Origin of the sequence: Anaerobacterium chartisolvens (genome assembly GCF_003337415.1) — a bacterium.
In the GTDB taxonomy this organism is placed as follows: domain Bacteria; phylum Bacillota; class Clostridia; order Acetivibrionales; family DSM-27016; genus Anaerobacterium; species Anaerobacterium chartisolvens.
In genome coordinates, this window is sequence record NZ_QPJT01000007.1 from 57,672 (window position 1) to 173,014 (window position 115,343).

The following is a 115,343-nucleotide window of genomic DNA, read 5'->3' on the forward strand; positions in this document are numbered from 1 at the left end:
CACCAGAAGCCTGTCGGGCAGCTTCATTGAGGACTGTGTGGTTACAGCCCCATAGTCTATTACCGAAAATTTGTTCCCCTCATATTTTACTACACCATACCCCGTTATTGCAAATCCGGGATCAATACCCATTATTACCATTTAAGCCCCCGCCGCCTTTATGTATTATTGCTGAATAATTATTAAATTTCTTGCATATTTATGCACGCTATTGTATAATAACAAACAATAAATTATAATAAATTCTGAAAAGCAATCAAATATTATAATATATTGACTTTGTTATTTATTTTAACATATTTATAAGGAGGAATGTACATGAGCGCCAAAGAAAAAGTAATTCTTGCCTATTCGGGTGGATTGGATACATCAATTATAATTCCGTGGCTGAAGGAAAACTATGACTATGAGGTTATAGCCATGGCGGGAGACGTAGGACAGGGAGAAGAGCTCGATCCTTTAAACGAAAAGGCCATAAAAACGGGAGCAAGCAAAATATACATAGAGGATTTAAAGGAGGAATTCATAACTGACTTTATTTATCCCACTCTTAAGGCGGGAGCGGTTTATGAAGGGAAATACCTTCTCGGCACCTCCTTTGCAAGGCCCGTAATAGCAAAAAGAATGGTCGAAATTGCAGAAAAGGAAGGTGCTACAGCTATTTGCCACGGCGCCACCGGAAAAGGAAACGATCAGGTGAGGTTTGAACTCACCGTAAAGGCTCTTGCCCCCCACCTTAAAATAATAGCTCCATGGAGAATATGGGACATCAAGTCAAGAGAGGATGCCATAGACTACGCACAGGCAAGGAATATTCCAATCCCCGTTACAAAGAAGGATAACTACAGCATGGACAGGAACCTGTGGCATTTGAGCCATGAGGGTCAGGATCTTGAGGACCCTTGGAACGAGCCCCAGTATGAAAAGCTTTTAAAGCTGATGGTTTCTCCTGAGAAAGCTCCCGACAGGCCGGCATATGTTGAGCTTGAGTTTGAAAAGGGCATACCTAAGAAGATAAACGGAGTTGAATATTCTCCCATTGAGACGATGAATGTTTTAAACAAGCTGGCTGCGGAAAACGGTGTCGGCATAGTGGACATGGTGGAAAACAGGCTTGTGGGAATGAAGTCCCGCGGAGTATACGAAACTCCGGGCGGCACCATATTATATGCCGCGCACAGAGAGCTTGAGCTTCTGTGCATAGACAGGGACACTCTTCATTATAAGGACATTATTTCCCAGAGGTTTGCCGAGCTTGTATATTTCGGGCAGTGGTATACTCCATTAAGAGAAGCACTGTCGGCTTTTGTTGATGTTACGCAGCAAACAGTGACGGGTACTGTGAGAATGAAGCTGTATAAGGGAAATTGTATGCCCGCGGGAGCAAAGTCTCCATACTCTCTGTACAGCGAGGAGCTGTCCACCTTCGGAAGGGATGCCGTTTACAATCAAAAGGATGCCGAAGGCTTCATAAACCTCTTCGGGCTTCCCATGAAGGTCAGGGCATTAATGCTTGAAAATAATAAAGAAAAGTAGACAGGTGGCTGAAGGAATGAAACTTTGGGGCGGAAGATTTGAAAAAAGCACCGACAAGCTTGTAGATGATTTTAATTCCTCTATAAGCTTTGACTGCCGCTTATACAGGCAGGATATTTTAGGAAGCATAGCACATTCTCGTATGCTTGGGAAATGCGGTATAATATCCGTGGAGGACTCGGCGCTTATACAAAAAACACTGGCGGAAATTTTGTCCGATATAGAAAAGGGACTTGTGGAGTTTGAGGTGGATGCCGAGGACATACACATGAACATAGAGAAAATACTGATATCACGCATAGGGGATGTCGGAAAAAGGCTTCACACAGGCAGGAGCAGAAACGATCAGGTGGCTCTCGACATCAGAATGTACTTAAGAGACGAGTCGGCCTCTGTAACGGAAATGCTGGTTTCTCTCGGCAAAACAATAATTGATACGGCGAAAAGCAGTCTGGACATAATAATGCCGGGATACACGCACCTGCAAAGGGCTCAGCCAATAACACTGGCTCATCACATGATGGCATATTTACAGATGTTCAAAAGAGACATAGAAAGGCTTTCCGACTGTGCAAGAAGGATAAATGTTATGCCTCTCGGCTCGGGCGCTCTGGCAGGAACAACCTACGCTCTGGACAGGCAGATGGTTGCCGATGAACTGGGCTTTGCGGCAATTACCGAGAACAGCCTTGACGGGGTAAGCGACAGGGATTTCGCCATTGAGCTGGCCTCCTGCCTCTCTATCATAATGATGCACTTAAGCCGGTTCAGTGAAGAGCTTATTATGTGGTCGTCCCATGAATTCGGCTTTGTGGAAATGGATGATGCCTACAGCACGGGAAGCAGCATTATGCCCCAAAAGAAAAACCCCGACGTCGCAGAGCTGGTGAGAGGAAAGACGGGAAGGGTTTATGGGGATCTCATGGCGCTGCTGACGGTAATGAAGTCTCTTCCTCTTGCGTACAACAAGGACATGCAGGAGGATAAGGAAGCTATCTTTGACGCTGTGGACACCGTAAAAATGTGCCTGCCCGTTTTTACGCGTATGCTGGCAACCATTAAAATACGCTCCGAAAATATGTACAGGGCAGCTCAGGGCGGCTTTACAAATGCCACTGATGTTGCCGATTACCTTGTTAAAAAGGGGATACCCTTCAGAAATGCTCACGAAATCACGGGAAAAATGGTTCTTTACTGCATTGACAGAGGAAAGCCCATAGATGATCTCAGTATGGAAGAGTTCAAAAGCTTTTCCGAAAATATACAGCAGGATATCTATACCGAAATAAGCCTTGAAAAATGTGTTTCGGGAAGAGGCCTGCCTGGAGGCCCTTCAAGGGAAAGCGTGCTTAAATCCATAGAAAATGCCGAGAAATTTTTGAGCATGTTCTAGGGAAAACTTTCTTAAAAAAATACGGGGCTGACGCAAAACACAATATCCCGTTCTGCGTCAGCCCTTAAAATTTTTATCCTTTAAAGCTTACTGTTAACTCCTTTAAATCGATCTGTGCATCAAGTTTTAGCAGTATATCAAGTCCTAAAAGTCCGTTTATGTCACCATGAGGATCTATAACTCCAAAATCAAGCTTAATACCGTCCAGTTTTATGTTACCTATTTCGACATAATCTACAGCTTTACTGAAAAAGCTGTGCAAATCACCGCCTATCCCATAATAACTGTTAACTGAGTCACTATTAATGGCTTCAATTCCAATATCCAGTACAGTATCCGGAGAAATAAGAGTTTCAACGGCTCCGGTGTCCAAAACAATATTATTGATTACTTTTTCCTGGCCAAGATAATTTAACTTAAGTGAGGTAAATAAAAGCCCTCCGCGAAGTTCCAATTTCATTAGCTTACACCCCTAAATCCAAAAATCTTCTTTATCGGTATTTCCAGCTTTTCATTGGAGGTATGAAAAACTATAATATCATTCTTTGCCCGAGCCAGCTCCATTGTAGCTTCTTTATTATCGTCAAAAGCTTTTATTACTGCAATGTCATCTATATACCGAACACCATTTTCAATATGTCCTTCAAGAACCTGCATTTTTACAAACCTGCCGGGGTAAATTTTCCTTACTTCTTCCCATTTCATCTGTTATACACCCCCTTAAACCTTTTATACAATTTATTATACTACATTTAAGAGTATAATAGTATTGGGTGCTCTTATTTTACAATTGCTTCAAATACTGCTTTAAATAGATGTTATCTATAAGGCAGCCCTTCTTTATTTCCTCAGGCTTGCCAGCCTTTCCGCCACCTTCTCGTACATATCCCTGTACTTCTGCTGCTTTGCCCTCTCCTCTTCAATGACCTTTGCGGGTGCCTTGGAGGTAAAGCCTGGATTATTCAGCTTTCCGTCAACCCTTGCAAGCTCCTTCTCAAGATTGGCCTTCTCCTTCTCAAGCCTCTCCTGCTCCTTCTCAAGATCTATAAGCTCATTTAGCGGTATGAAAATTTCCGCTCCCTCAATTATTGCAGCCACAGCGTCCTCTGGAATGTCCGTTTTGTCATCTTGAACCACAACCTCCGAAGCACCGCCAAGCCTTTCAAAGAATCCCTTTGTCTCCTCAAGCGTATTCCTGCTGCCGGAGTGTGACGCAACAAAAATAACCCTTGCCTTTTTAGAAGGCGGAACATTCATTTCGGCCCTTATGTTTCTTATGCTGCGGATGGACTCCATTACAAGCCTGAGCTTTTCCTCATCCCCTGGGAAGCTGTATTCCTCCTTGTATTCCGGCCAGCTTGAAATCATTATGCTGTCATCCTCATTAATAAGGTGTGTGTATATCTCCTCTGTTATAAACGGCATATACGGATGCAGAAGCTTCATGGAGCTGCCCAGAACATAATTTAAAACAAACTGCGCCTCAAGCCTTGCCGCGCTTTCACTGTCGTACAGCCTTGGCTTTACCAGCTCAATATACCAGTCGCAAAACTCTTCCCATATAAACTCATACACCTTTTGCAGAGCTATTCCCAGCTCAAACCGTTCAAGGTTTTCCGTTACCTCCTTTATAAGAGTGTTTACCCTGCTCAATATCCACTTGTCGGCAGAGGTAAGTCTTGAAGGGTCCACCTTGGAAAAATCCAAACCCTCCTCAAAGTTCATTAAAACAAACCTTGACGCGTTCCATATTTTGTTTGCAAAATTCCTGCTTGACTCAATTTTATCGGTTGAAAACCTCAAATCATTTCCGGGAGAGTTGCCTATGCTAATCGCAAACCTAAGAGCGTCGGTGCCGTATTGCTCTATAACGTCAAGCGGATCAATCCCGTTCCCCAGCGACTTGCTCATCTTCCGCCCCTGCGCGTCTCTCACAAGCCCGTGTATCAGCACATGCTTAAACGGCTCCTTTTCCATATGCTCCACACCTGAAAAAATCATCCTTGCCACCCAGAAAAATATTATGTCGTAACCCGTTACCAGCACATCGGTGGGATAGAAATATTTCAGATCCTCGGTATTTTCAGGCCAGCCAAGGGTAGAAAACGGCCACAGTGCGGAGCTGAACCATGTGTCAAGGGTATCAGCATCCTGCTGAATTCTGCTGCTTCCGCATTTTGGGCATACATCGGGCATGTCGCTCTCCACCATCATATTCCCGCACTCAAGGCAGTAGTATGCCGGAATCCTGTGTCCCCACCAAAGCTGTCTTGAAATACACCAGTCCTGTATATTTTCCATCCAGTTAAAATAAATTTTTGAAAACCTGTCGGGAACAAACCTGACAGTACCGTTTTTTACAACCTCAATAGCGGGCTCCGCAAGAGGCTTCATTTTAACATACCACTGCTTGGATATTAAAGGCTCTACCACCGTGCTGCATCTCTGGCAGGTTCCTACATTGTGGGTATGCGGCTGTACCTTCACCAGCAAATCCAGCTCCTTTAAGTCCTCTACAATGCGGCCTCTGGCCTCATACCTGTCCATGCCGGCATATTGTCCAGCTTCCTCATTCATTCTTCCCTTGTCAGTCATAACTCTTATCTGCTTTAAGCCGTGCCTCAAGCCAACCTCAAAGTCATTGGGGTCATGGGCGGGTGTTATTTTAACTACTCCCGTTCCAAAGTCCTTCTCTACATAGCTGTCCGCAATAACAGGTATTTCCCTGTTAATCAGCGGAAGAACTACCTTTTTACCGACAAGATGACTGTATCTTTCATCCTCGGGATGAACTGCAACCGCTGTATCTCCCAGCATTGTTTCAGGTCTTGTTGTAGCTATTACAACATATTCCCCCGTGTCCTTAACAGGATATCTTATATGCCAGAAGCTGCCCTCCTTCTCCTCATACTCAACCTCAATGTCTGAAATAGAGGTATTACAGCTCGGGCACCAGTTTGTAATTCTCTCTCCCCTGTATATAAGGCCCTTTTTATACAGTCTCAAGAACACTTCCTTTACCGCCTCCGACAGCCCTTCATCCATTGTAAACCTTTCACGCTGCCAATCGCACGAGCTGCCCAGCTTTTTAAGCTGGTTGACAATTCTTCCTCCATAGAGCGTTTTCCACTCCCACGCCCTTTCAAGGAATTTTTCCCTTCCCAGCATATCCTTTGTAAGTCCTTCCTTAGCCATGGCATCAACAATTTTCGCCTCTGTGGCTATGCTGGCATGATCGGTGCCGGGGAGCCACAGCGTACTGTAGCCCTGCATCCTTTTCCATCTTATAAGAATGTCCTGCAGGGTATTGTCAAGAGCATGGCCCATGTGGAGCTGGCCTGTTATGTTTGGAGGCGGAATCACTATTGTAAACGGCTTTTTATTTTCATCGGCCTGCGCATGAAAATAGCCTTTATTTGTCCATTCCTCATAGAGCCTGTCTTCAACCTGCTTTGGGTCATAAGTTTTAGCTATATTTTTGTCCATAAAATCTCCTCCGTTTATTTTATTTGAACGCAATAAATGCAAGTATAAATCCCGGAAGCGCAATAAGCATTCCCAGCATTTTTAAATTTACCACTGCCTTATCGAACTGATAGCTTTTAATTTGCTCCTCATTCATCTCATCCCTAAATTCCACCTTTACGCCGGCTGCCAGATTGTATTTCCTTACTATGCCGGGAGCCATAAATACCACAAAGACTCCCGGTATGATAAATAAAAACATAAGGATTTTCAGTATTAGCATAATTTATACTCCTTTCAAAAATACGTCATAAAAGCCCTTCATCCAAAATTTGGACGAAGGGCTTAAATCCGCGGTACCACCAAAGTTCCCCATTGCAGGGGCAGCTCAAAACCTGCTTATACGGAATATATTGCATAAACAGACCGTTATAACGGTCGGAACCCGCCGACAGCCTAATCTCTAAAGCCGTCGCCCCCATAAAATACGGGGCACACAATCCCAGAGCATTTCAGCCGCAGAGCTCATAAGCTACCTTCGACAGCCTGTTTCCTGGGAGAACTTACACCCGGTGGATCTCCCTCTCTGTTGGCCATTACTGCCTACTCCTCTTACTCATCGCTTTTTATATATTATGATTTATAGATGCCTGATATTTATTATATGATGATATCTTAATTTTTTATCAGTGTCAAGAAAAAATATAAGAGGCAGAATTGATTCTTAATCCGCCTGCATTTTATTTATATTCCGCCACTTTAATTTTTTGAAGTCCACCTGTAATTCCCTCAAAAGGCCCTGCTGTAATCCCTCCTGCCGGGCGCAAATTTCCGTAGAAATCATTTTCAACGCACAAAGGTGTCCCGTCAGGATTTTCAAAAGGCAGCTCAGGCTCAAAGGCAATTCCTAAAAAGCCTGTCGTAACGGTTGCAGTGTGAACCTCTCCCAGCTTGTCACCAAAATCAAATGACAAATAGATGCCGTCAGCTTCATTCACAAGCTTTATCTGTGGCCTCATATCAGGATATTCCACCGAACCGGCCTCTTTTCTGAACGGCTTTGCATCGTGGAAGTAAATATTGGAACCGCAGTACATAGGAAGGCGCACATTTGCAAAGGAGTCTACCGAGAACAGATCCCTGCTCCAGTCTTCATCCCCCGAAGGGCATTCGTCATAGAGTGCAAGCCCCTTGAGGACGCTTCCGTCCTCCTGAAGCTTCACCTCTGTATGAAGCCAGCAGTCAACATCTATTTTCGTTTCCCTTTCTTCATTCTCAGGCAGCGTTCCTGTAAAGATATTGTTATAATACCTGTTGTCGCCTCCAAGAATTGTCATCAGACCATGAACACCGGTTTCATGCGCATAGTGGTATGGTGTAAATCGGTTGGTAACTCTGGCCCAGCTTATAAAGCCTCCAAACAGGTTATTAACATACGCGCCGCCCTGAGACATATCCCGTATATTCTTCATGGAAAGCATAATGTTATTATCAACCAGATACGGGCCGTGGCTTACCTCCACAAAAAGGTCCTCTGTATCGTTATCATACAGCAAATTCCCAGAAATACGCGTGCCCTGAGCCTGCCAGTCCATCCACAGTCCGCGGTCGCAGTTATGAATGTGGTTGCCGCGAATCTGGCAGTCTAAAGAAGCATGGAGCTTGATTCCCGCTACCTCCGCCCCATTAAACATCCTCTTATGATGAATATTGTAAATGTAATTATCGTATATTTCGCTGAACACCTCTCCCAAATGCCCGCATATACCCGTTTGCTCACAGTCATGTATTACATTGCCCCGTACAATATGGGAACCTATATTTTCCTTGCTCCATCCTATACGTATTGCATTGAAAATAACATCCCTTTCTCGCTGTGTCCCCTGCTTTGTTGCTATAGTTGTCCATTCATTATGCCCGGTGGTAATTTCTTTTCCGAGGCTTATACCCGAATTCTTGGCATTGCTGATTTCATTGTTTTCAATGATCCAGCCCTTACTCCAGTGCGGGCCTATCAAGCCTTCCTGCAATGCGGTGGGAGGCGCCCAGTTGGGAGCTGCCATTGTCAAATGAAAGCCGCTGACGGTAATATAGTTAATGCCCGTTTTTTCGGGCCAGAAGCAAAACCTGCGTGCAGTGATTTCGATTGTATTCCCGGAAGGGTCAAATTGCCCGAAATTTGCATAAATAACGGTATTTTCATCATCTACTTCACAATACCAGCAATGCAACGACCATTCAGGTTCTCTGGCCTCATTAAAGGGCACCGGGTTCATGACTGCGTCAAGAGTTGCTGCTTCAAACATTGATTTCCCATTTATATATACCTCTCCCAGGTGGAAAACTCTATCCTGATTTATAAACCAGTCGCCCCAGACAATTTCTTTATATGGATTAAAATCACCGAAGAAGGAGTTGGGGATTACAGTCTTATAAACATTGCCATTTTCCTTTATCCATCCGGCAACCTCCTCTCCTCCTGAGATTATAACCTTCTCTCCGGGCGCCGCTTTATAAGTAATCCTTTTATCATCGCCTTCTCCTCCATTTTTGGGATTTACGTATTCGCGGTAAATACCCTCATGGACAGTTACAGTATCTCCCGCCTTAGCAAGATCCGCGGCCCTCTGGATGGTCCTAAAGGGCCTTGTCAGAGAACCTGCCCAACTGTCGCACCCGACGGTTGAAACGTGAAAATGATTTCCCACAATAATATCCTCCTTGTAAAATATCCTTTGTTTAGTACCGCTTCAAATTCATTTATCCTGCAGCATATTCCACTTCAAACCATCGGTTGAGCTTAAAAGGCCGAAGGCGGTATTATTTTCAGCATCCTCACCCATCAGGATCATAAGCCACATATCATCCTCCTTCCAGATAAATGGAGCCCCATATCTTGTTGCAATCCAATTTTGCGCTTCTATTTCTAACCTTCCCTTGAGCTCCCATGTATATAAATCATCCGATACGGCATACGCAAGGTGCTGATTCTTTAATCCTTCACTGTATATCATAGTCCATTGGTTGTCCCGATTTATAACCACAACATTTTCAACTCCATCGGGAGCATCCTTTCCAACACCGATCAGCGGCTTATCTGTCGAAAGGATATCCCATTTTCGCAAGTCGGTATCCTTTGTCACAGCATGGCCTATAAGGTTTGTATGCCCGGAATAATTTATTAAATCAGTCCCCACAAAATAGCAGTGCAGAGTATCCCCATCCACAACAAAGGTAGGGTCTATCGTTCTTTGAGCCTGATTCCACGGAAGCTCCAATGCTTCTTCCATAAAAAATTCAGGCTCCGACCACAAAATCAGATCCTGGGATTGGCTGAAGCATAGCTTTGTCGGCCTTTCGGGATATGCCTGATACGGAATAATGTACCTTCCTCCCCATAATATTACATCTCCCGGAGAAGCAAAGCCCTTCGGCGAAATGTCCCTGTCCTTGTCGAAGATTATAAAGTCCTTTGTAAAAACATGTCCTATGGACCAGTTTTCAGGCTTGCTCCAATCTTTATTTGAAAACCGTGAATAGAACAGATGATAGCCTTCTTTTGTTTTAAATACCGAAGGATCGCGAAGATTATCCGATCTTGTCCATATTGGATTTTTTAATCTATTTAAATTAAGCATTGTATTCATACCTCATCTCTTAAAATATAGTTCCAGCCTTTTCTGTGCTGATCCGATTGACGTACTGTGGTTAAGAGCACAAGAGATTGAATCCTGTGCCCTTAACCAGGTACTTCCTGCTTTATAGCACCTTTTTATTTGTTATAGCGGTCATAAGCAGCCTGCTCTACCTTTAAAACATCCTCAATTCCCATAGACTTGATCTTGCTTACAAACTCATCAAATTTTTCTAAGGGCTCCTTACCCATTATGAATTTGTCTATCATCTCATCCTTATATGTCTGTATTTCAGTATATTTGCTGTTTATAATATCCCTCTCCTCTTCCGTGAAGGAAAGCGCGGGAATAGTAGGCCTTATATATTGCTCCATATCATTTCTGTACTTGACATATTTGTCATCCATCAAAGCATCTTCATAGCCTATATCCTGCTTATAGGCCCACTCCCTGTGCCCGTAAACATTAAGCATTGACAGTATTGATCTCCCTTGCGGATCCTTCATTATGGCATCAGTATATTGAGGCTTTCCGCTTACCATGTCATAGGTCTGTCCCTCAATTCCAAAATTCATCATCAGGCTTCCTTCCTCACCATAAAAATAGTCAAAAAGCTTAACGATTTCTTCTTTATATTTGGATTTAACACTTATTGCGGTAAATCCCCTTACAGGCTGCATTTGGCTGGTAGTCATCTGTGTGCCCGTAGGTCCCTTCGGTGGCGGAACCACAACCATGCTTGCGCTGGAAGCGGGATTTGCCGCCTTTATCTGAGTTCCCAGTGAATATGCACGTGCACAGGTGTCCTGACATGCTCCTGACACCTCATTAGTTATTCTTGACAGCCATACCTTTGTGTCGTTTGTCGCATATTCAGGATCAATCAAGCCTTCGGCATAAAGCTTTCTTATATAGGTAAGAGCCTCCTTGCATCTGGGGTCGGTATACGCATACTTGACCGTATTGTCTTCTATAAAAAATTGCTCATTTGCCTCAAAGCCACTAATCCCATAGGCCTCCATAAACGCCAGGACACCTGCCTTTGTATTTCTTGTGGTATAAGGTATCTCGTCAGGCTTTCCGTTTCCATTGGGATCTTGCTCCTTAAATGCCTTTAGCATATTATACCAGTCATCCAGAGTCTCAGGCTTCTGGAGATTGAGCTTCTGCAGCCAGTCCTCACGAACCATCCACACCTTAAAGGTTCTTACTGCTCCGAGAAAAGGAAGGAAATAATTTTGGCCGTCAGTAGACCTTAAGCTCTTAATAATGTTTGGATCACTATCAAGTATCGCCTTAAGGTTGGGAGCACTTTTTTCTACATGCCGATCCAGCGGCTCAAATATGCCCTGCTCTGCCACCTTAAACATGTCATCCCTGTAAGGGCTTACAACAACATCCGGTATACTGCCTGAAGCGATTGTCACATTAAATTTCTCACGGAACTGGTCTTCCGTATTAGGCCCTGGTATAAAATCAAACGATACATTAGTCTTTTGAGTGATTTCCTTGATGATTGGCAAATCCGGACTGATTGCCTGATCAGCCGAATCCTGGAGGAACATGCTAATTTTAATTGGTTTTTCAGTTATTCCGTTCGACACCGCTGTTTGTTGAGTCTGGTCTGAAGGCGTGGAAGACTGAGCCCCCTCATTTTTTTGTCCGCATCCTGACAGCACAGATATAACCAATGCCGCTGATACAACTGCTGATACCGCACCTTTCCATTTTACCCTGATCATAAAGATCCTCCTCCTGTTATAATCTCATACATAACGCATTGGCGTTAATGTTATGAGTATTTCTATATATCCGGTATTTAACCGGAAATTTAATTCATAAAAAGCACAGCTATTTTTCTGCCTACCCTTTCACAGAGCCTATCATAACACCCTTAATAAAGTATTTCTGCACAAACGGGTAGACAAGCATAATGGGAATAGTGGCAACCATAATAGTGGCATACTTAATGGATTCACTGACCTGATCCGCTCCATTTACCAGATCAACCGCCAAATCAGTAGTTTGATTCTGAATAACAATATCCCTCAAAACAATCTGGATAGGAACCAATTCCCGGTCGCGAAGATAAATCATGGCAGGAAAGTAGCTGTTCCATTGGTATACTGCATAAAACAGCCCGACAGTGACCAACCCCGGTATCGCAAGCGGGAGAATGATTATAAAAAGCGTCTGCAGGTGGTTGCACCCGTCTAGGGCTGCCGATTCCTCCATTTCATAGGGTATTTGCTCAAAAAAGGTTTTGAGAATTATCAGATTAAAGGATGATACCGCTGTAGGCAGCAATATGGCCCATACAGTATTGTACATGCCCAGTTCCCGTACAACAAGAAATGTCGGTATCATTCCCGCACTAAATAGCATGGCTATTACAACAAGCTTTGTAAGGAAATTCTTCCCGGGGAAGTACCTTCTGGACAAGGGATATGCCCCGAGAATGCTCATTAAAAGACTTATAAGTGTTCCTGAAGCAGTGTAAAAAATTGTGTTCATATAGGATCTGCCAATCATAGGATATGCGAGAACCCTTTTATAGGCTTCCAAATTAAAGCCCATAGGAATAATTCCAACCTTGCCCTGCGCCAGAAATGCGTAGCTGCTCAATGATGCCGCCAATACATACAACACGGGATACAAAGCAACAATCATGCAAACAATGAGTATAGTGTAGTTAATACATTGAAATAATATCCTGCTTTTTTTTTCCTTTATAGTTTTCACTAAAATAAACCCTCCCATCACCATAAACTCGTATCGGTATATTTTTTGGCAAGCTTGTTCGCCGCAATAATTAGTATCAACGCTATTACAGACTGGAAAAAGCCAACAGCAGAAGCAAAGCTATAATCTCCGTTGAGTATGCCGCGCCGATAAACATACGTGCTGATGACATCAGCAGTTGAATATACGCTTGGATTATACAGCAGGATTATAGACTCGTATCCTACCTCCAGAAGATTTCCCAGCCGTATGAGAAGCAATATGACTATGGTTGGTGAAATTCCCGGAAGCGTAATATGCCATAGCTGCTTCCACCTTCCGGCTCCGTCTATATTGGAAGCTTCATATAATTCAGGGCTTATTCCTGTAAGTGAAGCAAGATATATAATCGCATTATATCCTGTTGTTTGCCATATTACCATAAAAGTATATATCAGCCAAAAGTATGAAGGCTCTGTCAAAAAATTAACCTTTTCCATTCCCAGTCTCGATATAACACTGTTCACAAGGCCTGTGGTGGGAGACAGGAAAACAACTACAATGCCCACCACAACTACGCTTGATATAAAGTTTGGCAGGTAGGTTACCGACTGCACCAATCTTTTAAATTTAGAAGATCCTAATTCATTAAGCAGCAGAGCGAGAATAATGGGAGCCGTAAATCCTAATAACAATTGAAAAAAGTTAATAGCCAGAGTATTCCTTATTAATCTCCAGAAGAAAACAGAATTTAAAAACTGCTGAAAATACTCAAATCCAACCCATTTGCTGCCTATTAGTCCCAGCGCGGGCTGATATTTCTTTATAGATATAATAAATGCTCCTATTAATGGAATGTAGCGAAAAACAAGGTAATAGACAAATACCGGGAAAAACATTAATAACAAGGGGTAGCTATATTTCAATGACTTCCATTTCCTTGATTTTTTATTCGGATTTTTACCCGGCGCTTTATTCAGCTTTACTTTTGGTGTAGTAGAAGCAGGTGTGTTTTGCAAGATTCATCCCCCATTCAGATTTGTTCTTGTGGTTCACTATAGCTTCATTTTACTTGCAAAAGCACACCTTCGTACAGCGTCTAATTTATTGATTATGGGTTTAATTTATCGATTTCATGTGCATTATTTTATGATCATCTGCCTTAAAAAACACTGCTGATGCTACATTTCCCTGAATTGGCCCGGTGATACTCCAATATACCTTTTAAAGGTCTTGCTGAAGCTGTTGGCATTAATGTATCCTACAGCTTCGGCTACCTGAGCTACCGTCATTGATGAAGACTTCAGCAGATCCTTAGCCTTTTCCAGCCTGTATTCATTAATAAAATCCACAAAGTTCGTTCCCGAGATTTCTTTAAATATAAAGCTTAAATAGGATGGAGACAACTGCACAACCTCCGCCACCCTTTCTAGCGAAAGCTCTCCATTATAATTTTCTGCAACAAACGCTTTTACCTTTTCATATACCTTTGTATTCTGACAGCGTTTCCGATCACCGGCATATGAGGCAATGCACTTGAATATAAAATAGACATAGCTCTTTTTTTCCTCCACCAAGCTTTTAGCTGACATTTCAGCGTAAATATCAATTCCTTCTCCAAATATTTTTATAATACTGGACTGCATTTCATAAATAGACCTGATTGCAGTACCCACCAGAGCATTGAACAAATTATTTATCATCTCAGGAGCCATGCTTCTCTTGCTTAAGTTGTCGGTAAAAATCTGTAGAAGAATTTCATTTGCAGACGCAATGTCGCCGGATTTTAAGATAGTTACCAGCTTCTTCTCCTTTTCCATGGGATATTCAAAAATACTTCCCGCAATTTCCTTTACTTCATCAATATAAATCACCGTGTTTTGACCCTTTACTATTTTGTATTTAAGAGAATACAGAGCTTCAGTAAAGGACATTGAGCATTCCTCCATACTGCTGTAAGGCCGCCCTACTCCAATGGTAAAAGTAAGGTCATGCTGGCATACGAAATAATCCCTGACCTTATTCAAATATTCATTTATTCCTTTAGCTTCGTAAAACATTTCATTTGCATTTATTATGGAAACTAAATTACTCTCATCCTTTTGTACAGAGTAGCATCTGGCGTTTTCATTCAGTGCTTCCCCTGCAATTTCATCTATTTTGGCGACAAAGCTCAAATTCATTTTTCTGTGCCTTTTTAACACCTCTGATCCATATTCGTCTATTTCAAACACAATAATCTGAAAGAGAGGAAAGGGCATATCAATCCCCATATCGCTTCCAATTTCTCTGTAGCGTTCCTGTGTAACCCTTCCGCCGGTTATGTCATTTAAAAGCTTCTCTCTAAGTATAGGGTGGCTTTTATTAAAGGAATCTCTCAAGCTTTCATTCTCATTGTACACATAGCTTATAATCCTGTTGATAAACTTCAGCTCATCCTTGCTCTCTGCTTTCTGCTTGTCCAGCTTTTTGTTGTTTACAATGCTTATATAGTTTAAAATATCGTTTATTGGACTGTACAGGCGTTTTACCAGCAGGTATGTGAGAACAACGCTGAAAATCATGCTCATTATAGCAACAAATAGCGTTACATCACGTATACCGTTTACCCTCCGTGAAATATAACCTGTGGGGGTAATGGAAATATATGTCCAGTCATTTGATCCTGACTTTATGTACTGGACAGTGAAAGGCTTCCCGTCAAATTTTGTATCAAGTGTTCCCTCATCGGAGTCCATTATTTCCTGCGTATTGTACAATACCGATCTGGCAAGCTCCTGCTCCTTGTTCTCCTGATAGAGCTTGTCATTTGTAAATATAATATTTTTATCAGAGTCGATAATATAGTTGATGATTACCTTTCCTTCCTTATTTCCTTCCATCACCTTATAGAAAAACTGCTCGTCCAGATTCACAACTAAGGTGCCCTTTGGTCTGAACTCATTAACCGGCAATGACTTTGTAAACATAACCACCGGCATTTTGGTGAAATCGTATTCTACCTCCTGTCTTCCGGCAGAATGAAAGGGCGAGTACTCATGGAATACTTCTTCCCAGTTAATATTTGAGTTGTATTTGCAGACCTTGCTGAAAAACAGCTGAGAATCATACTTTCCTTCACTCCCCAAAACTATGTCCGCTTTGTTAAAATAAACCCATAAATTTGTTATATAATCATTATTTACTTTAATTGAATTTAAGTACGTTATAATGTCCCGATACAGCTCTGCCTCGTAGTAAGAGTCGTCATGGGAAATATAAAGAGCCTTGATAAGCCGGTGATCTAAAGATGCCTGCATCGCACTGCTTTTAATAAAATTAACCTCTCTGTCAATGCTCTCCTGAATTTGTTTAAGAAGCAGCATATTGTTGCCCTTAACCTCGTTAATCATCATATCTGTAGAGTTCCGATAGGAAATGTTGGATACGATGAATACAGATGCCAGTACAAGTCCTGTAATGGAAAAAAATATTCGTATAAAAATGCTGTTCATTTTAAAGCTGGTAAAACTCTGTGGTAAAAGCTTCATAAGAACCTCCCACAAGACTGGATTATTTGTATGCGACTTGTTACACATGATTTATTATAACATCAGAAGTTTTATCTGTACACCACATAGTCAGACGAGCTGTTTAAAGTTAACATGCTATAGCAAAAAAAGCAGGCCCCTGTTATGTCTTTACAATCAAGGGTCTGCTTTTTCTCCAAATGCTGCTTCCTTCCGTCTATTTTTTAACCTCTACCTTCGCCAGCTTTTCATAGTATTGTACAATACCGCTGTGATCCTGCTTTTCTTTTCCGTCAACCTTCAACGCCTGCATTATTTCCATAACCTGACTCGTCAACGGTATGGGCGCACCCACTTCGTGCGCGGTATCAAGGGCATTTGCCAGATCCTTAATATGAAGATCAATTCTGAAGCCGGGCTTAAAGTTTCTGTCAAGCACCATCGGTGCCTTGGCATCTAACACCGTACTCCCCGCTAATCCACCCCTTATAGCCTTATACACCTTTTCAGGGTCAACCCCCGACTTGGTGGCAAGAACCATTGCTTCGGACATGGCTGAAATATTCAGTGCCACAATGATTTGATTGGCAAGCTTTGTAACGTTTCCACTTCCTATTTCTCCCACTAAAACCACCGATGACCCCATGGTCTTTAAGATTTCCTCCACCCGTCCGAACGCTTCTTCGTCTCCTCCCACCATTATAGACAAGGTTCCGTCAATAGCCTTGGGCTCCCCGCCGCTCACAGGCGCATCCAGCATAATGACCCCTTTTTCTTTAACAGCCTCACATATTTCCTTTGAAACCAGAGGGGCAATGGAGCTCATATCAACTAAAACCGAGCCCGTCTTTGCTCCGTAAATCACACCGTCCGGCCCCAGTACCGCCCGCTTTACATGGGGTGAATTGGGAAGCATTGTAATAATAATCTCACTTTTTTCAGCCACATCTCTGGGTGATTCTGCTTTTTCAGCACCCAGAGCGGAAATTTCGTTCATTGCGTCGGTGTTTATGTCATACACAACCAGAGAATATCCCGCCTTCAACAAATTCTTGGACATGGGCTTACCCATAATTCCCAATCCTATAAAGCCTATTTTTTTGTTCACTATAGTCTCCTCCATTCATATTAATCTATCGGTGTTAAAACAACCTTCATTGCTTCTTTGGATTCTATCAGCTCAAAGCTCTTTTCCCACTGGTCTATAGGCAGCTCATGAGTAATTAATGGCTTTAAATCGACCTGCTGCTTTGAAAGAAGCACCAAGCATTTCTCCCATACATCCCAGGTATGGGAGAAATGTCCTTTGAGCGTCACAGACTTGGATATGATTGTGTCCAGAGTAAAGCCCACAGGCTTAGGCCCCCATCCTATTTTAGTAATTTGCCCTCCGGGGCGCACCGCCTCCAGAGACAGCGCAAGAGTGGGAGATACCCCCGCGGTGTCGATCACCAGATCAGCGCCATAGCCATCGCCCATTGACTTTATTATTTGTGCGGCATCCTCCCGGCTGCTGTTTACAGACATCGTCGCTCCATATGAGAGAGCCATTTTAAGACGCTCCTCGTCCCCTTCTGTGCCTATAACAATTATTTCACTGGCTCCGCATAACTGGGCCATCTTTACGCAAAGCATTCCAATAGGCCCGGGGCCTATTACAACAACTGTATCTCCGGGGTTTACGCTGCTGTTGCAGACAACCGATTTATACGCAACGCAAAGAGGCTCTGTCAGGGATGCCTCTTTAAGCGAAATATTATCGGGCACCCTGTGAAGTATTCTGGCGGGAACCTTTACATATTTGGCAAAAGCCCCGTCTGTGTGAAAGCCGAAGCCCTTCCTTTCTCTGCAAAGGTGGTAGCGGTTCGTGCGGCAAAGCTCACACTCTCCACAGTAATCGGCATGTGTCTCCGCCGTTACCCTATCCCCCTCTTTGTAGCCTCGTACCTTGCTGCCTGCCTTTTCTACAACACCTGCAAATTCATGCCCAAAAATCAAAGGAACATTCATTTTAAAAGACACAAGATTTTTATGCATATGGGGGTCGGTACCGCAAACGCCGATATATTCAACCCTTACCAGCACATCTTCGTCTCCTATGTCCGGCACCGGAACCTCCCTTATTTCAGTGGCGCCTGCAACATTATCAAATTTTACTACAGCCTTCATTGTTTCCATACCAAGCATCTCCTGTTACTTTAATATACTTTTTATTTTATTTACAATGTCTTTATCAGTTAAGCCATAGTGGATCATCAGCTCATCGGCACTGTGGGCCGACTGTCCGAACACATCATTTATTGCGACAGCCTCCATTGGAATGGAGCTCCCGCGCAGAGCATATGCTGCCGCACTTGCAAGCCCGCCTATATATGAATGCTCCTCCGCTGTAACCACTCCTTTCATTCCCCTCGACAGCTCAACAACCGCCTTGTCGTTAAATGGCTTTAGAGTGCTTACATTTACAACCCTTACCGATATTCCCTCTGCTTCAAGCTGCTCGGCAGCCTTCAAAGCCATTGAAACCATGACCCCCGCAGCAAAAACCGCAACGTCCCTTCCTTCCTTCACAACATATGGCTTGCCTATTTCAAAATCCTGTTCCTCAGGAAAAATATCCTGCATATCGTTTCTGCTGATTCTCACATATGCAGGACCGTCAAGCTCCGCAACTGCCCTGATTGCCTTTTTGGCCTCCACTCCGTCACAGGGAGCAATTACCGTTAAATTGGGTATTGCTCTCATGATGGCAATATCCTCAACCGCTTGATGGGTTGCTCCGTCTCCAAAATCCGAAAGCCCTGCACTTGAGCCTATGATTTTTACATTAAGCCTTCCGATGCATACCCCCTGACGGATTTGATCATAAGGGCGCCCTGCGGCAAAAACAGCAAATGAGTTTACAAAAGCGATTTTACCTGTTAATGAAAGCCCTGCCGCAAACGAAACCATATTGGCTTCGGCAATGCCCATTTCAAAATACCTTTCGGGGAACTCCTGCTGAAACATGCAGCTCATGGTGGATTTGCCCAAATCTGCCTCCAGCACTACAATCCTCTCATTTTCCCTTCCAAGCTCTACAAGTTCTTGCCCATATACCTGCCTTTGATTTTGCATTCTCATTTTTATTCTCTCCTGTTCTTAGTCCATTAAGGCCCCGCAGGCCAGCTCGTATTGTTCCTTGGTCAGCATCCCGTTATGAAAGGCGGCATTGTTCTCCGCGATCTCTATTCCCTTTCCCTTAACTGTATGGGCAATAATCATTGTAGGCTTGCCCTTAACCTTGTCGGCGCAGCTTAAGCCATCCATAATCTGCTCCATGTCATGCCCATCAATCTCAATAGTGTTCCAGCCGAAAGCCTCCCATTTCTCTTTCATGGGAAAAGTATCGAAGCGCTCCTTTATGGCTCCAGTTGCCTGAAGCTTATTGCAGTCTATAATACCCGTAAGGTTATCCAGCCGGTAATGCGCCGCTGCCATTGCCGCCTCCCATATTTGGCCCTCCGCCAGCTCACCGTCACCCACAATGCAATAAACCTTATACCCCATACCGTCTATTTTCGCGCCGGCAGCTATACCGCAGGATATGGAAAGTCCCTGCCCTAAGGAGCCAGTATTGGCTTCTATTCCTGCAATTTTCCTGAGATCGGGATGTCCCTGAAGCATCGATCCCAGCTTTTTAAGGCCGTAAAGCTCTTCCTCCGGGAAGTACCCGCACATTGCAAGTGCCGCATATTGCACTATGGCAGCGTGTCCCTTGCTGAGTATCAGCCTGTCCCTTTCACTCCACTTAGGATTCTTTGGATCGTGCCTCATTTTCCAGAAGTATAATGCTGTAACAATGTCGGCAGCAGAGCATGACCCTCCAAAGTGTCCGGTTTTTCCCGGCCCGATCATTTTAACTATGTTTAGCCGGATTTCCTTTGCCCTCTTTTCCAAGTCATTAACAACTGAATTCATAAAATTAAACCCTTTCTCATTTTAAATTTGTACAGATTGAGTATCAATAGTTATTGTATGATGTATTACATCTTTAAATGTGCTAAACCTTCTTTTGCAATCTGTCGATAACCAAATTTATTCCAACTATATTCCTTGTAATGTATGATGTAGTACATCTGCCTATAATTATTATACACTGCTTTTTAAATTTCTTCAATCTTAAAAAAAATTTTTTATAAATAAGGCGGAAATATCTTGCTTATTGTTTCTTACGCTATATAAATTAGGATACAAACTATCTAAAAAGGATGTAAAATAATTTCCGGAAGAATAATTTCCCCGGAATGCGTGACCGGGATATAATTTAAGCTAACTAAAATCACAAGCGCCTTCTACATGTATACATGCTTCTATAGTTAGAGTAGAAATTATTCTGGAGGATATTATTTTTCATCCTCCTGAAAAAAATTTTTTATAAATAAGGAGGAAATATCTTGCTTGCTGTTTCTTACGCTAATTGTGATAAATCTCAGGCTTTCCCTCAAGCTCCAGCACTATGACGGTATCAAGGCTGTCAATCGGTTTTTCCGGCAGCAGTACTCTCATGCGGTATTCATCCCTGCCGCTCTCATAAGTCTGCAGCACCTTAATTGGTGTTTTTGATTTATCGCTGAGGAAATACGCGTTTTTAACTTTGGTTTTAAAGGTGTAGACTAAAATCTCATAAGGGCTTTCAGGCCATTGGAAAACATGCATGTACAGCCGGTTTTCTCTGGCTGTGAAGCCGCCCCAGTTAAGCACATAAGGGAAATCCGGCGCCGGTGTGGTTTCATAGATGGATTCTCCGTTCACCTTCAGCCAGTCACCCAGCGTTTTTAATATTTTCACGCACCTGTCAGGAATTACACCGAGCGCGTCAGGTCCCACATTGAGAAGGAAGTTGCCTCCATTTCCATTTATATCAACAAGCATTCTCAGAAGTGTTTCGGGTAATTTCCAGTTGTCATCTCCCTCCTTGAAGCCCCAGCTGTCATTAAGCGTCATTGGTGTCTCCCAGTCATGAGGATAAGATGCAACGGGTATGCTGTTGTCTCCCATAGAGCGGTAGTCGCCAAGACCGTAGCCTATCCTGCTGTTAATAAGGCATTGGGGCTGAATACCGCGTACAAAATCCGCAATTTCCTCACAATACTTTTTCGGCATCTCATATGGAGTGTCAAACCACATGATGCCCACAGGGCCGTAATTTGTAAGCAGCTCATGAAGCTGCGGCTTTACCCTTTCCTCTATATATCTTCCAAAATCCTTTTTGTCCTCATCGGGGAAATCCCATGTGTTGCCTGCCCCGTCAGGGTGTTCCCAGTCCTGCATCTGTGAATAGTAGATACAGAATACAACACCTTCCGCCCGGCAGGCCTCCGCTAATTCCCTTATGGGATCACGGCCGAACGGCGTTGCGTCGGCAATATTGTATGGAGATACCTTTGTATGGTACATTGCAAAGCCGTCATGATGCTTCGCCGTTACAACAATGTATTTCATCCCCGTCTGTTTTGCAATCTTTACCCATTCGCGCGCATCAAACTTTATCGGATTAAAAAGTCCCGCCTGTTTTTTATAATCCTTCAATGGAATTTTACCGTTCTTCATTATCCATTCACTTGGAAAGGGAACCTCCCTGCCTTCCCACCAGCCCCCCGCTAGAGAATAAAGGCCCCAATGAATAAACATTCCAAATCTGGCCTTCCGCCACCAATCCATGTTTTTGCCAGCATTAATCATACTAATCTCATCCCCTTTTAAAATATATATGTAGCGATAAAGATTTTACATGGAGGATATAACTTGATGGAAGAAATTTTTTTGACCCGTAAGGAATACATCTAAGAAAAGGGAATTTATGCTCGGGCCCTAGAGACATTTCCCCCAAATTCATCTTTTCGGTGCTATTAAAAATTTCTGTAAGCAATTATATCCTCTATGTTTGTAAAATCTTTATCGCATCCTATATAGAATTAAGCCTCCTGCATTTTTCTAAGACATTCCGAAAAAGCCCTCATCCCTTCACCGCACCGGCTGTCATACCCTTCATAATCTGCTTCTGCAATATGAAATAAAGCACAAGGGTTGGCACTATGCTGACAATTACAGCGGCAAACTGCCCGGTATAATTGGAAAACTGCTCATTTGTAAACGATATAAGACCTAAGGATATGGTTTGCATCGCATCATTTTTCAAAAGTATCAATGCCAGAATCAAATCATTCCAAGCCCCAAAGAAGGACAGAATAGCCGCAGAAGCAATGGCAGGAATTGAAAGCGGCATGATGATGCGCCAAAAAATTCTCGGAAGAGAGCAACCGTCAATTAATGCCGCTTCCTCCATTTCACGGGGCAGACCTTTCATAAAGCCGGTGGTTATAAATACAAAATTTGGCACACCGAAGGCCACATAAATTATGATCATAAAAAGATAATTATTAAATCCATTAAAGGTTTTTGCCATAAGTGTAATAGGTATAAGCACCGACTGCTGCGGTATCAGAATTCCCGCCATAAAAAATATAAGCAGGGCGTTGCTGAATTTAAATTTAAAACGCGACAGCACAAAGGCCGCCATCGAGCATATCACAATTTGAATACCTATTGTGGAGCACGAAATAAAAAGGCTGTGAAGTATATTGTTTTGTATCTTTTTAACCACAAAAAGATCATAATAGTTCTGAAACATTATTTTTTTTGGCAGACCGAATACATTGCTGAATAAATCGTTCTGGGATTTCAGTGACGAAAGCAGTGTGAAAATCAACGGATAAACGGTCAGAACAAGCCAGAGCAGCAGTACAATATAGACGATTATTTTCCCGAGCCTGACTCTGATTATATCGTTGGTCATTGTTTTTCCCTCCAATTGTAAGTAGTTAAACAGTGTTCTTCTGCTGGAATCCCTTTATATAAACAACGGATGAGAGCAAAACACCAAATAGAAGCACCATGGTGGCTATAGCACTTCCCTGTCCAAAATTATCTTCAATAAACGATCTGTAATACATTAATCCGACAGGCACCTGATTTACATTGTTTGGCCCGAAGGTTCCCGACGTCATAACATAAATGATGTCAAAGGTCTTCATGCACTGCGTCAGAATGAGTACCACACAAACACCGATGACTTCCTTTATGAGAGGTATAACCACCTTAAAAACGGTTGTAAAAATTCCTGCTCCGTCAATTTTCAAAGCCTCAAAAAGCTCCTCTGAAATTGTTGCGATACCTGCAATAAGAATAATCAGGAAATAACCCACATGCTGCCACGAATTAATCAGGGTAATGACCTTAAATGATATATCGGGATCGGTAAGCCACGATCTGCTAAGTGACTCAAGACCGACACCTCTCAGAAAATTATTGAGAAGTCCGTATTTGTCGTCAAGTATAAGCTTCCACATCATCGAAACAGCAGTCGCAGACAAAATAACCGGCATAAAATAGGAAACCTTAAATATATTTACATAACGTATATTTCCGCTTAGCATATAAGCCAGTATAAACGCTATGGGCAATTGAGTCAAAACACTGACAACGAGCAGAAAGACAAGATTTTTTACCGAAAGCCAGAACACCGGATTGCGGAAAAGTAAAATATAGTTATTCAGTCCATTAAAGTATGTGTCGGTGGACGCAACTCCACTCCATTTAAAAAACGAAAGAACAATTGCATAAAAGGCAGGATAAAGCATAAATGAGATATAAAAAAGCAGTGCCGGTATCAAAAAAGCTATAACAATAAGCTTGTTCTGTTTAAACGTAAACAAAGGTATCCCTCCTAAACCATTAAGGAAATGGCAAGGAATAACAAAAATATATTTTCGCTATTCCTTAACAACCGGGAGAAGGCTTATTAAGCCGTCCCCCGCTCTAAGTCCTGTACTTGATTATTCGTTGTTCGCGATTTCGCTGTCCATTTCCTGTGCTGCCTGTTTAGCAGTAAGCTGCTTGTTCATAAGCCCGGTTGAAACATCCCTGAGCTTGGTCAGCATTGAGGAAAGACTGTCTGGATCGGTTATGTCATTGGCATAATTCTTTGCCGACTTAAAGGTTGCTCTGAATTCATTTACAAGCTTTGCGGCAGGAGTAGCGGTGTTTTGCTGTATATCCGTGGTAGGGATAAGTGCCGAAGCATCTTCAAACTGCTGCTGTCCGCTGCTGGCTGTAATATGCTTCAGCAGCTTTACAGCCGCGTCTTTTTTGGCGCCGGTAAGCTTGGAGTTGAGGCTGAACGAAAGGCCGCCGCCTGCAAATATGTCATTTTTGTACTGGGCCTTGTCGGAAAAATACGGGAAGGCAAAATATCCGGCATCATCCTTAATAGGTGAATCCTCCGCCGTGAATTTCTTTGCATATGTTGCAAGAGAAAAGTTCATAGCTGCTTTGCCGCTCATAAATTCACTCTGCTCCATCTGGAAGGATACAGCCGCCGGATTGCTGCCGAACGCACCCATATCCCTCAGCTTTTCCAGATATTTAAACGGCTCCACACCCACATCGCTTGCATACTTAACCTTTCTGGATGCGAGATCGTAAATAGACTTAACACCGTTAATCTTATAGAATAGCTGTGTATAAACATGCTCAACACGCCAGCCGTCCTGTGCGCCCAGCGCCCATGGAATAGTACCGGTTTCCTTCAGCTTGTTAATTACATTAAGCATATCGTCCCAGGTCTCGGGAACCTGTAAGCCGGCACTCTGGAAAATTTTCTTATTATAATAGAAGCCGGTAAGAGTTATGTTGATCGGTATTCCCCACAGACCTTCAATATCTTGATAAGTAACATTGTTGCCCTCGAGTATTCCGGGAACAAAAGAATTTTTGTATGACGGATCTTCGTTTACGATATCTGTCAATTCCATAAATTGTTTGTTTTTGACTGCGCCTTTAACCTCGCTTCCGCCCCAGTTCATTATAATGTCGCCCAGAGTATCGGATGAAATCTCAGTCTTTAGCTTCTGATGGTACTGTGTATCAGGAGCAGATTCCTCCTGAACGGTAATATTAGAATTTTCTTTTTTGAACTCCTCCAGCATCTTTTTAAAGACGGGTAATTGCGGCGAGCCTTCGGTCCAGTTATGCTCAAAACGAATAACAATTTTCTCCTTGGCACCGTCTGAGGTCACCGTTGACCCCCCCTGTGTCAACCTTATTCCCTGTGCCTGAGCATGATGTCAGAACAAGAGAGCCTGTGAGTACAAAGGCCAGCAACATTACTAACATTTTTCTTTTTGACATTTCAATGCCTCCTCAAATAATCATTTTATACACCACGCATTAGCGTTTGTGCCTTTAATAATTCAGTGACCGGTATTTTACACGAAAATTGAATTTTGTTTTGTAATTTCAGAGCAGTTCATATCAAATAATGGTTAGCTTTGCCTTGACATATCACAGATATACTTGACGTAATAGAATTATAATACATTCAGGGGGGGCTTTAAATATCGTAAATTGCTTTTTATATCTCTATATTACTCAAATATATCCTATTGCTTTTATTCGTCAATTTATGTTATACTGTCACAAAGATCAACATATATAGCATATTTTCATTCAATAGGAAACGGAGTCGATATGAAATTTTTCAGGATATTTGACAGGTTCCTACTCAGAAGCAGATTGATCATCTCATTTTCATTGTTGGTTGCAGCCTCCCTGATTATACTTGGAACTATTTGCTATGAAATATTCTCCAATAAAATTTTATCTAAAAGCATGGACTACAATTTGCAGATTACCGATCAGATCAGTAATAATGTAGACCTGTATTTTTCAGGGATATTAAACGTTGCCAGCTCCCTTTCCTATAACTCGGATATTAAATATTATGGCAATTATTTTACAAAATCAGATAAAAGCGGTAATATTAAAGACATCAGCACAACACTCTTTAATATAGTTGCCGAAAAGCCGGATATTGACAATATCGGTATACTGTATAACGGTACTGTCCTTATCTCTACTTATAATACATATAATAATCTGCTTTTCCAAAAAAATGCCGACTATTATAATCTTGAAGATATTTACTTAAATGCTAAGATTGTGCCCTTCAGTGAGAAAAACAAAATCGGAGAATATACCTTTGCCGCCGTCAAAAGTGTGTACACCCCTAACGAAAGGGATTCATTCCTTTCAATTGTTGAGGTTAACTTTAAGTTTGACAGGCTTGACACAATATTCAACAACCTTAGAAACAAGGAAAGCATGTCGGCTTATATCACCAACAGCAAGGGTGTTATTCAATATGCCGCGGACAAGAGTATCATTCACAATAATGTTTTTGAAAAGTCCGGGTATGCCATTCCTGAAAACCTTCAAAACAGCATTGTTGACATAGGAAAGGATCAGTACGTTGTATCAGTCAGCCCGCTCTCCAATACGGATATGTATATAGTTACAACCGAACCTCTTAAAGATCTTACATCAGCAGCTCAAAGCATAAAGGATCTGACCATGGTTTTTATTCTGCTGTTCTTAATTATAGCTGTAATCATATCGGTTATTCTTTCCTCTGCTTTTACCAAACCTCTTATGAACCTTGTGGAGAGGATGGAAATGGTAGCCTTTGGCAAATTCGACACTTTCAAAGCCCTTCACAGCTCGCCCGAGATTCAGATACTGTTTGGGAAATTCAACACAATGACAGTTCAGATAAATCAGCTTATGATTGATATTAATGAAAAGAACCGATTGAAGAGAAAGGCGGAGCTTTTTGCACTTCAGTCTCAAATTAAGCCTCATTTTCTTTATAATACGCTAAACACCATTACATCAATGTCCGTTTTGTCGGGGAACCGTGAAATCACCAAAATGACCACCTCTCTCGCCAAGCTGCTGAGGCTCAGCCTTAATATGCTGGAGTTTATCAAAATCCGGGACGAGCTTCAGCATGTTAAATACTATATTAACATACAGGCCATTCGATACAAAGATAAATTTGATGTCTGTTTTGACGTACCCGAGGCTATTCTCGATTATGACATTGTAAAGCTGATTCTGCAGCCTCTTGTTGAAAATTCTATCAGCCACGGGTTTGAAACTAAGCATGAAAAAGGCCATATTGTGATTACCGGATGTGAGGAAGGAAATAATATCCGACTGTCCGTCATTGACAACGGCATTGGAATGAATGAGGATGTTGTCGATAATATAAACGAACGCCTCAGTCTCAGCACCGGCTTTTCGGAACAGCAAAGCATTGGCATCTATAATGTCAATGCCCGAATCAAGCTTTATTACGGTGAAAGCTACGGGTTGTTCATCAAAAGCCGTAAAAATGAAGGCACAACAGCAGATATATTGCTACCTAAGAAAAAGGAGTGGATCGCCGAATGATTAATACACTTATTGTAGATGATGAAATCCTCTTGAGGAAAGGCCTTATAGCATTGATCGACTGGAAGGCTCTTGGTTTTCAGATTACGGGAGAGGCTTCCAACGGACTTGAAGCAAACGAATTTATTGAAAATAATGCTGTTGATCTTGTAATAAGTGATATTCGTATGCCCATTGTAAGCGGGATAGATTTAATGCGCTCGGTGCGTGAAAGGCAAAAGGACATTAAATTTATTATTTTAAGCGGGTATGACGACTTCAGCTACGCCCAGAACGCTCTTAAATACGGTGCGGTTTCATATGTTCTCAAGCCATTTGAGGAAGAAGAGATGGTAGCGGAGCTCCAGAAGGTCAAAAATGACATTGAGCAGTCCGCGAGAGAAGAAAGAAAAAGAACTGAGCTTGAAGCTACCGCTGTGGATGTTTTTTTGTCAATGCTTCTAAATAATAAGGTGGATAAGGTATCTTTTGAGTCAAATCTTTCAAGGCTCCCGATAAAATTTTCCGGCGAAGAATATCAGGTAATGGTGCTTGAGCTTAATCTGACGGGTATTTTGGACAAACCGGCAGCCTCGCCTTTGATTCAGAGGCTTACCGGCATTTTAAAGTCAAACTATCAGGGAGAAGCACTTCTAATCCCCGATTATAATAAGCCTGTATATGAAATTGTTTATATATTAAACGGCCGCTCCTGTATCGGCTCAGCAAATAATATTGTCAGAGATCTGCAAGCACTTCTGAAAAATTCTGGAATTACAAAATACAGCATAGGTATCGGTTCAGGTGTTGAGGGGTTTGAAAAAGTATCACAGTCCTATCGGAATGCAAAAGAAGCGTTGGACTTTAAAATATCATACGGAAACAAGAGCGTGATTTATTACACCGATATACATGAATCCAGAAATTCATCCTGTCATTACCCGGTTGAGCTGGAGTTTAAAATTTTTGAGGCGCTGCGGCTTAAAACTTCACAGAAGATTGAGCTTTATATTGATGATTTCTTCAAACATATTAAAAACTCGGCAACAAATATAAAAACAATCCGTCAAGCCGTTTTCAAATTGATTTCCTTCTGCAAGCATCAACCCGGCACAGAATACTGTAATTTTGATCTGAGTGAAATTATTCCTCTCATTACCGGCTACAATGACATAGATATAATAAAGGAATATGTAAGACATATTTTTCTGGACGAGCTGTCCGAAACAGGCAATGAATCTTGCAATAAAAGAAAGAAGCTGATTGACGATGTGAAAAAATATGTCGGCCTTCATTATTCTGAAAGAATTACCCTTGAGGAAATCTCAAAAACCTTTTTTATCAGCAAAAGCTATTTTTGCCATGTTTTTAAGGAGCATACAGGGATGAACTTCTATAATTACCTGAATGACTTCAGAATAGAAAAGGCAAAGTCTCTGCTTAAGAATACCTATTACAAAAATTATGAGATTTCCGAAATGATTGGTTTTGAAAACTCCAGCTACTTCAATCAGCTATTTAAAAAAGTTACTGGCATGACACCATGTGAATACCGTGACGCAGAGCCCTGCGATGCAAATCCCCCTTCTTAAATATATGTGGGTATAGCTCGAAGGGCCATATATTTCTTAATGCTTTAAGGCTCACACTTTATTTCCTTAACCTTGTCTATTGTAGTGCGGATATGCTCTCTCATAAGCTTGGCGGCGGACTCCTCATCCTTTGCTATAATTGCCTCCAATATTTTTTTATGATAATACAAGCCTCCCTGAAAGCCTGTTAAGGTTACAATTTCATGCATGGCGTTTTTTATCATATCATGTATTATTGCATTTACCTTTATAATAACTGTGTTGTGTGTAGCCAGCGCAACAGCGGTATGGAAATTGACATCCTCATCTGCAAATTCCGAGCAGTCTCCTTCTGCCTTATGCATGTCCTCCATTGCTTTTTTCATTCTGTCTATATCTCCGAGCTCAAATCTTTTTGCAGCCGCCCGCGCACTTTCGCTTTCCATCATCTCTCTGAATTCCAGAATCTCCAGTAAATCCGCCTTATTTATTACAAGCACAGGCAAAAGAGCATTAAAATAGTCCTTTGGAAAGACCTCCGAAACAAAAGTACCTTCTCCTCTTTTTATTGAAAGTATCCCCATTCCGACAAGCTGATGAATTGCACCTCTCACAGAAATTCTGCTTACACCGAATAATTCGACCAGCTCCATCTCCCCCGGAATTTTTGTTCCCGGCCCCCATTCTCCTGATATAATATGATCCTTTATCTGCTCCAGCACCCTCTGACTGACACTTTTATTATCTATCGGCTTTAGTCCCATTATTTCCCTCTCAAATGTATGATGTAATACCTTTATCTATTTGTTATTATCCTACATTATTTTGAAAATTTCTTCAACCCCCAATTTTTTTCACCCCGCAGGGAATCGCAATTTTCTGTAGTGCTTTTGCATTTCTTATGAGGCGGACAAAGGGTGTATTTAATTTAAGTGACGAAAATGCAAATTTTAACTCCCCTTCTATCTTCCCCTCACATTGAGGGGAAGAAAAAGAAGGGCGCTGGAGAAGAAAATGAGAAGAACAACGCAGGCGCATGTAAAGCAGCTAGGGAAAGAAATGAGGAGACATCCTACAAGTCCTACATGGACCTTCTTTTCCTTCCCCTCGAAGTGAGGGGAAGATAGATAGGGAGCGTATTAAAAATCTGGATTTGGAATAAAACGCCATAATATATTGGCTCTTTTAACCATTTTTTTGGATAATTATGCTGTTATATGAAAAAAGTGCTTCAATTGTAATCCCTATGGCGATTTTCCGAAATGCTGTGTCAGATATATTTTATGCACCCACTGACAAACAAATATATGTTAATCCGCCATGATTTCTGGTAAAATAATAATATATTGAAAATAATAAGAAATATAAGCAGATGGCTGGTGTTTATTGAAGACTCGCCTTAAGAATGTGTAATAATGTTTTATATTATTAAAATGCTAGGAGTGAGATAATGAATATTAAAAAGTTTTTATTTCCTTTAATAGGTATTATAGTCGCGTCATTGATAATAGGTATATCACATTATATAACAACCAGTACTGCTTTAAAAGAAACACCAGATACCGAATTTGATAATATAATCAAAGAAAAAATTAGTAATTTAGTTGATCCTTCAAAATCTGAAGCAGATTTTTCATCTTCCAATCCTTATGATTATATTAAGAATAACGAAAACTACACATTTATTATAACTAATGGCAGCAAATCTTTGAATTATATGTTAAAAGCTTTCAGTGAGAGTTCTAATGATGGTTTACAAGAATATATTATGGCTTTGGCATGTTCAGAGATTTTAAAAGAAAAAGATAAAACCTGGTCTACAGGCAAAGATTGGTATGATAAATATGTAAGAAGTGGGACATAGGGGCGATAAAAATCCATAAAAATAACTTAAATAATTATTTATTTGTATAATTCTATATAATTTTTAAAATTCCTTTATTTACGTAATTTTTTGTTAATGCCTAAATAAAATATAACTGCCTCATCATTGATGAGGCAGTAGAACTGTTCATGTGTTTCATGAATAATTTGTTGAATCGTCGAGATTATTCTTGTATAATTTAAATAATTGAATTTTCATCTATCAATAAGGCAATGATAACTTTTTAGATTGTATTTATAATTTTATGGGAGTGTGTATATATGAATATAATAGAAGGCGGAGTTACTGCTCCAAAGGGATTTATGGCATCCGGCACCGCTTGTGGGATAAAAAAGGACAAAAAAAAGGATTTGGCTCTTATAGCTTCCGAGGGAACTGCCGCCGCATCGGGAGTGTTTACCACCAACACCGTTAAGGGCCATTCTCTGCAGGTGACACTAGAGCATATTAAAAACGGATATGCACAGGCAATTGTAATAAACAGCGGAAACGCCAATGCCTGCGTGGGAGAGCAGGGCTATAAGGACGCGCTGGAAATGGCTTCTCTTACGGCACAGCTTCTCCATTGCGAGCCGGAGGATGTTCTGGTAGGCTCTACGGGAGTTATAGGCACCCAGTTAAATATGGCCAATGTACGTTCGGGCATAAGGGATGCCGCAGCAACCCTCAGCACCGATGGAGGCCACTCGGCAGAGGAGGCCATAATGACAACGGATTTAATGGCGAAGGAAATCGCCGTTGAGCTTGAAATACAGGGAGAGAGCGTGCGTATAGGCGGTATGGCAAAGGGCTCGGGAATGCTTCACCCTAATATGGCCACTTTAATAGGCATTATATCAACAGATATAAATATTTCTAGGGGGCTTCTGGACAAGGCGCTGAAGGATACCGTAAAGCATACCTTCAACAGAGTTTCCGTGGACGGTGACACAAGTGTGTGCGACATGGTTATTATTCTGGCAAACGGTGAAGCAGACAATGCCGGAATAGTAAAGGAGGATGCTGAATATGAAAAGTTCGTATCCGCACTGGCACTTGTATGCACATCGCTTTCTAGGATGATAGCAAAGGATGGAGAGGGTGCTACCAAGCTTATTGAGGTAACCCTTGAGGGTGCCGCTAACGAAGAGGATGCGTATAAGGGGGTAAGCGCCATTGCAAAATCTCCTCTGGTAAAAACCGCAATATACGGAGAAGACGCAAACTGGGGCAGGATTATAACCGCCGCTGGGTATTCGGGAGCAGACTTTGACCCCAATCTCATAGATATATTTATAGGTGATTTAATGGTATGCAGAAACGGCGCAGCCGTGGAATTTGATGAGGAAAAAGCTAAAAAGATTTTAAAAGCCAATGAGGTAAAAATAAAGGTGAATTTAAAAAGAGGAAATTTTTCCGATAGAATATGGACCTGCGACTTTTCCTGTGACTATGTCAAAATAAACGGAAGCTACAGATCGTAATGCAATACTTTCTATTATGGAAAATCCCCGGCCCTAGGGCCGGGGATTTTTGGTTATATTGCTTACGCCAGAGGAAGCTCTGTGATTGTCCCTAAAAGATACTGCTTAAGGATTGATAAATCAATTGAGTTTACCGAGCCATTCCTATCTAAGTCCACCAGCCTTGAGGCATCATCAGATAAGGTTATCATTTCCAGAATATGCTGCTTCAGCAGTGAATAATCAATTGAGTTAACGACATCATCTCCATTGGCATCCCCATAGACACCGCTGCTTGGCGGCGTTGTATCTCCGACTGCAACGGCAAAAACAGGATCGACTCCTCCGCTGTAGTCAAGAACAAGCTTTGTAGTCCCTATAGGCAGTCCCAGTAAATATTCCTTTTTAAGTACAAGAGTATTGCCTGCTATAGTATAGTCGGTTCCTGGAGTTAGTACCGAGCTTCCATTCTTTATTTCAATCAGAGTATTGCTCTTTGGGCTTACCGATATAGAAATATCCTCTCTCTTTGCAGGGTTTTTATCAAAAACCGCTACTGTAGGTGATATGGACGCGCTTAATTCGGATTCCGGGCCATATACTCCAATTTCAAAAATAGAGTAAGGCCAGCTATGGTTATATCTTTGCATACAGTAAATCCTCAAATAACGCCCTGAAGCTGTGAGGCTGATGTCCTCGGTTCTTCCCTTTCCGTTATATTCTGTACGAATGTCAGTCCATGAATTTGCATCATCGGAAACCTGAATTTTATATTGGGTTGCATATGCGGCCTCCCAACATATTATTAATCGGTTAATATCCTTCTTTGAACCGAGATCCACATAAATCCAATTTGGATCAGACACAGTGGATGCCCATCTTGTTCCCATATCGCCGTCAACAATATTCTTGGCATAATGCTGCTCATCAAAGTTTGAAGCAACAACCGGCTTATTGAGAGCAAGATTTCCATACGGCAAGGGCTCCTGAGGAAGCGCTGGAGGAAGGTTTGTCAGCATTGAAGCAGGCCTTTTGGCAATGTTCTTTATGCTGTACGGACTGGTTATGCAAACCTCCAGTCCCCAGCCCCTTAAAGTGTCAAAGGTGCCGTCGGTGGTCATATCCAAAAAGGTCTGAGGATTATTGCCCGGGCCCCATTCCCACGGAAGATAGCCCACTTCATTTTTGTAGCATTCCTCTAAAATAGTTTTATAAGGAATCTTGCCTGCTTCTGTTTCATCCCAAATGTGCCCGAATTCACCTACTATCAGTGGAAGGTTCATATTTACAGACTCAGCGATCTCATCAATTACCCTCTGATCTGTGTTGCCCCACATATACGGCCACCACATATGAACAGAGAACATAAGGTTTTTGTCAGGATCCTCTGAAATGAGATACGGTCCGCAGCTTTGAAGCATGTCTATATTCTGTCCGTAGCTTGATGCATCTATGACAAGAGGCACATGAATGCCTGCCGCCCTCATTCTGCTTACGGCAGTTTTATAGCCGGATTTGAAGTCGGCATCTGACACCTGATTGCCAACCTCATTTCCTATATTGACCAGAAGATACTCCTGATGCTTTTTGATTACTTCCACAATATCGCTCCGTACCCAATAGTCAACCAGACTGGGAAGCCTCGACCATTCTCCTGTAGCATCATGCAGTTCCACCATGGGAATCATATGCTCTGCACGGCAGTTGCGGATAACAGTATCGAGCTCTTCTGCCGTACCGTCCATAGTCCATACAATTCTGATACTGTTGGCTCCTGTTTTTGCTATTTCAGAGAAGGACGGAACTCCATCCTTGTCCATCCATATGGACATTTTATTCACGCCGTAAAGAATTACCTTCTCCCCTGTGTTATCATAGAGAAACCTTCCCTCCACCTTAAATCCCGGATAAATGGTGTCATCTGCCGCAAAGGACTGTACCGCCGATATCGAAACTAAAAGGAGTATCACCAAAAGTGATATAAACAAGTGAAGCTTTTTCATTTTCTCCCTTCCCTTCTTAAAAATTTGTTGTTAACAAATCAAGCTGCGCATAGAGTAATTTACCAGTCTATAGAATCAATATACATGGTGAATTCTCCTTCTCCGGAGGTTGTAACCTGTACACCGAACTGCTGCTGAGTTAAGCTGGCATTTGCACCCTGTGGAAGTGTTACGGTAAACTCATTCCAATCATCCTTTTTGATGTTGTAATAACCAGCCCAGGCAGAGTGCCACTCTATTTCCGCCCATGAGGCATCATGAGGCATGACATAGGGCTGTATGGCCTGTATGGGAGCTCCCGAAGGTATCCATACCCTGAAGGTCATAGTCCCTCCAGGAGTCAGGACAGGCGTGCTGCTGTCTACCTTTGCGTCAAGCACTCCGTCCTGCGTGCCAACGGCATCCCATTTAAGCGATTTTGTCCCCATAAAGGCTTTATCCTCCGCAACTGAGAATTTGGATGTAGTGGTATCGTTAGTTGTAAAGCCGTTAATTGTACCGTCCTCAAAATTTATATTGGAATTGTCGCCGGTAGCTGTTTCAATAAGCACAGTTCCGGTGGCGCTGTCCGTCAGTCCCTTATTGTCAGTGACAGTAAGTTTTATAGTATATGTTCCCGGAGCGTTATATTTATGTATAACCTTTTGTCCCAGCCCTTCCTTTCCGTTACCGAAGTCCCATGAGTAAATATAGATTTGCCCTTCAGGATCGGTTGATGCTGACGCATCAAAGCTTATGCTATCCCCGGTAAAGCCTTCCTCGGGGCTCACGGTAAAGGCTGCTGTAGGCGGCTGGTTCTCTTGGGCCGTGCCGTGAGGCAGCTTAGTGATTATGCCCAACAAATACTGCTTCATAATTGAGAAATCTATAGTGTTTACAGAATTGTCAAGATTTAAATCCAGATAACTTACATATTCATAGTCAGATTGTAACAAATGCTTTTTAAGCAAGGCAAAATCCATTGAATTGACAGCACCGTCATTATTGGCATCACCATATACCATACCTTGTGTGCCAGATTCAAGTACAATATGGCACACAGTCAATGCGGGCACCGTATAAGAAAGCTGGTTTCCGCTGATCTCTCCTATCGGAGACTTTTCAACGATATCAGTGCTGCCCCTGTCAAACGCCCATACCCTTCCTGATGTATAGTTTTTGCTGCCGCTTATGTCGAAGTTTACCGTCATAGGGCTTTCATAGTTCTTGTTTATCATAATGACATGAAGCTTGGAATCGTCGTCTCCGTCAATTGATGCATATACCGAAGTGTTTTCAATATCAGAGGTCTCGGCCTTTACCTTTGTGTTTCCATACTTTGAGCCCTTTCCGTCATAATTTGTGTAAATGTTGGTACCGGCTGCACAGTAGCTTCCGTCTCCCCAAAGAGTAGAGAAATATACTCCGTATTTCCCGAATATACCCAGAACATCCGCCTGAGCTATACCTCCCGTTATATGGTCGCCTGCTCCGTAGTCGTATTCGGTAAAAGCAAGCTTTGTCCCGGGGTTATATTCATCTATGGATTGCTGTATCTTGGGTATTATGGGAAGTGAATCTCTGTAAGACTGTGCAATCCAGCTGGTTTCTGTATAGGTAGGATCCCAAAGTGTTCTTGGAGCCTGAAGGCGCGCTTTGTTACACTCAATGTTTGCAGGATCTTCATTAAAGCATATCCTTTGATCCCCTCCCCTTGCTTCCGGATACCAGTGAAGATCGAGAACATCAACCAGTCTCTCACCTTCTTGGTCTGAAGCTTTTTTCATGCTGTCAAGGTAATAGTCCAAAAACCAGTCGTAATCACCCTTTACCGAAGCCCAGTCACTGGCATCCTGAAATGTGTTGTATTCCGCAAAGCCGTAGGCTACAAGGCCAAAAACCTCCGCAGCGGGATCTACGCCTTTTACTGCTTTTGCAAGATTTATGTTTTTATCGACCAGCTCCTGGCATGTCGGCGTTTCAGGGTGAATTCTAGCGTGTGTGCCGGGCCATAGAGCCGGCTCATTGTCTATGGCATATCCCTTTATACCTGTTGGTGTTGACGCATTTCCATACTTATTGACAAGGAAATTTACAAACTCATCCATGTAAACATAATCGTCCGTTGTGTCGGGAGTGAGAGAAAAAGGAGAATCCTTCTGGAATTTTACCTCCTTCCATCTGTCTGACGGGGCTGTCTCAGCCTCCCCCACCGTACCGTCGGCATCTGCGCAAACATACCCTGCGGCTTGAAGAGTTACAAGCGAATATTCTTCTCCTGCCTCAAGATTTTTGTCGTGAAAATCAGTAAAAACCACACCCGGCTCACTCCATCTTGCCGCGGGAATATTACCGTTTGACAGAAGGTAGGTATCGCTTGAGTGCAGCCAGTCGCTTCCCGCGCTTGAGTAGTTGTTTTCCCAATTATAGCCTGTAATTCTATTGCCTCCCATCCTTTTGGAAGTCAGCTTGGCATTGTCAAACTCCCAATTTCCTCCATAAATATAGGGGCTGATAACCGCTCTTTCTGCGGCGGTGTCAATGCTTACATTCACGGAGCCGCTAAAGTTGGCTGCCGCGATGCTTGTCGGAAACACAGAGGCTGCCAGCAAAGCAGCTCCAACAATAAATGCCCCCGCTTTTCTCAATTTTTGCACTTTAATCATTTTAACATACATCTCCTTTACAATTTTACCTATTAAATTATTCTAACATCAGGTATGCGGAACTCTAAAGTCTTACATATAAGGCGTGATAAAGCACAGGATTTCTCCCCGCTCACCCCTTTTATACAGCTTAAAGGCCAGATCCCCCCTTCCTTAGCTTATTTGTCCGGGCACAGCCCGATGATTAGTGTAATTTTGAAAAACAGCTTTCTAAAGAACAGCTTGTATAATTTGTGTTTAGATGTAATATTTATTAGGTGTGTTAATTGCTTCATAAGTTTAATTATAATGTAACTTATATTATAGCATACGAACAAAAAAATAAAAAGAATAAATTGTAAAAATATGCTTGTTCTTGTAACAATTTAAGTAATACCGTCCGCTTCTTTTAAAATTTAATGTTGCCGTATAGTATAAGCTCTGGTATAATTATACTTAAATTATCGAAGTACTTTATACATTATTTTAATAGGGGGAAATTATTATGGCAAGCCGACAGTTGCTGGTGTTTAAATTAAACGGGGACAGCTACGGTGTTGAGATCACTAATGTAGATTCAATTGTTCCAATGAAGGAAATTGTCAAGGTTCCCAATACTCCCGACTATATACAAGGCTTAATGAGCCTTAGAGGCAAGGTATATACAATATTTAATTTAAGAAAGAAATTCAGTCTCCCGGACCAGGAGTTTGACGAAAATACTAAAATAGTTATAGTTGACGTAAACTCCGTGACGGTAGGCTTTATAGTAGATGAGGTTAACGAAATAACTCATATTGAAGAAGAGGATATTGAGAATACCCCTCAATCCTTAGCAAACCTTGGCAGAAAATACATGAGCGGTATAGCAAAGGTATCTGAAAAAATCATTATGATACTTGATCTTTCCCATCTTTTAAGCTTTAATGACACTGACATTGCAAAAGCCGGAAGCAATTGAATGTCATGTCCTTCATTTATAAGGGCAAAGCGGTTTTTATACATCCCGCTCTGCCCTTTATAAATATGCTCTTACACCCTTTATATGGATAAACCTTATGTCCGACCACTCGTATTCGGTCAATTTATAGTTGTCCTGATCATCTGAGTGTGCGGCAACAAGTATATTGCTTACGCTCGCCGGAGTTCCTGCGGCTACAACAACCGGTGAATGATTAAATACTCCGTCACCGTTAAAAGACAACTGCACTATATCTCCCAGCTTTATATCCCTTACGCCGGTCTGCTCGGCGAACGGACCCTCTTCCAAATTACCGACTATGAAATCATGCAAATAATTTACCCCTGTCCATGAGGCCGTCCTATTATATGAATTTATGTAGTACCACCCATGTATAGGCCTATAATTCATTATTCCGCTCCCCGCATATATCACCTGCGAAGCAAAATTGGTACAGTCCCCTCCCAGGCTTTCAAAATCCAGATACGCCATATTCCTTTTATAAGCCCAGTAATGCGCATACTCTACCGCCCTCTGCCTGTTGTATTCCAGCGTCCTTGCTTCTCCGAACCTGTTTTCCATAGCATTCACATCCTCTTTCTAAGGCAAATGCAAATATCTATTATATAATATGGATGCTGCACAAAAGCTGTGATAAATAAAAAATCATAAGCTGAAGGCCTCTACAGACTTGTTAAGATTGTCCGACAGGGCATTAAGATTGTCGGCACATGAATGAACCCGCTTTATTATATCTATCTGGTTTGTTGTAAAATTCTGCACGTTTTCGGAGCTGGTGGATATTCTTTCCGACATGCTGTTTATATACCTGACAAGATCTACTATCCTGTCCTTCTCATTATTCATCTGATCTAAGTAGTCTGTAATATATGATATTTTTTCGCTTATTCCCCCTATTGACCCGTAAATTTTCTCAAAGGCCTCTCTGGTATTGTCTACAGCGGTGTTCTGATGCTCCACGGCAAAGCTTGTCTGCTCTATGGCCCGGGAAAGCTCTATTGATTTGTCCCTTATATTATAAATTAAATTATTTATTTCCTGCGCTTGATTTCTCGTCTGCTCCGAAAGCCCGTGTATTTCACCTGCCACAACTGAAAAGCCCTTTCCTGCCTCTCCTGCCCTCGCGGCCTCTATAGAGGCATTTAACGCAAGCAGGTTTGTCTGTTTTGCTATAGAGCTTATTGCAAGAGCCATTTTATTTATTTCCGTCATTTCCTCATTCAGCATGTGTATAACGCTGTTAACAATTTGAGTGTTTCTGAAATTTTCCTCTGATTTAGCCTGTAGTATTTCTACCATGCCAAGACCGCTTTCAGCTATCTCATCCACTCTTTTAGAACCTGTTTTTGCTTCATCCGACAGTGACTTTGCAATATTTATTTTTCCGGCTAAATCCTCAAAATTTTTAGCTACAATATCGGTACTCCCCGCCTGCTCCTGAATGTACCCCGTTATGTCAATTACGGCATTCATGGTGCTTTCGGCATGGCTCAGAGAGCTCTGGGATGCAGGTATCATTTCAAATGTAGCCTTGCCTATATAGTTTGAAGCACTTATTATATTGTCTATGAGGCTGCCGAGATTTTTTACCATGCTGCTGAATCCGGTTTCAAGCTCTTTTATCTCGGCTATGTTTGTCCTGGAATCAGCCTGAACGTTCATGTCTCCTCTTGAAACACGCTTCATCAGCTTTACGAGTCTTAAAACAGGTTCCGAAATATATCTGGAAAAAACCACCGAAATCAATACCGTCAAGGCTATCAGTACAAAAACCGCTATTACCATAATGCTTCCCAGCCGGCGTACCGGTTCATAGAATTCCGCGCTGCTTACCTGTGTACAAATAAGCCATCCCGTTGCGTGAGATTTCTCTGAAAAAACTATTTTTTCAACTCCGTTATGAGAGTATTCCATAAACCTGCCTGGCGCGTCTTTACTTTTCAACCCCTGTTCAAGCTTGGTATCATCATTCTTTAAATTTATAAGGCTTTTATCAGAGTTGTATAAAAACAAATTATCTCCGCTTATAATAGCTGCATTACCTGTCTTTGCAAAGCTTATACTATCATATTCGGCTGTGAGCTTACTCATATCCAGCATTATGGTAACGGCTCCGATAAAGCCCTCAGAGCTTCTGACTCCTCTGGTTACAGGCAGTATCAGCTTGTTCTGCCCCGACAGCTTAATAGGCGCTCCTATCGCCATGACATTATTTTGTTTTAAATACTCAAAATCCTCCTTGCTGTAAAAATCATCCCCCACTGTCATTTCACTGTTTCTGGAGCCGTCCATTACAATTTTGCCTTTAATATCCGTTATTAACACTCTTTCATAAAGCCTCTCGGAGTTTTTAGAGGTATTTCCAAGAGACATTTGAATTGAATAATACATTATAGTATTTTCAGTTTTGGAGTATTTGTTGAAATCGCCAAGCGTGGATATGAGATCCGAATTATTTGCCAATCCTCTTAATGTGCTGTCCGCCGCAGTTATCTTATTGTCTATGTCGTTTAAAATCATTTTGGAGTATGCCTTTAATGTGCTTCTTTTTTCAATGTCAATGTTGCTTTTGGTATTAATATAAGTAAATATGCCTATTAATGCCATTGGAGCAATGGACATTAAAACAAGGACTGACGTCAGTTGGGTTTTTAATGAAGATTTTAGAAATAAACTGAATTTAAAGCTGTGTCGGATTAATTTCATAAGCTTACACCTCCAAAAAATATATTCTTAAAAATACAGGCATTAATTATAATCAGAGCTTGTATTTTCAAGGATAATTATACCTTGGGGTATGTTAAGACAATATTAAGCAGGTGTTAATTGTAAAGAGTGGGCAGACTGCGGAATATATCTGTAAATTTAATCCCCTTTATAGAATTTACTTTTACTTAACAATAGCTTAATGTGTTTTTAATTTCATGAATTTACTATGGGATGTGCAGGGACAAAATACCCTGCAAATAATTTAACAAATATTTTTAGGAGGATTTTAAAAATGAGAAAATCAGCAAGTTTCAAATTTATCGCTTTAATATTCACTCTAATTTTCGCCGTTTCCATGCTTTCAGCGTGCGGAGCATCAAACGAAAATACCCCCGACCCCACTACAGCAGAACCCACTACAGCAGAATCTACTCCTTCAGCTTCTACCCCTGAGCCGGAAGCCAAGCTTGAGGGTACTATAACAATAGTAGGCTCTACCTCCGTACAGCCTTTGGCCGAAGCACTGGCTGATGAGTTTGGCACAGCTAACCCGGGTGTAAAGATAGATGTACAGGGAGGCGGTTCCACAACAGGCGTAAAGGCGGCAAATGACGGCACAGGGGATATAGGTAATTCATCCCGTGACTTAAAAGATGAGGAAAAGGCCTGGGGCTTAACAGAGCATGTTATCGCACTTGACGGTATAGCTGTAGCAGTAAATCCATCAAACGCAGTACAAGATTTAACAAAAGATCAGCTTATAAAAATATTCACAGGGGAAATCGTGAACTGGAAAGAAGTCGGCGGTGCCGATAAGGAAATACTTATAGTATCGCGTGAGGCAGGCTCAGGCACCAGAGGCGCATTTGAAGAGATTCTTAAGATTGAGGATAAGGTAAAGTCCGACGCTCTCGTGGCTGAAGGCACAGGAGCAGTTATGGCCAATGTGGCAAGCAAGGACAATGCCATAGGCTATATATCCTTAGGGTCAATGGATAAAACAGTTAAGGGTTTGAAGATAGACGGAGTTGAGCCTACCGTAGAAAATATAAAAGCAAAGACATATATAATAGCAAGACCCTTCCTTATGCTTACAAAGGGAGATTTAAAGCCTGAGGTTAAAGCCTTCATAGATTTCATAATGAGCGACAAGGGTCAGGAAACAGTAGTTAGCCAGAAATTTATTTCAAGTAAATAATATTGATATATACGACAAAATATTATAGACTTTATTCATTAGGCTTCACGGCATCGGCCGGGAAGTCTAATGCCGCGTTGTACACAAAGATTATATTTTCACAAAATACAATTATTTTGGGAGGCATGGATTGTATGGCTGCAGAAAGCTCTGTGTCGATTGAGCTGAAAGGTAAAGAAAAGAAAGGGTCTGTTTCTCATTTTATGAAAAAAAATAAAAAGAATATGGGCAGCATATTGGAAAAAATTATAGAAAACATCTTTTTCCTATGTGCATGCATGGCGATACTTTCGGTAGTGACAATTACAGTATATATTTTTGCCAAGGGTTCCCCGGCAATTTTTAAAATAGGCATTGCGGAATTTGTATTCGGTATGGTGTGGATGCCTACATCGGGCGTTTTCGGAATATTTCCCATGATTGTAGCTTCCATTCTGGCCACTCTTGGAGCGGTAGTCATAGGCATAGTAGTGGGGTTGTTTACCGCAATTTTTCTTGCAGAAATTGCCCCCGGCTGGCTTGTAAGAATATTCAGGCCGGCAATTGAGCTGCTTGCAGGCATCCCCTCGGTTGTGTATGGTTTTTTCGGACTTATAGTTATCGTACCTTTGATAAGCGAGTACTTAGGCGGTGCAGGCAACAGCCTCTTAGCGGGAATAATAATACTGGCTATAATGATACTCCCCACCATAATAAGTATATCCGAAACCTCCATGCGTGCAGTACCGCCTTCATACAAGGAAGGCTCACTTGCCCTTGGAGCAACACATATTCAAACAATCTTCAAGGTAATAGTTCCCGCCGCAAAATCGGGAATTTTAGCCGGAATAGTTCTAGGTACGGGAAGAGCCATAGGGGAGACAATGGCAATTATACTGATAACCGGAAATACTCCCCTCATTCCTACCGCTTTAACTGATCGCATCCGTACGCTGACAGCAAATATTGCTCTTGAAATGGGCTATGCCCACGGACTTCATCAGGAAGCTCTTTTTGCCACAGGCGTTATACTTTTTATTTTCATAATGATACTTAATATAGTACTTAATGCCATAGTATACAAGAAGGTTAATCAATAATTTTGGAGGGAAAATATGGATACTGAAAAAAGCAAAGGCATTCCTAAAAAGAGAAGAGGTATTCTAAGGATTAAGGATAGAATTCTCCAATGTCTTATCTGGGCGTTTTCTTTCATTACGATGGGTGTTCTTGTATGGATACTTATATATATTATTTCAAACGGAATTTCTCATATAAACTGGGAATTTATAAGCACAATTTACAAGCCCGTTAACAATCAGCACGGGATTTTTCCAATGATACTGTCCACCCTTTATATAGTACTTATAACCATTGTTATCGCCACTCCCATAGGAATATGCTCGGCAATCTATCTGGTGGAATACTCAAGGCCGGGAAAGGTTTTATCCCTTATACGCTTTGCTACAGAAACACTTTCAGGAATACCCTCAATTATATACGGCTTATTCGGATATATATTTTTTGTTATCGCCCTTCATTTAAAATGGTCTCTTCTTTCAGGTGCCCTTACCTTAAGTATAATGGTTCTTCCAACTATAATAAGAACAACGGAGGAGTCCTTAAAATCGGTTCCTATAGCATATAAGGAGGGAAGCCTTGCCTTAGGTGCGACAAAGCTTACTACAATTGCGAAGGTAATTCTTCCTTGTGCCATATCGGGCATATTGACAGCGGTAATACTCAGCATAGGGCGTATTGTGGGCGAAACTGCCGCAGTGTACCTTACCGCAGGCTATGTAACAAGAATCCCCACCAGCATTATGGACTCGGGACGTACCCTGTCGGTACACCTCTACCAGCTTGCAAAGGAAGGAATATCCTTTGAACAGTCTTTTGCGACAGCCGCAGTCCTCGTTGTCATTGTGGCAATAATTAATCTTTTTGCAACCACTCTTGCAAAAGGTATAAAAAAATTCACAATAGGAGGATAATCTGTTTTTAATATTCATCTTTTGTTTACGTATTTTGGGCAGTTAACCTTAAGTTAACATTTAATTAACCCAGCATTAAAACATCATTGGTAAGATGTAAATGTTAGCTTAATGTAAATATTTCATAAATAATGAGTTCCCTTATATATTTATTCTACTTTAAAATAAAGAGAAGGAATGGTTAAATTATGAACAGCAGCGAACTAAAGATATACACACATAATCTGGAGCTTTTTTACGGCGATGCTCAGGCTCTTAAAAATATAAATATAAATATTGACGAAAAAAAAGTTACTGCTTTGATAGGTCCTTCAGGATGCGGAAAATCCACTTTCCTTAAAACACTGAACAGAATGAATGATTTAATTCCCAATGTCAAAATAACAGGCGATGTGTATTTTGACGGTTTGAATGTATACAAGGAGTATGATATAGTGGAGCTTAGAAAAAAAGTAGGCATGGTATTTCAAAAGCCCAACCCCTTCCCTATGTCGGTATATGATAATGTCGCATATGGACCCAGAATACATGGGATAAAATCAAAATCAAAGCTTGACGAAATAGTTGAGAAAAGTCTTGTTAATTCTGCTCTATGGGATGAGGTTAAGGACCGGCTGAAGAAAAACGCTCTTGGGCTTTCAGGCGGACAGCAGCAAAGGCTGTGTATTGCCAGAGTATTGGCGGTTGAACCCGAGGTGGTGCTTATGGATGAACCCACATCGGCATTAGACCCCATATCCACACTGAAAATTGAGGATTTAATGGATCAGCTTAAGGAAAAGTATACTATAGTCATTGTTACGCATAATATGCAGCAGGCGGGGCGTATATCGGATAAAACTGCATTTTTTCTGCACGGTGAAATAGTGGAGTATGATTTTACCGAAAAGATATTCAGTAACCCGACAGATAAAAGGACGGAAGACTATATAACAGGGAGATTCGGTTAATATTTGCGAGGCTGTATATTTATAAACTTAAAACTTGGAGGTTTTGTATATTATGGTTGCAAGACATTTTTTTGACAGAGGACTTGAGGAATTGCATCTTGAGCTTATTAAAATGGGAAGCATGGTTGAGGAGTCTATAGAAAATTCTATACTTGCTCTCAAAAAGCAGGATATAAGCCTTGCAAAGAAGGTTTTTAAAAATGATGATATAATTGATGAGCTTGAAAGAAAGATTGAAAGGATATGTCTTAATCTTATAGCAACACAGCAGCCCCTTGCAAAGGATCTGCGGACAATAAGCACAGCTTTAAAAATAATAACCGACATGGAAAGGATAGCGGATCATTCAGCAGATATTTCAGAGATAACCATAAGAATGGCAAACGAAAAATATATTAAGCCTCTGATAGACCTGCCTAAGATGGCAGAGCTGGCAAAAAACATGGTAAACAAGTCCATAGACGCATATATAAAGCAGGATGTTGATTTGGCACAGGCAGTATGTGACAGTGATGATGATGTCGACAGCCTTTTTTCAAAAATTACTCTTGAGCTTATCAATCTGATGAAAAATAATCCTGAAACAGTAGAACAAGCCATAGATCTTATGCTGATAGCAAAATATCTTGAAAGAATGGCGGATCATGCTACAAATATAGGAGAATGGGTAGTATTTAATGTAACCGGAGAACATGAGCATCTGGCAAAGCATATATTTATGCAGGGTCTGGACGATGCTCCCGAGGCTTCTGATCATGATTAGTTTCTGCATTAATATTAATTAAAGTAAATCCAATAAGGGTGGTGGATATATGTCCAAGGAGTTAATTTTTGCTGTAGAGGACGAAAGCCATATACAGCAGCTTATAAAATACAACCTCGAAACAAACGGATACAAGGTATTGACCTTTGAAAGCGGTGAGACTCTTTTAAATGAATGCAAAACAACGGTGCCCGACCTCTTTATACTTGATATAATGCTTCCGGGAATAGACGGGCTTGAGGTTTGCAGACAGCTTCGCCAAAATATCCGTACAAAGAATATTCCTATAATTATGCTTACTGCCAAAAGTGAGGAATTTGATAAGGTACTTGGACTGGAGCTGGGCGCTGACGATTACATTACAAAGCCCTTCAGTGTAAGAGAGCTTGTCGCAAGGGTCAAGGCCATGTTTAGAAGAGTGAATAATCAAATCCCTCAGGAATCCGAGGTAATACAGCACGGAGATATCACTATAGATTGTATAAGGAGAGAGGTTGTAAAAGCAGGAAAGCTGCTTGAGCTTCCTTTGAAGGAGTTTGAGCTGCTTAAAATGCTTGTGCAGAACAAGGGCAAGGTGTTGTCACGAGATTTGCTTCTTGAAAAGGTATGGGGCTTTGATTACTATGGAGAAACCAGAACCGTTGATGTACACATCCGCTATTTGAGGCAAAAAATAGAGGATGATGACAACAATCCTGTATATATAGAGACTGTCCGAGGCATAGGATACCGTTTTAACGATAAGGGCTTTAAGCAGAAGCAGCAATAGCTGTTTTATTAGGAGTAGATGGACATGAGAAAAAAGGTTTTTATGTATTATTTGCTGTTAGTGGTTCTTGGGCTGTCCATTACAGGCTTCTTCACTTCTAAGCTGGCACAAAGCTTTTATAAATATGAGGTTGAGGAAAAATTAAAGAACACGGCTATATTAATCAGCTATCAATTATCCGAGAAGCTTTCATCCGGACAGGCTTTAGATTACAACCGGCTGGCCAGGGTCTATTCCTCCCTCTTGAACGACTCTTCATCTCTTCCTTCGTCTGATGAAAAGATTAGTACGAGAATTACCTTTATAGATTTTAAAGGAAATGTGCTGGGCGAATCACAGACCGACTTTAAAGCAATGGAGAATCACCTTAGCCGTAATGAAGTACAGCAAGCCATTACGGGTAAATTCGGCCGGGATATAAGGCACAGCAAGACTCTTGGCATAGATTTTATATATATGGCGATACCCGTCAGCAATACGGAAGTAATAGTGAGAGCGGCCGTACCCCTCATGCAGCTTAAAAACATCGACAGGCTTATGCTGTACTATACTCTGGCAGGTATGATTGCAGGCCTTCTTCTTACATCCCTGCTGGCGCTGAAGTTTTCTCACTCAATGATTAACCCTATTAATGAGCTCATATGGGCTTCTAAAGAAATTTCAAACGGAAACTACCAAAAACGCCTTGACATACACGCTAAGGATGAGCTTGGGCAGCTTTCGCAGACCTTTAATGAGATGGCCGACAAGCTGGATAAGACGGTTGCCGACCTTATAGATAAAAATCTTCAGTTCGATTCCATAATAAACAGTATGATAAACGGAATAATTGCAGTTGACAGCAAGTACAGAATCATTCTTATAAATACGATGGCATGTGAAATGTTTGGAGCGGATATGCAGCAAAATGTAATAGGCATGAATATTATAGAGCTGGTTCGGAATAATCAGATAAATACTTTTATTAAGCAAGCCATAGAACAAAACATGTCCTCTGCTAATGAAATAATTATAGGACCTCCCGAGGACAAGGTTCTAAGGATTTATACAAATCCCATCAAGTCCACACACATATCTGATCAGGATAAATATGCAATATCCGGAGGAATAATATTCATACAGGACATTACAAATGTTAAAAAGCTTGAACAAATCCGTACCGAGTTTGTTTCAAATGTCACCCATGAGCTTAAAACTCCTCTGACATCAATAAGAGGCTTTGTGGAAACTCTTAGAAGCGGTGCCATAAATGATCCCGACGTGTCTGAAAAATTCCTTGAGATAATAGATATTGAGGCTGAAAGGCTGTATATGCTTATAAATGACATCCTGCAGCTTTCGGAAATAGAGACCAATCAAAAGGACACAAATCTTGCAAGACATAATTTAAGACCCATTATCGCTGAAGTACTGTCCATTTTGGAAGGCGTAGCCGAGAAAAAATCCATAAGGCTTATAGCGGATATATACGGCAATGTGTCAATAATAGCAAACAGGGACAGGATTAAGCAAATGCTTATAAACCTGATAGATAACGCAATTAAATACAATGTAGAAAGCGGTACGGTAACAGTCAAGTGCTTTAAGGCAGAGGGCAAGGTAGTAATATCGGTAAAGGACACAGGAATAGGAATAGCACAGGAGCATCTCTCCAGAATCTTTGAGCGCTTCTACAGGGTGGATAAGGGAAGATCAAGAAATATGGGGGGAACGGGACTGGGACTGTCCATTGTAAAGCACATAGTAAATCTTTACAGCGGAGATATAAGGGTTAACAGCGAACCCGGAAAGGGCACCGAGTTCGTTATACAGATTCCTGTGTAAAAATATGCTCAGTCATTTCCCAATATTGCCTCAACCTTATGCAGCTTTTTATCTCCGAACACAGGAAGCATGTTCCCTATAAATTTCTTGCCGTCAACCATCAGGCTTTTAAGACCTCTGCAAACATGCTCAGGGTTTTTTACAGTGATTTCATACATTGAATCCCTATACCATCGCTTAACGGTATATTCGTTCCATGATGACGGTATGCAGGGATCTATCATCAGTCCGTTATATGCGGGCCTGATTCCGAGTATCCATTGGGATATCACTACAAAGTTCCATGCGGCGGTGCTTGGAAGCCACGAGCTTTTTACAGCTCCATGCTCCTCCGCACCGTGCTCTTCGATAGTTTGAGAATATACGTAGGGCTCACTTATGTGCAGATCACTTATATCCTCAATATATGCCGGAGCTGTCTTGCAGTAATATTCGAAAGCCCTGTCTCCGTTTCCAGTTACAGCTTCGGCAGCGGACGTCCATGAATTACAGCGGCACAATAACTCTCTAAGCTCCTTGCTTTCTATTGTGTTTCCCATATTATCATATGCCCTTAAAAAGCATTCTTCACGATATCCCCTGCTTATGAGATTTTCCTTCATCCTTTTAATATGCCTGCTTGCTTCACTTGCCTCAGTGTCCCAGCCTATATGCCGGCATATTTTGACCAGCTCATCTCCTATGAAAACAAACATTCCGGCAACCAATGCCGATTCAGACGCTTTACCCTTTCTGCCGGCAGCTCTCCATGCAGCTTTGCTATCCTTCATAGGAAAATTTTTAAAATTAAGGCAATCACCCCAAGCGTCCTGCCCCACAACAGGAAATCCGTTTGGCCCCAAATTATGCGCGGTGCTGTAAAAGGCTTTTGTTAAATGTCCGAAAAGGCTTATGGCCTTTCTGCGATCATCTATGGATGGAACTTTTTCCTCCAATATATCAAAATTTCCCGTTTCCTTTATATATGCAGAGGTGGAAAGTATTAGCCATAACGGATGGAGGTCAAGCTCTCCGCTCACTTCATTATTTTCTTCTGCCGCCAAGGTCTGACGCCTATTACAGGCATCTGCACCATCAACCTGTACGGATGCAAGATCCAGTATCCTTTCTCTGGCTCTATCCGGTATCTGATGAACAAAGCCCAATATATCCCGGCTTAAGTCCCCAAAATCCGTTCTTTTCCTCAATCCGGGCTCAAAGGGCAAAGAGCATCCCGACATATTGAAGTCAACCATGCACTGGTACTGGCTCCAGATATTTACCATGCGATCCAGCCTTTGATCCCCGCTTTTTAGAGTATACTTCGACAGTAATTTACCCCAGTGCTCAGCAAGCTTAGTAAAGGCCACATCTGCCTGTTCCTCTGTCTCGAAAGCCTTTATGATTTTATGAGCCTTTTTCTTATTTATTGCACCTTTCCCATGTGATCGGCTTGAAGTATCATTTTCAGCATACCCCAAAATAAATATGATAGTCTTTGCCTCACCCGGAGCAAGCTCTACATTTATGCAGTGAGATGCCACAGGCGCCTCCATAGCATCACAGCTTATGCCGCTGCAGCCCGTAAAAATGTCTTTATCTGTTATAAAGCCGCTTACAGGTATATTTACAGAATAAAAGGCATAGCGGGTTCTTCTTTCCCCATACTCAATTTTATAATATATGACACTGTCTTCCGCCTGCACCTCTCCTGTACCAAGCCCTTCTTTAAAATACTCCGTGTCCTTGCAATAATCCCGGAAGCCAAATTTTATATATGAAAAGACCGATATCTTTTTATTTTCTTTTCCAGTGTTTGTTAAAGTAACCTTCTGAATTTCTGCATGGGTATCTAAGGGTACGAAAAATAGCGCTTCGCTTCTTATTCCGTTTCTCTCTCCCACTAATGAGGTATATCCCATACCATGCCTGCACATATAGTAATCCAAATCCCTATTAGCGGGTACAAACCCCGGACACCACAAGTCTCCGTTATCATAAATGTGAAAGCATCTTCCCCCATAGCAAAGCGGTATGCTGCGGTATTTGCGACGTGTTATTCCTGTCAGCCTTGCATCTCTGTAAAAGCAATATCCTCCCGAGGTATTGGAAACAACAGAAAAAAAATCTTTTGTTCCAAGATAGTTGTTCCATGGATATGGAGTCTGTGCAGAAGTTATTACATATTCCTTACTCTCGTCGTTAAAGTACCCATATTTCATATATAACACCCTCCGGCTGAAAGCCTCATCACTTGCTATTGCTCTATTTTTTGCATTATGATATTGCGTTTATAAATTTACAGGGATAGGTTTAACCCTATCCCTGCAAATTTATTGTTAAGTAACCTTTAAATTAAGCTATTATTTTTTGCCTGTTTCAGTCAACCATGCGTCATACTGCTTCTGCATTTCAGCAATCAGCTCGTCTGCTCCTGCTGCCTTAAGCTCGCTGCTCATCTTTGCAACTGTAGCATCAGTGTCTACCGCACCGCAGAACAACTGCTTGTAATAAGTCTGTATTACGTTCTTGCAAGCTGATGCCTGATTGTCTACATTGCTGCTGTCAAATGCAAAGCCAAGGCTTGTAAGAGCAGTACCCTTATTGTTGTACTCTTCGAACTTAACCCATTTCTCAGGATCCTCATTGTCAAGGAGATAATCCTTGAACTGGTCTCCGAATCTCCATCCGTTTCCTGCCATATAGCCTTGGTTGTCTGTAAGCTTAACTACGTTGTCGGATACCTTGGTGTAGTGCTCGTTCTCTATACCGTAAACAAACAGGTTCTTGAGGAATTTGTCTGTGTAAAGCATTTCAATAAACTGGAATGCTCTCTCAGGGTTCTTTGACTTAGCAGGTATCGCAAGCAATGCGCCTATAGTCTCACGGTTAGACATAATAGGAGGAGTTATATCAACCTGTACCCACTCAATTTTTGTGCTTGTAAACATTTCTTCCGCTTTTCCGGGCTTAAGGGGCTGAACTACCGAGAAGTATTTTCCACTCCTCATTTCTTCGTTTACGTTGTCCTGAGTAGCAGCATCAGGGTGAACATACCCCTTCTTGTAATACTCACGCATCTTCTTATACATTGCAATGGACTCAGGTGCTTCAAACTGGTTGAATATCTTTGTATCTCTGTTGTCGTTGTACAGCGCGCCGGGGATATCATCATCGCTTATGTTATCCCAGTCTAAGAGATGCCATGTAGCATCCATCTGTACTGTCAGCAAAGGAGTAATTCCGGGCTCGTTAGCCTTGATCTGCTCATAGTAAGGCTCTAAGTCTTCCATCTTCTTAATGTTGGCTGCATCAATCTTGTATTTATCAACCAGATCCTTCTTAAGAAGGTATCCCCAGTTATGAACCTTCTCTTTATTTGTAGGCACGGCATAGTTCTTGCCGTTTATTGCAGAGCCGTTAAGGAAATCTGCTCCTACAATTTCCTTTATCTTAGGATATTTCTCCAGCAAGCCGTTGAGCTCATAGAAGTATCCTGCAACTGCGTTCTGTCTGTAATTTGCCGCCCAGTTAGAAGTAAACACTACGTCTATAGCCTCTCCCGCAGCAAGCATGGGGTTGATTTTAGGAGTGTAGGTATCTCCCCATCCAAAGTTTTCGGCAATTATCTTTACATTAAGTTTGTCCTTGAGATATTCGGTTGCAGCATCATTAATTTTTTGCATGTCAGGCTGAGTATCTGCCACACTGTAGAACTTAATCTCTACGGTATCCTTAGGTACGCTGGACTCTTCGTCGCCTCCGGTCGTACTCACCTCAGCATCGGACGTTTTCTCTGCATCTGTAGGTTTTGAACCACCGCAGCCCGAAAGCATAACGGACAGCGCAAACACAAGAACTACGGCCAAACACAGATACCTCTTCATTTTGAACATAAAATGCCCTCCTTTAAAATATAAATTGTTTTTATTACGGCAGGATCTATCCGCCTGCCGCATTGCCAACCGACATATGCCGGAATCAGCCTTTTACCGCTCCTACAGTCAAACCCTTTACAAAGTATTTCTGGAAGAAAGGATATGCAAATATTATAGGTCCTATGGATACTACGGCAATTGCCATACGTGCACTTTCACTGGGCAGCTCTCCCAAAACCTTGGACGACTGAGAGAAGCTGGCACTGGAGCTGGTTAAAAACTGTATGCTTGACAGCGTTTGATACATGAGATACTGAATATTGAAGTATTTCCTGTCGGTGACAAACACAAGCGGCAGCCACCAATCATTCCAGTAATTCAGAGTACAGAACAGTCCTATCGTCGCTAAGCCCGCACGGCACAAAGGAAGAACAATGACGAAGAATGTCCTGAATTCACCTGCGCCATCAATTCTTGCAGACTCAATAATAGACTCATGAACAGTGGTTTTGAAAAACGTCCTCATAATCATTACAAACCACGCGTTCATTAAGTACGGAAATATCAAAATCCAAATGCTGTCCTTTATTCTGAAAAGCTGTGTATATACCATAACCCAAGGTACCAAACCACCGCCAAATATCATTGTAAAATATGTGAGAAAGGAGAAGAAGCTTTTATATTTAAAGCTTTGCCTCGACAGAGGATATGCATACATGCATATTACAAGAAGACTTATTGCAGTGCCCACCAGAGTCACAAATACAGACACTCCATAAGCTCTCCAAATGCTGTCGCCTGCCTTCAGTATATAATCGTATGCCTCTACTAAAAATTTTCTGGGTATAAAGCTGTACCCCTTTATTATTATCTCGGTTTCATCGGTAAAGGATATTGCTATTACCAGAGCCAATGGCCCAAGACAGACTATAGTATAAATTACAAACATCAAATTAAGTACCGCATTGCTTCCCCATGATATAGCGTTTATATCCTTCTTTTTGACTTTCATGGAAATTGAGTTGTCCATTATATATTCCTCCTTTAGAACAGAGCCTTATCGTTGTCTATCTTTCTTACTATAAAGTTGGCGGTAAATACCGTTATGCATCCTACTACCGCCTGATAGCATCCGGCAGCCGCAGCCATTCCCACGTTGTTGGAATTCCTCAAGGCCCTGAACACATAAGTATCTATAACATCCGTCACCCCAAACAGCGCACCGCTGTTTTTAGGCACATTATAGAATAATCCGAAATCGGCATTGAAAATTCTTCCTACCGCAAGAAGTGTCATAATAATCATGATAGGCTGAAGCATAGGCAGAGTTATATGCTTAATCTGCTGCCATCTTGTAGCCCCGTCGATTGCTGCCGCTTCATAATATTCCGAGTCGATGCCTGAAATTGCGGCAAGGTATACCACAGCATTATATCCCGTATATTTCCATACTTGGAAGAATGTTAGTATGCCAGGCCAGTATTGGGGCTCAAAGTACCAGCTTACCTTGTCTATACCCATCGGAACCAGTATGTTTGCATTTATAAACCCGCTGTCAATGCTGAACAATGCATAGGCCAGATAGCTGACAATTATCCATGAAATAAAATAAGGCAGGAACATTACACTTTGATAGAGCTTGGAAAACATTTTGTTTCTAATTTCATTCAGTGCTATTGCAAAAAGCACCGGTATTACCAGACCCAGAAAAATAAATAAGATATTATACAGTATGGTATTGCGGGTAATTATAAATGCGTTGGGAGTTTTGAAAAAGAACTCAAAGTTTTTAAAGCCTATCCAATCGCTCATTATAATGCTTTCAAAAAAATTCCCTAGCAATCTGTATTTTTTAAAAGCTATTACAATTCCCAGCATAGGTATATAGTTGTTTATTAAAAGAACAATGATACCCGGAAAAAGCATTACCAACAGCGGCCAGCTATTTTTTACCTCTTTAACAAAGCCGCCCTGGGAACTTTTAGTTGTTGTAAGCACCTTAAATCACACCTTTTCTATAATTTGTACATCATCTGTTGCCTTACGGTCGAATTATTCATTCGTCTACATCTATATTATTGAAATTATGCCATTAACTAAATAGAGCAAATTGCTTTATAGTAAACTATGTTGTCTAGGTGTAGACTGCAAAAAAATACAACAAGATAATGCACAAAAAAGGTCGCTAAACCCAAAAAAGCATAATAGGTGTTTTTATACAAATAATATGCCGCTTATACTACTTTATGGAATCCTTGTATTCTGTTGGCGTTAACCCCTCATATTTTTTAAATAGTTTGGAAAAATAATGCGCATCAGGTATTCCTACCATTTCCGCAACCTCATAGGTTTTATACCTTATATCCTTGAGAAGCTCCTTCGCCTTTTCAATCCGTATTTCATTAAGGCAATCGACAAAATTTTTACCCAATTCCTTTTTAAATATCCTGCTTATATAGTATGTGCTTACATAGGTGTGCCCGGACACCTCATTTAACGTAATCTGCTCGTTGTAGTGCTCCCTTAGATAATCCATAGCCTTCCTGAGCACAAGCTTCATGCTTTTGTTGTTAAAGCTGTTGACCTTTTCGGCAATGCTTAAGGAAACATCCTCTAAAATTCCATTTAAGTCTTTTATGTTATCGCACCTCTCTATCATTTTATAGAGGCTGCTTATATCCTTTCTGTCGGCACTTTTATCATTGTCTGCCGCCAGCACAGATATTCTTACGTTATTTATCAGCGATATTGTATTCCAGTAAAAATTCTTAAGATACTCTTTATCTGCTGCCCCGAGGCTGTTTATATAATCCAGTATATCCTGAAGCACATTTTTTACCGCCTTTATATTGCCTGATTTTATTCCTTCAAGTAAAAATTTCTGGTAGCTCTCCAGCTCAGTATAGTCATGGCATATAAAGAAGGAATTCAAATCACTGAAGAAAATTATGGAATTGTTTCCTATATAAAACTTATGCTCAAGAGCCTCTCTGCATTCTATAAGCTTTTGGGGAAGCTGCAAGGCCCCCTCTCCTTCTGAGCTTATTGCTATCGTTACGGTAAATCCGAAGCAATTCTGTATAATCTGCTGGAGGTAAACACACTTTCCGTTTATGGCTTCAGTGAGGTTTTCAAGGTTTTTATCACTCTGCAATATGAATGCAAACCATTTGTTGTTGAGGGAAATACTTATTACATTGAAAATGTCGGCAAATATTTCGTCAAAAGTGTTTATTATTCCAAACTGGTAAAGGTGCTTGTCATACTGGTCAAGCTTTTTCCCGTTTTCCTCTTCAATTTCATTTTCAACCACTACCAGCGTAAACCTGCCTATATTTACGTTAAAAAGCTTCATTTTCTCATCTATATCCGTTTCGTTTGTGTTGATTCCGTATATTATGTCATAGAGCAGCTTTTCTCTCAGCACGGGGACATTCTGCTCAAAAAGCTTTTTAAGCTTGCTGAACTCCTCATCCCTGTCCCTTTTGAATTTGAGCTCCTTTACCGCTCTTCCCACAACGGAATTGAGCTCCTCTATTTTTGAGGGCTTTAGAATAAAGTCAAAGGCACCAAGCTTTATTGCCTCCTGTATATACTCAAAATCCCTGTATCCTGTAAGAATAATAACCTTGCTGTCAGGCACAAGCTCCTTAATTTGGCGCATCATGGCAAGTCCGTCTATTTCGGGCATTTTTATATCGGTCACTATTATATCGGGCAGGAACTCCTTTATCATTTCACAGCCTTTAAGCCCATCCGCAGCCTCACCGCATATTTCACAGTCAAATTGCTTCCAGTTTACAACGTTTTTAAGCCCTTTTCTTATTATTGCCTCATCATCTACTATTAGCACCTTGAACATAATAACCCTCCCTAGTTTGATTATGCTGCATGGGTATCCTTACTATAACAACCGTACACACGCCCTTACGGCTGACAATCTCAAGACCGTAATTTTCCCCGTAAAACAGTTTAATCCTTCTGTTGACATTTTCAATGCCTATGCTTTTGTTCTTTTTACTTGCAATAGTTTTAAAATAAGTATTATTATCCATTGAAAGCTTTTCATTAAGCTGTTCCAGCTCGTCCTTTTCTATTCCCATTCCATTGTCCTTTACTTCTATAACAAGATTTTCTCCCTCAATATAAGCATTTAAATTTATTATCCCCTTTTCCCTGCACATTTCCACTCCGTGGTATGCGGCATTTTCAATAAGAGGCTGTATCAAAAGTCTGGGAATTTTAATTCCCAGAACCTGACTGTCAATATTTTTTACAAGCTCAATTCTGTCTTCAAAGCGTCTTTTCAGAAGAGAAATATACTTATCGGCATAGCTGAATTCATCCTCTAAGGTTATAAGCCTGTCATCCCTGCCTATGCTCGCCTCCATTAATGCCGAAAGATCGGAAACAGTTTCACTTATTTCGGGCACATTGTTCAGTTGCGCCATCCAATTAATGGATTCTAACGTATTAAATAAAAAATGGGGATTTATCTGCGACTGTAAAGCCTTTATCTCAGCTTCCTTTCTGGTAATCTGCTCCCTGTATATTCCGTTGACAAGGTGGTGTATTTCCTGTGCCATTTTATTAAACGCCTTGCCCAGAAAGCCCAGCTCATCTTCCCTGTCCACCTCGACATGAACATTGCTCTGGCCTTCCTGTACCTTTCCCATCCCTTTTACCAGCCTGTTAATGGGATTAATAAAATCCAATGCTATAATTATGCTGAGGATGGACAAAATGGATATGCTAAGAATAATAACCAGTATTATCCACGTTCTCAGCAGATTAATCTCCTCATTTAGCACCTTAAGTGAAATATATGTCACTGCCTTCCACTGAGGATCTTCAATCTGCACATGTGAAATAAGCGCCCCTGCGTTTTTATCTATCCACGGGCTCTCTTTCCCTTCCAAATCAAGCTCTGCCAAATATTCGTTGTTACTTGTCTTGCTGACAATTAAATCATTATTTCCTGATATGATAGCGATATTTTGAAGGTTTTTAGTCTCAAGATCGTGATATACCGTTTCAAGGAATTCCTTTTTTACAAGTATGACCATAAGGCCTATTTCTGATGTAAAGGTATCCTGATCGTAAATTGTTCTTGCCAGATAGATATTTTCAACCCTTTTGCCGACACAATCCAGATACCACACAACACTCCCTTTTCCCTCACGCGCCCTTACCGAAATCTCGGGATAAGGCGCAATATCCTTTATGCTTGACTTCTTGCTGTTGTTGTCAAAATAATAGTTTTTTCCCGTAAAGGACAAAAACGATATGGACTGTATTTCATCTCTTGACTGCACAACCTTTTTTAACACATTGGTTACCGTATCGGCATTTTCATAATCATCTATAGGGTCGTTATTTATACTGTCTCTGATCAATATGTCATATATTCTTTTATCATATCTCAAGTCCTGAGATATTACGCTGAGATTCCGTGAATAGTCCTTAAACCTGAGCTGGATCATGCTTAAAATATCCTGAGAGTATTCTATAGACTTTTCCTTAATAATGTCGGAGCAAATCTTATAGCTCATAAAGCCTATTAACACAAGGGGTACAATAATCTGTATATTTAAAATAAGCAGCAGCTTTTTCTTTATGGACAGGTTTTTGTAAACTTTAAAAGCTCTTTTAACCCTGTTGTTCATAAACGGCACCCCTCCCCCCACATCACTTTTCAAAAGTTTCTGGTTCTTTTTACAGCCTCATCCCACAAAGTCTGGGCGGTTTCTCTGCCCTCTAAAACATAGGGAAACCTTTTTGCTATATATTCCTCCCATACCGTTCTGTCAACAAAGCTGTCGGGCGGCCCTATCATCTCCCTGCTGCTTTTGATAAGCTCAAGACCTTTCATAGCCAGCTTGCTGTAGTTCATTTTGTCTTCAGGTAATTTTACATTGCTTATCATTCCGCATTGATTAACAAAAGCAAGCGCACTTTCCTGAGAGGTCAGTTTCTTCAAAAGCTTTATGCTAAGCTCCTTTTTAGCAGGGTCCTCCCACGCCTTCCGGCTCATATAAAAGGTTCCGTTTCCCAAACCGTATATAAGCACGTCACGTCCTGCACCGTTTTTCTCAAGCCTTGGAAACGGTATTATATCCACCGAGCTCTGCATATCTTTTAAATCTCCCACAAACCAGGAGCCTTGAGTAATCATTGCAGCCTTCTTGTTTTTAAAAAGATTGTTTCTATCTCTGCTTGTCATTGTAAAGGCATCTTTGGGAAAGGCTCCAAGCTGGTACAGCTCCTTAACATAGTCTACAGCCTCTATATAGCAGCTGTTTATCGTTCCTCTGCTATAAGGATTTTCTACGGCCTCTTTCCCTCCCAGCATTGCAATGATGTTCTGATACAGGTATGTCCCCTCTGCAAGCGTATTATACGCTATGGGTATTATGTCATGGACTTTAAACTCAGCTACCGCGGCTTTTAATTCATCATACGTCTCCGGCAGCTTCACTCCATACTTCTCAAACAAATCTTTATTTACAAAAAAGCCCTCATAAATAATTTCCAGAGGAACGCCGTATGTTCTCCCTTCATATGTCGTATATGACCAATTGCTTTCCTCAAAGCTCCCCTTCCACTCCCTTTCACTCTCAAGCAGGTCTGTTATATCGGCCACCTTGCCTGCCTTTACAAGAGACCTTATATCGGAGCCCGGCCATAGTCCAAAAACATCTTGCTCGTTTCCCGAAGCAAAATCAGTTTTTATTTTTGGAAGAAAATCCTCCCCAAACATGGATTCGTTTATAACCTCAGCTTCAGTATAATCCTCGCCGAATTCATCTAAAATCTGTCTTAATGTGTCGGCCTTGGAGTCAACTCCTCCCCAACTGCTTATAAAACGTAGTTTGATTTTCTTTTCCTGAATGTGCGTTTGTGTAAGCTCTGAATCCCCGGCATCTTTAGAATAGGTACATGAAGCCGTAAAATTAAGCATCGCTATGCAAATAAAAAGTAAAGCATATCTTGTGCGCCTTTCCACTCTAACTACCTCCTTAAATATCAAGATCAGAGCCAATATGTTTATTATATAGCATTTTTTAACTTATGAACAGCAAAAAAATGCACCGAATTTTATTCTAGTGCATTTTTTTACATGCCAATCATTCAAAAATAATCTCTTCATCCTTACAGCCAACAACAATCACGCTTCCTTTTACATATTTCCCCTTTAAGAATAAATCTGTAAGCTGATCCTCAATATATCTCTGTATGGTTCTCCTAAGCGGCCTGGCTCCGTACTTGGGATCATACCCCTTGCGAAGTATAAGCTCTTTGGCTTCCTCAGCAATGCTTATTTCCATTCCCTTGTCTTTAACCTCGTCAACAACCTCTTTTAGCATGAGATCAACAATTTGCTTCAGCTCATCGTGTGTCAATTGGGTAAATACAATTGTCTCATCCAGCCTGTTTAAGAACTCAGGCCTGAAGGTGTCCTTCATTACCTCCTCAACCCTGTCCTTTAATGCCCTGTAGCCGTCATTACCAAAGCCTATGCCGCTGGATTTAAGGCTTGTTCCGGCGTTTGAAGTCATAATAATAACGGTGTTTTCAAAATTAACAGTCCGGCCGTGGCTGTCTGTCAGCCTTCCATCCTCAAGTATCTGCAGCAGCATATTGAAAACATCCGGGTGCGCCTTTTCCATCTCGTCCAGAAGTATTACCGAGTACGGTTTTCTTCTTATTTTCTCGGTAAGCTGCCCGCCCTCATCGTATCCCACATATCCGGGAGGCGATCCTATAAGCTTTGACACGGCGTGCTTTTCCATATATTCTGACATGTCAATTCTGACCAGTGCATCCTCGCTTTCAAACAACTCGCAGGCAAGTGCCCTTACCAATTCAGTCTTACCTACACCCGTAGGGCCTATAAAAACAAAGGACGAGGGCTTCTTCTTCTTTCTGAATCCTGCCCTGTTGCGCCTGATGGCTTTTGAAAGGCTCAATACAGCTTCATTTTGACCTATTACCCTTTTATGGAGCCTTTCCTCAAGACTGAGAAGCTTATCGGTTTCGGCCTCGGTAAGCCTCTGTACCGGTATTTTAGTCCATGCCTCCACCACATAGGCTATATCCTCTGTCGTTATCTCCACGTCCTTGTTTATATCTTCTATATCCTTAATTTTTTGTATAAGCTTACATTCGTTAACCTTTAAATCGGCAGCCTTTTGATACTCCTCTATGGAATCGGCCGATATGGCAAACTCCTTATCCTCCTGCACCTTTTTCAGCTCCTGCTTTAAAGCCTCAAGCTCAACCAGTCCCACATTTTTAAGGTTAGCCCTCGATCCCGCTTCATCAATAACATCTATTGCCTTATCGGGAAGAAACCTGTCGGTTATATATCTCTCAGACAGCATTACGGCAGCTTCTATAACCTCATCGGATATTTTAACCCTGTGATAAGACTCATAGTAATCCCTTATACCTTTAAGTATTTCTATGGAATCGTAAACAGAGGGCTCATCAACCTGTACGGGCTGGAATCTTCTCTCTAGGGCGGCATCCTTCTCTATATGCTTTCTGTATTCATTAAGCGTAGTCGCTCCTATTACCTGTATTTCTCCCTTTGAAAGAGCCGGCTTCAATATGTTGGCGGCATTCATTGCTCCTTCGGCTTCGCCCGCACCCATAATATTATGGAGCTCGTCAATCACCAAAATAATATTGCCAAACTGCTTTGCCTCGTCAATTATCCCCTTCATTCTGCTTTCAAACTGTCCTCTGAACTGCGTGCCCGCCACAATTCCCGTCAGATCAAGAAGATAGACCTCGGCGTTGAACAGCTTTGCAGGAACCTGCCTCTTTGCTATTCTGACGGCAAGACCCTCGGCGATAGCTGTCTTTCCAACTCCGGGCTCTCCTATAAGAACAGGGTTATTTTTAGTTCTTCTGTTGAGTATCTGAATCACCCTGTCAATCTCCCTGTGCCTCCCTATAACACGGTCTATTTTATCCTCCTTGGCCTTTTCGGTGAGGTTTGACCCGTACATGTCAAGGAATTTTTTCTTCTTTACATTTTTCTTTTCCTGAGTTTTTGTCCTTGTACTGCCGGAGGAATTCTTAGAGTCCTTATCCTCCAAATATTCCTTACCCTGCTCTCCCGGAAAATCCTGCTTTGCATCGTTTTTTCCAAACGCCTTATTTATAAGGTTGAAAAAGGGATTTCCCGAAGCGGACTGACCTGCCGGATCAGGGATGCTGTTAATATTGTCGGCATCCATGTTGTCGAAAAGGTTTCCGACCTGCTTATTGAGAGTTTCTATATCGTCGTCGGTCATACCTGTCTGCTCCAGAAGCTGATTGACAGGCTGGATACCCTGATTTTTTGCACATGAAAGGCACAGGCCCTCCTGAGTTTGCTTTCCATCAATAATTTTAGTTATAAAAACAACCGCAAAATTCTCTTTGCAAACAGAACACATCATCATATTAAATCCCTCCCCGTCTATAAGTCCGTCTGGTGACCTGCAACACAACCTGCCTAATTTATATAAGCTTTTATCGGTAATTTCATAATATATTTAAGTAAACCTTTTAGTAAAATATTTCATTAGCCCATAAGCAACAAATTTATAAAATGTTCTATTTAGTATAACATATATTATATTTATAGTCTAATAAGCACCCGTGCTTCTATCAAGGAGTCCGGATAAATAAACAAAATTAACTGTCCGTAAATAAAAATACCTGTGTTATAGTCAAAATAGCTGTAATATTTGCAAAACGGATATGCAAAAAAGCTTATAGTTGATTATATATCAGTAAGGCAGTCGGCACAATATTATTTGATACATATTTAACAATTTATTCAATATCGGAAATTAAAAAATGACCCTTAAGGGTCATTTTTCGGCTTGCAGTATCTTTTTGAGAAAGTGCCCTGTATATGAGCCTTTTACTTTTACAATATCCTCCGGCGTGCCCTGCGCCACTATTTCCCCCCCTTTGCTCCCGCCTTCGGGGCCAAGGTCGATAATGTGATCGGCTATTTTTATAACATCAAGGTTGTGCTCTATGACAACTACCGAATTACCCGATTCAACCAGCCTGTGAAGTATGTCCGTCAGCCTGTGCACATCCGCTACATGAAGCCCTGTAGTGGGCTCGTCCAGTATATATATGGTGCTTCCCGTGCTGCGTTTGGAAAGCTCCGACGCAAGCTTTATCCTCTGGGCCTCCCCGCCTGAAAGGGTTGTGGAGGGCTGTCCTATTTTTACATATCCAAGCCCCACATCCCACAGAGTTTGAAGCTTTCTTTGTATTTTGGGGATGTTCTTGAAGAATTCCAAGGCATCCTCAACCGTCATCTCCAGAACGTCGGATATGCTTTTCCCCTTATACCTTACCTCAAGCGTTTCCCTGTTGTATCTTTTTCCCTTGCACACCTCGCAAGGCACGTACACGTCAGGCAAAAAATGCATCTCTATTTTTATAATTCCGTCTCCATGGCACGCCTCACAGCGTCCCCCCTTGACGTTAAAGCTGAAGCGTCCTGTCTTATAGCCCTTCATTTTTGACTCGGTAGTACCCGCAAACACCTCTCTTACAAGGTCAAACACTCCTGTATATGTCGCGGGGTTGGATCTTGGCGTTCTCCCTATGGGAGACTGATCTATTTCTATAACCTTGTCAAGATGCTCTATACCCTTTAAGGAGGTATGCTCCCCGGCCCGGGTTCTTGCCCTGTTAAGCTCGGCGGCAAGCCTTTTATAAAGTATTTCATTTATCAGAGAGCTCTTTCCCGAGCCCGAAACTCCTGTGACACATGTGAGAACCCCTAAAGGTATCTTTACGTTTATGCCCTTGAGATTGTTCTCCGAGGCTCCTTTTATCTCCAGCCATTTCCCGTTGGGCTTCCTTCTCTGCGCCGGAAGCTCAATTTTCTTCCTTCCGCTTAAATACAGCCCTGTCAGTGAATTTTCACACTGCTTTATTTCATCCACAGAGCCCTCGCACACCACATAGCCTCCGTGAACTCCCGCACCGGGTCCCATGTCTATTATGTGATCGGCGGCGTACATGGTATCCTCGTCATGCTCTACAACAATCAATGTATTTCCTAAGTCCCTCAGTCTTTTAAGCGTCTCAAGCAGCCTGTCGTTATCCCTCTGGTGGAGCCCTATGCTTGGCTCGTCAAGTATATACAGCACCCCCATGAGTCCCGAGCCTATCTGGGTGGCAAGCCTTATTCTCTGCGCCTCGCCTCCCGACAGCGTCCCTGCCGCTCTGGACAGCGTCAGGTAATCCAGTCCGACATCCACTAAAAAGCCCAGCCGTGCATTAATTTCCTTAAAGATCTGCTGTGCTATTATTTTGTCCCTCTGCCTCAGCTCTAAATTATTGAAGAATTCTCTGCAGTCAACGACCGACATGCGCACAATTTCATCTATATTCCTGCCTCCGACGGTAACGGCCAGGCTTTCCTTTTTCAGTCTGGCTCCCTTGCAGTCGGGGCATGGCGAGCTGCTCATAAATCCTTCATAGTATTGCTTCATTCCATCCGACTGTGTTTCCCTGTAGCGTCTTTCGCTTATATTTATAACACCCTCAAAGGCGCTGAGATAAGAGCCGCTTCCGTATTCCCTCTCATACTCCACCTTTATTTTTTCTCCCTTTGTGCCGTAAAGAATTAAGTCGACTATATTGGGCGGCAGCTTTGCAACAGGGATATCAAGCTTAAATTTATAATGCTTTGCCAGTGCGTTGAAAAACATTCTGGAATACGCGTCCTCATTTTCAACATTCCAGCCGCTAATGGCTATAGCTCCTTCGGCAAGAGATTTTGATTCATCAGGTATAATCAGGCTGCGGTCAATATTGAGAAGCGTACCTAAGCCGCTGCAGGTGGGACACGCCCCAAAGGGGTTATTAAATGAAAACATTCTGGGAGTCAGCTCTTCAATGCTGATACCACAGTCGCTGCACGCAAAGTTCTGGCTGAACATAAGCTCTTGCTGTCCGTTTATATCCACTACCGCTATGCCGCTGCTTAAGTTAAGCACCGTTTCCATTGAATCCGAAAGCCTTTTTTGAATCCCCGGCTTTACAATAAGCCTGTCCACCACAATTTCCACAGTGTGCTTTTTGTTTTTGTCCAGGGCTATTTCGTCATTTACGTCCATAACCTGCCCGTCAATCCTTACCCTTACATAGCCTCCCTTCTTTACATCCTCAAGAAGCTTATGGTACTCTCCCTTTCTCCCCCTTACTACAGGCGCTAAAAGCTGTATCCTTGTCCCTTCCTCCAATGCAAGAATTTGATCCACCATCTGGTCAACCGTCTGCTGGGAAATTTCCTTTCCGCATACCGGGCAGTGCGGTATTCCTATTCTGGCATACAGCAGCCTTAAGTAGTCGTATATCTCCGTCACTGTCCCCACCGTAGACCGGGGATTTCTGCTGGTGGTCTTCTGATCAATAGAAATTGCGGGTGAAAGCCCGTCTATATAGTCTATATCGGGTTTTTCCATTTGACCTAAGAATTGTCTGGCATATGCCGACAATGACTCGACATACCGCCTCTGCCCCTCCGCATATATGGTATCGAACGCAAGAGAGGATTTGCCCGATCCGCTCAGCCCCGTGATAACGACAAGCTTGTCTCTTGGTATCTCAACATCGACATTTTTAAGATTATGCTCTCTGGCCCCTTTTATAAATATGTTATCTCTAATCATAGCCTTTCACCTGTTAAATAAAAATTTCGAAAATAAGGTTGAAATGTATTCCCCCTAATTACGCTTATTACATTATACCAAACTGTCAGAAAAACGCAAACGCTTGTTCTCAAAATCTTTTTCGTCAACCCCGCCTTAAAACATTTTAAGCTATATAGGATGCAATAAAGATTTTACAAACATAGAGGATATAATTGCTTACAGAAATTTTTAATAGCAACGTAAGACTCTAAGAGTCTTCAAGACGCCTTGCGGGGAAATGTCTCACGGGTATGTCATCAGGCGCTTTTCTTAGATGTATTCCTTACGGGTCAAAAAAATTTCTTTCATCAAATTATATCCTCCACGTAAAATCTTTATTGCTAAATATATAGCCGATCCGAAAGACAAAATAATAAGCCGGACAACGCCACAGTAAATGGCATCGCCCGGCCTGTCATGCTGCTTATATGCCTGCCTTCAGCACACGCCCCGCTTAAGCTCATGTGAAATTATTTCTTCAAAAACCGTGTGAATATTCGCCTTCAATTCCACACCCAGACTCCTCAGCACATGATCGAATGCCTTTAAGACAGCATAAATTTTCTCATTCCGGCAGTTCTCTCCCATATGGCCTATGCGAATTACCCTGTCCTTCAGAAAATCAAAAGCTCCTCCAAGCATAATTCCGTGCTCTTCATACAGCTTGCTGCTGAGTTCTTCAAACGATACCTCTTCGGGCAGCATAACAGTGGTAACGGTACTTGAAAAGCTTTCCACAGGGTAGAGCCGCAGTCCCGCGGCAATCAGGCCCTCTCTTACCGCGCCGGCCGCGCTCCTGTGCCTTTCAAGAGCGGTTTTATCCCTGAGCAGTCTTCTTACCGCTTCTCTTAAAGCATAAATATCATTTACAGGAGGAGTGTAAGGAAACCATTTGTCCTCATACCAGGTCTTCCAATGAGCCAGACTGCAATAAAAGCCTGCTATGGGAGATTTTCTGTTTAATATTTTGTTCCACGCAAGCTTGCTTATGCTTAAAAAAGCAAGCCCCGGAGGTGCGGACAGACATTTTTGCGAGCCTCCTATGACAATGTCCATTTGCCATTCATCCACATAAAGCCTTTCTCCTCCCACGGCAGACACAGAATCTACAATGGTTATAATTCCATACTCCTTTAACATCGGGCAAATTAAGTCAACAGCGTTTGTAATTCCTGAAGGAGTTTCACAGTGGACAAGCGTTGCCGCCTTAAAATTGTTGTTCTCCTTTAAGAATTCCCTTAATCCCGAAACATCAATGCCCTTATGGTAATCTGATATAAAATAGGTGACATGCGCGCCATATATGGTGGCAAATTCTCCAAAGCCCCTTCCGAAAACACCGTTGTCTATGCACAGGATATTGTCTCCCGGCTCTATAATGGAGCAGCACGCCGCCTCAAGTCCCAGAATTCCCTCACCGTTTAAGATAACGACATCATTTTTCGTGTTCATCAACTGCTTCAGCTTTCCGCAGGTGTCTTTGTAAAATTCATAAAATTGCAGATCTAAATCCGGGTTTACAATTTCCGTGCTCATTGCCCTTCTTACATCCTCGTGTACATATGTAGGTCCCGGTGTCATTAATAATGGTATGTTCATATATTAGTCCCCCCTCCGTAAATCTGCCGGCATCCTGCCTGCCGGATATAAATTGTGCCGCAAGCCGGCCACTAGACCGCAAGCTTAAATTTCTTTATACAATATGCCGCGGGTATTGCCCCAAAAGCCCCTGCTGCAATTTGCACAAGGTTTCCCGGTATGGATGTCATGGGAGATATCCAGTTTCCGTAAATAAGGCCCTCCGCCCCATAATAGCCCGCTACCATCCATACTCCTCCCAAAAGTATTGCAAGCCAGTTCCATAGAGCCTTTTCCCCGTTTCTTTGCGCCGCGTGTGACACACTCCCGATGATATACCCCATAACCCCTCTTATTACAAATGTAAACGGAGCCCATATGACATAAGGTGACAAAACATCAAACAGAGCCATCCCAAAAGCCCCTGCAATTGCGCCTTTTTTCTTTCCGAAGATTATTGCGGATAAGAATAAGGCTACATTTCCAAGATGAATAAGTCCTCCGTTAATTGAAAATGGCAGCCTTATGTTGATAAACGCAGTCGATATAAAAACCATTGCAATTAAAAGCCCGCAGACCACCATATCTCTTAGCTTGAAGCCTGTATTCCCTGCGGCATTCACTTCTAAATTCCGTACGTAATTTTTTTGCATATCCTCACCCCCTCAACACTTTGTATCGATACAATTTAAAATTGTATCGATATATTACAGGTATTTTAATAACTGGGGAGAGTTTTGTCAATACAATTATTGTTAAAACAATTTATTGTTAAAATAATTACTGTTAAAACAATTTGTTGTTTAAAATTTTATCCGCCACTCCTAGCTTAAGCAGGACAGAGGACAGAAGATATCCCAATACCACACTTACACCGCCTTGTATAAGGTTAAAGGGAAGCTCTGCGATTGCAGCCGCATATCCAAAGGTCTTGTCAAATATCCCCAGAATATAGCATTCGGCAATGAAATACCCTAAAACCATAATCAGCGCCGCGGCGACAGCCCCCGCTATTCTTAATACTTCCTTTCTTTTGTGTGCGTTAGAGCGTTCGGCCACAGCACCTGCCACATACCCCTCAAGTCCCTTCACTATAAAGGTAATGGGAGCAAAAATAATCCCTCCGGGAGACGCAAGGTCTGCTATTGCAGAGCCTATTGAGCCTGAAATAAGTCCGCAGCCTCTCCCAAACAAAATTGCTCCGACTATTATAACCGAATCTCCAAAATTGATATACCCCGGAGGTACAGGGCCCGGTATGCGTGTGAAATACGTACATAGAAAAACAAGCGCTATAAACAGGCCGTTTACTACAACCTTATTTGTAGTGTTACTCAAAACATCTCCCCCTTTTACAACTGTATCGGTACACGTTTAAATCGTTCCGAATTGTTAAAAGTATTTTAATGATTAAGGGGAATTTTGTCAATATTTTTTTATCCGTTCAGAAGGGTTAGGTAGGCATATTTTTCATCATTAATTATAATTTTACTGATTCCGCAGTTATCTACGCTAAAACGCCATGAATCCTCAATTTTCATTCCCAGCAAGTAGGATATTATTTTTCTTACACAGCCCATATGTGTTACTATGATAAAAGTCCCCTGGCTATGGCAGAGCAATTGGTCTATGAATTCTGTAATTCTTCTGTATGCCTGTATTGTGCTTTCTCCTCCCTCCACGCAATAATTTATGTGATCTTCTACCCACAGCGCGTGCTGCTCGGGAAAGCCGCTAATAATCTCATTATACGTAAGGTCGTCCCATATTCCAAAATTGCGTTCCTTTAATGCGTCTGAAGGCTTTAGAGCTACATTAAAATTTTCATTGATGATTTCAGCGGTTTTGGAAGCCCTTTTAAGAGGGCTACAGTATATCCCGTCAACCCTTGTCCCTTTAAGCCTGTCTCTTGCTCCGCGCGCCTGCCGTAAGCCCCGCTCATTCAGTTCCACATCCGTCCAGCCTAAGTATGTACCTTTTTTATTGCTATCTGTTTCTCCATGCCTTACTAAAATCAGCTCCAGCATTTTTACCGCCTCCTCTTATAAAATCACCACAGCACATAAGCAAAAATCAGAAATATTGACTGATTAAGCTCGCATACCGCTCCAAGTATATCCCCCGTCGCCCCGCCTATTTTCCTTGACAAAAGCCTTGCAAGCACAACCGACGTGACAGGAGGTATAACAGACAGCGGCATCCTTTCGTATCCTGCCGCCAAAAAAAATATCAGCATGTACATGGCCAGCCCCAGCGCCACTTCCCACGCACCGCACCTGTCGATAAAGCTTTTGCCAAGCCCCGCTCCGCTTCTTGCATACCTTGAACAGCCCGCCGCCGTCAAAGAGCCTATTCTTCCCGCGACGGGAAACAGAAGTACAACCCACGTTATACGGGAGGCAGGAATGCCGGACATCACCGCCCAATTAATCAAAAGCACACATACTATTGCAAGCACAGCATTAGTTCCCACACGGCTGTCTCTCATTATTTCAAGCATCCGCTCCTTCGGCCTTCCCGAAAACAGCCCGTCGAAGGTATCGCCCAGCCCGTCTAAGTGCAGGCCCCCTGTAAGCATTACATATGCCGCAAGCAAAAGAGCCGAACAAACCGCCGGAGGAAATATGAGGCTCAAGCCATAATGCAGCCCCGCCAGAAGCCCGCCTAATATCAGGCCTACAATCGGAGCAAAAACAAGCCCCTTGCCCATGTCCTCCTCAGTAACCTTTAAATTAACGGTAATCGGTATGGTTGTGAGAAATTGCAGCATCAGTATAAAACGCCTTAAAAACACCATGTTATATGTCCTCTTATCATATTAAAATGCAATAAAAAATTTATATGGCAAATATAATTGGTGAAAGAAATTTTTATTGACCCGTAAGGAATACATCTAAGAAAAGCGCCTGATGACAGACCCGTGAGACATTTCCCCGCAAGGCGCCTTTTCGTTGCTGTTAAAAATTTCTGTAAGCAATTATATTTGCTATGGCGGAATACCCTTTATTTAATCCTCACCGGTATGCCCGAAACGCAAAAATACACCTCTCCCGCCGCCTCGGCAAGCATTTGGTTAACCCTTCCCGCCATATCCCTGAACGCTCTTGCCGACGCGTACTCCGGCACCAATCCCATGCCTGTCTCATTGGTAACGGCAATAAAAGGCATGGGCAGACCTTTAACCTCATTTATCAGCTTCTTTATCTCAATTTTTATATTTTTCTCAACCTCGTCCCGGCCGAAGGCATCCACCGCCTCCCAGTCGGTATAGCTCTCAAACATAAGGTTTGTAACCATTATTGTAACGCAATCCAGTAAAACACCGTCCTTGCCTGGAGCATGGCTTCTCAGAGCCTCGTCCAGATCCCTGTGCGCCTCAAGCGTTTCCCAGTGCTCAGGCCTCTGCTGCCTGTGCCTGCTTATCCTGTCCCTCATTTCCTCATCAAGAGGCACCGCCGTGGCAATATAAAGTATGCTATTCCCCATGCCCTTTGCCAATTCTTCCGCAAACCGGCTTTTTCCGCTCCTCGCGCCGCCGGTCACAAGTATAAGCCTTCCCATGCCGCTCCCCCTTTCATTCCGCTAGTCCTTCCTTTGCAATATCTGTCCGAGGGCTTCCACAGCTCTTGCGTTGCTTTCTCTATCCTTTACGGCAAGCCTGAAATAGCTGCTGTCTAAGAATCTGAAGCTTGAGGCATCCCTTATTAGAATTCCCCTCAAAAGCATTTCATGCTTTAGCCTCTGTGCGGTAAAGTTCGTGCCGCGTATTCTCACCAGAATAAAATTTGAGGAGGGGGCAAAAGCCTCCAGCCCTTCAATGCCGCAAAGCCCAGTATAAAAACTGCCTGTTTCCTCCCCCAGCCATTTTGCGGTTCTGTTTAGATAACCGTCCTCATCCTTTAAAACACTCCCGATATCCCCTGCAAACAAATTTACAGACCATGGCAGCTTGCTATCCCACATTTTTTTTATAAGCCCGGCATTGCCTATGCCATATCCCAGCCTCAGCCCCGGTACGGCAAACACCTTTGTAAAGGCCCTTATAATAAAAAGGTTGTCATACTCATTAACATAATGCACCATGGAGCTTTTATTGCCCGATGCCGTAAGCTCAATAAACGCCTCATCTATTATAACATTTATTCCCCTTCGCGATGCATATTTTATAAGACTTACAAGTTCATTCCTCTCGTAAAGCACAGACGTAGGGTTATTTGGGTTGCACAGCAAAATAGCATCGGTTCCGTCATTTAAGCTCTCTATCAGGGCATCAACATTGAGACGGAAGCCTTCTTTGCGTCTCAGCTCAAAATATACCGCCTCTGTACCGTATCTTGCTGCCGCCGCTTCATATTCCGAGAAGGTGGGCGAGGGTATTAAAACCCTTTTTGGCCTTAGTGCCTCAAACAGCAGGAAGATCACCTCCAAAGCCCCGTTCCCCACTATTATGCGGCTGCCGCACACCCCAAGGTAATTGGAAATGCACTCCTTAAGCCCTGTACACTCAGGGTCGGGATAGCTGCTCAGGCTGTTTACATTTGAAGCTATTACGTCCTTTATTGCCTTGGGAACTCCCAAGGGGTTTATGCTGGCACTGAAATCCAGTATGCTGTCCGGTGGAATGCCGTATTCTCTGGCTGCCTCGTATATGTTGCCGCCGTGCCGCCGGGTATATTTTTCTTCTGTCATGCCAATAGCCACTCCTTTTTTATCTACAAAAGAAATTTCACTGCCGCCGCAGCGCCCAGAGCCACAGCCACGGTTATTGCCGAAGCGGCATACATAAGCCTTATGGTGTCCCTTATATGGGAGGGCCTGAGGAGAACGCGCGGATCGCCTATGGCGGGCTTTTCCACCGTCTGCCCAAAATACACATTACTTCCCCCTATCTGCACGCCCAGCGCTCCCGCCACTGCCGCTTCGGGATAGGCGCAATTGGGGCTTTTGTGGTTTCTTCTGTCTCTTAGCATTATTCTCATGCTGCCTCGAAAATCCATCCCGCACAGAAGGGCCGCCAACGGAATTATAATGCCTGAAAGCCTGGCAGGAATATAATTGGCGGCATCATCCGCCTTGGCAGAGGCTCTTCCGAAATTTATATACCTTTCATTCATATACCCAACCATTGAATCCAGAGTGCTTACCGCCTTGAACGCATATGCAAGGGGAGCGCCGATTCCGAACACAGAGCCGACGGCGGCATAAATGACAGGCGATATCACGCCGTCAACAGTATTCTCGGCAGTTGTCTCAACCGCACCTCTTATAACCTCCGGCTCACTAAGTTCCTTCGTTTCCCTTCCAACAAGCATGGACAGCCGTCGGCGGGCCCCGGCAATGTCTCCTTCGGCAAGCACCGCATAAACCCTCCCCGCCTCATTTGCCATGCACCTTGCCGCAAGTGAGGAATATATAAAATATATGTTAGCGGCGTGAAAAAGCCACGGGCTTACAAGCATGGCAGCACCGAGGATCGCCCAGACCGAAGCAAGGGTTATTAACGGTGCCGCCACAGCAAGCACCAGCCCCGCATACCTCTCTCTTCTGCCCATATCCTTATGGCTGTGCGCCTTACCGCCCGATATAATTTCCCTAAGCACCCGCTCAAGCCTTTTAACCAGCCAGCCTATGCCCCTTACGGGGTGCGGAAGCCAGTGCGGGTCCCCGAAAACCAAGTCCAGCACATATGCAATAAAAACATCTGCCAAAAGCTGAAACGGCAAGTCTTATCCCCCCTATGCCATGCCCATTATTTTATAGACTGCTTTAATATCAATGCTGCTCCTTAAAATATCCGCCAGCTTGTTATACTGCTCCTCCTTGAACTGACTTGCGTTGCAGCCGCCCTGCTCTAATGGCATAAGCCCTTTCTTTTTCCTCAGATTGTTTATAATTCCCCATGTAAAGCTCATATTGTCAAATATACCATGCATATATGTGCCGTAGACAGTTCCGTCTTCATTGCGCACACCTCCGGCACAGGCCCGCTCTGTTTGTGAAGCAGTGTGAAGGCTAAGATACGGAATACATCCATCCATATGCCTTGAAGTACCCATATGTATCTCATAGCCCCGTATGAATGTGCCCTTAAGCCCCTCATTAAGCGCCGCATCGTCGGTAATTTCACCCTCTGCCTGCGTGGTGGTCTTCTCCTCCTCAAAAACAGTTTTTATGTTAAGCAGTCCCATTCCATCGATCCCTGCAACGTCGGACTCTGTTTTTAACGGGTCTTGAATATCAAGCCCAAGCATCTGATAGCCTCCGCAAATGCCAAACACCGTTACACCATCGCTGTTCATTCTCTTTATTTGCTCTTCAATGCCTGTTTTCCTGATAAAGCTCAAATCATCTATGGTGTTTTTTGAGCCGGGAAGGATTATCATGTCGGGGCGGCCCATTTGCTGTACGCAGTCAACATACCTGAGCCTTACCCTCGGAATATTGTCAAAGCAGTTAAAATCGGTGAAATTGGAGATGTGAGGAAGCTTGACAACCGCAATGTCAATATCGGCATTTTCCGCCTCCCGTCCCCTTGAAAACCTCTCAGTTACACTGTCCTCGTCGTCTATGCCGAGCCTTGTCATCGGCAGCACCCCAAGAACGGGTATATTAATTATGTCCTCAAGCATTTTAAGCCCCGGCCTGAGTATTTCTATATCGCCTCTGAACTTATTTATTATTACTCCCTTGACCCGCTGCCTCTCTTCTTCCGTCAAAAGAAGCATGGTCCCCGCAAGCGAAGCAAAAACCCCGCCCCTGTCTATGTCGCCTACAAGCACAACCGGAGCGTCTGCAATTTCCGCCATGCCCATATTCACTATGTCCTTGCTCCTCAGGTTTATCTCTGCGGGGCTTCCCGCCCCTTCTATCACTATTATATCGTTTCCTGCCGCAAGGCCGTTGTATACCTCCCGGATCATATCCCGCAACTCGGGCTTAAAGCGGTAATACTCCGCCGCCGACATGTTTGAATGAACCCTTCCGTTTATAATGACCTGAGACTTTTTATCGGTAGTGGGCTTCAACAGAATTGGGTTCATATCGGCAGACGGCTCCACCCCTGCCGCTTCAGCCTGTACAACCTGTGCTCTGCCCATCTCCCTCCCATCCTTTGTGATAAAGGAATTGAGCGCCATATTCTGCGATTTGAAGGGAGAAACGGCATACCCGTCCTGCTTAAATACCCTGCACAGGCCCGCAGTTACCCAGCTTTTTCCTACCGAAGATGCAGTACCCTGTATCATAATGCTTTTAGCCTTCAAAATTTATACACCTCTGTTTCTTAATGCTCTGTACCGGGAGCAGCTTGCCGCAAAGGCTTGGGCAATGGACGGGTTTGACCAGAAATGAATGTGAGGGTACCCCGCCAGCATACTATAAAGCTTATAGCCGCAGCGCCAGACCCTTTCCTCCGTCCCCCTCCTTTTCTTTCGCACCTTAAAGCAGGTGCCCACACAAGGGTCAACCCTTGCGAATGAGTAATGGAATTCGTGCCCCCTTACAACCTCTCCCTTTCTCGATACCACGCTGTCGTGCTCCATCTCTATCTCAACATAGCCAAACCTTTGCAGTGACGAAGCCATTTCACATTGCCCGGGCAAAAGGCCGGCCATCTCAAACTCTCTTCCGCTTTTATCGGTAATGCTCCGGCACATATACATGAGCCCTCCGCATTCCGCATATGTGGGAATTCCGCCTGTTACGGCATTTTTAATGCTTGTCCTCATATGGGCGTTTGCCGAAAGCTCCTCTCCCCAAACCTCGGGATATCCCCCTCCGATATAGAGCCCGTCAATGTCTCGCGGCAGCTCACCATCACAGGCGGGGCTGAAAAATTCCAGCTCGGCCCCCAGCATTTCAAGCATGTCCAGATTATCCCTATAGTAGAAATTAAACGCCTTGTCCATTGCAACGCCTATTTTTATTCCAGGGTATACTATTTCGGGAGCAAATGGGCTGTGGCAATGGAAAACAGCCTTAGAATCCCGTGCCAGCCTTAAAAGCAGCTCCAAATCAACAGTGCCTGCAAGCTCCTCCGCCAGAATATCCAGCTTTTGTCCAAGCCCCTCAATTTCCCCGCCCGGAACCAGTCCAAGGTGCCTTTCGGGAAGCTTATACCGGCTGCTGCTTTTTAAATACCCTACGGCCGCTATGCCTGTCCTTTCCTCTATTGCCTCCTTGAGAATTGAGAAATGAGCCTCTGAATTTACATTATTAAGTATTACCCCTTTAATATCTGCTCCGGGGTCAAAGTCCTTAAAGCCCCGTATTACTGCGGCAACACTTAGAGCGGCACCCTTTGCGTCAACCACAAGAATTACCGGAGCATTTATTATTCCCGACACATGTGCCGTACTGCCCTCGGAGGAGTACACTCCAAAGCCGTCGTAAAATCCCATAACCCCTTCTATTATGGCTATATCGGCCCCTTCGGAGCCTGTCATAAACAGGTGGGAAACAGTTTGGGGGGTGAGCATCCAGCTATCCAGATTTCTGGAGGATCTTTGTGTGATGAAGGTGTGAAACATAGGGTCTATGTAGTCCGGACCCACCTTAAAGGGCTGAACCTTAAGGCCCCTTTTCATGAGAGCCGCCATTATTCCCGTTGAAACGGTTGTCTTGCCGCAGCCGCTGTTTGTTCCCGCTATTATGAGCCGTGGTATTTGCGGCATATGCATCACCTCGTTTAAAGAATTAACTCACCCCCGGCCCCTCTCTTTTCAAAAGAGGGGAGCAAAGCCCTACATATCTCCCCCCTCTTTTGAAAAGAGAGGGGGGCAGGGGGGTGAGTAGAACATCCCCGCCTAAACCGACGCAGCCCTGTCGGCAATTATGTCGGCCAGCCTGTCGTCGTCTCCTATATGCCTGCTCAGCTTAATTTTAATATGGGGGTATTTTGCCCTTATTTCCTCCAGCTCACCCGGAATATCCTGTGTTACATGCACACCGTCAAAAATAAACATCGGCACTACCTTTATACTGTCCGCCCCCTCATCCACAAGCCGCCGGATTCCGCTTTCAAGATCCTGCTCCGAAAATTGCAGGTATGCCGCTTGCACAAACTCCGAGCCTGTCCTCTTTTTTACCTTTTCCACAAGGGAATTTACTATTGCCTCCGTCTCCTTTATCTGACTCCCATGCGCTAAGATTAATATACTGTTCATTATAAAAACCTGCCTTTCTTTAATTTGTTGTTTCCTTAAGTCGTAAGAACGCCGCTCCAATAGCCTGCTCCGTTGTTTTTATACCGGCTTCGGTATGGGCATGGGATACAAACATTGTTTCAAACTGTGAGGGCGGAAGGTATATCCCGTTTCGCAGCATTTCCCCGAAATACCCGGCGAACTGCCGCGTATCGCTTTTTACCGCTGTTTTAAAGTCACTTACCGGCTGCCGTGTAAAAAACGGGCTGAGAGCAGATCCCACCCTGTTTACATGCAGAGGGATTTCATACCTTTCGGCAGAGCTGTTAAACGCTTTTTCAAGCCTTTCGGCCTTTTTATCTGTTTCACTGTATATTGAAGGGTTATCCCTTAGTATTTCAAGGGTTTTTATTCCCGCCGCCATGGCTACGGGGTTGCCCGACAGCGTCCCTGCCTGATAGACAGGCCCTGACGGCGATACCAGCTTCATTATATCCCGCCTGCCTCCATATGCCCCCACAGGCATTCCCCCTCCTATAATCTTGCCAAGCGTCGTAATATCCGGCAGCACTCCATAATACTCCTGCGCTCCTCCGTAAGACACCCTGAAGCCCGTTATTACCTCATCGAATATTAAAACCGCTCCGTGTTCCGCCGTTAATCTTCTCAAAAGCTTCAGAAACTCAATATCGGGAGGCACAAGCCCCATATTTCCCGCAACAGGCTCTACAATAACCGCCGCTATCCTGCTGCCTATGTCGGCGAAAATCTCCTGAATTTCCAGACAGTCATTATAGCAAGCCGTTACAGTGCTTTTGACATAGTCCGAAGGCACACCCGGGCTGTTGGGAACGCCCATGGTAAGAGCGCCTGAACCCGCCTTAACAAGAAGCCCGTCCCAATGCCCGTGGTAGCAGCCCTCGAATTTTACTATTGCATCCCTTCCGGTGTATGCCCTTGCAAGCCTTACGGCACTCATGACGGCTTCGGTACCGGAGTTTACCATCCTCACCATTTCAACTGAAGGTACTGCGTCACAAATCATTTGAGCCAGCACAACCTCCTTCTCTGTAGGCGCTCCATAGCTAGACCCGTCCTCCGCCGCCTTTTTTACCGCCTCCACCACCTCGGCCCTTGCGTGGCCAAGGATCATAGGCCCCCATGATCCGACGTAATCAATATACCTGTTTCCGTCGGCGTCAAAAATTTTTTCACCCTTTGCCTTAAGAATAAACGGGGGCTTCAAGCCCACAGGCCCAAAAGCCCTTACAGGGCTGTTCACCCCTCCGGGTATTATCATTTTTGCCATCTCAAACAGCTCTTGCGACCTCGCATTATCCATCGCCCTTCACCACCCTTTTTCATATATGTAAAGTTTTTACGCAGAGGATATAATTGTATGGAGGAAATTTTTTTGACCCGTAAGGAATACATCTAAGAAAAATGCCTGATGACAGACCCAAGAGACATTTCCCCACAAGGCATTTTTCGTTGCTGTTAAAAATTTCTGCAATCAATTATATCCTCTGCCCCGTTGTTACTAAATCCACTGTGCAAGCTGCTTTGCAAAATAGGTAATAATTATTCCCGCTCCGGCACGCCTTATAGCCGTCACCGACTCAGTCACGGCAGCCCTCTCATCAATCCAGCCCTTCTGTGCCGCCGCCTTTATCATTGAGTACTCTCCGCTGACATTATACGCGGCAACAGGCACATCAAACCTTTCGCTGACATCCCTTATAATGTCAAGATATGCCAGCGCGGGCTTTACCATTATAATATCCGCCCCCTCGTCTATATCAAGCCGCACCTCTCTTAACGCCTCTTTTCTGTTGCAGAAGTCCATCTGATAGCCCCTTCTATCTCCAAAGGCCGGCTTTGAGCCCGCGGCATCTCTGAACGGCCCGTAAAAGGCAGAGGAATATTTTGCACTGTATGCCATTATTGCTTTGTCTGTAAGACCATTTCTGTCCAGAGCTTTTCTTATCTCCCCTACTCTTCCGTCCATCATGTCCGACGGCGCGACAACATCGGCCCCCGCATCGGCGCAGCTAAGCGCCGCCTTAACAATGAGCTCAACCGAAGGGTCGTTTAGAACATGCCCGTCCCGCACAACGCCGCAGTGTCCGTGGCTTGTATATTCGCAAAGGCATATGTCCGCCATGAAAATCATTTGGGGAAAATTCCTTTTGCACTGCTTAAGAGCTGTCTGTACAACTCCATTGTCGTCATATGCCCCACTTCCCACATCGTCCTTTTTGTCCGTCACTCCAAAAAGCAGCACACCCGGAATTCCTAAGCTCTGCACCTCCTCAAGCTCCCGCATAAGGCAGTCTGACGAAAAATAGTACACTCCGGGCATAGAAGGAATTTCTCTTTTAATCCCCTCCCCTTCAACAATAAATATGGGGTAAATCAGCTCGTCCACAGAAAGCCTGGTTTCTCTCACCAGCCTTCTGATCCACTCTCCCGTCCTCAGCCTTCTGGGCCTCTTAATTATATCCATAAAGCAGCACCTCCCTTACAGTCCTCCGAGCAGTACATCCACCAGCCCGTCTATAGTGTACCTATCCGCCACCGCCCAAACGTCGATCCCTTTCTCACGCGCCGTTTCAGCAGTTACCGGCCCTATGCACACCACTCTTGCCTTACCTATTTTCTCCGTCCCCGCCATACCTACAAAGCCCCTTACGGTAGAGGAGCTTGTGAACGTAATGTAATCAATGCCTCCGCTTTCCAAAAGCTCCATTGCACGGCTGTTTGCTTCATCTGCCAGTATGGTTCTGTATACCGCCACATCGTCATATTGTATGCCGTTATCGGCCAGTATCTCACAAAGCCCTTCTCCCGCTATATCTGATCTGGCAAGAAGCACCCTTTCTCCAGGCTTAACCATGCCTGCCAGACCACTTGCAAGCTCCTCCGTGGTGTAGGCCCGAGGAATATAATCTGCATTAAGCCCGTTTTTGGCAAGCTCTGCGGCAGTTGCCTCACCTACAGCACACAGCCCTATTCCCGACAGCTTCCTTATATCTATTTTTTTCTCCCTCATCCTTCCAAGGAAAAACCCCACTCCGTTTGTACTTGTAAACACCAGCCAGCGGTACTCCTCCAGCCTTTCAAGGGCAGCATCAACAGCCTGCATTTGCCCGGCCTCCGCTACTGCTATAGCCGGAAGCTCTATTGCCTCTCCTCCCAGCTCCTCTATCCTCCTTGACAGCACACCTGCCTGCTGCCTTGAACGCGTCACAAGCACCCTCTTTCCGGCAAGAGGCCCCCTGCCGAACCATGCCAGCCTGTCCTTAAGCTCCACTACCCTTCCTACCACAACCACCGCCGGTGACTGTATTCCCGCCTCCGAAGCAGCACGGCATATGTCTCCCAGCGTTCCGCACACCGTTCTCTGGCGCACAGTAGTACCGTTTTCTATCACCGCCGCCGGAGTTGAAGCGTCCTTTCCATGCTTTATAAGCGATGCCGTTATATCGGGAAGGCTTTTTACTCCCATGAGAAACACCAGAGTCCCCTCAAGTTCCGCAAGCAGCTCATAATTGATTTTCCTTCCCTGCCCGTCTGCCCTCTCATGCCCCGTTATAATGTGCAGAGACGATGAATAGTCCCTGTGGGTGACAGGTATTCCGGCATACGCAGGCACAGAGACGGCGGATGTCACGCCGGGAATTATTTCAAAATCAATTCCCTCTTTTAAAAGAGCTTCGGCCTCCTCGCCTCCCCTTCCGAACACAAAAGGGTCTCCGCCCTTGACCCTGGCTACCTTTTTGCCTTCCAAAGCTCTGCTCACCAGTATTCTGTTTATCTCCTCCTGGGGTACGGTATGGCAATGGGGCATTTTGCCCACATATACAAACTCGGCTTCAGGCCGTGCCATGCTTATGGCCTTATCATCCACAAGCCTGTCATACACTATTACGTCAGCCATTCCAATACATTCCGCAGCCCTCAGCGTCATTAGCTTCCAGTCCCCCGGACCTGCCCCTATTATGTATACTCTTCCTTCAGACAACTCTGCAGCCCTCCTTCTCTATCTCCCCAACACAAGCTCCGCCAGCCTTTGACCCAGCCCCTCGGCATTTTGCTTATTTCCCTCTATGCATTCCCTTCTCATATCTGTCTTGCTTTCAGACGCATACATTCCGTAAACCCTCATCACATCGCCCTCAATAACGGCATGGGCAGCCACAGGCTTGCTGCAGCCCCCGTCAAGCCTGTGCATATACGCCCTTTCGGCGCTAAGGCATAGAGCCGCCTCCTCACAGTGGACGCTTTCCATGAGGTAAGAGGCATCGTAGTCCCCTCTGGCTTCGATGACTAAAATGCCCTGTCCCGCAGCGGGTATAAAATCCTCCGCCTCAAAGCACTGTGTACACCTATCCTCAAGTCCCATTCTCTTAAGCCCCGCCATAGCAAGCATAATGGCGTCGTATTGTCCGTTCGTAAGGCTGTCCAGCCTTGTAAGCACATTTCCTCTAAGCGGACTGACGGTTACCATGCTGTTCCTTTGCAAAAGCTGCACCTCTCTTCTGACGCTGCCGGTGCCTATAACAGAGCCTTCCCCAAGCTCCTCCAGTCTTTTTCCGTTCCTTGCGACAAGCACATCCCTAGGGTCCTCCCTTTCAGACACCGCGGCAATAACCAGTCCGTCAGGCAGAAGAGACGGCATATCCTTAGCACTATGTACCGCTATATCTATTCTTCCGTCTATAAGGGCATTTTCCAGCTCCTTTATAAAAAGCCCCTTTCCCCCCAGCTCATCCAGCCTCTTGTCCAAAATCAAGTCCCCCCTCGTTTTAATGGGAACCAGTTGGAAATTATATTGCGGAAGCCTGGCTCTTACCATCTCCGTTATCAGCCTGCTCTGCGCTATCGCCAGCCTGCTCTCGCGCGTGCCCACCCTAATCGTTTTCATAATCGGCGTACCCCTCAAATATCCTCTCCAGCCTTAGCAAAAGCTGCTGCCTTTCATACTTCTCATAGCAGCTTAATGCTTCATCCATTATTTCCCGCAATGCCCTTTTTCTTTTTTCCTCATTTTTTATTTCTTCCTTGGCTCTCACCCTGAACGGCTCCAGTAAGTCCACAGCCTCCCCCCAATATGGAGGGATGGATGCCCCAACATGCTGTCTTACCTTTTTAGACATCGATGGATACCTGCCTGAGGTAGAAACACCCACCACCAGATCCCCCCGCCTTACAATTGCGGGAAAGATAAAGGTACACTTTTCGGGGTCATCCACCGTATTTACCATTATGCCCCTTTTGACACAGCTATTGTACACACTCTCATTGACCGCTTCATCATCCGACGCTGCAATAGCCACAAAGGCTTCACTTAAGTCGTCCTCCCTGTATTCTCTCAGCAGGAGGTCTATTTGCCGCATATCCGCCAATTGTACTATTTCATTCACCGCATTGGGGCTTACTACAGTAATAGCAGGGCCAAACGCCATAAGCGCCTCAATTTTTCTCGCTGCTACATTTCCGCCTCCCACTACAACACACCTTTTCCCTTTTAAGTCCACAAACATAGGAAAAACAGGCATTTCATCCTCCCCCCTTCAATGAGGCTGTTCTAACTACCGCCTCAAGCAGCTCATCGATGCTGCCTGTCTTATTTGTATATTCCAGCTCCGGCCGCCTGACCATTATTACTGGTATACCCACATCGGCACAGGCCAAAAGCTTTTGGGGAGTACCCCCTTGCGCGCCGCTGTCCTTTGCAACCATAACGGCAGCCTTGCAGTGCTTAAGCATTTCAATATTCATCTCCGGGCTGAATGGGCCCTTAGCTGCAATTATTGAAGACGCGTCAAGCCCCGCCTGCTCGCACCTTAAAATTACCTCACTCTGCGGAAGCACCCTTGCAAACAGCCTTTTTTTAGAATTTCTTATTGTTCGCGCAAACACCTCTATATTATTGCTGCCCACTGTGAGAAATACATTCCCGTCAAACTCATCAGCCTTTTGAGCCGCTTTGTGAAAATCCCCCGCCCATATTATATTTTTGTCTTGTGAAAGGGTACAAGCTCTTTCAAATCTATAGTACGGGACATTTGCAAGCCTGCACGCGCTTATTGCATTTGAGGATGCCTCAGCCGCATAGGGATGGGATGCATCCACAACGCATTTAGCACCCGTTTCCTCAACAAGCCGTGCCATTTCCCCGGCACAGAGCCTGCCGTCCAGCACCGAAACACCCCCGCCCGTCTCTATAAGACTGCCTCCGAAGTCCGTTGCCACCGTAGCCGTAACCCGTATTCCCTTACGCGCAAGCCCCTCTATAATTTGTCTGGCATCGGATGTGCCCGCTATAACAATTACATGCTGCATACCCTTATACAAAGCCCCTTTCCAATTGTTTATTATATCCGGCAGAAAGGATTTTACCATGCCGCTTACAGAACATACCCCCTTGGGGTTATCATCCTGCCGTTTTCGACATAGGTCGCGGAATTGCCTATTATCACTGTGGAAAACATATCGATATCAAAATTAAGCATACCTTCAAGAGACGCTATCTCACAGCCCTCATTCTTCCTTCCCGCGTTTCTCACAATTCCCACTGGTGTTTCAGGCCTTCTGTATTCCATAGCAATGTCCCTTGCAATGCCTATATACCCGCTTCTTTTTTTGCTCCTTGGGTTATACAGGCAAAGAACAAAATCCCCCTGCAGTGCAAGCCTTATCCTTTTGCATATCAGTTCCCAAGGCGTTAAAAGATCACTTAGGCTGATAACGGCAAAATCATGCATAAGAGGCGCGCCCAAAAGTGAGGCTGCAGCGCTTGCGGCAGTTACTCCCGGAATGATTTCAACGGGTATCTGGCTTCCCGATTCGTTAAGCACCTGAAGCATTATCCCGGCCATACCGTAAATTCCGCTGTCCCCGCTGCTCACCAGAGCCGTCTTGAGGCCGCTCCTCGCTTTTTCAAGCGCCAGCCTGCACCTCTGTACCTCTCTTGTCATACCCGAGCTTGCAAACTCCTTTTCCGGGAAGTAATCCCGGATCAGCTCAATGTATGCGCCGTAGCCCACAACGATATCCGCCGCCTCTATAGCCTTTGCCGCCCTGTATGTCATGTTTGCCATATCTCCGGGCCCAATGCCCACTATATATATTTTCCCCATATCACGGCTCCTGTCCGCTGTTTTTCAAAGATTCCGCCAGGCATCTGAAATATACCTTCATATCCTCATTGCAGGCATTGTCCCTGACATTGTATATAAACCGGTTTATTATATCGCCCACAATACCGTTTACTGCCGCTCTTACCATTTCCTTATCCTCATTGCCGGCCTGCTTCAGCCTTCCGATTACCCCTTCAATTTTGGCCTCAGCCGACTGCTGTACAAGCTCACGGATATGCTTAACCTCCGTAAGCACGCTTCTGAACTCATACCATTTTTCATACTCTTCCACAAATTCCCTTATAATGTTTCCGGCCTTGGAAGCCTCCTCAATTCTCCTGTCAAGGTTTTTGACGGAAATGCATTTAAGGCTGTCTATATTATAGCAGCTTATTCCCTCCACCTCTCCAATCAGCTCATCCATATCCCGTGGTACAGCCATATCTATAAACACCCTTTGCTTTAATACGGTAATATTTTTCTCCACCATGTCCTTGGTCAGGGTATAATGAGGACTGGAGGTGGAGCTTATAACAATGTCGCACTCATTTAACACCGAGTATCTTTTATCATAGTCAATGGCTATAACTCCCGGCATTTGCCCCAGTATGCCCCTGCTTGTGCCATGCGCTCTGGTGGTGGCATAGATTTTGCCCACGCCTTTGGAAAGCAGGTTTTTAAATGCTATAAAGCCCATCTTGCCCGTTCCTATGACAAGGGCGCATTTACTCGAAAGGCCCTCTTTGAAAGACTCCTCCAAAAGCTTGGCCGCTAAAGATCCTATTGATAGCGACTCATGCGACAGCCCCGTGTTTGTCTTTACCTCTTTGGCAGCCGTTATGGCTTCTCTGAAAAGGGTGTTGAGTATGCTTGAGCTTGTGCGGGCCTCAAGCGCGATATCGTGGGCTTCCTTGACCTGCCCGAGAATCTGATCCTCTCCCAGCACCATGGAGTCAAGGCCGCTTGCCACATTAAAAAGATGTTCCGCGGCCTTAACCCCTCCGTAAACATAGAAATACTTCTTCAACTCATATATGTCAAGCTCCTTTATACGGCACAGGGCATTCTGGGCTTGTCCGACATCAAAATCCTCCACCTGGGAATATATGTATATTTCAGTCCTGTTACAGGTAGAAAGCAGAATACATTCCTCTACCCCCCGGAGCTTAAAAACATGCTTCAGGGCCTGTATTCTCTCATTCTTATTAAAGCTGAGAAGCTCGCGTGTCTGTATTGGAGTGGTCTTATAGTTTATTCCTGTGACATAAATATTCATATTAAGTATTCCCTCTCCTCCCGGCAAAGCGCAAGCGTTATTCCGCTGTAGACAGTCTTGCCGCATATCAGCTCCCCCGACCTGCACGCAAGCCTTGCACACGGCTCCGCGACACCCGCCACTCCTGTTTTTTCCCTTACGAATTCCGAACCGTGGAATTCATCCTCTATCTGTGCTATGTCGCTATTAGGTATTACCTTCATTTCCAAACCGTTATCCCTGCAAAACTCCTCAAGGCATCCTTCATTCTTCTTTAGCTCTATGGTTGCAAGGCATTTTAACGACAGCATACTCCTTTTATTGCGGTTCATAAAAGCCCTGACAGCCTCTTTAAAAGCCTCCCTTGTAGTTCCCTTTTTACAGCCCGCGCCCAGCACAAGGCTTCTCGGCCTTATATAAAGGGTTCTCTCACCCCGGGCTTCGATATCGGTGCGGCTGGACAGCACAACCATATTGGAGGGATACTCCCCACCGCCGGGCTTGTACATTTTGATGCAGGAAGGAAAATCCCCCTTTAACGTATACTCTGAGTACATTGACACCTGCTCGCCCCTCAAAAGAGCCGCGCTGATTGGCTTAAGCTGCTCTGTATTCTCTATTGCGCAGTCATTTTGCACCGCAAAAGCGTCTAACGAAATCAGTCCGTTTATATCGGTTGCCGTGGTTATTACGGGAACTGCTCCCGTTTCTTCAGACAGCCTGCGCGCAAGCATATTGGCTCCCCCAACATGCCCCGACAAAAGGCTTATGGCATATCTGCATTTTTCGTCCATTACCACCACCGCCGGATCCCGGGCCTTGTCAATGATGTACGGAGCTATTGATCTCACAACAATTCCACATGCCATTATAAACACAAGTCCGTCGTAATGCCGGAACAGGTATCCCGTAAACGCCTTAAAATCCCCCTCAATCATCCTTACCTCTATATTTTGTGAGCCTTCGTCCTGTATAAAGGGCAATAGCCCGCTTTTTATAAAAGCACAGGCACCGAGCTGTCTGCTTACCGTAAGCGCCAGTCTGGCCCCATTGGGAGTAAGCGCTACTACTGCGCACTTCATTCGGTTCCCCTCCTGTATTCATGGGTAAAGCCGCTGTCATAAAGCCTTGACAGCTCATATTCATCACCTAGAAAATTCCCCACAGCCAAAAGAGCCGTTTTGTTTATCCCTTCCCTTTTGGCCTTCTCGGCAATGTCATCAACAGTTCCCATAACAATTTTCTGCTCGGGCCACGATGCCTTGTAAACAACAGCAGCAGGGGTATCCCCTCCATACCCCTGCTTTAGTCTCTCTATCAGCTCATCAATCATGCCTATGCTTAAAAATATTATCATTGTTGCATTATGCGCAGCCAGAGAGGCTATGTCCTCCGAAGCAGGAACACCCGTCCGTCCCTCCATACGCGTAAGTATGACGGTCTGTGTCACTCCGGGGAGGGTATACTCCTTTTTTAAGGCCGCCGCCGCGGCAAGGAAGGAGCTTACTCCCGGTATAACCTTGTATTCCATACCCCTTTTGTCCAGCTCGCGCATCTGCTCACGCAGCGCACCATAAACCGATGGATCACCGGTATGCAATCTTACGACGGTCTCTCCGTTTTGATGCCCCTCCGACATAATCGCTATCACTTCCTCCAGTGTCATATACGCGCTGTTGTAAACGACACAGTCGCTTTTAGCAAATTCAAGAACCTCTATGTTTACCAGCGAGCCCGCATATATGGCTATATCGGCCTGAGACAGTATCTTTTTGCCCTTGACGGTTATCAGCTCGGGGTCTCCCGGGCCTGCGCCTATAAAATAAATCATATTATCCTACCCCACCCTTTTTAATTATCATAGTAGTGAAATAGCTCAAATCACTTTGGCACGCAGTGTCAATGCCGAATGTCACAAGCTCGTCGTCAAAGCCGCACCTGCTCACGACAACAGCTCTGTCTGCCATCCCTTCGTCAGTCAGGCAGCCTTTTATCTTATCAAGGCTTTTTGCCGCCTTCATTATTATAATATTATCAAAGCTCTTTAATATATGCCGAAGCTCTGCATCCTCAAAAGCACCCGGTATAACGGCAATGCTTTCGGAGCCTTCCCCCAGGCTTACGCCCGCTCTGGCGGCAGAGGCACAAAACGAAGTAATTCCCGGTATTATCCGGGTATCATAGCCCTGCCGGGATAAGTTTTTGTGCATATACATATATGTGCTGTAAACAGTTGGATCACCAAGAGTAATAAAGGCTATGTCCATGCCGCGATCCAGCGTGTGCTTAAGCTGCGCCGAGGCATCCTCCCAGCTTGCCTCCAAAAGCTTCCCGTTACAGCTCATAGGGAAAACAAGCTCTATTACAGGCTTTTCATCTGCTATAGCTTTGCGGGCTATTGACAGCGCCACACTTTCCTTATCCATTGAAGTCTTTGGCACCGCTATATATTGCACAGCCTCAAGAATTCTCTTTGCCTTAATTGTAATAAGCTCGGGATCTCCCGGGCCCACTCCCACCCCATACAGCTTGCCCTTCATAGCCTACCTCCTTAACACGCCCATTGTTTTATGTCTTTTGAGCCGAAATAATATGCACAGGATTCAAAGCCTGCATAATATGCTTATCACCCGCCGTCCTGCCCCTCGAAACAGAAACGCAGGCTATTTCAATATCAATAAAGCCTCTTTTCTCAAAGCCCTTTACAGCCTCATAAACCGATTCTATCGTTACGGCGCTCACTACCACCCTCATGCTCCTTTTAATGCCGCAAAGCACTTGCAGTATTTCCTCCATTTTACCCGAAGTGCCCCCTATAAATACCCTGTCGGGAGGCGGCAACGCCTTCAGTGCGTTGGGAGCCTCTCCGTGGATCACGTGAATATTCTTAAGCCCGAAGCGCAGTGCATTATCCTTAATAAGCTTAAGCGCAGCAGCCTCCCTTTCTATAGAATATACCCTTCCTCTTTTACATACAATTCCGCATTCAACAGATACCGAGCCTGTCCCCGCTCCTATGTCGTATACCGTATCCGTTTCTCTTATGCGAAGCTTGGACAATGCAATACAGCGCACCTCTTGCTTGGTCATGGGAGTCTCTCCCCTTTTAAGCATGTCGTCGGGTATTCCGTATGTAGCATAATTCCACCCGCCTGCCTGGAAACCCTGTTCTCCGCATTCAATATACATTATAGAAAGAGGCTCAAAGCTCATGCCGGCAATATCCCCCGATGTACCCTCGGTTATCCTCTCATTGGAATAGCTGAGGTTTTCACCCACCACAACCCTGCAATTTGCGAGTCCGTCCCCGACAAGCGTTGTACATATGCCTCCGGGCGTGGAGCTCCCTCCTGTAAAAAGTATTACCTTACGGTTGTTCCTTACCGCATCAATTAACCCATCCTCAGCTCTCCCATGCACGCTTAGAATATGCACGTCATTCCATTCAAGCCCCAGCCTTGCGCAAAGGTACTGAAGCGAGCTGATTCCCGGTATAACCTCTATGCACTCGCCTCCAAGCCTTGCCTTGAGAAATTTTGCGATGCTGAATATACCGGGATCTCCCGATGCCAGAACAGTTATTTTTTTCTTACCCCTGTTGTGAAATATATACCTGCATACAGCATCCAGATCTCCCCCTATTGCAAGCTCTTCCTTTCGGAGCTGTCTGAAGCCCTCGAGGCTTCTTTCTCCCCCTATCAGAACATCACTGCCGCTTATGGCCCGCATGGCGGCGGGAAGAATATAGTCCTCTCCCCCCGGCCCTATCCCAGCTATATAAATCCTATCAGCGTCACTCATAGCCTCTCCCCAATTTATCCAGCATGTCTCTTGCATTTGAATCCATTTCAAGCAATGTCCCGCACCCATCAAACAGAACAGTCCCTACCCTTATTTTATTAAAGGTGTACTGCATACACCGCTCCGAAGCATTTGATACAACCCTCCTAAAGACACCGTTTAAGCCCTCGGAGGCTATAATTGCCATAGCGGCCTCTGTTGTACCGCAGCCATATATCTGTGAAACAACGCCGCAGGAAGCACCCTCCAGTGCCGCATACCCCGCCAAAATCTCCATTCTGGCATCAGCTGTCCTGCTGTGAGTATTAAATATCCCTGCCGAAACCTTCACAAGCTTTCCCATATGTCCTATTATAAGAACACTGTGAGCCTTGCACTCTATAGCCCTGTCAAGCATAAAGCCCACAAAGTTTCCTATTTTAATAATATTGTCCTCTCTAAGGCCCAGCTTGTCCACCCCAAAGTGCTGTCCATAATTTCCAAAGGCATATACAGGGTTTTTTATTCCCCTTGCCGAAAGAACATTAAGCTCGGCGGCAAGCGCTTCCCTCCAAGCATCCTCCGACACAGGCACAACTATGCCCGTAGTTCCCAGTATGGATATTCCCCCTACTATACCCAGCCTCGGGTTGTAAGTGCTTTTGGCAATTTCCTCACCTCCCGGCACGCTTAAAACTATCTCCGCCCCCCGGCCTTCACCCGCAGCCTCCCTTACCGCATTCACAATCATATGCATGGGAACGGGGTTAATGGCGGGGCCTCCCACCTCTGCCTTAAGCCCCGGAAGAGTTACCCTGCCTATTCCCTCACCCGCCTTTATGTTAATACCGCTCTCCCCCATAAGCCTTGCCGTTGCAAATATTTTAAGCCCGGTAGTAACATCGGGGTCGTCACCCCCATCCTTTACAACCGAGCATACCGCCTCTCCGTCCCTTAAGGCCGCATCCCCCACAGCAAGCTCCAATAGCTCTCCCGAAGGGAGCCGTATACACACGCTTTGCGGCACGGCACCCGACACAAGCATCATAACCGCCGCTTTAGAGGCTGCCGCCGCGCACGAACCCGTGGTATATCCCTTTCTTAACTTTTTCCCGTTCACAAGCACATAATCATCCATAAATCGAGATCCCGCTTCCCTTCCTGCACAGCAAAACCCACAACGTACGGAACACCCCCTGTGGTGTTCCGCACCCCGTGGTGTTCAGCCTCCTGCAACGCCGTCATCCCATATACAAAATGGCGTTTATAATGGCTGCCGCCACATTGCTTCCGCCCTTTCGGCCCTCCGATATTATATACGGCACTCCTGCGTTTTTAAGAAGCTGCTTTGATTCAACAACATTCACAAAGCCCACCGGCACACCTACAACAAGGAGGGGCTTTGCCCTTCCCTCTGAAATAAGCTCACAAAGCCTTATGAGTGCGGTGGGAGCATTCCCTATTGCATATACCGCATTCCTGCTATCCTCTGCCGCCCTGTCCATGCACAGCGAAGCCCTTGTAACATCTCTGGCTGCGGCATCCGAGGCTATGGCGGCATCATCCATATAGCACACCGCCTCTCCTCCGTACCTGCCCAGTACCCTTTTATTTATTCCCGACCACACCATCTTAGTGTCGGAAACCACATTGCTTCCAGCCCTCAGCGCATCCATTCCGCTTTCGACTGCCCCGGCGCTTATGCTTAATATATCGGCAAACTCAAAATCAGCGGTTGTGTGTATCACCCTCTTGATTATATTGTCATGCATGGGGGGAAACCTTCTGTCGCCAAGCATTTGGGAAATAATTTCAAAGCTTCTTCTTTCAATATCCGAAGGGCTTACCCTCTCTATTCCTTCCAGCATTTCACACACCCTGTTTACCTTTCAATTTTCAATACCTGTCCTTGCAGCAATCCCCTTTGTAAAAGGATGCTTTACCGCACTGATTTCAGACACATAGTCTGCCAGGCGGATAAGCTCCGCAGGCGCGTTCCTTCCCGTCATTACCAGCTCAAGCCCCTCGGGCTTGCTTGTTATCATCTGTGAAACCCTCGATACGCAAATTGCGTCTATGGATATGCAGGCCATAATTTCATCCAATATTATCATGTCCCACCTACCGCTTGCAGCCTCTTCCTCGGCATACTCCAACAGATCTGTGACCGTTTTTTTCAGTTCCTGCCTTTCGGCCTTGTCCATATTCCATGTAAACTTGTCACATTCCTTTGACCTTGCAAGCTTAAAGCGGGGACTAAAATTTTCAAGAACCGAGACCTCTCCCGTCTCACGGCTTTTCAGAAACTGAACCATAAGCACCTTAAGCCCTCTTCCGTATGCCCTTACTCCAAGGCCGACTGCCGCCGTGGTTTTACCCTTTCCGTCACCTGTATATATGTGTACAAGCCCCTTATCCAATCAAAGCCCTCCCCCCTCACATCATACGGAACGCCCCCCGAGGCGTTCCGCCCCATTAAAAAGACCCTTTAACACAGAGAGTGTCAAAAGGTCTTAAGCAAAGCATACAGCTATTTATTAAAATACTTAAAACACCCTCTATCGCTCGTAGAGTTAATGGTGCATCATACAAGGCAGGTATTCTGACTCAAGGGATCATCACCCTAAAAAGCCCCTTCCCATGCATTAAACAAGGAAATTCAACGCACAGTGGGTTTAAGCTTAAGGACTTCCCCTTTACAGCGGCGGGACCGTGAAGGATTTTCACCCTCTTCCCTTTTATTTTGCCCACTTTCAATATGCCAATGAGCAAAAACCTGTATAATCTTTATTCATTTTTTTTACAGCAAACTATATATAGCAATATAATAACTATAAAAGCAATGTTTGTAAAGCGTTACCTTTAAAACACAACTTATTTCTTTAAAATGTTCCTGATTCTCGTCGAGGGATCAAGCAGCAAGCTTAAGGACTGATCGTGGTTTAATGTGTCTATAAGCAACGCTATAAATTTAGATACGTCAACATCGCAATACCATGGTGCCTTAAGAAGCTCCTCCCTCCTGTATGTCAGGTTTGTGGAGAATATCTTTGTAATAATGCCTTTATCGTAATAATCGTTAAACATGTCTATTCCTTCGGTAAACATTGCAAAGGTTACAGCCACATATATCCTTCTCGCCTTCCTCTGCTTAAGCTCTCTTGCCACGTCAAGAACGGAATCCCCCGACGATATAAGGTCGTCCACTATAAGCACATCCTTGCCCTCAACCGAATCACCCAAAAATTCATGCTTTACTATAGGGTTCTTTCCGTTAACGATCCTGGTCAGATCCCTGCGTTTGTAAAACATGCCCAGATTCAAACCCATTATATTGGCATAATATATATTTCTGTTTATTCCGCCCTCATCAGGACTTATAACCATCATACTATCCCTGTCTACCTTAAGATCGGTTTCAGATTTTAAAAGCGCCTTAATTATCTGATAGGTGGGCAGAATATTTTCAAAGCCCTTTATTGGTATTGCATTCTGCACCTTGGGATCATGCGCATCAAAAGTAAGAATATTTTCAACACCAAGCTGTTCCAGTTCCTGAAGTGCGATGGCACAGTCAAGTGATTCCCTTGAAACCCTTTTGTGCTGCCGTCCCTGATACAGAAGAGGCATTACAAGATTTATTCTTTTTGCCTTTCCCCCTACCGCCGAAATAACCCTCTTGATATCCTGAAAGTGGTCATCGGGGCTCATTGGGCAGTCCATTCCGAACATGTTGAATTTACAGCTATAATTTCCTATATCACTTATTATATATAAATCGTAGCCCCTTATAGACTCATTTATAACAGCCTTGCCTTCTCCCGACTTAAATCTAAGGCAATCCGCCGATATAAGGTACGACTCCCTTTTATAGTGAGCGCTTAAATGCTTATTGCCCTCCAATTCCAACACTTCATTCCTTTTTTCCACAATGTGCCTGTTTACCATATTGCCCAGCTCGTGACTGCTCTTCATTGATATAATCCCCAGCGGGCCCACAGGCGAAATAAGCATTTGTTCACTACAATCAGTTGTAGACATTATCATTCCTCCGATATGTATTAATATTATACCTCTGCTCTCAACAGAACAGCCGTCCATCCTGCCGCATAAATATTATAATATTTATTGAGCATTAAGTAAATTCAATATATTTACATATTTAATAGTGACAGATTAAACAATATCCATTTTCATTCTATAATCATCCATAAAAAATCCTTCCCCAATGTCCGTCACAACTTCTTCGGCAACATAGAAGCCCATTTTATGATATGCCTTGATTGAATCTGTATTTTTTTTGTGTACGGTGAGCCATATATATTTATGGCATTGATTTTTGCATATTTCCGACAGCATATTTATAATTTTTCGGGATATGCCCCTCCCCCTGAAGTCCTTTTCGACATAGAGCTTGCTTAAAAAAAGCCCCTCCGTGTCATCCGGCTTTACGGCACAATAGCCTATAATTTCGCTTTCATACCTCACAATATAATAGGTGTACCCTCCTTCTGCAATATCCCCCCATATCCTTTGAGCCGTCTGGTACTTATCCAGCATGTACCGCACCTGCGGAAAGCCTACTATGGGTGAATAGTGTTCAGTCCATACCCTTCTTGCAAACCATTCTACAAGTACCATATCCTCTTTTTTGTCCAATATGCTTATTTCAAAATTTTCTTCCATACCCCATCCCTCATTCCCTTTGTAATATTGATACAATACCGCCTTGCTTGGCCAAGCTCTCCTTTTAGCTTCAGCATAAAAAACCAACTACCCATATTCAAAGAAGTCCTGGTATGCATAGCCATTTTAAGCTCCCTCTTTTTTGATTGGGGAAAATATGCCGGTGTAGATTGCGTCGTGCCTAGAAGCTGCACCCATACATCAAGCTCATCCTCCTCGACAAAGTCGTTGACTATTATTTTTAAGCCCTTGCGGCAGGACAGCCTCAAAATTTCCGACTTTACCGCGGGAAGCTCCTTGCTTTGCCTGTAATTTATACTGACTCTTCTCCTGGGCCCCGTTACCGCGTCCATGCTTAAAAGCGACTTCCCCTTAAACATTTTTAAGATTGCTTTTGGTGAAAAGTCTAAGGCTTCGGGATGCTTTTCTATAAAATACAATGCGTTAAGCTCAATATTTGCATACTTTTGCGGACTGATTTTCAAATTATGATCACTGGAATGGCACTGGTGAAAAGCCTCAATCCTGTTGTTTATAATAATCCTAAGTCCGCTTTTATACAGGCGGTAGCCAAGCTCAACATCCTCAATGCCCCACCCCTTGAAGCCTTCGTCAAAGCCTCCGTTTTTATCAAGGTGTTTTTTTAAAACAGCCATATTACAACTGAATGTCTGAAGCCATGGGTGAATGTAGCAGCAAGAGTTATAGGACAAATGCTTGAAAATAATATGTCTTATCTCCAGATTTTCAAAGCTGTTGATTTCAAATTTAGATCCCTTAAAGCATTCCTCCTGTGTCAGCTCTTCATAGGACACCTCCTCGGTCATCATAACCCTGTTTCCTATAACAAGGATATCCTCACTTGCCCTAAAGCACCTGTCAAGCTCCTTAAGATAATTTTCCCTTATTAGCATGTCCCCGTCAATAAAAACAATAATTTCGCCCGCTGCAGCGCTTATACCGGCGTTTCTGGCTCTCGCCCTTGAAGATTTGCTGCTCCTGTGCAGATATATATATTCTATACTATAGTTTGTATTTACACCCTGTATATACTCGCAGGTTCCGTCTGTAGAGCCGTCATCAATAACCACTGCCTCATAGTCCTCTTTAGAATATCCATTTTGCCGGTTTAATGACTGAAGAGTATTTTTTATCAACCTTTTATTCTGATAAGTAGGTATAATAAAGCTAAAGCGCTTCTTCTTATTCATATTCCACCTCTTCAATGCCGTTGTTTTAATCCAGAAATTCCTCCAATGCCAGTGCGTATTGCTTTGCGAGTGCATTTATAGTGCTTTCCTTATACTCCTTTCTGTTATATATAAGCCTGAGCCTGAGCTTTCCAGACACAACCATTACCTCTATAACAAATACATATTCACGCTGAGAATTCAGGCTCTTTGCCGAGCCGGTATCAATATCGGCAAGTGAAAGGGCGCCTATGCCCGTTCCCCCTATAAAGCCCATATAATTAAAGAAAATTTCCGGCTCAAGAACGTATGACTTTTCAGGATATTTTTGGGGAAGCGTTATGAATCTTAGTATGTCGTAGCCTGCTCCTTTATTTGGTATCTGTGAAAACGAGCTCTTAAGGTTTTCTATTCTATGCCTGTGATCCGTTCCCTTTTCCATTTGAATTACAAACGGATAGGATATACTGAGCCATCCGATTGTCCTGAATATATTATAGGAGCTGAATGGAAGATCCCTCCCGTTTCCGCACAGTCTCACACATGTGTTTTCCATTCCTCCCCATCTTTCAAGTGCGGTACCCAGCGCACAGAGAAGAATACTTTCCACATTTGCCTTATAGGTATTGCAGCAATCCCTTATTAATTTTTTTGTTTCCTCTTCTCCCATCACATCAAAATAAAGCTCGGCGTTGTTCTCCAGCTTAACATCGCTTGTTTCAAAATCTCTTGGCAGCCTTTGTATAGAGGTACTCTCAACGGCATCCCAGTATTCCATTTCGTTTATAATGTCCCCGCCAAGTGCATAGCGGTTTATAAACTCCGCCCACTGCATAAAATCCGTGGTTTTACTGCCGAAGTCTATTTCAGCGCCTGTTTGCGCCTGAAGATATCCCGTTCCGATATCCTCCATGATAATTTCCAGAGATAATCCATCCGTTATGAGATGATGAACGGCCATAAAAAAGTAATCTCCATCCTTTGCTCTAAAAATGGCAAACCTTATAAGGGGCCCTTCCTCAAGCTCCATAGTTCGATGTATTCTTTGTGCCTCCTTTAAAACATATTCCTTTATATCCCAATCCTCACCGATCTCAAATACCGAAAGCACCTCCGAAAATTCCTCCACATTCTTAAAGCGCTGTACATACTTCCCGCCGTCACTCCTGAATACAAGCCTTAATGCGCCATGGTGATTCATAAGCTTTTTTATTACCGTTGTCATGACATCCGTGTCAAGCCTGTCCCTGCTGTGGATTTTGATTGACTCATTCCAGTGCTTCATATCGGTAAAATTTTTGGAGAAGAAGCACCTTTGCACAGGCAGAAGCTCAAATTCCGGGGTTTTCCCGCCCTCCTCCCCGCGCAGCTTTAAAAGCATTTGCTTTGCCTGGGCAGGAGATATCTTCTGCAATGCCACCTGCTCATATATCTGCCTTACAGCATCCTTCATATATCTTTCACCCCCTCGTTAAAGTATTAAGAATTTGCCTCCCAATTTATTGATATTAATCAGTTCTAGTCCTTATATAATTATAGCATTTAATTCTTTAAGTGGCTAATAAAACCATTTAATAAATGAAACAAAGCCAGGAGATACCGTTTTCCCATACGGTATCTCCTGGCCTGATTTTATTTAGCGCATACAAGCCCGGCTCTTATTGTCTCAGCTCCGCTTCAAGATTATTTTTCAGCCCGTCCAGCACCTTCTTCATCGCCTTCCCCACCTCTTCATCCGTTAAGGTTCTGTCGTCGGCTCTGAAGGTTATTGCATATGCCACGCTTTTCATTCCCTCGGGCACCTGCTTTCCCTTATAAACATCAAAAAGCGTTACAGACTCTAAAATTTTCCCCGCTCTCTGCCTTATAATTTCCTCTATCTGCTTAACTGTTACGTCATCCGCAACAAGCATGGACAGATCTCTTGATACCGCCGGGAATTTGGGCAGAGGCCTGTATTGAATTTTTTCCCCTGCCGCACTCACAAGCTTTTCAACCTCAATAACGGCGATATACGCCTTGGTGTCTATTCCGTAGTTTTCCAACACATCAGGATGCACCTCGCCTATTGTTCCGGCAGCCTCTCCATTTATAACAACTGCCGCCGTCCTGCCGGGATGAAATATTGGATTACCGCTCTCTCTCACAAATTCATAATTTGAGATCTTAAGCTCGCCAAAGAGCTGCTCTAAAATACCCTTAAGGCGGAAAAAGTCCGCGCCTCCGTACATTCCGACAGTCAATGTCTCATTTTCATAAGGCAGTCCCTTCTCATTAATCCCCTCTACCTGAGATATCCTGCTTCTGTTTGTGTGATAGGTATACGAAAGCTCAAAGAGCCAGGCTTCCTCTATTCTTCTGTTATAATTTGTAGAGAGCACCTCAAGCATACTGGGAATTGTGGTAGTACGCATAATGCTGTAATCGGCGCCCAGAGGATTTGAAATTACCGCAGCCCGTCTAAGCTCACTGTCTGCGGGAAGGTTGATTCTGTCAAAGACACCGGGGGATGCAAAGGAATAGGTATATGCCTCCGAAAGACCCTCTCCGGTCATTATGCAGCGTATTTTATCCTCCACCCTCTGTTTGAAGGTCTTTACTCCTCTGGTGGGTTTCTTGCCCTCCAAAAGTGTGGGCACAATATTGTTGTAACCGTAGAATCTGGCAACCTCCTCCGCTATATCGGCCGTTTCCTCAATATCCATCCTGAAGGATGGCACTGTGATTTTGCCGGCGCTTTCATCAACGTGAATGTCAAGCCTTTTAAGTATTGCTATCATTTCCTCCCGGGGGATATCGGTGCCAAGCAGCTTATTTATGGCTGCACAGTCCAGATCAATTATTCTTGGAGGTACTTCTCCGGGGTAGCAGTCTATCCTTCCCTTTGCCACCTGTCCCGCGCCAAGCATGGTTATAAGCTGTGCAGCCCTGTCCAAGGCATCCACTACATTATTTACGTCCAGACCCTTTTCAAATCTGGAGGAGGCTTCTGTCCTCATCCCAAGCTTTTTTGAACCTATCCTTACACAGGTTCCGTTAAAGCTGGCAGACTCAAACAGAATGCTTGTGGTATCACAGGATATCTCAGAGTTGCTGCCGCCCATCACGCCGGCAACCGCCACAGGCCGTTGTTCATCGGCAATAACAAGCATTCCCGGCTCCAGCTTCCTCTCACTGCCGTCAAGGGTTTCTATTACCTCTCCCGGCTCCGCCCCTCTTACTATTATTTTGGAGCCCGCCAGCTTATCAAGGTCAAAGGCGTGCATTGGCTGGCCCATTTCCAGCATGACATAGTTTGTTATATCCACTATGTTATTTATGGGGCGTATTCCCGCAGCCCTAAGTCGTTCCTTCATCCATGAGGGGGAAGGGGCAATTCTTACATTTTTTATAATCCTCGCGCAGTATCTTGGACACATTCCGGCATCTTTTATTTCCACGCCGGCACAGGCAGAAGCCTCCTCGTCTGTCTCCAGAACCCTTATTTCCGGCTTTGTAAACTTTGTACCCAAGGTGGCGGAGGTTTCTCTTGCTATACCCAGCATACTAAGGCAATCAGGCCTGTTGGGCGTTATTTCAAACTCAACGACAGAGTCGTTAATGCCCAGCACATCCCTTATGTCCATACCCAAAACCTTTGAGTCCAGCTCACCGCCGCTTGCCCCATCTTCGCAATACTTCCCGGCAAGCATATCGGGGGATAATACATATATTCCGTTCTCATCGGCATCCGGGAAATCATACCTTGTATATCCCAGCTCATCTATAGCGCACATCATACCTTCGGATTCGATTCCGCGCAGCTTTCCCTTCTTTATTTTCTTTCCTCCGGGGAGAAGCGAGCCGTCAAGCGCGACAGGCACATAATTCCCCACGCTTATATTTTGAGCCCCGGTGACAATCTGAATAATACCGGTTCCCACATTAACCCCAGTTACCTGAAGCTTGTCGGCATCAGGATGCTTTTGCTGTGAAATTATTTTTCCCACAACCACATTAAGGATTTCCTCACCCTGCTTTTCTATTCCCTCAACCTTTGAACCCGACAGAGTAAGCGCATCTGCATATTCCTGGGGAGTGACATTAATATCAACATATTCTTTTAACCACTTCAGCGGCACCTTCATAATTTCCGCAAACCTCCTTTTTTATATGGGGACATTCCTCAAAAAAGACGCTTTTTTTGACCCGATTTGTCAAAACTGCTTTAAAAACCTCACATCGTTTTCTGTAAACAGCCTCATATCGTCAATGTTAAATCTTGCCATAGCAACCCTTTCAACACCTAGCCCAAAGGCAAAGCCACTGTACACTGATGGATCAATTCCGCATTCTCTCAGCACCTTAGGGTTAACCATTCCGGCTCCCAGTATCTCAACCCAGCCTTCTCCCTTGCATATCCTGCATCCGCTTCCTCCACAGCCCCAGCACGACACATCCACCTCAGCGCTTGGCTCGGTAAACGGGAAATGGTGAGGCCTCAGTCTTATATTTGTACCCTCTCCGAAAAGAACCTTTGCAAACACCTTAAGAGTACCTACAAGATCCCCCATGGTAACGCCCTTATCCACAACAAGGGCTTCTATCTGGTGAAATACGGGTGAATGTGTGGCATCCACCTCATCTGAGCGGTATACCCTTCCCGGACATATTATTCTTATAGGGGGCTGCTGCGTCTTCATAACCCTTGCCTGAACAGGAGAGGTATGAGTTCTCAGAACCACATTGTCATTTATATAAAAGGTATCCTGTACATCTCTGGAAGGATGGTTTTTAGGTATATTCATAGCCTCAAAATTAAAATAATCCAGCTCAATCTCTGGGCCTTCGGCAATCTGATAGCCCATTCCAAGAAACACTTCCTTAATCTCATCAATCACCTGTGTTAAGGGATGCCTTTTGCCGAAGCCCCTGCTTGTGCCTGGCATTGTAATGTCTATAACCTCCTGCCCCAGCTTCAGCTCCTTTTCCTTTCGATCCAGTGTACTCTCAGTTTCCTCAAGTCTCTCCTCAATAAAACTCCTGACGTGATTTGCAATCTGGCCTATAATGGGCCTTTCCTCTGCTGACAGCGCTCCCATGCCTCTCAAAACGGACGTCAGTTCTCCTTTTTTTCCAAGATATTTTAATCTTATGCTCTCAAGCTCCTGTAATGACGATGCTGTAGAAAGCTCTTTTTCAGCCTGATTTTTAATGCTATCCAACTGCTCCTTCATTTTACCTTCTCCCTTCTTAAGATTTATTGCCCAAGCCCTTAAAATGCCGTACAGCAATCAAAAAGCCTCCATCCCCAAACTAAAGGGACGAAGGCATTCTTCGCGGTACCACCCGAATTTGGCCTGCAAAAGCATAAAACGGCCACTCTCATAAGGGCAACTTAATTTAAGCATACAAAAATCATTACCCTCTTACTTTAACGGGTTTGCTCCGGCACCTCCTACTTTTTAGCCGAAGAGGGAAAAGACCCTCAGCCAACGGCTATTGTTCAGCGTGCAGCTCCGGAGGGAACTTCAACATCCTGTCCTATAAGGTACTTCCACCCTGCCAAGCATCTCTCTTATGCAGGTACCATTTCTCTGAAAGGGACTCTTTAAGATGGCTACTTTACTCCTTCACAGCCTTTTTTAATATTAAACTTATATTTTGTATTATTATAACATCATAAAAGCTTTTATACAATAAATTTTTTAAAACGGGTCAGCCGTGAATTTTGACGACTCAGGGGAGGAATAAAAATCTTTTTAATATTTTGATTTTTATTCCATCCAACACATACAATAATTGCAATTTTATTGTAATTATTGTATAATATTATTAAAGACTAACATATCTATGACATTTTTATCTGGTCAATCAAATTATTCTGCTAAAAAAATTTTTAGGGGGAGGTAATTGCATGTACAAGCTTAAGTCAAGGGTTCAAAAAATGTTGTTTTCCGTATTGATGAGCAGTATCATTATTATCGGAGGAATTGTTTCAGTACCAAACGCCGCGGCAAGCCCAATAAAAATAATGCCCGTCGGAGATTCATGCACTGCGGGTATGGGAGATCCCAACATGGGCTCCTACCGTACCGATTTATACAACTATTACAAAAATGCCGGACTAAGCATCGACTTTGTAGGCTCGCAGAAGGGCGGTCCAAGCACTTTGCCCGACAGAGATAACGAAGGCCACTCCGGGTGGATGATTCCCCAGATAGCAAGTAATATCAACGCATGGCTTAATACCTATAATCCTGATGTAGTATTATTATGGATAGGTGGAAATGATGCGATTTTAGGCAACAACATAAACACGACGGGACTTAGCAACTTGATAGACCAGATCTTAAATCTCAAGCCTCAAATAAGAATATTTGTATCCGACTATTATCCCGTTCCCGACAAAATCAAGGAATATAATGTAACCATTCCGGGTGTAGTCAAACAAAAGGCCGATGCCGGAAAGAAGGTCTACTTTGTCAAGCTTAGTGATATGCCGCTGAATAAAAGCACCGATATCTCTTCGGACGGGCTGCACCTAAACCCCACAGGATACAGCAAAATAGCTAAGATATGGTATGACAGCACAATTTCGGTTTTGCGCTCCATGTCCGAGCCTGAAATTCTATACGGGGATTTAAACGGTGATAAGAATATAAATTCAACAGATCTTGCGCTGATGAAGAGATATATTATAGGCAGCATTACAGAATTTCCCGTTCCAAGCAAGGCGGCGGATTTGGATGGAAACGGATCAATAAACTCCATTGATTATTCATTGCTTAATAGATACCTGCTGCAGCTTATAACGGATTTTCCTGTTAACGCAAAATAAACTCCGATTTGGGGACATTCCTCAAGGAATGTCCCCAATAATACTCACAAGCTCCTTATGCACCAGTCCATTACTCCCGAGGATGCTGCCCGGATTCGCCGGGTTAATTTCATCTCCGTTCCACCTGCTGCAAATTCCTCCAGCCTCTTTGAGGATTACCATGCCGGCAGCATAGTCCCATATCTGCAGGTTCATTTCATAGAACCCGTCCAGCCTTCCGCACGCCACATATGATATATCAAGAGCCGCCGAGCCGCTCCTTCTTACATCCCGGCAGCGCAGAAACACCTTTTCCGTGATATCAAAGGTTAAGCCTGCCTTGCTTCTGTCATACGGTGTTGTTCCAAAGCCTATAAGACAGTCTTCCAGTTTTTTGTTGCCACTTACCGCTATTCTTTCCCCGTTTAAAAAGGCACCCTCACCCTTAAATGCCGTAAACATTTCATCCAGATACGGATTATATACTATTCCCATTGAAGGACTGCCATCTACAAAAAGTGCCAGTGAAATAGCAGAATGCCTGTACTGGTACATATAGTTGGTCGTGCCGTCTACGGGATCAAGAACCCATGTGGGCTTGTCCCATTTCACGCTGTATTGGTCCAGTTCCTCACTTATAAAATTGCTTTCCGGCATAATTTCCTTTAGCTCTTCCATCATAAGCTTCTGTACGGCAAAATCGGTGTCAGTCACATAATTTGCAAAGCCTTTGGATATAATGCTTTTTTCATCCCCCAGCACCGTAAAAAAACACTTTCCTGCTTCTCTTACGGCCTTTTCGGTATTTTTTATTATATCTTTTATCATAATTTAGTACTACCTTTCAGAGTTTTTACTTATTATACCCCTATATTAACAGTTAGATATGGCGTAAGCAACACCCTTTGTTCCCTCTGTAGACCCATTTATAATGGGCTGCAATTGATGTCTGCACAAGGAATTTTTATTTTAATAGTATTTTTCAATATAACATATAATAAGTTGGCTATAAATAAATTTCTGCCGCAAAAATTTTCGGCTATGAGGAAGGAGCCTTGCGTATGAATGCTTCACTGACGGTCAGAGTTATGGAAATAATTATAGCCGTAAACTTTCTGCTTATAATTGCCGTCGTCTATATAGAGAAAAAAAAGCCTTCCGCGGCTGCGGTGTGGGTACTTATACTAAGCTTTCTACCTGCGGCAGGTATTGTTCTATACCTTATTTTCGGGAGAAATCTGCGTCTTAATAAAAAAAGAATTTTTAAAAACAAAAAGGAATATGACCTTCAGTATAATGCCGAGCTAATCAGACAAAAATATTTGCTGGATAACAGAAAAATTTATCTTACTGATAAAAGTACAGGCGAATATCTGGACATTATAGAAATGCACTTAAATGCCAGCCGGAGCATATATTCTCAAGACAACAGCATAATTATTTTTACAGAGGCTAAGGACAAATATTCTTCCTTAATAAAAGACATTGAGGCTGCTCAGGAATCGATACACCTTTTGTATTTTATAATCAATAATGACAACATAGGAAGAAAAATCGTGGATTGCCTGACTAACAAAGCACGTCAGGGAGTATCGGTAAGGCTGCTTTATGATCATATAGGAAGCCTTTTTACTCCATTCAGCATGTTTAACGATTTAATAAAGGCCGGAGGAAAGGTCTACAGGTTTTTCCCCTTGCGCTTGGGGACATACCTCAGAATTAATTTCAGAAACCACAGGAAAATTGTGGTAATAGACGGCAGGATAGGATACACCGGAGGCATGAACATAGGAGACGAATACATGAGCCTGCATAAGCGTAAGACTCCCTGGAGGGACACACATATCAGGATTACCGGCTCATCGGTGCATGCTCTTCAGGAAAGGTTTCTGTCAGATTGGTACTACACCTCAAAGGAAAGCAGTATAAAAGACTCCGAAATGCTAAAAAAATTTTTTCCCGAGGTGAGTTCTGAGGGCGAAATAGGAGTACAGGTAGTATCAGCAGGGCCTGACTCCAGACGAGAGCAAATAAAATTAGGACTTATCAAGGTTATCAATTCTACCAGAAAGTTCCTGTACATTCAATCACCGTATTTCGTGCCGGATGAGCCTTTTTTAGAGGCTCTGCAAATCGCAGCAATGTCGGGCGTGGATGTGAGGATTATGCTTCCCTCCGTACCTGACAAAAAGTTTGTTTACCGTGTAACCTTCTCTTACATACAGGATCTTATAGGTTACGGCATAAGAGTGTATTTATACCCAGGGTTTCTCCACTCTAAGATGCTGGTTATGGATGGAAAGATAGCTTCCCTTGGCACAACAAACATCGACATAAGAAGCTTCTCTTTGGATTTTGAAATAAATGTATTTGTATATAACACAAGCTTTTCAGAGCAATGTGCAGAGATTTTTGAAAAGGACATGGAGGTATGCCGTTATGTTACAGAAGAGTGGTACCGGTCGAGAAGCTTTTTAGTAAAAGCGCAGGAGGGATTTTTCAGGCTTTTTTCCCCCCTCATGTAAATGTGCTCCAATTCTTTAAAAAGGCCGGGGACAGGCAAAAACATTACCCATACTTGGATGCTATTACTCTGGCAGCATGAACTCCGCTGGCCGATGCCTGAGAAAGAGAATGAGTGACCCCGGATCCATCTCCCAGTATATACAGACCCTTAATGACCGTCTGAAGGCTGTTGTCCACCTCCACCTTCGAATTATAGAATTTCACCTCGACTCCATACAGGAGAGTACTTTCGTTGGCAGTTCCCGGAGCAATTTTATCAAGCGCGTATATCATTTCAATAATATCATCCAACTGCCTTTTGGGAATAACAAGACTCAAATCTCCCGGAGTAGCATTGAGGGTAGGTATGGTAAAGCTCTGCTGAAGCCTGTGTTCATTAGTCCTTTGGCCCTTAATTAAATCTCCGAACTTCTGAACAAGCACACCGCCTCCTAACATATTGCTCAGTCTGGCAATAGACTCACCGTATTCATTGCTGTCCCTGAACGGCTCGGTGAAATTATTTGAAACAAGCAATGCGAAATTAGTATTTTTTGTGTGCAGCCGGGGATCAGAATAGCTATGCCCGTTAACCGTCATTATTCCATTTGTATTTTCCGTGACAACCTCTCCATACGGATTCATACAGAATGTTCTTACCGCATCGGAGTATTTTTTTGTACGGTATATTATTTTACTCTCATATACATCATCGGTAATATGTGCAAAAATTTCAGCAGGAAGCTCTACCCTCACTCCTATGTCTACCCTATTGCTTCGCGTCTTTATTCCCAGACTGCTGCACACCTTAGAAATCCACTTAGATCCAGAGCGCCCAGTAGCAAGAACTACATTGGCACCTATAAAGCTACCCTTTGCAGTGTCTACGGAAAAGCCCTCGAGGTCTTTGGAAATACTGTTAACTTCACATTCAAAGACTATCTCCACCCTATCCTTTAAATACAAATACAGGTTTCCCAATATTATCAAATTTCTGTCTGTCCCAAAATGCCTTACCTCTGCATCAAGCAAATGCAAATCATTTCTAAGCGCCTGAGTTTTTAGACCGGAGTTGACAGTAGAATAGAGCTTAGCCCCCTCTCCTCCCATTTTGCAATTAACCTCATCAACATAATACATAAGGCTGAGAGCCTCATCATATCCCACGTATTTATACAACTCACCGCCAAAGTTATTAGTTATGTTGTACTTTCCGTCGGACATGCTGCCGCTTCCTCCATATCCGTTCATTATGCTGCATGTCGCACATTTAATACACGACTTAACCTTTTTACCGTCTATGGGACATTTTCTTTTTTCCAGCCTCTGTCCCTTCTCTATCATCAACACCTTAAGACCGGGAACACTTTGTGCAAGTTCATATGCCGTGAAAATACCGCTTGCTCCGGCACCAACTATAATTACATCATATACCATAAAAAATCCACCTTTTCTACTACTAGTGTAACATATTACGGGGACATTTCTCAACAATCAAGTAAATTTCTTCTAAATTTTTCAAAAATAATTTACTTAAACCTCTTTACCAAACGCACGTTCTATGTTAAAATATAGGAAATAGTATTTTAAGGAGTCAGATATGCCTAGAAAATCCCGTGAAAAGCACCCTCATGCCATTTTTCATATAATGTCCCGCAGTGAGTCGGAATTCCTCCTCTTCAGAGACGACGACGACAAGGATTATTACCTAGGGCTGCTTAAGAAGTATACCGACAAGTATAAGTGCGGCATTTACGCATACTGCCTGATGGACAACCATCTGCACCTTCACTTGGACCCCAAGGGCTTTGATGTGTCAAAATTCATGCACTGCTTAAATACTGCCTATGTTCGGTACTACAATCATAAGTACAAAAGGCACGGGCACGTGTTTCAGGGCAGGTTTGAGAGCAGGATACTGGACACCGACGAATACAACCTTGCTGTTTCGGCGTATATCCACAACAACCCCCATGATATAGAGGGCTATTCAGGCAGAGAAGAGGCGTACAAGTATTCCTCCTACGGCATATACTTAGGCATACGGAGAGATCTGCTCGGACTGATTGATAAGAGCTTCATTATGAAGCTTTTCAATATAGAAGATCATGAACAGTTTGCAGAAAAATACTTTGGCTTTGTGAGTCACCAAAGGGATGTGGGTAGCTTCAAAAAGCTGAAGAAGAGCCTTTCCACTGCAATACAGTATGAGTATGTAAGCGGAAGAGATATTATTGCACGAAACCTTCCGGTAGCAAAGGTCATTTCTTTTATATCCACCAGTCTTATGCTTCCTAAATGGGCTGGACTGGCTCCTAGCGGCAAAAGGAAGTTGCAGGAATTCAGGGCATTCAGTGCCTATGTCTTAAGGGTGCTGTGCGGGCTAGGCTACAGGCAAATCTGCGGCAGTATGCACAACATAACCATATCCGGCTGCTCACGCATGTTTACAAGGGGCTATGAGCTGCTCAGCTCGGGCAATCCTATGTACCAAAGCGTGTTTGATGAGCTGGCAGGCTTAAGCACATAGCCGCCTTGCCTATAAAAATTAAGCATCAGAATAATTATATCCCCATTGGGGCATTAACTACTTCATTTTATATACTACAAATATGTCTGTCTTATTAAACCTTTAATTGTTATGGCTTTTGTTATTATCCTAAAAATCAATTCAACTTACAACTTTACAACTTAACTCGCAAAAATCAATCGGGGACGTCAGGCTGCAATCCACTTTACTCACTGGGGGACATTACTCAACAATCAATCCCAAAAGGCTTAGAAAATCTGCTGCACTATGTAGTATTTCCCAACTTTATATCTTCCATTACTTTATTCGAGAAGGAGAAGTGTCCCCCTTTGTTTTTGTTTTTCCTCCTATAATTACTGCCTTCAAGGAAAGATCACGGTTTAAAACTAAAATATCCGCTCGTTTGCCTCTATCAAGACTTCCCACTTCCCCAAATAGCCCCACCGCTCTAGCAGGGTTTTCGGCTGCGGCACGCAGAGCACCCTCCAAAGGCACGCCAAACCCCACCGCTCTGCGGAAGCAATCGGCAAGACATAAGGTGCTTCCTGCAATCGTACCGTCTGCAAGAGTGGCCTTTCCACCTTCTATTGTGACATTCTGGCCTCCAAGCGAGTATATACCGTCAGGCATGCCACATGCACGCATTGAATCACTGATCAGACATACCCGCTCCTCCCCGAACCAACGGAATACAGCTCTTACAACCGAAGGGTGTAAATGTATACCGTCTGAAATCACTTCTACATAAGCTGCATAATCACTTGCCGCACCAATGACACCCGGATTGCGGTGATTAAACATCGGCATGGCATTGAACAGGTGTGTCACATGTGAAGCACCCGCAGAAAAAGCCCTTTCCGCACATTGGTAGCCGGCATCAGTATGTGCCACCGATACAGTCGAATGACGACTGACCTCATGGATAAATGCCTCTGCTCCCTCCGTCTCGGGAGCTACGTCCACAAGCAAAATATTGTTGCCGGACAACGCATTTAGACGCAAAAACATTTCCTTATCGGGAGCGATAAATGCATCCTCCCTGTGAGCTCCTTTCCTTGCAGGAGAGAAAAATGGCCCTTCCATGTTAATACCCCTCATAACTGCATGTCCCTGATGCTCCCTGTCTATAAAAACCTTGGCCTCTGAAAATATTCTGCCCAAGGATGCCTCGTCAAGTGCCATTGAGGTGCCGCAGAAGCTCGTGACCCCCTGAGAGCCCAGATAGTCTGCAATCTTCAGCAAGCCCGACTGCGTGCCGTCACAAAAATCGCTACCTGCCGCACCATGAATGTGTATATCCACAAATCCAGGCACAACGTAGCAATCCTTTGCATCCAGTACAGTCTCGCCTGTTTGGCTGCTCCGAGAGGTTATTTCATAAATGCGCTCTCCATCTACTACAACATTGATTTGTTGAAAGCAGTGGTTTGGTAAAAATACGTTTCCATTTTCAATTATCATACAATGATTCCCTTTCTATTATTATTGAACCTCATTAAAGTGCATTAAAGTGGGGACACTTAATGTGAAAATAAAGCGGCAACGTCACGGGAGCGGAACGCCACAGGGGGCGTTCCCTACCAATCGTTTTCATGCATTATCCTGTGTCGGAAAGGTCATGGATGTTCTCTATTTTTGAGGAATGTCCCCACTCTTGAATATGCTATTACATCCTCCAGTATGCTGTCGGCAAACTCCATCCCTCCACTTTCACAAATCTTGAGCTCAGGTCCATTTATGTATGAGTCTATTTCACTGCAGCGCGGCACAAAGGCCATGCTTGCAGCCTGCAGCATAGGTATGTCAAAACAACTGTCCCCTGCACAAATTACCGTATCGGCATTAAGCAGCTTTTTTATACGACGTATCGCCGTCCCCTTATCAAGTGCTATGGGGATTATATATATTTTTTCTCCATGGCTGTCCACGCTTACCTTTTCCATATCCAGTGCGCTTTTTAATGCCCCGGTACTTCCGGCCACGTCCCGGGTTTTTGTAAACACAAAAACACCGTCTACTATGTCGGCGGCACGAACCACTGCCGGGTCATTCCTTAAAATTTCAATCCCACGGTGAAGCTCCTCCATGCTGCCCTTAATCATTTCCGCGGTATCCCGTCTCCATGCCTCGTCTATATTATTGTCCACCAGCAGCACCCCGCCATTGCTTGTCAGAGCATATTGGGGAAAGCCGTTTTTTAAAAGCCTTATCCTCCTGTACTGCTCCACGGAACGCGTTGTAACAGGTACAAATACAGTCTCTCTGTCTGCCTCCTGCAGGAGCGAGTAAGCGCGGGGAGTCATATACGACAGTTCCTTCTCACCCATTGTTTCCACGCATATGGAACCTTCTGCCGCCCTCTTGTATGAGTATATTAAGGTATTGTCAAGATCACATGCAAAAAGTATCAATTTTTAAAAAACTCCTTTACAGTATTTATGTATCGGCCGCCAAAGCCTTTATTATACCGCACGCCCGGTAAACAGCCAGCGGGTACTGAATTACTTCAACCTGCTTTTCCTCCGCCAGCCTTAGAATATGGCTGAGATATTTTGTATCTCCGGGCTCTCTGACAAGAATTTTCCATGGGACTCTTCTGAGCAGCACCCTTGTGGTTTCTCCGATTCCGGGCTTTACAAAATTGATGTCTTTGATTCCGAATTCCTCAGCGATTTTTTCCACCTCTCTTAAGCCCATCCCTTTTCTGTCTCCAAGCTCCTGGCTTTCGTACTCCCCGTCATAATTCATGAAACCCTCAACCCTGCTTATAAAGTCATAGGACATATCCTCGTTTTCCAGTTCCCTATAATATACCGCACCGTGGAAGTCATTTTCCCCTATTATGCTGTTATTTAGAAATGTACGGCTTAAGAGGCCCGACACAGTGGAATTCAGGCACGAGCTTGGTATAAGAAAATCCTCATGAGTCCCGCACAATTCCGTTATCCATGCAGGGTCGGCAAGCACGGCCAATTCGTGGGAAACTCCGGGGTACGCCTCAAGCTCCCTTTTAAGCTCATTGAATATCGCACCCTTTCCCGTCCACCCATCCACAAACTGTATGTCCCTTGCGCTGTGAAGCTTTAATATGTGCTTCATGGCGTTGTGGTCTATTCCCCTTCCCCTTATAATTGAAATGGTGTAATGAGGCACACGTATGCCGTATTTTTTTTGCAGATACCTTTTTATAAGGATTCCTACTGGGGTTCCGGCACGGGCAAGGGAAACAAGAACAGCGCCTCTGCCCTTCCTTTCAATAATCTTTTCCGCCACATTCCCCACCGCGTATGCCGTCATCATGGAATGAGACGACAGCGATTCGTTATACACCCTCATATAGCGCGGAGACGGCCTGTATTCTATCGGAAGCATCTCGGAATAATGCGTGCCCGTCTGTATTCTCCTCTCACGCTCCGATGTGCCCAAGGGCTCTACCATTCCCGATACGTCCTTTAACAAAACTATTACATCATCTTCAGAATATGATGACTTCACTATTCAACCCACCTTATCCCAATTATTTCTTTGCACCCCAGATCTCCCAGCCTCCCGGACAGGCTTTCAAATTCCTTTCCAAACGGTCTTTCGGAGTCGGTAAGCACTACAGCCGTGTCATAACGGCCTAAATTATATAAAAAGGTCTGGCGATCCCCTGAATAAAAGCTTGTGAGCCCGAACCGGCTTTTTATGGGGTATCCCTTTGCCCCGTCAGGGACAATAGGGCTTCTGGTGGTTGAATGCACCTTTATACACGAAATATTGAGGGCCTCCGATATTTTTTTTGCTGCGAATATTGCAGGGTACATAAACTCTTCTGTTCCAAGCACCAATACGCTGCTGTCAGACCGTACCCTTTCCTTCAGTATTTCAGCGGTCTCCTCCGCAAGCCTCTGACAAGACCTTTCATATTCCCTCACAACAACCCCGGTGCGCGGATCAGTCCTTCCGTTAACGGAAAAAACGCTTTTTGCTATGCTCGCTTCATTGTCAGGCATTTCCTCCATCTGTGAATATGAAAGATTACAAAAGGGATCGATGCTCTGATCATATTTAATTTTCACCAGATAATGAAAATTAACTCCCGCCTTTTTAAACTCCGCCGCATGTGCCTCGTTCATCCCGTTTACTATAGAGGCAGCAGTTACTTTTGTTGTGTCATTTATAAAGCCCTTCTCCTTCAGCACTCTGACAAAATTGAGAATTGTTTTACCTGTAGTAATTTCATCCTCTATAAAAATAATTCTGTCCGCTTTTATTATAAACTCCTCGGGATAGCTGCAAAACAGCTTTTGCTCAGTTGCATGGCTGTGCTCCTCCTCAAAGCTGACAATGTTTTTTCTTACGTCTATACCCTCCCTTGAGGTGTGCAGGTACGGCGTATCCCCCTTAAAGCACAAAGCAACTGCCGCCCCGACAGCCGTTGCGGTTTCCGCAAAGCCTATTATCGTAGTTCTTTCATTTCCATAGCTGTCCGCAAGCTCCCTTCCAAGCCGGGAAAATAAATCAAGAGCCTTCCCCGGGCATACGGGTATATGCTTTGCCTGTATATAGTTAACAAACAAATAAGTCCTTTTAGGGTTGTTATCCCTTCTCGCAATTCCTATAAGCTCATCAAAAGAGTAGTTTGTTTTATTCTTAATAATTTCCATTTGTTTTTACCCCATATACGCCGGCAAGAGCTAATATTTTTTCCGCCCATTTTTTATGAACCTTCAGCTCATTCATTCTGTCCACAAGTACACCCCTTTGTACTCCCAATATATCGGACTCCCAGTTTAAAAGCCTTTTGGCATCCTCATAGTCTGCGCGCTCAACGGCCATTTCCTCCTGAATTACGGGTATTTGAGAAGGATGAATAGCGGTTTTTCCAACAAATCCGTTCAGCTTGTCCAATGCAAGCTCTTTTCGCAGGCCCGCTTCCCATTCCCCTGTCCCCTGCCTTCCGAAGTATTCCCAAACGGGAGCAGATACAATGTACTGTCTTGAAAACATGTTGATTATGTCAATAAGAATATTGTTTATAACCCCTATATCATATATTGTATTGTTTATATTTCTTCTGACCCCGAACTGGTTGCAGAAGTCATTCCCTCCCACTCTCACATTCAGTACGTAATCGGATATTCCCTCCAGGGAGCTTTTTATTCCCGCCAAAGCCTCCCGACGGGTTTCAACATTTGCAACGCTCCCGCTCTCTATAATAGGCATTGCATATATCCTTAAATTGCCGGTTTGCGAATTTATGCCGCATAATACCTCACTGTACCGTCCGGCATTTGTGTGATCGAATTTCGGCAGTATAAAGCCTGTAATAATTTCACAAAAATCCTTCAGCTCTTCAAATACCCTCCTCATTTGCTCGGGATGTCTGACCCTTATAAAAATTAAAGGGATGCTGCCAATTTCAATAAGTCCGCGGAACACGGCGGAGTATATCCTTTGAACAGTGTCGTACAGGCACTTTTCCGCATACGCAGCGCTTTCATCCCTTATTGCATCCTCAAGACACAGTGCCACGGATTTTAATGCACTATGCTTTTGCATACAAATATCCTCTGCAATTGTCGGGTGAGTGGCAGGAGTATAAAGCAGCGCACCAACAGCATATTTTAATACGTCCGGCGGGGAATTCCTGCTCCATTCAGCCCCCTCGCGGCAGTTTCTTGTGCTTTCAAATATATATATCATTTAAGCCCCAACACGCTCTCATTCTTTTATTTTTTTATTTATTTCACTTATAAATATATATCCCATTTTAAGAAGGGTTAATTCATAAAGACTCATCAAGAATAGTGCCCTGAGCACTAGATTACAGACAGCCCATAGCTCTCACACAGGCGTTTAAGACCATCCCTGAATCCGGCACCCACGGTATTTATTTTCCATTCGTTTTTGTACCTGTAAAATTCGATTGCCACAATAGTCGTTTCAATAAGCAGATCCTTAGCAAAAAACCGCAGCTTCTCCCTGCCCTCTGACAATATCCTTACCACGGGATCGACTATTTTTGAAAAGTTATTGTTGGCGTTGTTTCCATAAATAGAGTACGCAACCGAAATAGTCGATATTTCTGCCGGAATTTTTGCCAAATCTATCAGTATCGACTTGTCTCCATTGTCATCTAAGCATTTTACCCCTCCGCACCGCGACGACGGGTTGCCAAAAAATATCAGACTGTCATCCCCTCGAGCCTTTCCGTTCTTTTCAAGCATAAACACGTAAGGATCAACATCCATCTGCTGGATCATGCCCGACCATGTTAAATTCAACTGAATTTTGTCTTCAAGTATTCCATTAATTGATAAACGCTGCCCTCTTTTCAAGATGCCAACGCTTGGATCAGACACCATAGGCGCAATAATATTTAAGGCGGAAACGGTATTTGAGGAGCCGGACATTACTGCCGGAGCATGGCTGCTTGCCTGATATACCACTCTGTTATTTACATATCCCGACACATTTGGCCTTACAGACCCGTTTATATATGCCCTTCGTATAAACATGGATTCAAACAGTATTTCTCCGTATATGAAGGTGCCCTCCTTCAGCTTTTCCGAGGCTATGGTTATTTTATTTCTTCCCGGCATGAGGTGTTCAGGACTTATGGAAATATCCCTGATAGTGGATTTCAGCCTTACACCGACAGGCACCTGCACCTCCATCACAAAAGAAGCTCGGCTTTCCGCCGGAAGCTCTCCCAGATGAATTACCTGAGGTATATCCCAAACGTCCTCCTCGTCCCTTATCCCCTTTATATTCCCTATTACCTCTACATTTTCATATTTCGTGTCAGCCGCAGTTGAAACCAGACATGTAAAATCATCGGCATTTGCGCTGTGCTCTGTAACCTCAACGCGTAAATTTTTTATTTTTACTCCTTTTGATGCAATAACCAGTACAGGCCCTTTTTTTGCCCAAAGGGTGGTAGAAGCTCCGGTAACGGTACAGGGCTTCCGTATATAAAACGGTCCTTCAAATTCTCCTACAGCCAGTTGTACAGAGGCATCCGGCAAACAATTATCTAAAAGCTGCTGTATGTCAACCTTCATACGCTCCACCTCACATCTATAAAGTTAATATTTTTTACTGCCCGTGCATCAAAAAGATTATCTGTATCTGCGGAATACATCTCCTATTCCCTTATCGCAGGTCCCCTGTCCCACCGCATGAAAGCACCATCCATCTCCCGCTCTGCACAACTCCGCTACAATAACCGAGGTCATTTTTGAATAACTGTCGGTTAAATCATATATGCACAGCGTCTCATTGCTCTCAGCATTTAACACCTGCACCCTTGCACCCTCTACAACACCAAAATCCTGCTTTTTCTCTTCAGCCTTATATATTGAAACCGCAAACACTATAAAATGTACCTGCTGCGGTATTTTTGACAGCTCAACAAATATTTGCTCACAGTCTGAGGCGGTATTTGAGCCCTTTAAATTATCTCCTCCATGCAGGACGGATTTTGAAGAATGCTCCAGATTAGCATGGTAAACAACATCATTTCCCGACATCAGCTTTTTGTCTTTATCAAGCAAAATAGCAAAGGCATCACAGTCAACCGACTGACCCTTAAAAGACGGGATCTCTCTCCACCTCAGCCCCACTAAAATCCTTTTAAGCTTTTTATCACACTTTGATAAATTAACCTTTTCACCCTTTTTAAGATTCACTGCCATATCAAGCTACCCCAATTCATTGCATAAGTATTTCCAAAGCACATGAAAATTTTATAAACAGGCTGCCGCAAAACTAGTCATGCCTTGCAGCAGCCTCTAATTCAAAAGTATCAGCCTTATACATTTACACCAAAGCTGCGGCAGAGCGCCTCAAGCCCTCCCTGATACCCTGCGGCAACGGCATTGAATTTCCAGTCCTTCCCGTGGCGGTATATTTCACAAACCACCAGAGCTGTTTCAACAGAAAACTCCTCAACAAGATTGAATCTCAGAACCTCTTCGCCCTTAGTATCATTGTCATTTGCCATCTTGGCAACACGTACATATGCATTGGAAACCTGTCCGAAATTTTGTCTGCGCGCAACCGCATCGTGGATAGTAACGGTTATGGCCACCTTGTGGACTTCACTGGGCATTTTGCTGAAATTAATAAGAATTACTTCATCATCGCCGTCTCCCTCGCCGGTCAGATTATCTCCGGTATGCTTTACCGCACCGTTTCTCCCGTCAAGGTTATTGTAGAAAATAAAGTCATTGTCACTTAATACCTTTCCATTCTCCCCAAGCAAAAAGGCCGCCGCGTCAAGGTCAAAATCATATCCTCCGTCGTATTGATTTGTGTCCCATCCAAGTCCCACCATTGCAAGCGTTATAGATTTATCCAGGCTTACGCGCTGTCCCTTTGAAAGATTAACCGGCATAAAATGCACCTCCTAAAAATTTTATACGTATCTGTTAGCTGTCGCTACAATACCGCTGTCGCTTGTTGCCTCCCCTATTGCATTAAACTTCCATTCATTCTGGTAGCGATAGACCTCTCCAAATATCATAGCAGTCATATTGTTATAGCTATCCGATAAATTAAATTTGCAAAGCTCCTTATTTGTCCCCGCATCCACAATCCTTATAAACGCATTTTTTATCATTCCGAAATGCTGATTGCGCTCTCCCGCCTTGTAAATGTTTACTACAAATACTATCTTCTCATATCTTGACGGCAAATCCTGCAAATCAACCAGTATTTGCTCATCGTCGCCCTCGCCCGCACCTGTGAGGTTATCTCCCATATGCTTTACACACCGGCTGGTATGGCTCAAGTTTCCAAAATACACTATATCCTCTGAAAGCATGTTCTGACCTATCAGAGCACGCCCCCCAATTATTTTACCCCCTGATCCACAAAGTATGGCAGAGGCATCGCAGTCAATGCTCTGGGTCTTGCTTGCTCCTCCGAATAAAGAGCCAAGAAAGCCCTTGCCCTGACCCGAGGAAGGAGCTTCATCCCATCCTAAGCCGACCATTATCTTTTTAAGGCCTGTATTTCCCTTGGTCAAATCCACCTTTTGACCCTTTTGCAAATTAACCGACATAATAAACCTCCTTACGCAGATGAAATGATAACCGTCATCTGTTATTTTGAGCCTGTAATTCCAAGCTTTCCTAACCAATTTTTAAAGCCCTTGGGATTTCTGGTCTGTATCAGCACAACTCCGGGCCCCCTAAACCTGCATACGAGAAATTCTCCCGACATTATGCTGTTGCCCCAGCCTCCCGAGGCTTTTTCAATAGAATAGTTCATGTAATCAGCCCATGCCACCAAATGCCCGTTGTCCACAATAATCTCTTCATTGGGGTTCAGGTTTATCGCATGGATAGCGCCATAGCTGCTTACGAACACTGTCCCCTTTCCGCTTACATTCAATACAAAAAGACCCTCTCCGCTAAAGATACCCTGTATCAGATTCTGAGCCTTTGTGTCGATCTCAATACCGTCGGTGGCGGCCAGAAAGCCGTCCTTTTGAACCCTTAAGCCATAAGAGCCGTCCAGCTCTACGTCTATTATACCACCCGGAGTGGAGTGCGCAAATAAAACCTCTCCGTCGCCGCGGCTGGCAGTAAGATATTGAAAAAAGAAGCTTTCTCCCGCAAGCATTCGCGTAAGTCCGCGGAACAGCCCTCCCTCAACCCCTCCCGTAACATCTATTGTCCCAGACATTGCTACCATAGCGTCGGATTCAGCCTTCAGTCTCTCTCCCCGCCTTAATTCACATCTCACAACAGGAAACGCATCCTGATATAAAATCTCATACTTCAAAATTATCCCACCTTCATCTCCTCTTAAAATCCAAAGCCTTTGCCGCATGACAGGTAAATGCCCTGTCCGCGGCAAAAGCTTCCGATAACTTGCATATTTAAGCTACAT

General features: G+C 43.6%; 97 protein-coding genes and 1 riboswitch (2 of these 98 cut by a window edge). Of the genes, 18 read left to right on the top strand and 79 right to left on the bottom strand.

Going from position 1 to position 115,343, the window contains the following annotated elements; genetic code table 11:
- A protein-coding gene (gene ruvC, locus DFR58_RS07645; protein ID WP_114297230.1) for a crossover junction endodeoxyribonuclease RuvC crosses the window boundary here: on the bottom strand, window positions 1–141 show its 5' portion. 348 nt of this gene lie to the left of the window's left edge; the window shows 141 of its 489 coding nt (coding positions 1–141); its start codon is at window positions 139–141; its stop codon lies off the left edge, out of view.
- A gap of 177 nt (window positions 142–318) precedes the next feature.
- Here ruvC and DFR58_RS07650 point away from each other — a divergent pair, with 177 nt between their 5' ends.
- Window positions 319–1,536: an argininosuccinate synthase gene (locus DFR58_RS07650; RefSeq protein ID WP_114297231.1), complete on the top strand. Its 1,218-nt coding sequence runs from the start codon at window positions 319–321 to the stop codon at window positions 1,534–1,536.
- 16 nt (window positions 1,537–1,552) lie between these two features.
- Window positions 1,553–2,929 carry an argininosuccinate lyase gene (argH, locus tag DFR58_RS07655; protein ID WP_114297336.1) on the top strand — a complete coding sequence of 459 codons (1,377 nt, stop codon included), beginning with the start codon at window positions 1,553–1,555 and terminating at the stop codon, window positions 2,927–2,929.
- 73 nt (window positions 2,930–3,002) lie between these two features.
- Here argH and DFR58_RS07660 read toward each other — a convergent pair whose 3' ends face one another.
- The 19 genes from DFR58_RS07660 to DFR58_RS21795 form a co-directional block, all read right to left on the bottom strand.
- Complete coding sequence (locus tag DFR58_RS07660) at window positions 3,003–3,389, bottom strand: aspartyl protease family protein (RefSeq protein WP_114297232.1); 387 nt, start codon at window positions 3,387–3,389, stop codon at window positions 3,003–3,005.
- Window positions 3,389–3,634 (bottom strand): hypothetical protein, encoded by a 246-nt coding sequence (locus DFR58_RS07665; protein WP_114297233.1) that lies wholly within the window; start codon window positions 3,632–3,634, stop codon window positions 3,389–3,391. The genes DFR58_RS07660 and DFR58_RS07665 overlap by 1 nt, the downstream gene beginning before the upstream one ends.
- Before the next feature lie 135 nt (window positions 3,635–3,769).
- Entirely contained in the window at window positions 3,770–6,415 is a 2,646-nt protein-coding gene (locus tag DFR58_RS07670; protein WP_114297234.1) for a valine--tRNA ligase, read from the bottom strand.
- 19 nt (window positions 6,416–6,434) lie between these two features.
- The gene (locus DFR58_RS07675; RefSeq protein ID WP_114297235.1) at window positions 6,435–6,677 is read right to left on the bottom strand and encodes a hypothetical protein; all 243 of its coding nucleotides are present in this window, start codon (window positions 6,675–6,677) and stop codon (window positions 6,435–6,437) included.
- A gap of 457 nt (window positions 6,678–7,134) precedes the next feature.
- Window positions 7,135–9,102 carry a right-handed parallel beta-helix repeat-containing protein gene (locus DFR58_RS07680; protein ID WP_114297236.1) on the bottom strand — a complete coding sequence of 656 codons (1,968 nt, stop codon included), beginning with the start codon at window positions 9,100–9,102 and terminating at the stop codon, window positions 7,135–7,137.
- Between the two features lie 48 nt (window positions 9,103–9,150).
- Window positions 9,151–10,032, bottom strand: a complete 882-nt coding sequence (locus DFR58_RS07685; protein WP_114297337.1) for a glycoside hydrolase family protein — start codon at window positions 10,030–10,032, stop codon at window positions 9,151–9,153.
- Between the two features lie 134 nt (window positions 10,033–10,166).
- A complete protein-coding gene (locus DFR58_RS07690) occupies window positions 10,167–11,771 on the bottom strand; it encodes an extracellular solute-binding protein (protein ID WP_114297237.1) in 1,605 nt (534 codons plus the stop codon).
- A gap of 121 nt (window positions 11,772–11,892) precedes the next feature.
- Window positions 11,893–12,771 (bottom strand): carbohydrate ABC transporter permease, encoded by an 879-nt coding sequence (locus DFR58_RS07695; RefSeq protein ID WP_242987457.1) that lies wholly within the window; start codon window positions 12,769–12,771, stop codon window positions 11,893–11,895.
- A 17-nt stretch (window positions 12,772–12,788) separates the two neighbouring features.
- Complete coding sequence (locus tag DFR58_RS07700) at window positions 12,789–13,769, bottom strand: ABC transporter permease (RefSeq protein WP_242987460.1); 981 nt, start codon at window positions 13,767–13,769, stop codon at window positions 12,789–12,791.
- 162 nt (window positions 13,770–13,931) lie between these two features.
- Entirely contained in the window at window positions 13,932–16,280 is a 2,349-nt protein-coding gene (locus tag DFR58_RS07705; RefSeq protein WP_170138073.1) for a helix-turn-helix domain-containing protein, read from the bottom strand.
- A 196-nt stretch (window positions 16,281–16,476) separates the two neighbouring features.
- On the bottom strand, window positions 16,477–17,367 hold the full coding sequence (gene garR / locus DFR58_RS07710; protein WP_114297239.1) for a 2-hydroxy-3-oxopropionate reductase: 891 nt from the start codon (window positions 17,365–17,367) through the stop codon (window positions 16,477–16,479).
- A 20-nt stretch (window positions 17,368–17,387) separates the two neighbouring features.
- Entirely contained in the window at window positions 17,388–18,437 is a 1,050-nt protein-coding gene (locus DFR58_RS07715; protein ID WP_170138074.1) for a zinc-dependent alcohol dehydrogenase, read from the bottom strand.
- Between the two features lie 15 nt (window positions 18,438–18,452).
- Window positions 18,453–19,382 (bottom strand): transketolase family protein, encoded by a 930-nt coding sequence (locus tag DFR58_RS07720; RefSeq protein WP_114297241.1) that lies wholly within the window; start codon window positions 19,380–19,382, stop codon window positions 18,453–18,455.
- An 18-nt stretch (window positions 19,383–19,400) separates the two neighbouring features.
- Window positions 19,401–20,219, bottom strand: a complete 819-nt coding sequence (locus DFR58_RS07725) for a transketolase (protein WP_114297242.1) — start codon at window positions 20,217–20,219, stop codon at window positions 19,401–19,403.
- A gap of 495 nt (window positions 20,220–20,714) precedes the next feature.
- Window positions 20,715–21,983: an alpha-L-fucosidase gene (locus DFR58_RS07730; protein ID WP_114297243.1), complete on the bottom strand. Its 1,269-nt coding sequence runs from the start codon at window positions 21,981–21,983 to the stop codon at window positions 20,715–20,717.
- A gap of 274 nt (window positions 21,984–22,257) precedes the next feature.
- Window positions 22,258–23,097: a carbohydrate ABC transporter permease gene (locus DFR58_RS07735; RefSeq protein WP_114297244.1), complete on the bottom strand. Its 840-nt coding sequence runs from the start codon at window positions 23,095–23,097 to the stop codon at window positions 22,258–22,260.
- 25 nt (window positions 23,098–23,122) lie between these two features.
- Window positions 23,123–24,016, bottom strand: a complete 894-nt coding sequence (locus DFR58_RS07740) for a carbohydrate ABC transporter permease (protein WP_114297245.1) — start codon at window positions 24,014–24,016, stop codon at window positions 23,123–23,125.
- Between the two features lie 120 nt (window positions 24,017–24,136).
- Complete coding sequence (locus DFR58_RS07745) at window positions 24,137–25,378, bottom strand: ABC transporter substrate-binding protein (protein WP_114297246.1); 1,242 nt, start codon at window positions 25,376–25,378, stop codon at window positions 24,137–24,139.
- Window positions 25,335–25,490, bottom strand: coding sequence for a hypothetical protein (locus tag DFR58_RS21795; RefSeq protein ID WP_170138075.1), 156 nt, complete (start codon window positions 25,488–25,490; stop codon window positions 25,335–25,337). The genes DFR58_RS07745 and DFR58_RS21795 overlap by 44 nt, the downstream gene beginning before the upstream one ends.
- 339 nt (window positions 25,491–25,829) lie before the next feature.
- Here DFR58_RS21795 and DFR58_RS07750 point away from each other — a divergent pair, with 339 nt between their 5' ends.
- The gene (locus DFR58_RS07750; RefSeq protein ID WP_147273158.1) at window positions 25,830–27,593 is read left to right on the top strand and encodes a sensor histidine kinase; all 1,764 of its coding nucleotides are present in this window, start codon (window positions 25,830–25,832) and stop codon (window positions 27,591–27,593) included.
- The gene (locus DFR58_RS07755; protein WP_114297248.1) at window positions 27,590–29,164 is read left to right on the top strand and encodes a response regulator; all 1,575 of its coding nucleotides are present in this window, start codon (window positions 27,590–27,592) and stop codon (window positions 29,162–29,164) included. Before DFR58_RS07750 ends, DFR58_RS07755 begins: the two co-directional genes overlap by 4 nt.
- Window positions 29,165–29,208: 44 nt before the next feature.
- Here the strand turns inward: DFR58_RS07755 and DFR58_RS07760 are convergent, their stop codons facing one another.
- Entirely contained in the window at window positions 29,209–29,907 is a 699-nt protein-coding gene (locus DFR58_RS07760; RefSeq protein ID WP_114297249.1) for a FadR/GntR family transcriptional regulator, read from the bottom strand.
- Window positions 29,908–30,084: 177 nt separating this feature from the next.
- On the opposite strand from DFR58_RS07760, the gene DFR58_RS07765 reads away from it, so the two are divergent.
- The 3 genes from DFR58_RS07765 (at window position 30,085) to argJ (ending at window position 32,491) form a co-directional block, all read left to right on the top strand.
- Window positions 30,085–30,270 (top strand): hypothetical protein, encoded by a 186-nt coding sequence (locus DFR58_RS07765; protein WP_114297250.1) that lies wholly within the window; start codon window positions 30,085–30,087, stop codon window positions 30,268–30,270.
- Window positions 30,271–30,593: 323 nt separating this feature from the next.
- On the top strand, window positions 30,594–31,007 hold the full coding sequence (locus DFR58_RS07770; protein ID WP_114297251.1) for a hypothetical protein: 414 nt from the start codon (window positions 30,594–30,596) through the stop codon (window positions 31,005–31,007).
- A gap of 281 nt (window positions 31,008–31,288) precedes the next feature.
- Window positions 31,289–32,491 carry a bifunctional glutamate N-acetyltransferase/amino-acid acetyltransferase ArgJ gene (gene argJ, locus DFR58_RS07775; RefSeq protein WP_114297252.1) on the top strand — a complete coding sequence of 401 codons (1,203 nt, stop codon included), beginning with the start codon at window positions 31,289–31,291 and terminating at the stop codon, window positions 32,489–32,491.
- 62 nt (window positions 32,492–32,553) lie between these two features.
- Here the strand turns inward: argJ and DFR58_RS07780 are convergent, their stop codons facing one another.
- Entirely contained in the window at window positions 32,554–34,473 is a 1,920-nt protein-coding gene (locus tag DFR58_RS07780) for a X2-like carbohydrate binding domain-containing protein (RefSeq protein WP_114297253.1), read from the bottom strand.
- 59 nt (window positions 34,474–34,532) lie between these two features.
- Window positions 34,533–37,118, bottom strand: a complete 2,586-nt coding sequence (locus DFR58_RS07785; RefSeq protein WP_114297254.1) for a glycoside hydrolase family 44 protein — start codon at window positions 37,116–37,118, stop codon at window positions 34,533–34,535.
- Window positions 37,119–37,602: 484 nt separating this feature from the next.
- Here DFR58_RS07785 and DFR58_RS07790 point away from each other — a divergent pair, with 484 nt between their 5' ends.
- On the top strand, window positions 37,603–38,058 hold the full coding sequence (locus tag DFR58_RS07790; protein ID WP_114297255.1) for a chemotaxis protein CheW: 456 nt from the start codon (window positions 37,603–37,605) through the stop codon (window positions 38,056–38,058).
- A gap of 57 nt (window positions 38,059–38,115) precedes the next feature.
- Here DFR58_RS07790 and DFR58_RS07795 read toward each other — a convergent pair whose 3' ends face one another.
- On the bottom strand, window positions 38,116–38,640 hold the full coding sequence (locus tag DFR58_RS07795) for an amidase domain-containing protein (RefSeq protein WP_114297256.1): 525 nt from the start codon (window positions 38,638–38,640) through the stop codon (window positions 38,116–38,118).
- An 84-nt stretch (window positions 38,641–38,724) separates the two neighbouring features.
- On the bottom strand, window positions 38,725–40,785 hold the full coding sequence (locus tag DFR58_RS07800) for a methyl-accepting chemotaxis protein (protein ID WP_114297257.1): 2,061 nt from the start codon (window positions 40,783–40,785) through the stop codon (window positions 38,725–38,727).
- 295 nt (window positions 40,786–41,080) lie between these two features.
- Between DFR58_RS07800 and DFR58_RS07805 the strand changes: the two genes are divergently transcribed.
- The 7 genes from DFR58_RS07805 to pnpS all read left to right on the top strand — a co-directional run bounded on the left by DFR58_RS07805 (window position 41,081) and on the right by pnpS (window position 48,265).
- Window positions 41,081–41,986: a phosphate ABC transporter substrate-binding protein gene (locus DFR58_RS07805; RefSeq protein WP_114297258.1), complete on the top strand. Its 906-nt coding sequence runs from the start codon at window positions 41,081–41,083 to the stop codon at window positions 41,984–41,986.
- A 203-nt stretch (window positions 41,987–42,189) separates the two neighbouring features.
- Window positions 42,190–43,065, top strand: a complete 876-nt coding sequence (pstC, locus tag DFR58_RS07810) for a phosphate ABC transporter permease subunit PstC (RefSeq protein ID WP_341457391.1) — start codon at window positions 42,190–42,192, stop codon at window positions 43,063–43,065.
- A 15-nt stretch (window positions 43,066–43,080) separates the two neighbouring features.
- Window positions 43,081–43,959 carry a phosphate ABC transporter permease PstA gene (gene pstA, locus DFR58_RS07815; RefSeq protein WP_114297259.1) on the top strand — a complete coding sequence of 293 codons (879 nt, stop codon included), beginning with the start codon at window positions 43,081–43,083 and terminating at the stop codon, window positions 43,957–43,959.
- Window positions 43,960–44,147: 188 nt separating this feature from the next.
- Window positions 44,148–44,909 (top strand): phosphate ABC transporter ATP-binding protein PstB, encoded by a 762-nt coding sequence (gene pstB, locus DFR58_RS07820; RefSeq protein WP_114297260.1) that lies wholly within the window; start codon window positions 44,148–44,150, stop codon window positions 44,907–44,909.
- Between the two features lie 52 nt (window positions 44,910–44,961).
- On the top strand, window positions 44,962–45,672 hold the full coding sequence (gene phoU, locus DFR58_RS07825) for a phosphate signaling complex protein PhoU (RefSeq protein ID WP_114297261.1): 711 nt from the start codon (window positions 44,962–44,964) through the stop codon (window positions 45,670–45,672).
- Between the two features lie 49 nt (window positions 45,673–45,721).
- Window positions 45,722–46,441 carry a response regulator gene (locus DFR58_RS07830; RefSeq protein WP_114297262.1) on the top strand — a complete coding sequence of 240 codons (720 nt, stop codon included), beginning with the start codon at window positions 45,722–45,724 and terminating at the stop codon, window positions 46,439–46,441.
- A gap of 24 nt (window positions 46,442–46,465) precedes the next feature.
- Window positions 46,466–48,265 carry a two-component system histidine kinase PnpS gene (gene pnpS, locus DFR58_RS07835; RefSeq protein WP_114297263.1) on the top strand — a complete coding sequence of 600 codons (1,800 nt, stop codon included), beginning with the start codon at window positions 46,466–46,468 and terminating at the stop codon, window positions 48,263–48,265.
- Window positions 48,266–48,273: 8 nt separating this feature from the next.
- On the opposite strand, the gene DFR58_RS07840 is transcribed toward pnpS, so the two are convergent.
- The 41 genes from DFR58_RS07840 to pheS all read right to left on the bottom strand — a co-directional run bounded on the left by DFR58_RS07840 (window position 48,274) and on the right by pheS (window position 98,840).
- On the bottom strand, window positions 48,274–50,466 hold the full coding sequence (locus tag DFR58_RS07840) for a GH36-type glycosyl hydrolase domain-containing protein (RefSeq protein WP_114297264.1): 2,193 nt from the start codon (window positions 50,464–50,466) through the stop codon (window positions 48,274–48,276).
- A gap of 141 nt (window positions 50,467–50,607) precedes the next feature.
- Entirely contained in the window at window positions 50,608–52,140 is a 1,533-nt protein-coding gene (locus DFR58_RS07845; protein ID WP_114297265.1) for an ABC transporter substrate-binding protein, read from the bottom strand.
- An 85-nt stretch (window positions 52,141–52,225) separates the two neighbouring features.
- Window positions 52,226–53,152 (bottom strand): carbohydrate ABC transporter permease, encoded by a 927-nt coding sequence (locus tag DFR58_RS07850; RefSeq protein ID WP_242987462.1) that lies wholly within the window; start codon window positions 53,150–53,152, stop codon window positions 52,226–52,228.
- A 14-nt stretch (window positions 53,153–53,166) separates the two neighbouring features.
- Window positions 53,167–54,048 (bottom strand): ABC transporter permease, encoded by an 882-nt coding sequence (locus DFR58_RS07855; protein ID WP_114297342.1) that lies wholly within the window; start codon window positions 54,046–54,048, stop codon window positions 53,167–53,169.
- A 313-nt stretch (window positions 54,049–54,361) separates the two neighbouring features.
- Window positions 54,362–55,984, bottom strand: coding sequence for a response regulator transcription factor (locus DFR58_RS07860; RefSeq protein ID WP_114297266.1), 1,623 nt, complete (start codon window positions 55,982–55,984; stop codon window positions 54,362–54,364).
- Window positions 55,959–57,788: a cache domain-containing sensor histidine kinase gene (locus tag DFR58_RS07865; protein ID WP_114297267.1), complete on the bottom strand. Its 1,830-nt coding sequence runs from the start codon at window positions 57,786–57,788 to the stop codon at window positions 55,959–55,961. The genes DFR58_RS07860 and DFR58_RS07865 overlap by 26 nt, the downstream gene beginning before the upstream one ends.
- A 29-nt stretch (window positions 57,789–57,817) precedes the next feature.
- Window positions 57,818–59,128 (bottom strand): ABC transporter substrate-binding protein, encoded by a 1,311-nt coding sequence (locus DFR58_RS07870; protein WP_242987465.1) that lies wholly within the window; start codon window positions 59,126–59,128, stop codon window positions 57,818–57,820.
- Between the two features lie 121 nt (window positions 59,129–59,249).
- Window positions 59,250–61,577 carry an ATP-dependent Clp protease ATP-binding subunit gene (locus DFR58_RS07875; RefSeq protein WP_114297268.1) on the bottom strand — a complete coding sequence of 776 codons (2,328 nt, stop codon included), beginning with the start codon at window positions 61,575–61,577 and terminating at the stop codon, window positions 59,250–59,252.
- A 414-nt stretch (window positions 61,578–61,991) separates the two neighbouring features.
- A complete protein-coding gene (gene uvrA, locus DFR58_RS07880; RefSeq protein ID WP_114297269.1) occupies window positions 61,992–64,826 on the bottom strand; it encodes an excinuclease ABC subunit UvrA in 2,835 nt (944 codons plus the stop codon).
- A gap of 459 nt (window positions 64,827–65,285) precedes the next feature.
- Window positions 65,286–66,446, bottom strand: a complete 1,161-nt coding sequence (locus DFR58_RS07885) for a pyridoxal-phosphate-dependent aminotransferase family protein (protein WP_114297270.1) — start codon at window positions 66,444–66,446, stop codon at window positions 65,286–65,288.
- A 71-nt stretch (window positions 66,447–66,517) separates the two neighbouring features.
- The gene (locus DFR58_RS07890; RefSeq protein WP_114297271.1) at window positions 66,518–67,078 is read right to left on the bottom strand and encodes an ECF transporter S component; all 561 of its coding nucleotides are present in this window, start codon (window positions 67,076–67,078) and stop codon (window positions 66,518–66,520) included.
- A gap of 133 nt (window positions 67,079–67,211) precedes the next feature.
- Window positions 67,212–67,763: an ECF transporter S component gene (locus DFR58_RS07895; protein ID WP_114297272.1), complete on the bottom strand. Its 552-nt coding sequence runs from the start codon at window positions 67,761–67,763 to the stop codon at window positions 67,212–67,214.
- Window positions 67,764–67,861: 98 nt separating this feature from the next.
- Window positions 67,862–68,452, bottom strand: coding sequence for an alpha-ribazole phosphatase (gene cobC / locus DFR58_RS07900; protein ID WP_114297273.1), 591 nt, complete (start codon window positions 68,450–68,452; stop codon window positions 67,862–67,864).
- Between the two features lie 23 nt (window positions 68,453–68,475).
- Window positions 68,476–69,222, bottom strand: a complete 747-nt coding sequence (gene cobS, locus DFR58_RS07905) for an adenosylcobinamide-GDP ribazoletransferase (protein WP_114297274.1) — start codon at window positions 69,220–69,222, stop codon at window positions 68,476–68,478.
- Between the two features lie 206 nt (window positions 69,223–69,428).
- Window positions 69,429–69,986, bottom strand: coding sequence for a bifunctional adenosylcobinamide kinase/adenosylcobinamide-phosphate guanylyltransferase (cobU, locus tag DFR58_RS07910; protein WP_114297275.1), 558 nt, complete (start codon window positions 69,984–69,986; stop codon window positions 69,429–69,431).
- Between the two features lie 21 nt (window positions 69,987–70,007).
- Window positions 70,008–71,126, bottom strand: a complete 1,119-nt coding sequence (gene cobD, locus DFR58_RS07915) for a threonine-phosphate decarboxylase CobD (RefSeq protein WP_207659155.1) — start codon at window positions 71,124–71,126, stop codon at window positions 70,008–70,010.
- Between the two features lie 11 nt (window positions 71,127–71,137).
- Window positions 71,138–72,148 carry an adenosylcobinamide-phosphate synthase CbiB gene (gene cbiB, locus DFR58_RS07920; protein ID WP_207659156.1) on the bottom strand — a complete coding sequence of 337 codons (1,011 nt, stop codon included), beginning with the start codon at window positions 72,146–72,148 and terminating at the stop codon, window positions 71,138–71,140.
- Between the two features lie 12 nt (window positions 72,149–72,160).
- Entirely contained in the window at window positions 72,161–73,669 is a 1,509-nt protein-coding gene (locus DFR58_RS07925; RefSeq protein WP_114297345.1) for a cobyric acid synthase, read from the bottom strand.
- 21 nt (window positions 73,670–73,690) lie between these two features.
- Window positions 73,691–75,097, bottom strand: a complete 1,407-nt coding sequence (locus tag DFR58_RS07930) for a cobyrinic acid a,c-diamide synthase CobB (RefSeq protein ID WP_170138077.1) — start codon at window positions 75,095–75,097, stop codon at window positions 73,691–73,693.
- Window positions 75,098–75,229: 132 nt separating this feature from the next.
- Window positions 75,230–75,589 carry a sirohydrochlorin chelatase gene (locus DFR58_RS07935; RefSeq protein WP_114297278.1) on the bottom strand — a complete coding sequence of 120 codons (360 nt, stop codon included), beginning with the start codon at window positions 75,587–75,589 and terminating at the stop codon, window positions 75,230–75,232.
- A gap of 19 nt (window positions 75,590–75,608) precedes the next feature.
- Window positions 75,609–76,910 carry a glutamate-1-semialdehyde 2,1-aminomutase gene (gene hemL / locus DFR58_RS07940; RefSeq protein WP_114297279.1) on the bottom strand — a complete coding sequence of 434 codons (1,302 nt, stop codon included), beginning with the start codon at window positions 76,908–76,910 and terminating at the stop codon, window positions 75,609–75,611.
- Window positions 76,911–77,108: 198 nt separating this feature from the next.
- Window positions 77,109–78,074, bottom strand: coding sequence for a porphobilinogen synthase (gene hemB, locus DFR58_RS07945; protein WP_114297280.1), 966 nt, complete (start codon window positions 78,072–78,074; stop codon window positions 77,109–77,111).
- 15 nt (window positions 78,075–78,089) lie between these two features.
- Window positions 78,090–79,592 (bottom strand): uroporphyrinogen-III C-methyltransferase, encoded by a 1,503-nt coding sequence (gene cobA / locus DFR58_RS07950; RefSeq protein WP_114297281.1) that lies wholly within the window; start codon window positions 79,590–79,592, stop codon window positions 78,090–78,092.
- An 18-nt stretch (window positions 79,593–79,610) separates the two neighbouring features.
- A complete protein-coding gene (gene hemC / locus DFR58_RS07955; protein ID WP_114297282.1) occupies window positions 79,611–80,495 on the bottom strand; it encodes a hydroxymethylbilane synthase in 885 nt (294 codons plus the stop codon).
- A complete protein-coding gene (locus DFR58_RS07960; RefSeq protein ID WP_114297283.1) occupies window positions 80,482–81,129 on the bottom strand; it encodes a precorrin-2 dehydrogenase/sirohydrochlorin ferrochelatase family protein in 648 nt (215 codons plus the stop codon). The genes hemC and DFR58_RS07960 overlap by 14 nt, the downstream gene beginning before the upstream one ends.
- A gap of 1 nt (window position 81,130) precedes the next feature.
- Entirely contained in the window at window positions 81,131–81,976 is an 846-nt protein-coding gene (cobK, locus tag DFR58_RS07965) for a precorrin-6A reductase (RefSeq protein WP_114297284.1), read from the bottom strand.
- A 5-nt stretch (window positions 81,977–81,981) separates the two neighbouring features.
- Window positions 81,982–82,713 carry a precorrin-3B C(17)-methyltransferase gene (cobJ, locus tag DFR58_RS07970; protein ID WP_114297285.1) on the bottom strand — a complete coding sequence of 244 codons (732 nt, stop codon included), beginning with the start codon at window positions 82,711–82,713 and terminating at the stop codon, window positions 81,982–81,984.
- Window position 82,714: 1 nt separating this feature from the next.
- On the bottom strand, window positions 82,715–83,989 hold the full coding sequence (gene hemA, locus DFR58_RS07975; protein ID WP_170138079.1) for a glutamyl-tRNA reductase: 1,275 nt from the start codon (window positions 83,987–83,989) through the stop codon (window positions 82,715–82,717).
- Window positions 83,986–85,050, bottom strand: a complete 1,065-nt coding sequence (locus tag DFR58_RS07980; RefSeq protein WP_114297287.1) for a cobalt-precorrin 5A hydrolase — start codon at window positions 85,048–85,050, stop codon at window positions 83,986–83,988. The genes hemA and DFR58_RS07980 overlap by 4 nt, the downstream gene beginning before the upstream one ends.
- Entirely contained in the window at window positions 85,047–85,799 is a 753-nt protein-coding gene (gene cobM / locus DFR58_RS07985) for a precorrin-4 C(11)-methyltransferase (protein WP_114297288.1), read from the bottom strand. Before cobM ends, DFR58_RS07980 begins: the two co-directional genes overlap by 4 nt.
- A 1-nt stretch (window position 85,800) precedes the next feature.
- The gene (gene cobI, locus DFR58_RS07990) at window positions 85,801–86,508 is read right to left on the bottom strand and encodes a precorrin-2 C(20)-methyltransferase (protein WP_114297289.1); all 708 of its coding nucleotides are present in this window, start codon (window positions 86,506–86,508) and stop codon (window positions 85,801–85,803) included.
- A gap of 28 nt (window positions 86,509–86,536) precedes the next feature.
- Window positions 86,537–87,769 (bottom strand): precorrin-6y C5,15-methyltransferase (decarboxylating) subunit CbiE, encoded by a 1,233-nt coding sequence (cbiE, locus tag DFR58_RS07995; protein WP_170138080.1) that lies wholly within the window; start codon window positions 87,767–87,769, stop codon window positions 86,537–86,539.
- Window positions 87,762–88,886 carry a cobalt-precorrin-5B (C(1))-methyltransferase CbiD gene (gene cbiD / locus DFR58_RS08000; RefSeq protein WP_114297291.1) on the bottom strand — a complete coding sequence of 375 codons (1,125 nt, stop codon included), beginning with the start codon at window positions 88,884–88,886 and terminating at the stop codon, window positions 87,762–87,764. The genes cbiE and cbiD overlap by 8 nt, the downstream gene beginning before the upstream one ends.
- A gap of 103 nt (window positions 88,887–88,989) precedes the next feature.
- On the bottom strand, window positions 88,990–89,616 hold the full coding sequence (locus DFR58_RS08005) for a precorrin-8X methylmutase (RefSeq protein ID WP_114297292.1): 627 nt from the start codon (window positions 89,614–89,616) through the stop codon (window positions 88,990–88,992).
- 21 nt (window positions 89,617–89,637) lie between these two features.
- Complete coding sequence (locus DFR58_RS08010; RefSeq protein ID WP_114297293.1) at window positions 89,638–90,168, bottom strand: cob(I)yrinic acid a,c-diamide adenosyltransferase; 531 nt, start codon at window positions 90,166–90,168, stop codon at window positions 89,638–89,640.
- A 155-nt stretch (window positions 90,169–90,323) separates the two neighbouring features.
- A riboswitch (cobalamin riboswitch) is annotated at window positions 90,324–90,542 on the bottom strand.
- An 80-nt stretch (window positions 90,543–90,622) separates the two neighbouring features.
- A complete protein-coding gene (locus tag DFR58_RS08015; RefSeq protein WP_114297346.1) occupies window positions 90,623–91,789 on the bottom strand; it encodes a ribose-phosphate pyrophosphokinase in 1,167 nt (388 codons plus the stop codon).
- Between the two features lie 135 nt (window positions 91,790–91,924).
- Window positions 91,925–92,434, bottom strand: a complete 510-nt coding sequence (locus tag DFR58_RS08020) for a GNAT family N-acetyltransferase (protein WP_114297294.1) — start codon at window positions 92,432–92,434, stop codon at window positions 91,925–91,927.
- Window positions 92,413–93,645, bottom strand: coding sequence for a glycosyltransferase family 2 protein (locus DFR58_RS08025; protein ID WP_170138081.1), 1,233 nt, complete (start codon window positions 93,643–93,645; stop codon window positions 92,413–92,415). Before DFR58_RS08025 ends, DFR58_RS08020 begins: the two co-directional genes overlap by 22 nt.
- 25 nt (window positions 93,646–93,670) lie before the next feature.
- Window positions 93,671–95,077 carry a condensation domain-containing protein gene (locus tag DFR58_RS08030; RefSeq protein WP_114297296.1) on the bottom strand — a complete coding sequence of 469 codons (1,407 nt, stop codon included), beginning with the start codon at window positions 95,075–95,077 and terminating at the stop codon, window positions 93,671–93,673.
- 205 nt (window positions 95,078–95,282) lie between these two features.
- On the bottom strand, window positions 95,283–97,751 hold the full coding sequence (gene pheT / locus DFR58_RS08035; protein ID WP_114297297.1) for a phenylalanine--tRNA ligase subunit beta: 2,469 nt from the start codon (window positions 97,749–97,751) through the stop codon (window positions 95,283–95,285).
- Window positions 97,752–97,820: 69 nt separating this feature from the next.
- Window positions 97,821–98,840: a phenylalanine--tRNA ligase subunit alpha gene (pheS, locus tag DFR58_RS08040; RefSeq protein WP_114297347.1), complete on the bottom strand. Its 1,020-nt coding sequence runs from the start codon at window positions 98,838–98,840 to the stop codon at window positions 97,821–97,823.
- 680 nt (window positions 98,841–99,520) lie between these two features.
- Between pheS and DFR58_RS08045 the strand changes: the two genes are divergently transcribed.
- Window positions 99,521–100,444 (top strand): dockerin type I domain-containing protein, encoded by a 924-nt coding sequence (locus tag DFR58_RS08045; protein ID WP_114297298.1) that lies wholly within the window; start codon window positions 99,521–99,523, stop codon window positions 100,442–100,444.
- Window positions 100,445–100,465: 21 nt separating this feature from the next.
- Here the strand turns inward: DFR58_RS08045 and DFR58_RS08050 are convergent, their stop codons facing one another.
- Complete coding sequence (locus tag DFR58_RS08050; protein WP_114297299.1) at window positions 100,466–101,251, bottom strand: inositol monophosphatase family protein; 786 nt, start codon at window positions 101,249–101,251, stop codon at window positions 100,466–100,468.
- Between the two features lie 233 nt (window positions 101,252–101,484).
- Between DFR58_RS08050 and cls the strand changes: the two genes are divergently transcribed.
- Window positions 101,485–102,948, top strand: a complete 1,464-nt coding sequence (gene cls, locus DFR58_RS08055) for a cardiolipin synthase (protein ID WP_114297300.1) — start codon at window positions 101,485–101,487, stop codon at window positions 102,946–102,948.
- Between the two features lie 43 nt (window positions 102,949–102,991).
- On the opposite strand, the gene DFR58_RS08060 is transcribed toward cls, so the two are convergent.
- Window positions 102,992–104,365, bottom strand: a complete 1,374-nt coding sequence (locus DFR58_RS08060; protein WP_114297301.1) for an NAD(P)/FAD-dependent oxidoreductase — start codon at window positions 104,363–104,365, stop codon at window positions 102,992–102,994.
- 163 nt (window positions 104,366–104,528) lie between these two features.
- Between DFR58_RS08060 and DFR58_RS08065 the strand changes: the two genes are divergently transcribed.
- On the top strand, window positions 104,529–105,458 hold the full coding sequence (locus DFR58_RS08065) for a transposase (protein WP_114297302.1): 930 nt from the start codon (window positions 104,529–104,531) through the stop codon (window positions 105,456–105,458).
- Window positions 105,459–105,755: 297 nt separating this feature from the next.
- Here DFR58_RS08065 and nagA read toward each other — a convergent pair whose 3' ends face one another.
- From nagA to DFR58_RS08120, 11 genes are all read right to left on the bottom strand, one after another.
- Window positions 105,756–106,919, bottom strand: a complete 1,164-nt coding sequence (gene nagA / locus DFR58_RS08070; RefSeq protein WP_114297303.1) for an N-acetylglucosamine-6-phosphate deacetylase — start codon at window positions 106,917–106,919, stop codon at window positions 105,756–105,758.
- A 155-nt stretch (window positions 106,920–107,074) separates the two neighbouring features.
- Window positions 107,075–107,869 (bottom strand): HAD hydrolase family protein, encoded by a 795-nt coding sequence (locus DFR58_RS08075; protein WP_114297304.1) that lies wholly within the window; start codon window positions 107,867–107,869, stop codon window positions 107,075–107,077.
- A 25-nt stretch (window positions 107,870–107,894) separates the two neighbouring features.
- Window positions 107,895–108,953 carry a cysteine protease StiP family protein gene (locus DFR58_RS08080; RefSeq protein ID WP_114297305.1) on the bottom strand — a complete coding sequence of 353 codons (1,059 nt, stop codon included), beginning with the start codon at window positions 108,951–108,953 and terminating at the stop codon, window positions 107,895–107,897.
- Window positions 108,953–110,107, bottom strand: coding sequence for a phosphoribosyltransferase domain-containing protein (locus tag DFR58_RS08085; protein WP_114297306.1), 1,155 nt, complete (start codon window positions 110,105–110,107; stop codon window positions 108,953–108,955). The genes DFR58_RS08080 and DFR58_RS08085 overlap by 1 nt, the downstream gene beginning before the upstream one ends.
- On the bottom strand, window positions 110,094–111,146 hold the full coding sequence (locus DFR58_RS08090) for an HpcH/HpaI aldolase/citrate lyase family protein (protein ID WP_114297307.1): 1,053 nt from the start codon (window positions 111,144–111,146) through the stop codon (window positions 110,094–110,096). The genes DFR58_RS08085 and DFR58_RS08090 overlap by 14 nt, the downstream gene beginning before the upstream one ends.
- Window positions 111,147–111,262: 116 nt before the next feature.
- The gene (locus DFR58_RS08095) at window positions 111,263–112,507 is read right to left on the bottom strand and encodes a TerD family protein (protein ID WP_114297308.1); all 1,245 of its coding nucleotides are present in this window, start codon (window positions 112,505–112,507) and stop codon (window positions 111,263–111,265) included.
- Between the two features lie 57 nt (window positions 112,508–112,564).
- Window positions 112,565–113,140 (bottom strand): TerD family protein, encoded by a 576-nt coding sequence (locus tag DFR58_RS08100; protein WP_114297309.1) that lies wholly within the window; start codon window positions 113,138–113,140, stop codon window positions 112,565–112,567.
- A gap of 116 nt (window positions 113,141–113,256) precedes the next feature.
- Complete coding sequence (locus DFR58_RS08105) at window positions 113,257–113,841, bottom strand: TerD family protein (protein WP_114297310.1); 585 nt, start codon at window positions 113,839–113,841, stop codon at window positions 113,257–113,259.
- Window positions 113,842–113,862: 21 nt separating this feature from the next.
- On the bottom strand, window positions 113,863–114,510 hold the full coding sequence (locus DFR58_RS08110; RefSeq protein ID WP_114297311.1) for a TerD family protein: 648 nt from the start codon (window positions 114,508–114,510) through the stop codon (window positions 113,863–113,865).
- Window positions 114,511–114,551: 41 nt separating this feature from the next.
- Window positions 114,552–115,235, bottom strand: coding sequence for a TIGR00266 family protein (locus tag DFR58_RS08115; protein ID WP_114297348.1), 684 nt, complete (start codon window positions 115,233–115,235; stop codon window positions 114,552–114,554).
- Between the two features lie 97 nt (window positions 115,236–115,332).
- Window positions 115,333–115,343: the 3' end of a TerD family protein gene (locus DFR58_RS08120; RefSeq protein ID WP_114297312.1), read on the bottom strand. It continues 571 nt past the right edge of the window; only the last 11 of its 582 coding nucleotides appear in the window; its start codon lies off the right edge, out of view — the gene reads right to left on this strand; the stop codon is at window positions 115,333–115,335.

Bases quoted from the DNA above. Each gene is read 5' to 3' on its own strand.
- DFR58_RS07650 (WP_114297231.1), top strand. From the start codon at position 319: ATGAGCGCCAAAGAAAAAGTAATTCTTGCCTATTCGGGTGGATTGGAT.
- argH (WP_114297336.1), top strand. From the start codon at position 1,553: ATGAAACTTTGGGGCGGAAGATTTGAAAAAAGCACCGACAAGCTTGTA.
- DFR58_RS07660 (WP_114297232.1), bottom strand. From the start codon at position 3,389: ATGAAATTGGAACTTCGCGGAGGGCTTTTATTTACCTCACTTAAGTTA.
- DFR58_RS07665 (WP_114297233.1), bottom strand. From the start codon at position 3,634: ATGAAATGGGAAGAAGTAAGGAAAATTTACCCCGGCAGGTTTGTAAAA.
- DFR58_RS07670 (WP_114297234.1), bottom strand. From the start codon at position 6,415: ATGGACAAAAATATAGCTAAAACTTATGACCCAAAGCAGGTTGAAGAC.
- DFR58_RS07675 (WP_114297235.1), bottom strand. From the start codon at position 6,677: ATGCTAATACTGAAAATCCTTATGTTTTTATTTATCATACCGGGAGTC.
- DFR58_RS07685 (WP_114297337.1), bottom strand. From the start codon at position 10,032: ATGCTTAATTTAAATAGATTAAAAAATCCAATATGGACAAGATCGGAT.
- DFR58_RS07690 (WP_114297237.1), bottom strand. From the start codon at position 11,771: ATGATCAGGGTAAAATGGAAAGGTGCGGTATCAGCAGTTGTATCAGCG.
- DFR58_RS07705 (WP_170138073.1), bottom strand. From the start codon at position 16,280: ATGAAGCTTTTACCACAGAGTTTTACCAGCTTTAAAATGAACAGCATT.
- DFR58_RS07715 (WP_170138074.1), bottom strand. From the start codon at position 18,437: ATGGAAACAATGAAGGCTGTAGTAAAATTTGATAATGTTGCAGGCGCC.
- DFR58_RS07720 (WP_114297241.1), bottom strand. From the start codon at position 19,382: ATGAGAATGCAAAATCAAAGGCAGGTATATGGGCAAGAACTTGTAGAG.
- DFR58_RS07725 (WP_114297242.1), bottom strand. From the start codon at position 20,219: ATGAATTCAGTTGTTAATGACTTGGAAAAGAGGGCAAAGGAAATCCGG.
- DFR58_RS07730 (WP_114297243.1), bottom strand. From the start codon at position 21,983: ATGATTAATGCTGGCAAAAACATGGATTGGTGGCGGAAGGCCAGATTT.
- DFR58_RS07735 (WP_114297244.1), bottom strand. From the start codon at position 23,097: ATGACCAACGATATAATCAGAGTCAGGCTCGGGAAAATAATCGTCTAT.
- DFR58_RS21795 (WP_170138075.1), bottom strand. From the start codon at position 25,490: ATGTCAAAAAGAAAAATGTTAGTAATGTTGCTGGCCTTTGTACTCACA.
- DFR58_RS07750 (WP_147273158.1), top strand. From the start codon at position 25,830: ATGAAATTTTTCAGGATATTTGACAGGTTCCTACTCAGAAGCAGATTG.
- DFR58_RS07755 (WP_114297248.1), top strand. From the start codon at position 27,590: ATGATTAATACACTTATTGTAGATGATGAAATCCTCTTGAGGAAAGGC.
- DFR58_RS07760 (WP_114297249.1), bottom strand. From the start codon at position 29,907: ATGGGACTAAAGCCGATAGATAATAAAAGTGTCAGTCAGAGGGTGCTG.
- DFR58_RS07765 (WP_114297250.1), top strand. From the start codon at position 30,085: ATGCAAATTTTAACTCCCCTTCTATCTTCCCCTCACATTGAGGGGAAG.
- DFR58_RS07770 (WP_114297251.1), top strand. From the start codon at position 30,594: ATGAATATTAAAAAGTTTTTATTTCCTTTAATAGGTATTATAGTCGCG.
- argJ (WP_114297252.1), top strand. From the start codon at position 31,289: ATGAATATAATAGAAGGCGGAGTTACTGCTCCAAAGGGATTTATGGCA.
- DFR58_RS07780 (WP_114297253.1), bottom strand. From the start codon at position 34,473: ATGAAAAAGCTTCACTTGTTTATATCACTTTTGGTGATACTCCTTTTA.
- DFR58_RS07785 (WP_114297254.1), bottom strand. From the start codon at position 37,118: ATGATTAAAGTGCAAAAATTGAGAAAAGCGGGGGCATTTATTGTTGGA.
- DFR58_RS07790 (WP_114297255.1), top strand. From the start codon at position 37,603: ATGGCAAGCCGACAGTTGCTGGTGTTTAAATTAAACGGGGACAGCTAC.
- DFR58_RS07795 (WP_114297256.1), bottom strand. From the start codon at position 38,640: ATGGAAAACAGGTTCGGAGAAGCAAGGACGCTGGAATACAACAGGCAG.
- DFR58_RS07800 (WP_114297257.1), bottom strand. From the start codon at position 40,785: ATGAAATTAATCCGACACAGCTTTAAATTCAGTTTATTTCTAAAATCT.
- DFR58_RS07805 (WP_114297258.1), top strand. From the start codon at position 41,081: ATGAGAAAATCAGCAAGTTTCAAATTTATCGCTTTAATATTCACTCTA.
- pstC (WP_341457391.1), top strand. From the start codon at position 42,190: ATGAAAAAAAATAAAAAGAATATGGGCAGCATATTGGAAAAAATTATA.
- pstA (WP_114297259.1), top strand. From the start codon at position 43,081: ATGGATACTGAAAAAAGCAAAGGCATTCCTAAAAAGAGAAGAGGTATT.
- pstB (WP_114297260.1), top strand. From the start codon at position 44,148: ATGAACAGCAGCGAACTAAAGATATACACACATAATCTGGAGCTTTTT.
- phoU (WP_114297261.1), top strand. From the start codon at position 44,962: ATGGTTGCAAGACATTTTTTTGACAGAGGACTTGAGGAATTGCATCTT.
- DFR58_RS07830 (WP_114297262.1), top strand. From the start codon at position 45,722: ATGTCCAAGGAGTTAATTTTTGCTGTAGAGGACGAAAGCCATATACAG.
- pnpS (WP_114297263.1), top strand. From the start codon at position 46,466: ATGAGAAAAAAGGTTTTTATGTATTATTTGCTGTTAGTGGTTCTTGGG.
- DFR58_RS07840 (WP_114297264.1), bottom strand. From the start codon at position 50,466: ATGAAATATGGGTACTTTAACGACGAGAGTAAGGAATATGTAATAACT.
- DFR58_RS07845 (WP_114297265.1), bottom strand. From the start codon at position 52,140: ATGTTCAAAATGAAGAGGTATCTGTGTTTGGCCGTAGTTCTTGTGTTT.
- DFR58_RS07850 (WP_242987462.1), bottom strand. From the start codon at position 53,152: ATGGACAACTCAATTTCCATGAAAGTCAAAAAGAAGGATATAAACGCT.
- DFR58_RS07855 (WP_114297342.1), bottom strand. From the start codon at position 54,048: ATGCTTTTTCCGGGTATCATTGTTCTTTTAATAAACAACTATATACCT.
- DFR58_RS07860 (WP_114297266.1), bottom strand. From the start codon at position 55,984: ATGTTCAAGGTGCTAATAGTAGATGATGAGGCAATAATAAGAAAAGGG.
- DFR58_RS07865 (WP_114297267.1), bottom strand. From the start codon at position 57,788: ATGAACAACAGGGTTAAAAGAGCTTTTAAAGTTTACAAAAACCTGTCC.
- DFR58_RS07875 (WP_114297268.1), bottom strand. From the start codon at position 61,577: ATGATGATGTGTTCTGTTTGCAAAGAGAATTTTGCGGTTGTTTTTATA.
- uvrA (WP_114297269.1), bottom strand. From the start codon at position 64,826: ATGATTAGAGATAACATATTTATAAAAGGGGCCAGAGAGCATAATCTT.
- DFR58_RS07885 (WP_114297270.1), bottom strand. From the start codon at position 66,446: ATGAACATACCATTATTAATGACACCGGGACCTACATATGTACACGAG.
- DFR58_RS07890 (WP_114297271.1), bottom strand. From the start codon at position 67,078: ATGCAAAAAAATTACGTACGGAATTTAGAAGTGAATGCCGCAGGGAAT.
- cobC (WP_114297273.1), bottom strand. From the start codon at position 68,452: ATGCTGGAGCTGATTTTAGTAAGGCATGGAGAAACAGATAGCAATAAA.
- cobS (WP_114297274.1), bottom strand. From the start codon at position 69,222: ATGGTGTTTTTAAGGCGTTTTATACTGATGCTGCAATTTCTCACAACC.
- cobU (WP_114297275.1), bottom strand. From the start codon at position 69,986: ATGGGAAGGCTTATACTTGTGACCGGCGGCGCGAGGAGCGGAAAAAGC.
- DFR58_RS07925 (WP_114297345.1), bottom strand. From the start codon at position 73,669: ATGATACAGGGTACTGCATCTTCGGTAGGAAAAAGCTGGGTAACTGCG.
- DFR58_RS07930 (WP_170138077.1), bottom strand. From the start codon at position 75,097: ATGCCGCAAATACCACGGCTCATAATAGCGGGAACAAACAGCGGCTGC.
- DFR58_RS07935 (WP_114297278.1), bottom strand. From the start codon at position 75,589: ATGAACAGTATATTAATCTTAGCGCATGGGAGTCAGATAAAGGAGACG.
- hemL (WP_114297279.1), bottom strand. From the start codon at position 76,910: ATGGATAATGCGAGGTCGCAAGAGCTGTTTGAGATGGCAAAAATGATA.
- hemB (WP_114297280.1), bottom strand. From the start codon at position 78,074: ATGGATATAATTAAGAGGCCCAGAAGGCTGAGGACGGGAGAGTGGATC.
- hemC (WP_114297282.1), bottom strand. From the start codon at position 80,495: ATGAAAACGATTAGGGTGGGCACGCGCGAGAGCAGGCTGGCGATAGCG.
- DFR58_RS07960 (WP_114297283.1), bottom strand. From the start codon at position 81,129: ATGCCTGTTTTTCCTATGTTTGTGGACTTAAAAGGGAAAAGGTGTGTT.
- cobK (WP_114297284.1), bottom strand. From the start codon at position 81,976: ATGGTAAAATCCTTTCTGCCGGATATAATAAACAATTGGAAAGGGGCT.
- cobJ (WP_114297285.1), bottom strand. From the start codon at position 82,713: ATGGGGAAAATATATATAGTGGGCATTGGGCCCGGAGATATGGCAAAC.
- hemA (WP_170138079.1), bottom strand. From the start codon at position 83,989: ATGAATATTTATGTCACAGGAATAAACTATAAGACCACTCCAATACAG.
- DFR58_RS07980 (WP_114297287.1), bottom strand. From the start codon at position 85,050: ATGAAGTGCGCAGTAGTAGCGCTTACTCCCAATGGGGCCAGACTGGCG.
- cobM (WP_114297288.1), bottom strand. From the start codon at position 85,799: ATGATTTATTTTATAGGCGCAGGCCCGGGAGACCCCGAGCTGATAACC.
- cobI (WP_114297289.1), bottom strand. From the start codon at position 86,508: ATGAAGGGCAAGCTGTATGGGGTGGGAGTGGGCCCGGGAGATCCCGAG.
- cbiE (WP_170138080.1), bottom strand. From the start codon at position 87,769: ATGAGTGACGCTGATAGGATTTATATAGCTGGGATAGGGCCGGGGGGA.
- cbiD (WP_114297291.1), bottom strand. From the start codon at position 88,886: ATGGATGATTATGTGCTTGTGAACGGGAAAAAGTTAAGAAAGGGATAT.
- DFR58_RS08005 (WP_114297292.1), bottom strand. From the start codon at position 89,616: ATGCTGGAAGGAATAGAGAGGGTAAGCCCTTCGGATATTGAAAGAAGA.
- DFR58_RS08015 (WP_114297346.1), bottom strand. From the start codon at position 91,789: ATGTCTACAACTGATTGTAGTGAACAAATGCTTATTTCGCCTGTGGGC.
- DFR58_RS08020 (WP_114297294.1), bottom strand. From the start codon at position 92,434: ATGGAAGAAAATTTTGAAATAAGCATATTGGACAAAAAAGAGGATATG.
- DFR58_RS08025 (WP_170138081.1), bottom strand. From the start codon at position 93,645: ATGAATAAGAAGAAGCGCTTTAGCTTTATTATACCTACTTATCAGAAT.
- DFR58_RS08030 (WP_114297296.1), bottom strand. From the start codon at position 95,077: ATGAAGGATGCTGTAAGGCAGATATATGAGCAGGTGGCATTGCAGAAG.
- pheT (WP_114297297.1), bottom strand. From the start codon at position 97,751: ATGAAGGTGCCGCTGAAGTGGTTAAAAGAATATGTTGATATTAATGTC.
- pheS (WP_114297347.1), bottom strand. From the start codon at position 98,840: ATGAAGGAGCAGTTGGATAGCATTAAAAATCAGGCTGAAAAAGAGCTT.
- DFR58_RS08045 (WP_114297298.1), top strand. From the start codon at position 99,521: ATGTACAAGCTTAAGTCAAGGGTTCAAAAAATGTTGTTTTCCGTATTG.
- DFR58_RS08050 (WP_114297299.1), bottom strand. From the start codon at position 101,251: ATGATAAAAGATATAATAAAAAATACCGAAAAGGCCGTAAGAGAAGCA.
- cls (WP_114297300.1), top strand. From the start codon at position 101,485: ATGAATGCTTCACTGACGGTCAGAGTTATGGAAATAATTATAGCCGTA.
- DFR58_RS08060 (WP_114297301.1), bottom strand. From the start codon at position 104,365: ATGGTATATGATGTAATTATAGTTGGTGCCGGAGCAAGCGGTATTTTC.
- DFR58_RS08065 (WP_114297302.1), top strand. From the start codon at position 104,529: ATGCCTAGAAAATCCCGTGAAAAGCACCCTCATGCCATTTTTCATATA.
- nagA (WP_114297303.1), bottom strand. From the start codon at position 106,919: ATGATAATTGAAAATGGAAACGTATTTTTACCAAACCACTGCTTTCAA.
- DFR58_RS08085 (WP_114297306.1), bottom strand. From the start codon at position 110,107: ATGGAAATTATTAAGAATAAAACAAACTACTCTTTTGATGAGCTTATA.
- DFR58_RS08090 (WP_114297307.1), bottom strand. From the start codon at position 111,146: ATGATATATATATTTGAAAGCACAAGAAACTGCCGCGAGGGGGCTGAA.
- DFR58_RS08095 (WP_114297308.1), bottom strand. From the start codon at position 112,507: ATGAAGGTTGACATACAGCAGCTTTTAGATAATTGTTTGCCGGATGCC.
- DFR58_RS08100 (WP_114297309.1), bottom strand. From the start codon at position 113,140: ATGGCAGTGAATCTTAAAAAGGGTGAAAAGGTTAATTTATCAAAGTGT.
- DFR58_RS08105 (WP_114297310.1), bottom strand. From the start codon at position 113,841: ATGCCGGTTAATCTTTCAAAGGGACAGCGCGTAAGCCTGGATAAATCT.
- DFR58_RS08110 (WP_114297311.1), bottom strand. From the start codon at position 114,510: ATGTCGGTTAATTTGCAAAAGGGTCAAAAGGTGGATTTGACCAAGGGA.